Source organism: Klebsiella sp. CN_Kp066, from assembly GCF_040065135.1.
In the GTDB taxonomy this organism is placed as follows: domain Bacteria; phylum Pseudomonadota; class Gammaproteobacteria; order Enterobacterales; family Enterobacteriaceae; genus Klebsiella; species Klebsiella oxytoca.
The window spans coordinates 1-87,981 of the sequence record NZ_JBEAIU010000029.1 but is presented as its reverse complement, the minus strand read 5'-3'; the positions used below and the strand labels follow the sequence as shown (position 1 = coordinate 87,981).

The following is an 87,981-nucleotide window of genomic DNA, read 5'->3' as shown; positions in this document are numbered from 1 at the left end:
CAGTTGGTTAGAGCACCACCTTGACATGGTGGGGGTCGTTGGTTCGAGTCCAATTAAACGCACCATAATGCGTCCGTAGCTCAGTTGGTTAGAGCACCACCTTGACATGGTGGGGGTCGGTGGTTCGAGTCCACTCGGACGCACCATTTCACAGCCTCGTGATCTGGTGCCTTATTTCTCTCCCGCATTGAATTATCCTAAAATGACCTTCAGCATTGGCAAAACGCTATTTTCTGATTTTTCCCGGTTGTGTTCTTAATATCTTTCACGATTCCGACAACTTATTTTTGGCGCTTATGTAAAGAGACGTAAAGCCCCGCGTCGCCCGAGTCCCCCCGTATTAACGCAGCGGTCATAAATATATCCTGCAGCAATATAAATGTTTTCGTTAGTTCCTAGCCTGTTATGCTCGCAGCCACTTTAAACAAGCGGAACGGTAGCCACGGCATAATTCAGATTATTTCAAAAAATATCACCGCAAACCGGTTTGACTGTTCAAAAATACCGACTAAATTTAATTGCTGAACGACAACGGATACGTAATTAAATCGTATCTACCTGACATAAACTCACAGAGGTATGAAAATATGGCAGAACATCGTGGTGGTTCCGGTAATTTCGCTGAAGACCGTGATAAAGCATCTGAAGCTGGACGTAAAGGCGGTCAGCACAGCGGTGGTAATTTTAAAAACGATCCGCAACGTGCATCTGAGGCCGGTAAAAAAGGCGGTCAAAATAGTCATGGTGGCGGACGCAAATCTGACAACTCCTGATTATTAATCGATTCATTCTCTTGTAATTAATAAGAGTATCCTGCGGGTCTGCGGACTCGCAGTTATTCTCTAGCATTAAGGATATTCCCAATGAATATGAAGAGCATAGAAGACGTTTTTATTCATCTGTTATCGGATACTTATAGCGCGGAAAAACAATTAACCCGCGGCCTGGCTAAACTAGCCCGGGCGGCGTCAAGCGAGCAGCTTAGCGCCGCATTCAAAGCGCATCTCGAGGAGACCCAGGGGCAAATTGAACGTATCGATCAAATTGTCGAACAAGAAGCCAATATCAAAATTAAGCGCATGAAATGCGTGGCGATGGAGGGGCTTATAGAAGAAGCTAACGAGGTTATTGAGAGTACTGAGAAAAATGAAGTGCGCGATGCCGCGTTAATTGCCGCTGCGCAAAAAGTTGAACATTATGAAATTGCCAGCTACGGCACTCTCGCCACTTTAGCCCAACAGCTGGGTTATAAAAAAGCGGTTAAGCTTTTAACAGAAACGTTAGAAGAAGAGAAGTCAACCGATCTGAAATTAACTGACCTGGCGGTCGGCAATATTAATAAAGAAGCACAAAATAAATAGCCAGAAAATAACCTGATATTAAGGAGTTCATTATGAATCACGTTGAACACTATCACGACTGGCTACGCGATGCGCATGCAATGGAAAAACAAGCAGAATCCATGCTGGAGTCGATGGCTGGCCGTATCGATAACTACCCCGATTTGCGCAGCAGAATTGAACAGCACGTCACCGAAACCAAGCGCCAAATTACGGTTCTGGAAGAGATTCTGGATCGTAATGATATATCGCGGTCGGTGCTGAAAGATTCAATGAGTAAAATGGCTGCGTTAGGTCAATCTATTGGCGGCATGTTCCCTTCCGATGAAATCGTTAAGGGTTCAATTAGCGGCTATGTTTTCGAACAGTTTGAAATCGCGTGTTATACCTCTCTGCTTGCCGCTGCGAAAAGAGCCGGTGACACCGCGTCTATTCCCGCCATCGAATCCATTCTGGCGGAAGAGCGGGCCATGGCCGACTGGCTGCTGAAACATATCCCGCAAACAACGGAAGAGTTCCTTCTGCGCTCTGACGCAAAAGGCGTTGAAGCTAAAAAATAAGCAATAAGGATAAGAGCCTATGTTCCGACACGTTAAGCAACTTCAGTATACCGTCAGGGTCGCGGAACCTAATCCGGGGCTGGCTAATCTCCTTCTGGAGCAATTCGGCGGCCCTCAGGGCGAACTCGCCGCCGCATGCCGATATTTCACACAGGGCCTGAGCGATGACGATCCGGGTCGCAAGGATATGCTGATGGACATTGCTACCGAAGAGCTGAGCCACCTTGAAATTATCGGCTCGCTGGTAGGTATGCTCAATAAAGGGGCGAAAGGCGCCCTGGCGGAAGGTACGGAAAACGAAGCCGATCTGTACCGCTCGCTTACCGCTAACGGCAACGACAGCCATATTACCTCTTTGTTATATGGCGGAGGCACGCCGCTGACCAATTCCGCCGGCGTGCCCTGGACCGCAGCATACATTGACACCATTGGTGAACCCACCGCGGATTTACGCTCCAACGTGGCCGCCGAGGCGCGCGCTAAAATCATCTATGAGCGCCTGATAAACGTCACCGATGACCCCGGCGTGAAGGATGCGCTGGCCTTTCTGATGACCCGAGAAGCCGCCCATCAGCTCTCTTTTGAGAAGGCGCTTCAATCCATCAGAAACAACTATCCGCCGGGCAAACTACCGCCAATCACTGACTACGCCAGCACCTACTACAATATGTCAGAGGGCGATGACATTCGCGGCAGCTGGAATAGCGATCTGCACTTCGAGTATATTGCGAATCCGCAGCCTGCAGTAGATGGCGGAGATGGCGGTGCCAGCGTTAAGCTAACGGCCGAACAAAAGGCCCTGGTGAAAACCATGGCGAAACGCACCCAATCCGACCCGGAAGGCGATCCTCTCACCGGCGCAGAACTTGGCGCGGGTAAGAAAAAGCCGTAATCAGCAACGATCGGTTGTTAATCACTTCCCCCTGCCTGGTTCGGGGGGTTGTTATGTGATGGGGTTCAGAACATGTTTGAACTCGATGCGTTTAATCTGGCAAGGCTACAGTTCGCATTTACCGTCTCTTTTCATATCCTGTTTCCGGCGATTACCATCGGACTGGCCAGCTATCTGGTGGTGCTGGAGGGGATGTGGCTGCGGACAAAAGATGACGTCTGGCGCTCGTTATATAATTTCTGGCTGAAGATTTTTGCCGTTAATTTCGGCATGGGCGTGGTATCAGGCCTGGTGATGGCCTATCAGTTCGGTACCAACTGGAGCGGTTTCTCTCAGTTTGCCGGGAGTATTACCGGTCCCCTGCTGCTGTATGAAGTCCTCACCGCGTTTTTCCTCGAAGCGGGCTTCCTGGGCGTCATGCTTTTTGGCTGGAACAAAGTCCCCCCAGGACTGCATTTTTTCACCACCTGCATGGTGGCGCTCGGCACGCTAATGTCCACCTTCTGGATCCTCGCCTCCAATAGCTGGATGCAGACGCCGCAGGGCTTTACCATTGAAAACGGTCACGTCATTCCCCAGGACTGGCTGGCGATTATTTTCAACCCATCTTTCCCGTATCGCCTGTTACACATGGCGATCGCCGCTTTTCTCAGCAGTGCGATGTTCGTGGGCGCCTCTGCCGCCTGGCACCTTCTGCGCGGGAACAATACCCCTGCCATACGTAAAATGTTCTCCATGGCGATGTGGATGGCCCTGCTGGTTGCGCCAATTCAGGCCTTCGTTGGCGATATGCACGGCCTCAATACCCTTGAGCATCAGCCGGCAAAAATCGCCGCCATAGAAGGCCACTGGGAGAATAAACCCGGCGAGGCCACCCCGCTGCTGTTGTTTGGCATACCGGATATGGAGGAAGAGCGTACCAAATACGGGCTGGAAATTCCGGCGCTTGGCAGCCTGATCCTGACCCATAGCCTGGATAAGCAGGTCCCGGCGCTGAAAGATTTTCCGAAAGAGAATCGGCCAAACTCCCTCATCGTTTTCTGGTCGTTCCGTATCATGGTGGGTATGGGCGTGCTGATGATTGCCCTCGGCGTCTGGAGCCTGTGGCTTCGCTATCAGCAGCGTCTTTTCCACTCTCGCGCCTTCCAGTGGAGCGCCCTGGCGATGGGGCCGGCAGGACTGCTGGCGCTGTTGGCCGGCTGGATCACGACCGAAGCGGGACGTCAGCCCTGGGTCATTTATGGTTTTTTACGCACCCAGGATGCGGTTTCGCTGCACAGCACGGCGCAAATGGTCGTCAGCCTGCTGGTCTTTATCGTGGTGTACTGTTCGGTCTTTGGCGTCGGTTATTACTACATTGTCCGGCTTATTAAGAAAGGGCCGCAGCCCGTCAGCGAATTGACATCGTCAACGTCCGGCACGCCGGCTCGCCCCCTTTCTGCCGCAGAAGCCGTGCCTGAAGAGGAGACTCGCTAATGGGCATCGATATCCCCGTTATCTGGTTTGTCATCATTGTATTCGCCACATTGATGTATATCGTTATGGACGGCTTCGATCTTGGCATCGGAATTTTATTCGGCTTTGTACCGAATGCTCAAGAACGCGACGTGATGATGAATAGCGTCGCCCCGGTGTGGGATGGCAATGAGACATGGCTGGTGCTGGGAGGCGCGGGGCTATTTGGCGCCTTTCCCCTGGCCTACGCCGTTATCACCGATGCGCTGGCTATCCCGCTCACCGCCATGCTCATTGGCCTGATCTTCCGCGGCGTCGCCTTTGAGTTCCGCTTCAAGGCCACCCCCTCGCATCAAAAGTTCTGGGACTACTCTTTTGTCAGCGGCTCCCTGCTGGCGACCTTTAGCCAGGGGATGGTGGTAGGCGCGGTCATCAACGGTTTTGAGGTCGCCGACCGCAGGTTTGCCGGCTCGGCGCTCGACTGGCTGACGCCCTTTAGCCTGTTCTGCGGCTTAGGGCTGGTCGTCGCGTATATGCTGCTTGGTACGACCTGGCTGATTATGAAAAGCGAAGGCGCCCTACAACAGCGCATGCGTGAGCTGACTCGCCACACGCTTCTGGCGCTGATGGCGGTCATCGCCGTTGTGAGCGTCTGGACGCCGCTGGGCTGGCCCTCCGTGGCTGAGCGCTGGTTTACCCTGCCTAATTTCTACTGGTTTGTACCCGTTCCTGTACTGGTCATTGCCTTAAGCCTGTGGATCTGGCGGTTAAGCGCCCATCCTGGTAGCCATGCCCGCCCTTTCCTGCTTACGCTTGGGCTCATTTTTCTTGGCTTTAGTGGTCTGGGTATCAGTCTCTGGCCCAACATCATCCCTCCGCATATTACGCTGTGGGAAGCCTCCGCGCCGCCCGCCAGCCAGCTCTTTATGCTGGTAGGGACCCTGCTTATCATTCCGGTGATTTTGGTTTACACCGCATGGAGCTACTACGTATTCCGCGGCAAAGTTTCCGGCACTGAAGGCTATCACTGAGGTGCGCTATGGCGGACTGGCATACGCGAGCCATCATTTATCAGATTGATTCAGCCCTGTTTTACGATCTCAACGGCGATGGCTGCGGCGATATCGCCGGAATGACGGCGAAGCTGCGCTATATTCGCCGAATGGGCGCGACGGTGATCTGGATAACGCCCTTCTACCTGACGCCTTTTCTGGATGAGGGTTACGATGTCAGCGATCATCTGCAGGTCGATCCGCGCTTTGGACAACTGGCGGATATCATTGCCTTTATCGAGCAGGCCCGTGAACTGGGGATGCAGGTCATTATTGAATTGCTGATTCAACATACCTCTGACGCGCACCCCTGGTTTCAACAAGCGCGCCGCAGTCGACGCTCGCCGTTTCGCGACTATTACCTGTGGTCAGACAACGATGATGATGATACGCCGCCGATGTTCCCCGGCGTCGAAGAGAGCATCTGGTCCTGGGATGCTGAGGCCGGGCAATATTATCGGCATATGTTTTATCGTCATGAACCGGATCTCAACCTGGCCTCGCCAGCGGTCATCAAAGAGGTCGAAAATATCGTCATTTTTTGGCTAAAGCTGGGGGTGTCCGGCTTTCGCCTCGATGCGGCCTCACATCTGACTAAGCAGGCCGGACGCGGCGAGGAGAAACGCGGGCTGTGGCTTCTCGAACATCTACGCCGCCTGATTGAACGGCACAACCCGCAGGCCATACTGCTCGGCGAAGTCGACGTTGAGGTGGCGGAGTATCGCGACTATTTTGGCGATAATAATCGACTTAATATGGTGCTTAACTTCTGGTTGAACAAAAATTTTTACGTCAGTCTCGCGAGTAAGAACGCCCGTCCGCTGATCGACGCCATCACGAAAACCATCGTGCCGCCCGACGCCTGCTGCTTCGCCAACTGGCTACGTAATCACGATGAACTGGATCTTGAAGGGGTAGGCCGCAAGAAAAAGCAAACCGTGATGGATGCCTTCGCCCCGGATAAGGAGATGAACGTTTACCAGCGCGGTATCCGCCGTCGGCTGGCCCCCATGCTGAACGGCGATCGGCGGCGGCTGGCGCTCTGTCATGCCGTACTCTTTTCGCTCCCCGGCGTACCGATAATGCGCTACGGGGATGAAATTGGGATGGGTGACAATCTGGCCCTGGAAGAGCGCTACGCGGTGCGCACGCCGATGCAATGGGCCGGCTCAGCGGGCGGCGGTTTCTCCGCAGCCGATCCTGCTACTTTTGTCGCTCCATTGATCGATAAGGGGCCGTTTCGCTATCAGAAGGTCAACGTCGCTGATTCGCTGCTGCACCGCCATTCCCTTCTGCATCGCATTATAGATATCGCCAATACGCGGTGCGAGTTTCCGGAAATCGCCGTTGCGCCTTTTCGCATTATCGGCATCGATCGGCAGGCGATTCTGGGGATTTGCTACGATGCCGACCAACGCCGCGTCATCACCTTTCTTAATTTCAGCGACAAGCGCGTGCGCTTCACCGCGAAAGAGATTGCCGAGGGCGTCTGGACGCCCTGCCTGGCCGACAAAACCTATGCTGACGACCTTGTAGCGGGTAAACGCGTTGAGCTGGAGATTGGCGCCTATGGCTACCGATGGTTCTGGACCAACAGTAGCGCGCTGCGTTAGCGTTTTTTACGCGAGATAAACCATTTTGCCAACAACCATCCCGCCGCTGCCGCGCCGCCGAGTAGCGCTTTTCCCGGCACGCCGGAGGTGATGGCGGCGGCGCGATACTTCGCCTCTGAGGAAAAACGCCCGTGGGTTTTATGCAGTCCGCTGACCGGCTGTTGTAGATAATCCTGCCGGTCAGCGACATTCCTGTGCCGGGTCATTTGCCCTTCCCATGCTTTATTAACCATCAGTCGATCGAGGAAGCCGGGGAAGAGAAATTGCCCAACGATAGACTGGATTGTGCTGCTCCCCACCCAGAGTTCACGCACGGGCCTGCGTGCAACGTTGAAGATAGCCTCTGCGGCCACCTCCGGCTGATAGACGGGGGGCACCGGGCGCATCGCCCAGGCAAACTTATTGCGCGCCCACTCAAACTGCGGCGTATTCAGGCCAGGCATCTGTACCATTGAGATACTCACGCCGCTCTTTTCATGCATCAGTTCCGTGCGAACCGCATCGGTAAAGCCCCGAATCGCGGCCTTCGCCCCGCAGTAGGCGGACTGTAGCGGAATGGAGCGATAGGCCAGCGCGGAACCGACCTGGATAATGATGCCGCGATCGCGGGGCGTCATTAGCTCCAGCGCGGCGCGGGTGCCGTTGACGTAACCAAGATAGGTGACTTCGGTGACCCGCGAAAATTCATCGTGGGTCATCGTCCTGAAAGGCGCCAGCACCGCGCACATGGCGTTATTGACCCACACCTCGATAGCCCCTAATTGCTTTTCGATCTCGCAGGCGGCAGTGTTAATCGCATCCGCATCAGCGACATCGGCCTGAACGACATGCACCCGAACGCCAAACTGCCGCAGCGCCTGCTGCGTCGCTTCAAGGCTTTGACGATCGCGGGCGATAATCCCCACGTCATAGCCTGCCCGCGCAAAGCGAACAGCCGTTGCTTTGCCGACGCCCGCAGTACCGCCGGTGATCGTCATGACCGCCATAGAACCTCCGCCATGAAAGTGTTATTCGCCCTGCCAGCCGGGCAGTTTCTCCATCAGCATCGCCAGCGAGTAGCGTACGGATTTCTCAACGACATCCTGGCAGCCGCCGGAAAACAGCACCTTCTGCGCGTCGATTGCGCCGCGAAAATTCCATGCGAACCAGACGGTTCCCGCAGGCGTCCCGTCCTCGCCGCCGTCCGGCCCAGCGTATCCGCTTATCGCGATGCTGATATCCGCTCCGGAACACTCCAGCGCGCCCGCCGACATCTCTTCCACGGCCTGTCGACTGACGGCGCTATACTTTTCCAGCGTCGAAGCCTTAACGCCGAGAAGTTTTTGCTTCGCACGGTCGCTAAAGGTGATTAAACCAATATCGTAAAACGCAGCCGTATCCTCCTCCGCGCACAGCGCTGCCGCCAGGCTTCCCCCGGTACACGACTCAGCGGTGGTTAAGCGTAAACGACGGTCGGTCAATGCGATGGCGACTTGTTTGGTCAGCTCACCGGTGGTTTTCGCCTGGTTATAAGGATTATTCGCCATAAAGATACCTTCTTAACTTTCAGCAGGAATAATAGAAATATGTCCGTTCCTTTCCAGTATGGCATATTTGATTTTACTTAATTCCGTAATACCCTGATTCTGCCGTGCGGCCACAAGAATATCATCGCAGGAGACATCCACTTTTTTGAGTTTATCAATTAACGGAACGCCGTTTTCGACTAAAATTACCGGGCAGCCATCAAGCGCTGACTCGGCGCCAGCCATATATTTTTTCATTAATCCAAAGAGCATATCCACCACCACCAGCGTGATAATCGTCAGCATGGCGCCGGTAACCGAAAAGTCGTTCCCCAGCAGCGCCTGTTGTGTCGCTTCGCTGATGATAAGTAATAAAATCAGATCAAAGCTGGTCATTTGTAATAGCGCCCGGCGTCCGGCGATTTTAAAAACCACCAGCAAAATTAAATAAATGGCCAGCGCCCGCAACACCATCTCCATCACGTTCTCCTAAGGATAAATAAATTGCCAGAAGCGAATTTCAGGTTCGCTATTAAGCTGTAAAGCGTGGTTCAGCTTGCCGGGAGCGGTGGGCGTAACGTAGAGCCATATGGAAAAATTTTCCATACTTTTCAAATTATTATAAACCAAAAAGAGTCGATCGTCCTTACTGTACATGCTATCTGGCTGGGGCCAGATAGTATTGGTTTCGAGCGATGAAGTAAAATCACCGCCAAGGCTAAAAACATATTTATTGGCGACGCGCGAATGGGCAGTAATTTTTAGTCGGAACTCAGTTTGCAAACGGCCAAAACGCTCATAAACCACGGTTAAATTTTGCTGGGCATTTGTTTTTTCAGCACGGCTCAAATAGCCGGTGGAAAAAATCCCGGCCAGCGCTGCGAAGATGATTAATAATAATATCCCGAGCCCGATCTTACGAGCAGCGCATTCAAAATTAAGAAAAAGTTCACTCTCTTTTATCCCGGGCAGCTTCTCTTTTTCACTGACCATTTTTCACCTCACCGTTGCGCTTATCATCGCGGCGCCAGCTTAAGGAATAGCAATCAGGTTTAATATGTCAAGTTCATCGCGGCAAACCAGGAATATTAGCAAAACAAAATACCGTGCATTATTCATTGCGCCGCTTCTCCCCTCCCCACGCTCAGACCCGAACGGTCTTGCCGACCCGGCGGTCCGCGTCGCGAACTCACCTTCAACGGATACGCAAACCGTAGCACGCGGATAGCGCAGGAAAAATTTATTGTGAGTCAGATCATGTTTTATAACAAGGCGGTTGACCCGGCCGGTCAGCAAAAATATTTTATGCCCATGTGATATCGATTTCATAACCATCATGGCAACCATAAAAGACGTAGCAGAAAAAGCAGGTCTGTCGGTGACGACGGTCTCCCGCTTCCTGAACAATCATCCTTATATCGCTGAAGATAAAAAGGAAAAAATTCTCGCGGCAATGAAAGAGCTCGATTACGAGCCAAGCACCGTCGCGCAGCAGATGCGCGGCGTGAAAACCCACCGCATTGGCGTACTCATTTCGAGGATCACTAACCCCTTTTTCGCCAGCCTGGTGGATGCTCTCGAAGTCACCGCGCGTAAACACGGCTACTCAGTGCTGATCGTTCAGAACCACAATAGCGCGGGCGAAGAGGAGAACTGTCTCGATCTGCTGAAGAAAAAGATCATCGACGGCCTTATCTTGTGCGCCGTCGAAAGTGATAAGGACGTGATCGAGCAATATCAGAAATATGGTCCGATCCTGCTGTGCAACACCAGCATCGATAACACGACTCTGCCCGTGGTCAGAATGGACGATGAACTGGCGACCTATCGCGCCGTCAGTTGGCTGCTGCATAAAGGGTATAGAAGAATCGCCTACTCTACCGGCGGCGCATTCCAGCAAAAGGGCCACGGTAGCAGAAGGAACCGCGGCTTTATTGCCGCCATGCAGCAGGGGCAGCAACCGATTGACGAGCGGCTGGTTTTCCGCCACGTCCACACCTGGCGCGACGGGCAGCGTCTGGCTGAGCAGATCCTACAGATGGCTAAAAGCGAACGTCCCGATGCAATTTTCGCCGGCAGCGATGAAGTCGCCTGCGGCTTAATTTCTGCGCTCTCGGCCAACGGCGTCAGCGTTCCCGGCGAACTGGCGGTCATGGGCTTTGATAACCTTCCGGTGGCGGAGATGGTGCATATTCCGCTCACTACCGTTAGCCAACCCATTGAGCAACTGGGCCGCATCTCGGTAGAACGCCTGCTGGCCCTGATCAACAACACGCACTATCGCTATGACGAGGAAGACCTGAAATCGGAACTGGTCATCCGGGCCTCGGCGTAATTTTTTTTAACTCAATATGGTATCGATTTCATACTCAGGAGAAACGATGAATCAGTCACAACAAGGGGCATGGTGGAAGGAAGCGGTCATTTATCAGGTGTACCCAAAAAGCTTCTATGACAGCAATAACGATGGCACTGGCGATATCCAGGGGATAATCGCGAAACTGCCGTATCTGAAAACGCTGGGCATCACCATGATTTGGGTCTCGCCGTTTTACCTCTCGCCGGGTGCGGACAACGGCTACGATATCGCCGACTACTATGCAGTGAACCCCGATTTAGGTCAGCTGCAGGATGTTGACGACCTGATTAAGCAGGCAGGCGAACTGGGGATTGGGATCATGGTGGATCTGGTGGTTAATCATACCAGCGATGAACACCGCTGGTTCCAGGCCGCACTGGCGGACCCTGCCTCAAAATACCGTGATTACTATATCTTTAAGCCCGCCGTTGCTGGTGCCGCGCCTAATAACTGGCGTTCGATTTTTGGCGGCAGCGCGTGGGAAAAAGTGGCTGGCGAAGAGTGCTACTATTTGCACGTTTTTCATAAAAAACAGCCCGACCTGAACTGGGAAAACCCGCAGCTGCGCCAGGAAATCTACGCCATGATTAACTGGTGGCTGGATAAAGGCATCGCCGGTTTTCGCATCGATGCGATTACGTTTATTAAAAAAGATCAGGATTACGCCTCCCTGCCCGCCGACGGCGTCGATGGACTGGCCTCCATTAAAACGAAATCGCGCAACCGTCCGGGAATTGAATGTTTTCTGCACGAGCTGAAAGAACACACCTTCAACCGCCATCGTTGCGTGACGGTGGGCGAAGCGCCCGGCGTGCCTCTGCAGGAGTACGACAGCTATATCGGGCCGGACGGCTATTTCAATATGATCTTCGATTTTCACGCTGCCGATATCGATGTCGAGAACGGCTCGGAGTGGTTTAAGCAGCGCAACTGGCGCGTGAGCGAATTCAAAGAAGCGCTTTTTGCCAGCCAGCGCGCTTTTTGTCAGGCCGGCTGGGGGACGACGTTTATTGAAAACCACGACCAGCCCCGCGCGCTGTCCAAACTCATCCGCGACGCGGATTACCAAAATGACATCGGTGCCAAAGCGCTGGCCGCGATGTACTTCTTTATGGCCGGAACGCCGTTTATTTACCAGGGCCAGGAGCTGGGGATGAAAAATTTCTGCCGGCAGTCAATTGCGGAATTTGACGATATTTCCAGTCTGGATAACTATCACCGCTCCCTGGCGGAAGGTTTCTCTGAACAGCAGGCGTTAGGCTTTATTAATCAGCGCTCCCGGGACAACTCGCGAACGCCCTTCCCGTGGTCGAATAGCGTCAACGGCGGATTTAATCAGGGCGCGCAGCCCTGGCTGGCGTTTTCTTCAACCGACTTTAGCGTCAATGCGCAAAGCCAGATAAACGATGCGCATTCGGTGTTCGCGTTTTACCAGAAGATGATCGCCTTGCGGAATAAGCACTATCCGCAAGCGCTGATTTATGGGTCATTCGCCGCCGTGGAGGACGTTGACGAGCGTATCGTTGCCTACCAGCGCGCAACACACAACGAACGTTTTATCTCTATCACCAACTTAAGCGCGCAGCATCTGCCTTACACGCTCCCGGCAGGAGAGATTGTACTCAATAATTATGCCGACGCCGACGCCACCCTGAAACCTTATCAAACCATTCTCGTTAAGGAATGAGTTAAATATGAACAAATATAAAAATATCGCCGTTGAGATAGTGAATACCATCGGCAAGGAAAACATTGCTTCCGCCACCCACTGCGCCACCCGATTACGTTTGCAGGTAAAAGACCGGCAGAAAATCGATGATGATAAAGTCCGTAATATCAGCGAAGTTAAAGGCGTATTTTTCAATTCCGGTCAGTATCAGATAATCCTCGGTACCGGGATCGTCAATAAGGTTTATCAGGAGTTTGTTAACGAATATCAGGTTGCCGAAGTCAGTAAGGATGAAATGACGAAGCAGAGTTCGGGCCGATTACAGCGGGGAATACGCAACTTATCGGACGTTTTTGTGCCAATTGTCCCGGTTCTCGGGGCGACCGGTCTGTTTCTCGGTCTGAAAGGGGTCATTTTTAATGATACCGTGCAGGCGTGGTTTGGCAGCAGCGTCCATCAGGTTCCGGCGGCCCTGCAAACGCTGACCACGGTACTTTGCGATACCGCTTTCGCCTTCCTGGCGGCGTTTATCTGCTGGTCAGCCTTTAAGAAGTTTGGCGGTACGCCGATTATCGGTTTTTTAATCGGCCTGATGCTGGTTTCCCCGGCGCTGCCGAACGCCTATGACGTGGCGTACGGCAATAGCAGCCCGATTTATGTGTTTGGCGTTATTCCGCTGGTGGGCTATCAGGGGTCAATTTTGACCGCACTCATCACCGGTATTATCGGCGCAAAACTGGAAATCTTTTTCCGCCGGGTGATGCCCAACTCGATGGACCTGATTTTCACGCCGTTTATCGTCATTCTGATTGCTGTGGCCATCGCTTTACTGATTTTAGGTCCGCTGGTACATGGGTTTGAACACTACGCCGTGATGGCTATTCAGCAATTTTTGACGCTGCCTGCGGGTATTGGCGGCCTGTTAATCGGCTTTATCTATCCCATTGCCGTAATGACCGGAATGCATCACATGTTTATTATGATTGAAACCTCGCTGATTGCCGGCACCGGGTTTAATCCACTCATTACGGTTTGCGCGATGTACGGTTTTGCCAACGCCGCCGTATGTCTGGCTATTTCACTGAAGGCGAAAAATATCGCGTTTAAAACCGCCGGAATTTCCGCGACCATTACTCAGCTATTAGGCGTCTCGGAACCGGCTTTATTCGGTATCGTGATGCAATCCGGGCTTCGGGCGATAATGGTGATGCTCACCAGCTCGGCGCTGGGCGGCATGATTCTGTCGCTGCTGTCGATAAAAGCGAACTCATACGGTCTGGCGGTCCTGCTGTCGCCGCTAATGTATCTCTACGATCGCTATCAGTTTGTCACCTATATTACCGTGGGACTCGCGGTGTTTATTTTTGCTTTTATTATTACATTCCTTTTTGTCAAAACTGCTAACACCCGCAAAGAGAGCTGAAAATAATACAACCCGAATATTAATTTAGCCTGCGGATAACTATCCCGTTTATTAGCACAGTCATCTGTGCTCTGCACCCGCACGTCCAGAGCACAGCCACTCTTGTACAGGTATAAATGATGAAAGCCTATATGCTTACGCTCTGCGCGCTGGCTTTGCCAGCATCCGCCGCTGCGGCGGATACCACCCTGAATGAAATTAATGCCCGGCTTGAAAGACTTGAGGCCGAATTAAAGCAGTCGCGCATCCAGTTACAGGATGCGACGCGGAAAATAGATCGCGCGGAAAAAAGAGCGGCCAGCGCCGAACAAAACGCGGCGCGCGCGCAAGAAAGACTGCAGGCCGTTGAGCACAAAACCGACCAGGATCTGGCGTTAATAAAAAACCAGCCGGCGCAGAATGTCGTCGCGCAGGCGAAGCTTCAGGAAATCACCTTCGGCGGTTACGCGCGCAGCGGCATATTAACAAGCAAGGGCACAACCAGTACCGTCGGGCCTTCCCTGACGCCTGCAGGCAGCACCGGGGGGAGCGTCGGTCGCCTTGGCAATGAGTCGGATACCTATGTGACCGCCGATATTAACTACCGGCGAAAATATGATAACAATAGCCAGCTGCGTTATTACATGAAAATCGCCGAGTGGGATAAAACCTATAATACCGACAGTTCCTTTAACGGCCAGATGAACGTCCGTCAGGCTTTTGTCGAAATGAGCGATATGCCCGCATTTAGCGGCGCGTTTAAACAGGCGACGCTGTGGGCCGGTAAGCGGGAAGATCGGGATAACTTCGATATTCACTGGCTTGATTCCGATATGATGAATTTAATCGGTACCGGCGCCGGTATTTATGATGTGAATTTCTGGGGAGATATCAAGACCAACCTCGCGGTATATGGCCGTAATTTCAACGATATCGATACGATGGACAACGTTGAATATAACAACATGACCGGCGCGGATAACACGTATATTCAAAACTATACCTTCTCGCTTAATCACCGTCTGGCGAACTGGCAGTGGATGCTCAACGGCCTCTACTCGCAGGACAACGACAAACGCATAAACGATGGTCTGGCGTCGGATAAAGCGGCCTCGCAAGGGTTTAACACCATGCTGGCGTACCACGGCGACAGCTTCTACGGCCTGCGCCCCGGCAGTACGAAAACCGCGCTGCTTTATGGCCGCGCGCTGGGAGCTGAAGTTCGCGGCCCGGGCTCCGACGGTTATTTGATTCAACCGGCATGGACCGTGAAGTTCGCCTCTTACGGTATCACATCCCTCACCGACAGGCTGAGCTTCGCGCCGCTGATCGTCGCTCAGAGCAGCAATAATCGCTATATCGATTCTGACCATTACGACTGGGTCACCCTGAACGCAAGAATCATTCAGCAAATTAATCAGAATTTCGCCCTGCAATACGAAACCAGCTATCAGTATATGGATATCGACCCGAAAGGTTTTAACGGCAACAGCGCCGCCAGCGGTAGCTACTACAAGCTGACGTTTGCTCCTACCTTCAAGCTGCAAAACGTAACGGACTTCTTTGAGCGTCCGGAAATCCGCTTTTTTGCCACCTGGATGCGCTGGGATAAATCGCTGGATAACTACTCCTCAACGGACACCTTCGGCAGCGCCGGATACCATAGCGCTGGTACGCTGTTCTTCGGCGCCCTGCTCGAAACCTGGTTCTGAAAACCGCGTCTCGTCGGCTCATCACAAGGGAGAGGCGCGCCAGCGATTGGCCCTCTTCCACATTTTGAACCACAATTATTGTGCCAGATTTCCGTTACCCGGAAATGAACTATCGTGGAGCTTTTCAACTGGCGGAAGGCCACCGATAACAAATGTGATAACAACAACGGCGGGTCAGTCATTATGAAGAAAATTGCCATTATCGGCGCAGGTCCTACCGGGATTTATACCCTGTTCTCATTGCTTAAACAGGGCGAGCCGCTGGACGTGTCAATTTACGAGCAGGCCGAGGAAGCGGGCGTGGGTATGCCCTATAACGATGAAGAGAATTCGCGCATGATGCTGGCCAATATCGCCAGTATTGAAATCCCTCCTGTACAAAGCACCTATCTTGACTGGCTAAAAGCCCAGAGCCCGTCGCGCCTGGCGCGCTATGGCGTAGAGTATGAAACATTGCACGATCGCCAGTTTTTGCCGCGCATCCTGCTGGGCGAATACTTTCGCGACCAGTTTCTTGCGCTGGTCGTAAAGGCCCGGGAACTGGGATTTAACGTCCAGGTCAATGAGTCCTGTCGGGTCAGCGACCTGCAGGCGACCGAAGAAGGAGTGAGGCTGTGGGTGGAGGAGCAGCCCGTCGCCGAAGTGTTTGACCTCGCGGTGCTTGCCACCGGTCATGTCTGGCCGGATGAAGAAGAGTCAACCCGCACCTGGTTTCCCAGTCCGTGGTCTGGGCTGATGGAAGCCACCATTCCGCCCTGCCGGGTGGGAATTATGGGCACCTCGCTAAGCGGAATTGATGCCGCAATGGCCGTCGCCGTCCAGCACGGTCAGTTTATCGGTTCCGACGATGAGGCGCTCACCTTCAGGCTTAACGAAACCAGTCAGGCGCTGCACATCGTGCTGATGTCGCGCTCCGGCATTCTTCCGGAAGCGGATTTTTACTGTCCTATTCCCTGGGAGCCGCTGGAAATCGTCACCGACAGCGCAATGGAAAATGCCATCGCCGCAGGAAGCGACGGCCTGCTTGACCGGGTCTTTGCTTTGCTGGCGCAGGAAATTGCCCTGGCCGACCCCCTGTGGAGCGAAAATATCGCCCTTCACAGCCTTAACGCCGATAGCTTCAGCGAAGCGTGGTTTGCTAAACGCCAGCAGCATAACCCTTTCCACTGGGCGATGGATAACCTTGAAGAAGTTGAGCGTAACAAGCGCGCGCGCTACACGGTCCCCTGGCGCTACGTTATCCTGCGGCTGCATGAAGCCGTTCAGGCGATGGTGCCCCACCTTAATGACCGCGACCGGGAGCGATTCAAAAACGGCCTTGCCCGGGTCTTTATTGACTGCTATGCCGCCATTCCTTCGGAGTCTATCCGCCGACTGCTGGCGCTGCGCGAAGCGGGCGCGATCGGCATTCTCGCCTTAGGGCATGATTATGATATGGCGGTGCAGCAGGAGAAGACGGTGATTACCAGCGGGCATAATCGCTATACGTTTGACGTGTTTATTGATGCGAGGGGGCAAAAAGCGCTGAAAAATAAAGATCTCCCCTTCCCGCATTTGAGGGAGCAACTGATGGCGACGGGCGAAGAGATCCCGGAGGTTGGCGACGATTATACGTTAAGAGAGCCGCCCGTAGCGCGCGGGCGTATCGCCTTCGCCGCAATCCCCTGGCTGATGCACGACCAGCCTTTCGTTCAGGGGATTACCGCCTGCGCGGAAATCGGCGCAGCAATAGCCAGGGCGATATCGCAGCCGGCGAGCCGCTCACGCAGACGGTTAGCGCCCTTCGATCTTTAAGAAAGAGAACTAGCCGCCCGTTGACGGCGGCTAGTTTTAGCGTTTTTCAGGTTGGGGATGCCAGGGATCTTCTTTATGATCTTCGCTGTCGTCTCTTTTACGCGGAACTTCACCCTGCTCGCGCGGATCCTCTTTCGACGGATGACGACCGCGTTTATCCGGGTCGGCTGGATGCTGTACGGACATCTATTCCTCCTGTTTGCAAGGTTATTTCTGGATCCGGTCGACCCGCACCACTGGCGGCGTCATTTTCTTATCGAGACTGCCGTTAATGCTGATCATCTGATCGGGCTTCACTTCCCGGCCATCAAAAACTGCCGCGGGAATAATGACCCCTATGGTGTCGGTTTTATCGCGGAAGCTGTAGCGGTCATCACCCTGCTGCTCGATAAGATTGCCGCGTAATGAGATGGTGGCCCCATCATGCATTTCCATGGCCTGGCGCACGGTCATGATTCGCCCGTCCTCGGTCCCACGATAGCCATCATCAATCTTGTGCGGCGGCGGCGGCGCAGCGTCTTTTTTAAACCCGCCATCATCCGCGGCAAAAACGCCCTGAGCCATCAACGAACAAAAAATAACTGGCAGTAACTTTTTCATCAACAACACCTCCGGCGTATTTTCATCTTGTCTTAATAAGTCTGGGTGCTGATGTTCATTTTCACAAGCTAATGGCTAATGAATCGTCTGAGAAATATATTTCCTGGCTCGACAGGCGGAGAAAATATTACCGCCAGGCCGCAGTAAAATGCGCTAAATATACCGTCAGGCTTGCGATAGAATAATCCTAAAATACTAAACGCCTCTCCCGCCTCACATTTCGAAAAGTTTCCCGGCAATCAGTAAATTACCGTTCAGAGATGAACGTAAGCGCAAAAATTATAAAAACGAATCCGTTCGATTATTCGTCAATCATCCACGACAGGCTGACCTGGGAACTACGCTTAATCTTTTAACACGAGGAGGTCAGTATGAGCGAGAACGCTAACAATACCGCGAAGTATCCCCGTCCCCCCTTTGTTGACCAGCCGCAATCGCCGCCGGGTCTTGCCGAAGAGATGAAGCCGCAGCCGGATCACGGCGAACTGAGCTACGTCGGTTCCGGTCGGCTGGCAGGTAAGCGCGCGCTGATCACCGGCGGTGATTCCGGCATTGGACGCGCGGTAGCGATCGCCTTCGCCCGCGAGGGCGCCGACGTGGCGATCAACTATCTGCCGGAAGAGGAGTCCGATGCTGAAACCGTGATTGCCCTGATTGAGGCCGAAGGGCGTAAAGCCGTAGCGATTCCGGGCGATGTGCGCGATGAAGCCTTCTGTGAATCCCTGGTCGAGCAGGCCGCCAGCCAACTCGGCGGACTGGATATTCTGGTCAATAACGCCGGACGCCAGCAATATTGCGAGTCGCTGGAAGAGTTAACCACCGCCGACTTTGACGCCACCTTTAAAACCAACGTTTATGCGGCCTTCTGGATCACAAAAGCCGCCCTGCGTCATCTTAAAGAACACAGCGTAATTATTAACACCTCATCCGTGCAGGCCTTTAAGCCGAGCCCCATCCTGCTGGACTACGCGCAAACCAAAGCCTGCCTGGTGGCATTCACGAAGTCGCTGGCTAAACAGCTGGGGCCGAAAGGTATCCGGGTGAACGCGGTCGCGCCCGGCCCTTACTGGACGGTGCTGCAGTCAAGCGGCGGCCAGCCGGAAGAAAAAGTGCGTCAGTTCGGCGCCGATACGCCGCTGGGCCGTCCAGGGCAACCGGTGGAGATCGCGCCGCTGTACGTTACCCTTGCCTCAGATGCCTGCTCCTTCACCTCCGGCCAGGTGTGGTGCTCCGACGGCGGCGACGGCGTGCTGTAACCCGTTGCGGCGGCGGACCTCTCAGCGGCCCGCCGTCGTGCGCAGACAGTCGAGATACTTCTGCGCTGAATCCAGTACGATCTGACGGGCATTTTTGGTGATGTTCTGCCCTTCGAAGGCGCCATACAGCGCCCCGAAGGGCGCATCGCCCAAACGCTCAACGATATTCTCGACGCTGGGGGCCGCCAAAGGCAGCAGATTAGGATAGCTCCACATAAAAGAAACGGCGCGTGCGCCCGGCGTGACCTGGATAATATCTCCCGCCAGCATAATACCTCCCTCTTTTGCCCAGTGCAGAACGGTTCCCCCGGCGAAATGCCCACCCAGGCGCAGCAACCGTACCGACGGAAGGATCTCCAGCGCATCCCCTTCCCATAATGTGATGGCAGGGCTATCGCGCATGATCCATTCGCGATCGCTGGCATGAAGATAAATGCGCGCATCAAAGGCTGCTGCCCAGTCCTGCATCGTGGTGTAGTAGTGAGGATGAGAAATGGCGATCGCTTTTATCCCGCCAAGCGCGGTGATCAGCGTTTTGCTGGCGGCATCAAGATTAGCGATGCAGTCCCACAGAATATTCCCCTGCGGCGTGAGCAGCAGAAAAGCGCGCTGATCGATAGCAAATTTAGGTACCGTCCTGAAACTCAACAGCCGTTCGTTATGCTGCTGCCATTTATTCATATGCGTCGCGATCAGATCGTCAGGTTTAATCCAGGCCTGTCCGCTGGCCGGGACGTACTGGCGTTCATCCTCACAGATACGACAATGGTTCAGGGTATTGCCGCGATCGTCGTAAGACGTACCGCAGGTTGCGCACAGCGTAATCATCACATCTCCTTCAGAATCATTCAGGAAGTCGTAATGAGTATGGCAGACGGGAAATTTATGGCAGGAAGGCGGGCTTCGCAGGGCTTCCGTGCCCTGAGAGGAATTTATTCGAAATAGACGTCAGGGTTTTCCGACAGCGACACGAAGGTTTTGCTGTTTTTATCCAGCGCGCGAATGTCGCCGCTTTCAATATCGTAGAACCAGCCGTGCAGACGCAACGTGCTGTCGCGCAGGCCGACGGCAACGGAGGGGTGGGTTTTAATATTGTTCAGCTGGGCGATGACGTTTTCCTGCACCATACCGTTGACTTTATCGGTCTCGTTAGCCCAGGTTTTCTTCTCCACGACGGCCTTCGCCGCGTCGGAGTAGCGCAGCCAGTGGGACACGGCAGGCATCGGCTCCAGACACTGGCAGGTGGCGATGGCTTTCATCGCGCCGCAGTTAGAGTGGCCGCAGATGACGATATCGGTCACGCCCAGCGCGACGACGGCGTACTCGATTGTCGCGGAAACCCCGCCCGGTTCAGGGCCAAATGAGGGGACGATATTCCCGGCGTTACGGATCACAAACAGCTGACCCGGCTCCTGCTGAGTCACCAGCTCCGGGACCAGACGGCTATCGGAACAGGAGATAAACAGCGCTTTGGGATTCTGGCTGGATGCCAGGCTGCGGAAGAGCTCTTTACGTTGCGGGAAGATCTCTTTCTGGAAGTTGAGGAAGCCCTCAATGATATGTTGCATAGCAGTGTCTCTTTTCTCTGTTTTAATGACGATATGACAAAGATCACATTTAGCCAGTTTATCACTGACGCGCGAAATGGGAATCGTTATTCGAGGATGAGATAAAACATCGTCCCGCAAAGCCTGGTGACAGCGCGGTAAAGATTGTTTATTTTTTGACAGAGAAAACATTGATGAGCCGGAGCCCCATGCGACTTTAGCGCTCAACATCAACCAGGAGCGCTTATGTTCTTATCCAGCCTGATGGCCATTGCCGCGGTTCTCATTATGGGCGTTATCAGCCCCGGTCCAAGCTTTATTTACGTGGCCCGCAACGCCGTTGCGCGCTCGCGGGTGCACGGTCTGGTCACCGCGCTGGGAACCGGCGCGGGCGCGGCTATCTTTTCGATAATGGCCATGATGGGGCTGCAAAAAGTGCTGACGGCGGTGCCGGAAATGTTCATCGGCCTGAAGGTTGCGGGTGGCCTGTATCTGCTGTGGCTGGGTTATAAAATTTACCGCGGCGCGGCGCAGCCGATGGATTTTGCCGCAGGCGGCATGGCGGCGGAACATTCACTATTGAAAACCTTCCGCGATGGCCTTTATACCCAGCTCAGCAACCCGAAAACGGCGCTGGTATTCGCCTCTATCTTTACCGCCCTGCTGCCGGAACGCATCCCGTTGGCCTTTTACTATATCGTGCCGCTGATGAGCTTCCTGATCGACGTCAGCTGGTATTCGCTGGTGGCGCTGGTGCTCTCTTCCGCCCGCCCGCGCAGCGTCTATCTGCGCATGAAGCGTAAGATTGATATCGTCACCGCCACGGTACTGGGCGCGCTCGGCCTGCGCCTGATTGCCACTTCGCTGTCAAAGTAGGCCAACATACCGTTTAAACGGTATAAATACGGATGTCGTGCTCGCTGAACGCGTCGCGATATTCCCGGCTAATATTTTCCTCCACGACCAGTACGTCAATGGCGCTGCTCTCGACCACCACGAAGCGCGCCACCGCCGGGATCTTATCGGAGGTCAGGCCGACAATAATTTCGCTGCACTGTTTAATGACCGCTTTTTTAAATTCGCAGTCGGGATAGTCAAAGCCTGTCAGGCCCGACTCAGGCGCCATGGCGCAGCCGCCGATAAACCCCTGATCGAAAAGCATACCCTGAATCTGCGCCACGGCGGAGGCCCCCACGCAGCCGCCGGTGGCGCGTTGGATCTGCCCGCCAAGCATCACGACGTCATACAGCGGTTTTTTGAGCAATACGGCAGCGATCTCGGGGGAGTTGGTGACCACCGTTAGCGCCAGCTCCGCCGGTAGCGCCTCCGCCATCGCCAGATTGGTGGTGCCGGTATCAATGAATATGCAGCCGCCGGGCTTCACCAGCTTTGCGCATTTCTGCGCGATTCTGCTTTTTGTCGCCGTATTTTTCTCTTTGCGCGCGCTGTAGTCACCGGCCTCAGGCAGGGTCATCACCGCGCCGCCGTAGACCTTTTTGCAGTATCCCTCGCGGCTAAGCTCATGTAAATCACGTCGAATCGTATGCTCGGAGACGTTCAGACGGCTGGCCAGTTCGGCGCAAACCACTCTGCCGTTCTCCTGGAGGATCTGGCAAATAAGCGCTTGTCGTTGTTTAGGAAAAGCAGCATAATCGAGCAAAAAATAACTCCTGAAAGATTGTTCATCGAGCAATAAAGCGCATAATCGTGCATTCGTGCCCTGACTGTCAACACACCCTATATCGAGGTTTGCCATGAAAATTGCCCATATCGCCCTTTGGACCCGTCAGCTTGAGCAACAGGCCCGCTTCTGGGTAGCCTTCTTCGACGGTGAGATAAATGAGAAGTACTGCAGTCAGACCAACCCGGGGTTTGAATCCTTTTTTGTCAGGATCGGCGATGATATTGCCATTGAGCTGATGACCAAGCCGGGATTGACTGCGCTGACGGCGGATAATAACCACACCGGCTGGGTGCACCTGGCGATAACCGTTGGCGGCGCGGAGAACGTCGACAGGCTGGCAAAACGCGCCGCTGAGCAGGATATTCTGGTTTCTGCGCCGCGGACCACCGGTGATGGCTATTATGAAGCGGTGATTAAAGACCCCGATGGCAACCTGATTGAAATCGTCGCATAGTGTCAGACAGTGATTCAACAGGAGACGCCCGTGGCCAACTATCACGTCATTGACAAACAAACCTGGCCGCGAAAAGATCATTTTGATTTTTATCGCGGTTTTGCCAATCCCAGCTTTAATCTCTGCGTTCCTGTCGAGGCGCAGCGGCTATATGAGTGCGCGAAAGATCGCGGCGTCTCGTTTTTCCAGCTGGCCCTCTTCGCCCTTGTGCGCGCAGCGAACGAGGTGCCGCAGCTTAAACAGCGGCTGTTGGGCGACGATATTATCGAATATGACCAGCTGGCGGTGATGACGCCAGTGATGACCGCCCAGGAAGGTTTCCGCCAGGTCTGGTGCGAGAATGCCGCCGATTTTGCCGCCTTCAGTCAGGCCGCCACGCCAAATATCGAGGCGGCAAAACACACCGCGCCGGCGCCGCTTATCGTCAACGGCGAAAATTTCTTCTGCGCCAGCTGCCTGCCGTGGCTGCATTTCAGCGCCATGACTCACGCTGAGTATTACGTTGGCGCGTCGGTACCCGCCCTCACCTGGGGCAAGCTGAAAAACGGTATTATTCCGGTCGCGGGCAAATTCAATCACGCCTTTGTCGACGGCCTGCACGCCAGCCGTTTTTTTGCCCGCGTCGAAGAAAATTTTGCTCAACCGGAGATCCTCTGGCAGACGCGATAATCCCCCGCCATCCCTCAATGACACTCGAGCCCCGGTAAGCCGGGGCCGAAACGCCTGCGTGACTCCCGGCCTGTTCACTCTGCCCACTGTCGCAAATCCAACATGCTGATTCATTCTGCGTTGCAATTGCAGCAGTACGAGCGCGTACCAAAAAACTAACTTACTGTTTAATAAACATTAAATAAGAAACGCGTTCTGGCATAGCCTTTGCTTTAACAGTTATATAACCCACTGGAATTATTAGGCATTTACTTAGCTATTTTTAGCATATGCCGTTTATTAACCATGAGATGTGACTATGCCCGACGAAAAACAGACCCTTCACTATTGCCGCCAGACGCCAAAGGCATACGTTATCCGCAGCGATGACGAAGCCATCGCCATCGCCCATGAAATCGCGGCGGTACTGCAGCCCAGCGCGGCGCAACGCGATCGCAGCGGCAGCGTGCCGCCGGAGATTATCGATACCTACTCCAATAGCGGCCTGTGGGGTATCACCGTCCCGCGGCAATGGGGCGGAGCCGAGGTATCCGCCGCCACGCTGGCCCAGGTGATAGCGATTATTTCCGCCGCCGACCCGTCGCTGGGGCAAATTCCCCAGAACCATTACTGTCTTCTGGAGGATATCCGTCTGCAGGGCAGCGAAGAGCAGCAGGCATTTTTCTTCGCTCAGGTGCTGCAAGGCTATCGCTTTGCCAACGCGCTTTCTGAAACCGGCGGCAAGACGGTACTCGATATCCGCACTCGCCTGGAGGCCAGCGAACGCGGTCTGAGCATCACCGGCCGAAAAGGCTACTGCACCGGTTCGCTCTACGCCCACTGGATCGGCATTCTGGCGCTCGATGCAGAGAATAACGCGCAGCTGGCGTTTGTGCCGCGCGAATCGGCTGGGCTGACGGTCATCGACGACTGGGCCTGCCTCGGCCAGCGTACCACCGCCAGCGGAACGGTCCTGGCGGAGAATCTTGTCGTCGAGCCTTTCCACCTGTTCCCGACCTGGAAATCCTACGCGACGCCAACCCTTGCCGGGCCGTTTGCCCAGCTCACCACCGCCGCTATCGACCTGGGGATTGCCCGCGCGGCGCTTAACGACACGGTGAACTTTGTCAGCCAGTTTGCTCGCCCGTGGATCGATGCCAGCGTTGAGCGGGCCAGCGAAGACCCGCTGACTATCTACCATATTGGCCAGCTTGACAGCCGGCTGGCCGCCGCCGATGCGCTGCTGGAGCGGGCCGGCAAAGTGCTCGATCGCTATAAATACGCACTGAGCGAGGATAACGTTGCTCAGGCGTCTATCGCCGTGGCGCGCGCCAAGGTCTTTACCACCGAAGCGGCGCTGGAAGCCGCCAGCCGCCTGTTTGAGCTTAGCGGCACCCGCTCAACCAGCATCGCCCTCAATCTTGATCGCCACTGGCGCAACGGCCGCGTCCACACCCTGCACGATCCGGTGCGCTGGAAATATCAGCTGCTGGGCAACTGGGTGCTGAACGGCATTCCTCCACAACGCCATGACTGGAACTGAGATGAACGGCGCGCTGGCTTTTTTTGCTGATATCGACTGGGGCGACGTGGCGCAGGCCAGCCTCGATACCTTGACCATGCTGGGCTGGTCGCTGGGGTTTACCGTGCTGATTGGCCTACCGCTGGGAATTGTGCTCTATCTCAGCGGCCAGCCTCGCCTGCTCCATGCTCCGCGCCTCTATCGCCTGCTGTCGCTGGGGGTCAACGTTCTGCGCTCGCTGCCCTTCATCATTTTATTGATTGTGATGATCCCGGTGACGACGCTGATTACCGGCACCTCGCTGGGCGTTGAAGGCACCATTCCGCCGCTGGTTGTCGGCTGCGCGCCTTTCTTTGCCCGGCTGGTTGAGACCGCGCTGCGCGAGGTGGAGCACGGTCTGGTGGAGGCCAGTTGGTCAATGGGCGGCAACACCTGGCAGCTAATCTGGCACACCCTGCTGCCGGAGTCGCGCGCCGGGCTTATTGCCGCCGTGACCGTGACCGCGATTTTACTGGTCGATTATACCTCCATGGCGGGGGTCATCGGCGGCGGCGGGCTGGGCGACCTGGCCATCCGCTTTGGCTATCAGCGCTTCCAGACGGACGTGATGGTGATAACCGTTCTGCTGCTGATTGCGCTGGTGCAGATAGTACAAATGAGCGGCGATCGTCTGGTGAAGGCGATGAGCCGCAAATAACAATAGCTTCAGGAATAAGACAATGAAAAAAACAATCCTCGCAGCGGGGCTTCTGGCCCTTTTCTCCCTGTCCGCCAGCGCCAACGAGACGCTGACCGTGGGCGCGACGCCGGTCCCCCATGCCGAAATTCTCGAGTTCGTTAAGCCCGAGCTGGCGAAACAGGGGGTCGATTTGAAAATTAAAGTCTTCAACGACTTTATCCAGCCCAACCAGCAGCTGGCGGAGAAAAATCTCGACGCCAACTACTACCAGTACCGCCCTTTCCTCGATAACTACAACCAGACCCGCCACACCCATCTGCTGCCGGTGGTCGGCGTGCATATTGAACCGTTTGGCGCTTATTCGAGCAAATATAAAACAATCAAAGAGGTACCGGATGGTGCCACCGTTGCCATCCCGAACGATCCGGTGAATACCGGTCGCGCGCTGGTGATGCTCAGCAATGCCGGGCTGATTACCCTGAAAAACCCGCAGGATCCGCAGTCGGCGACCAAAGATATCACCGCTAATCCGCATCGTTTTAAAATTCGCGAGCTGGAAGGCGCGATGCTGGCGCGGGCGGTGAATCAGGTCGATCTGGCGTTTATCTTCGCCAACTATGCGCTGGAGGCCGGAATTGATACCGACAAGGCGCTGCTGGTGGAAAAAGGCAGCGACCTGTACGTCGAGTATCTGGTGGCGCGTCCTGACAACATCAACGATCCCGGCATTCAGAAGCTGGCGAAAGCCCTGAACTCAGACCGCGTGCGTAGCTTTATTCTCACCCGCTATAAAGGCAAAATCCTGCCCGGTTTTTAATCGCCGGATGTTCATCGGCAGCCTGCAGGCTGCCGTTTAATTTCGTTAACAGAGCCGCCATCGTGACGCAAAAACCCAACGCCACAACGCATATTCAGTTGAGCCAGATAAGTAAAGCCTACCCCAACGGCGTGCAGGCGCTGCGGGATATTAATCTGCAGATCGCTCAGGGAGAAATCTTCGGCATTATTGGCCGCAGCGGCGCCGGAAAATCAACCCTGCTGCGCCTGTTCAACCGCCTGGAAAACGCCGACAGCGGTGAGATTACCATTCACGGCGAACATACTCGGCACTACTCCCGCAGCCAGCTGCGCGACCTGCGCCGGCGGGTCGCGATGATCTTTCAGCACTTTAATTTAATGGCGACCAAAACGGTGGCGCAGAACGTTGAGCTGCCGCTGAAAATGGCCGGGGTACCGCGGGCGGAAAGGCAGAAACGGGTTGCGGAGATCCTGGCGCTTGTCGGCCTCAGCGATCTGCGCGACAGCTGGCCGGCTCAGCTTTCCGGTGGCCAGAAGCAGCGCACCGGTATCGCCCGCGCGCTGGTCACGCAGCCGGAGATCCTGCTGTGTGACGAAGCCACCTCGGCCCTCGACCCGGAAAATACCCTTGCAGTACTAAAACTCCTTAAAGAGATCAACCAGCGCCTTGGTTTGACCATCGTGCTGATCACCCATGAGATGGACGTCATTCGCACCCTCTGCGACCGGGTCGCGGTGCTTGAGCACGGAGAAATTATCGAACAGGGCGAGGTGTGGCGAGTATTTGGTCATCCCGGACATGCTGTCACGCAAAGCCTGCTCGGCACGCTCCATCATGACCGTGCGGAAGAACGACTCTCGCTGAGCGAAAACCAGCAGCTGGTCACGCTGCATTTTGACGGCAGCAGCGGGCAGGAACCGGATTTACAGCGCATCGCCGCGCTGCTGGGCGCCGATGCCCGCCTGTTATACGGCAGCTGCGAGCAGATTCAGGGACGGGTGATTGGCCAGCTGCGGATACGCCTGGCGAAGCCGCTGGCCAATCCTCATTTACAGCAGCATGCCGGCTGGGTGGCTGACCGCTTAACCCTTTCCGGCGATACGGCAGCTGAGAATGCTGGTGTTTAGCGCAAAAGTGGCAGATTAATACTGAATTATTGCTAATGCTAAATTGCTATAAGCCATAGCCTTTCGGTGTTAGACAGGGCGCTAAGCGCCTCTTATCTTTCGTCATGATTTGTAAATACACTGCGCAATTCTTTGATGAGGGAGCACTTTTGTCCAGACTACTGCACGGGTTAAAAACCAAACAGACGCGGTTCGCGCTTGCTCTGAAAATCGCGTTGCTCGGCGGCGCGGTGGCATTTTCTTCTGTCGCCATCGCCGACGAGATCTTAAAAGAAGGGATCACCCCGGCCAGCGATGCCAGCCAGATCCCCGCAGCGGCAAAGCTGCGTAAAGATACCGTCGTGGCCGGCATTTCCGAGCCACAGGGCATTTTTAACCCTTACTTCTTCGTCAACGGCTGGGATGAAAACGTCACCAACGTGATCTTCTCCCGCCTGATCGACTGGGACAGCCACGGCAAACTGGTGCCGGGTCTCGCCGAAAGCTGGACGGTCAGTCCGGACAACAAGGTCTACACCATCAAGCTGCGCCACAATCTGACCTTTAGCGACGGCTCGCCGCTGACGGCTGACGATGTCGCCTTTACCCTCACCGTGCTGCTGGACCCGAAATACGACGGCGATACCGATATTACGCTCGCCAATATCGCCGGCGGCGCGGAGTACAAAGCGGCGAAAGCCGATAGCGTCAGCGGTCTGAAAGTGCTGGATCCCTTGACGCTCCAGGTGACCACCACCCAGCCGGGCGCGACGACGTTGGCAAAAATTGGCGGTCCGGTACTCTCCAGAGCGTATTACGGCAAAGGCTACCAGCGCGGCAATCTCGATTATCTGCGCACCCTGCACGGCAAACCGCTGGGCAACGGTCCTTACGTTTATGACAAATATATCCCCGGCCAGGAGATTCGTTTCCACGCCAACAGCCACTTTTATCGCGGTACGCCCCCCACCCCGCGCTTTATCTATCGCGTGACCAACCCGGCGACCAACTTTCAGCTCTTCCAGACGGGCGAAACCGACTACGACGCCTTTACCTCGCGTCCTGACGATATCGAACAGCTGAAAATGCTCGGCTTTGCCAACATCAACCTTTACGGCTCCAGCGACTACAGCCAGGTGGAGTTTAACGTCCGCCGCCCGGCGCTGAAGGACGTCAAGGTACGCCAGGCGCTGATTTACGGCCTCGATCGCCAGAAGCTGATTGATGTGGTCTATCAGGGCTACGGTAAAGTAGCGATTGAGCCTATCGCGCCAATCTCCTGGGCCTGGAACGCCGACGGAGTGAACCCGTATCACTATGACCCGGCGCAGGCGAAGAAGCTGCTGGACGATGCCGGCTGGAAACCGGGACCGGACGGTATCCGCGTCAAAGAGGGCAAACGCCTGGAGTTAACCCTGCTGGTGAGTAAGAAAGTGCTTAACGATGCGCTGATCCCCATCGCCAAAGAGAACTGGCAGCAGATTGGCGTCCTGTTAAAACCGCAGGTCGTCGATTTCAACGCCCTGATGGCGCAGCGTAAGTCGGGTAATTACGATCTGGCGTCGTTCAGCACCAGCACCCTTAACGACCCGCATGATGGCGTGTGGGATTTTTACAGCGCGGAAGCGAAAGAGTCCGGCTATAACAATCCGCAGGTCGATAAGCTGATTACCGAAGGTAACTCGGTGCTCGACGTTGAGAAACGCAAGCCCATCTACCACCAGCTGTATCAGGTACTGGCGCAGGACCCGCCGGTTATCCTTCTCGGCTACCGCGAAATTCTCTCGGCGAGCAGCGCCCGGGTCACCGGCTTCAAACCGGATATCTACAACGGCCTGACCGGCAGCCTGCCGGATGTCAAAATCGTTAAGTAAATCCCCAGCCGCCGGGATGTCCGGCGGCTGACGTGAGAATGTCATGAGAAATTTCATCCTGAGACGGCTGCTGCAAACGCTGCCGATGCTGCTGCTGGCTTCATTCATTATCTTTATGCTGTTTGCCAAAACGCCGGGCGATTTTATCGACGGCAATATCACCCTCACCGCCGCCCGCGCCGCCGAACTGAAGGCGATTTACGGTCTGGACCAGCCGTTACTCACCCGCTATATCCATTGGCTTGGCCAGCTGCTGCGCGGCGATCTTGGGTTCTCGCTGCAGTACCAGATTCCGGTCAGCCAGCTGCTTAACCAGTACATCTGGAACTCCTTCCTGCTGGCCAGCGTGGCGCTGGTATTCTACTGGGGGATTGGTCTGACGGTCGGCGCAATCTCGGCGCTGAAGCCCAACTCGCTGTTCGATCATCTGGTGAGCGTCGCGGTCTTCGCCGCCATGTCGTTCCCGACCTTTTTCCTCTGTCTGCTGCTGATCAAGTGGTTCGCCGTCGACCTGCACTGGCTGCCGGTTGGCGGCATGACCCGTACCGGTAGTGACGACAGCGGCTGGGGCTATGTGCTACAGGTTGCCGCCCATCTGGTGCTGCCGGTGCTGGCGCTGGTGATGCTCCAGGCAGGTAGCCTGACCCGCTATTTTCGCGCCAGCATGCTCGAGGTGGTGAAAATGGATTTTATCCGCACCGCCCGCGCTAAAGGGCTACGCGAACGCACGGTTATCCTGAAGCACGCCTTGCGGAACGCCCTGCTGCCGATCATTACCCTGCTCGGCTTCGAGCTGCCGGGGCTGTTCTCCGGGGCGATCATCACCGAAAAAGTGTTTAACTGGCCGGGGGCCGGGCATATTCATATCGATTCGCTGGCCGCCCGCGACTACCCGGTGTTAATGGGCTTTACCCTGTTTCTGGCGGTGCTGACCATTCTTGGCAACCTGATTGCCGATGTGCTTTACGCGTGGGTCGACCCGCGCATTCGCGTGAGGTCCTGATGCTCAGCTCTCTGTTTTCTGTTAACCGACGCCTGCGCAAGGCGGAAATCCCGGCGCTGGCGCAGGTTACGCCGTCCCCCTGGCGTCAGGCCTGGCAGGCGCTGCGTCACAATCGTCTGGCGATGCTGTGCCTGCTGCTGCTGGTCATCATGGCCCTCTGGTGCACGCTGGGGCCGCTGTGGTCGCCTTGGAAGGACGATGCTACCGACGCGCTGATGATCAACAAGCCGCCCGGCGCGCAGCACTGGCTGGGTACCGATTTTCTCGGTCGCGATATTTACACCCGCCTGCTACTGGCCGGACGCATTTCGCTGATCATCGGCCTGCTGACCATGCTGCTGTCGGTCACCCTTGGCTATCTGCTCGGCGCGCTGTCGGGCTACGCCGGCGGCCTGACCGATAAACTCATCATGCGTTTTGCCGATCTGGTGATGACCATCCCCGGCCTGCCGCTGCTGATTGTCGCGGGAGCGATGCTCTCCGAGCTCGATTTCTCGCCGGATTCACGCATCTATATGGTGGTAGTTATGCTGAGCCTGCTGGAGTGGCCGAAGCTTGCCCGGCTGGTACGAGGGCAGTGCCTCTCCCTGCGCGAGCGCGACTTTATGCTGGCGACCCAGGTGCTGGGCTTGTCGGCGCGGCGCCGTCTGTTTGGTCATCTGCTGCCGAATACGGTACCGATTCTGGTGGTGATGGCGACGATGGCGGTGGCTAACGCTATTCTCAGCGAGTCGGCGCTTAGCTACCTCGGGCTTGGCGTTGTGCCGCCGACGCCGTCGTGGGGCAATATGATGGACGCCGCTAACAGCCTGATCGATTTTCAGCGCCGCCCCTGGCTATGGATGCCGCCGGGGATCGCCATTTTTATCACCGTCATTGCCATCAACGTGCTGGGCGATGGCCTGCGCGACGCCATGGACCCCAAAATGAAACAGAGGCTGAAATGAGTCGCGCATTAATTACCTTTAATCAACTTTCGGTCTCTTTTGCCGCCGACAAAGGCCGGGTACGCGCGGTGCAGGAGGTGTCGTTCACTATCCGCGCCGGGCAGACCGTTGGCGTCGTCGGCGAATCCGGCTGCGGTAAAAGCGTTACCGCCATGTCATTAATGGGCCTGCTGCTGCCGCAGGCGGCGCGCATTGACGGTGGGGAGATACTTTTCGAGGATCAGGATCTGCTGCGGCTGAAAAATGCCCATATGGCCGATCTACGCGGCAATCAGCTGGCGATGATTTTTCAGGAACCGATGAGCGCCCTTAATCCGGTACTCACCGTCGGCGAGCAGCTGTGCGAGCCGCTTATTCGCCACCGCGGCGAGTCGCCGAAGATCGCATGGCAGCACGCTATCCAGCTTCTGGCTGATGTTGGACTGGCGCGCGCGGATAGCCTGATGGCCAGCTATCCACACCAGCTTTCCGGCGGCATGCTGCAGCGGGTGATGATCGCCATGGCGCTGAGCTGCCAGCCGAAGCTGCTGATTGCCGATGAGCCGACGACCGCGCTGGACGTCACCGTGCAGGCGCAGATCCTGCGACTGCTGCGCGACCAGGCGCGAGCCAACCGGATGGCGATGATGCTGATTACTCACGATCTCGGAGTTATCGCGCAGATGGCCGAACACGTGGTGGTGATGTACGCCGGGCGTATCGTTGAGCAAGGTGCGACAGCCGCCATTTTGCGTAACCCGCAGCATCCCTATACCCAGGGGCTGATCGCCTCGCGCCCTGTGCCGGGGGAGCGGCGGCGACGCCTCTACTCAATCCCCGGTCAGGTACCGGACCTCGCCGCCCTTCCCGCCGGATGCGCCTTCGCCGAGCGCTGCGCAAAAGCCACCGCGCGCTGCCGACAGAGCATTCCGCCGCTATCGGGGCATAACCGGCAGGCCGCCTGCTTTTACAGTGAACTTTCGGAGTCCGTGGCATGAGTCATGAATACGTGATTGAAGTGGATGGGCTAAAAAAACACTTCCCGCTACGCGATGGGCTATTCGGCCAGCAGACCGGCGTGCTGCGGGCCGTGGATGGCGTGAGCTTTAAGATTCGCCGGGGCACGATTTTTGGCCTGGTAGGCGAATCCGGCAGCGGGAAAACCACCGTTGGCCGCACGCTGCTGGGGCTATACGAGAAGACCGCCGGCAGCGTGAAGTTTCGCGGCCAGGAGCTTGCCGAACTGTCGCCGCAGGCGATGCGCGCGCTGCGGCCTAAAATCCAGCTGGTTTTTCAGGACCCCTACAGTTCATTAAACCCGCGCATACGCATTGGCGTCGCCATCGGCGAGGCGATGCTGGAACACAAGCTCTGTCGCCGGGCGGAGCTGTATGACAAAACCCTTGAGGTGATGCGCATCTGCGGGCTGTCTCCGCAGCATTACAACCGCTTCCCGCACGAATTTTCCGGCGGCCAGCGTCAGCGCATCGGCATTGCCCGTGCGCTGATCTTAAACCCGGATTTTATTATTGCCGATGAACCGATTTCAGCCCTCGATGTGTCGATTCAGGCGCAGATTATCAATCTGTTTTCCGACCTGCGCGACGACCATGGGGTGACGTTTTTGTTTATCTCCCACGATCTGGGGGTAGTAGAGCATCTGTGCGATGACGTAGCGGTAATGTATCTCGGTCAGCTGGTAGAGACCGCCAGCCGCGATGCGCTATTCAGCAGCCCCCTGCATCCCTACACCCGGGCGCTGCTGGCGGCGGTACCGACCCTCGATCCGGACAGCGAGCCGGTCGCGGCGCTACAAGGTGAAATTCCCGACCCGTCCCGGCCCCCTTCCGGCTGTCGTTTTTCCTCGCGCTGCCCGCAGGCCAGCGACCGCTGCCGCCGTGATATTCCGCTTCTAAGGGAAGTTGCCGACGGCCACCTCGTCGCCTGTCACGCGGTTTAGCGCCGGGTAATCTTCAGAGCATAAAAAAACCGCCCACACGCAGGGGCGGTTAGTTGCGTAAGAGCGAACCGGCTGCGGCTACTCTTCCAGCGCGAAGGCAATAATATCATCGCCCACGTCCGGCGAGTGGCTGGCGCCCCCGGCGGAGATCACCACGTACTCTTTACCGCTTTTCGGTGATTTATAGATCAGCGGAGCCGCCACTGCCCCTACCGGCAGACGAGCGCGCCATAGCTCTTTACCGGTAGCGGAATCCAGCGCGCGCAGGTAGTTATCCTGGGTGCCGGCGAAGAAGACCAGTCCGGAAGCCGTGGACGTTGGGCCGCCCAGCGTCGGCATACCCAGCGGGATATGCATGTGCGTTTTCAGCCCCAGCGGACCGGTATCCTCTACCGATCCCATCGGTACCTGCCACATCAGCTGGCGGGTATTGAGGTCGATGGCGCTCATGGTGCCAAACGGCGGCTTATTACAGGGAACGCCCAGCGCCGACTGCAAGATATCAATCCGCACGCCGCCGTATGGCCCGGCAATTTGCGGACGCACGGTCCCCATAAAGCCGGGCACCTCGTCGGTGGAGACTTTGTATTTCGCCATATCCTCTTTGCGCACCAGCGACATTCTCAGCGGCATCCGCATATCGTTGACGAACAGCGTTCCTGTACGCTCATCGATAGTGATACCGCCCCAGTTCATGCCGCCCAGCAGGCTCGGCCATTCGATATACGGCTTCTCTGACGGCGGCGTGTACATACCCAGATAAGTCGACGCTTTGAAGTCGATACGGCACATCAGCTGATCGAACGGCGTCACGCCCCACATCGACTTCTCGGTGAGCGGCTCGACGCCCAATTGCGGCATGCCGGTGGAGAACGGCTGGGTGGCGGAGAGATGCTCGCCTTCCGCGCCGTCGTGGGCCACAGGTCGCTCTTCTACGCGAGTCACTGGCTTGCCGGTACGCCGGTCGAGCACGTAAATCTGCCCGGTTTTGGTAGTCTGGATCAGGACCGGAACCTCTTCACCCCGGTCGTTTTTCATATGGAACAGTACCGGCTGCGACGGCAGGTCATAGTCCCAGATATCATGATGCACGGTCTGGAAGACCCACTTCGTCTCCCCGGTGCTGGCATCCACCGCCACCACGGACGAGCCATATTTCTCTTTGGCCGCGTTGCGATCGCCGCCCCAGTAGTCCGGCGGACCGTTACCGGTCGGCAGATAAATCAGATTCAGCTCTTTGTCAAAGCCCGGCACCGTCCAGACGTTCGGCGTTTCGAGAGTGTAGACGCGCCCTTTTACCGGATCGGTCACGTTTTCCGGCTGGCCGACGTCCCACGCCCACACCACTTTGCCGGTACGGACGTCAAACGCGCGCACCACGCCGGAGGGTTCGCCGTGCACGATATCGCGCACCCAGCCGCCGAGCACCGCAATATGCCCCATAATCACCGGCGTTGAGGTCGGATGGTAGCGTTTGCTGTTTTCGGTATTGTCCATACCCTGTTTCAGATCAACGCTACCGTGGTCGCCGAAGTCATCGCACAGCTCGCCGGTTTTGGCGTTCAGGGCGATCAAGCGGGCGTCGACCGTAGACACCAGGATACGCTGCGGACACTGCTGCAGCGACGGGCTGGCCTTCTCCTCTGCGCTCAGAGAATCATCGCTCTGCGCATCCCAATAGCCAACCCCGCGGCAGGTGACGTGCTCGGCGGTTTGCGCGTGCGGGTCAAAACGCCAGCGCGCTTTACCGGTATCCGCATCCAGCGCGGTGACCACGTTCAGCGGCGTACAGGAGTACAGCGTATCGCCAATTTGCAGCGGGGTATTTTCATCGACGCCAATCCCGGCGCCGGTAAGCCGCCGGCCGGTATGGTACGTCCAGGCGACTTTCAGGTTTTTGACGTTTTGCGGCGTAATGTCCTCGTACGGCGCAAAACGGGTGCCGGAGGCATCGCGACCGAAGAACGCCCAGTTATCGCTTCTGGCAGCCAGGGTCGGCGTTTTGTCGTCGCTCGCTTTCACCACGCCGTTATGAATACCGCCGTGCGGGTAAAAGGCCGAGACCAGCGTCGCCAGCAGCACGAGGAAAATCGCCGAAGCGCTCCAGTTGGCGTAGCGTACCCGCGTACGCGGCATCGGCAGCGTCGCCGACAGCCACAGCGCCAGCATCAGCATCAGCGCAGGCACCACCAGTCGTGGGATCAGTCCCCAATAACTGAGCTGCACTTCATACAGCGCCCAGGCAAGGGTCAACAGAAAAGTCAGAATGGCAAAAGGCAGGACATATCGACTGCGGGCGAGATAGCCGACGGCGATAAGCAGATAAGCAATACCGGCGAGCAGATACCAGGCGCTGCCGCCCAGCGAGAGGAGTTTGCCCCCCCAGATGGTGAAAAAGAGCCCAATGCCAAAGCTCAGTAATACAAAGAGTAATCGGTAGGCGGTGAAGAAAATTCCCCTTCCGCTACCTTGTCGTTCGTCCATATTTCATCCCATACGACGTCAGTCGAAAAAACCAAAACATCTTATATAAACAGCGCCTTATCAGACCGATAAGGGCACAGACCGCATATCATGTTGGTTGGACGCTCTCAGGCAGAGCGAAGAACGTAAGGAATTATATGTATTTGTAAAAATAATGTAAAACTATCACGCATGAAATGTTTAAAATTTTTTAATTTATAAAACTAATTTATCAGATGAAGCGGTTGTAAGGCTGAACGCGCGGAGTTGAGGCGAGGAAAGATGAAGGGCAAAACGATTGTCGACCCGCAGCCCCCTGCGGGTCGACAATCTTCACTTTATGCTTATCCGGCGTTACGGCAGAGGCAGATGTCGCCTAGCGCGGCGGCAAGATCCAACTGCGCCAGCTCCTTCAGACCTTCACGCTTGATAAACTGGCTACGGTGCTTACTTTTAACCTCTTCCAGGCTTTTCTTAATCTCGGTTGGCGGTAATTTATACCAGCCGCGTCGATGCTTCTCGCCGCCAATTTCCAGCCAAAGCTCAGAATAACGAGTTTTTACTCTGTCGCTTTTAACATGAAAATCACTGTCGATAGCATAGATCTCCTTGATATTGAAAAAGGCTAAAAAACCGTACAGCAGAGTGATAATTAAGTTTTTAGGACGGGTGCCGTAAAGCTCTTTCGTCAGCGCCTTCACCTCTTCATTATCGATATCTTTCCCTCCCTGAATACCGCCAATCCAGGCGCGGCCATCGTCAGTGCAGGAAAAACAGATACTGTAGACGCGTTTATCGCCAAGGAACATTAACAACATGAGCTCCCCTTCCTCCTGAAAAGGCGATGCCAGGAGCTTCACATCAATACTGCTACCGTTTTTCAGCGGAATGGCGATAAGCGTACGGCCAAAGTTCGCCATATCATACAGCTGCGGCAAGGCCTCGGGACGAAAGCTTTTTTCTATAAAATTCAAAGAGCCATGAGCGATATCGAGTTTCGCTCTTTTTGACATCTTTTTATTTAAATAGGCTTTAAAGGGTTTATCTTCAAAGTTAACCAACCCCTCGGTGGCTCCCGTTAATTTCGCGCAAGCATAGCTGGCGCATAATGTCTGATATTCTTTGTATTTCCCTCCGGTTAAAGATATTTCTCTGCATTTACGCAGTACCTTTTTATAGCTGAGTTTAACCTGACAAATAAATTTATTATGTTTCCGCCATTCTTTGACGGCGGCTACTGCGGTTGTCGATACCATTGACCATAATCCATAGATACATCCATAAGCACGGCAATATTAGCATAATCTTTACAAGTCAATGGCCAGTGTGGCGCTCGTTGTCGATTTGTTTAACAAATAGCGTGATAAACATTCAACAATTTGATGGCTAAAAATGAAATATTCGCTCAACTATTGTTTGTCGCCGCCCACGCCTTTTCTCGTCTCGCCTTGCGCAATAAAACATCCGCGCTTACCGCTATGTGCTACCGGGGCTCAGGCCGGGTGCATCCGCCTGCCGTTTTGCCTATACTTGCACACGGTCAACACTGAACTTAAATGGGTAACGCATGGAAATTGATCTCGATAACCTGGTTTTTAGCGGACTGGAAGAAGCGCAAGAGCGCAACGCTGAACGACTTGAAGATGCCGATAAAAAAGCGCAGGCCATTGTGGCCGATGATGACTGCGGCGACGCCTGTAAGATCTAACGACCAAACCGGCTACTCTGCCGGTTTTTTTATCCCGCCAGCGCAGCCCTCGCCATAAAGCCGTTTGCAACGCGCTTTTTAAAGAAAAATTTTCTCCCAAAGCGCTATTTTACAAATTGAACGTGCAACTTTTTTCTCTGCTGAGTGCGGTAATATTTTGGTTATCGTTCCTGCGAGCCGCGCCGTTTTCTGGCCCGCAGGCGCAAATCAATGTCGAGGAGAAAGTCATCCCCTCGATGGCCATTTTTCTGCACCGCTCCAGAGGCTCAGTCATGTCACACCGGGAAAATCGTGCTAAATGGAACCTGTTTATTCAGGTATTAAAACAGGAAGTGAAACCCGCTTTAGGCTGTACCGAACCGGTATCTGTCGCCCTCGCCTGCGCCGTGGCGGCGCAGCAGCTCTCTGGCGCGATTGTGCGGATCGAAGCTGCGGTCTCGCCGAATCTGATGAAAAATGGTATGGGCGTCACCATCCCGGGTACGGGGATGGCCGGCTTGCCTATCGCCGCGGCTCTCGGCGCTATCGCCGGCGACCCGCAGGCGAATCTGGAAGTGCTTAACAAGGCCACCCGTCGGGAAATTGATGCCGCCAGGGCGCTACTTGAGGTTGGCGCCGTGCGCGTGGTGCTACAGGAACCCTGCGACGAGATTCTGTACGTTCGCGCCAAAGTCTACGCGGGCGACCAGCATGCGACGGTCACCATCACCGGCGACCACACCAACGTGGTGGCGATTGAGAAAATGGGTGAGCCTCTGTTTGTTAAGGACGCAAGCGCGAACGCTGCTCCCGCCCGCGATCCGCTGGCGCAGGTCGCCCACAGTTCGCTGCGCGAGATCTATGATTTCGTTAGCGAAGCGCCTGCGCAGACGCTGGAATTTATGCTCGAGGCTGGCGCAATGAACAACGCCCTTTCAAAGAAAGGGCTGAGCAAAGAGTGGGGATTGCATATCGGCCCGACGCTAAAGCGCCAGGTCGACAAAGGACTGGTTTCCGATGATATGTTTAACGAGATCCTCTACCGCACCAGCGCCGCGTCGGATGCCCGCATGGGCGGCGCATCGCTGCCGGCGATGACCAACTCCGGCTCCGGCAACCAGGGCATCACCGCCACCATGCCGGTGGTCGTGGCCGCAGAACGTCTTCACGCCAGCCAGCAGCAGCTGGCCCGCGCGCTGGCGCTATCACATCTGGTCGCCATTTATATTCACTGTCAACTTCCGCGGCTATCGGCCCTCTGCGCCACCACCACCGCCGGAATGGGTGCCGCGGCGGGGATTATCTGGCTGATGAACGGCAGCTTTGACACCATCGCCATGGCGGTTAATAACATGATTGGCGACGTCAGCGGCATCATATGCGATGGCGCTTCCGGTAGTTGCGCAATGAAAGTGTCCACCAGCATCTCTTCCGCCTGGAAAGCGGTTCTGCTGGCGCTGGATAATTCGGTTGTTTCCGGCAACGACGGTATCGTCGATCGCGATGTGGAAAACTCCATTCGTAATCTTTGCGCCATCGCCGGTCGGGCCATGCAGCATACCGACCGACAAATTATCGAAATCATGGCGCACAAGCGTTATTAGGTTTGACGCGTCGCTGGAGGAATGGATGCCGGGCGTTGTCCGGCGGTAAAGCGTCCACTGCCCCTCCGCCGCAGCATGTAAAAAACCACGCCGGCATGCACGCGCGGGCGTGGTTCGATTTTTGGTTAACGTCGTTGTTCAGACGCGAGGATAGTAAGCAAAGAGCGCCGGCGCGCCGCCGGTATGGACAAACATCACCGGCCCGCTGCCGGTGAAACGCGTTATTTTCACGCCATCGATCAGGCCCGCCATCGCCTTGCCGGTATAGACCGGATCAAGCATGATCCCCTCCAGACGCGCCAGCAACGCCACCGCCTCCATCCCTGCGGTATTCGGCATGCGTCCCCGCGCTGCCGGAGGACACCACCACGGACTGCACACATCTGCTCGCACTGATCCGCTATCTCCAGCGCGCACTCAACGTAGCCCAGCGACCCCAGCGCGTTTGAGCCGCCGACGGGAACAATATAGGGTTTCGCCCCTTCTGCCGAAAGCCGCTCGCTGAACTGCTGCAGCCGCGCATCCGGATCGTAAAGTTCTGCAACCCTTTCTGACTCGCAGCCCATCAGGCTAAACAGCAGATGGTTGCCGTTGCAGAGATAGTTAGGCTCCGCGGTTTGAATGGGATTCTCCAGCAGCGCTGCGCACTTCAGACCCATCTGCCGCCAGAAACTCTAGCTTTCTGAACTTATTACCGCCCATGCCAGGATGCGAAATATCGTCACGTTTTATAGAGATATCGCGCTGCAAATATTCCGACAGCCGCTGCAGATGCTGAACGGGAGTGACGCCACCAACCAGCGCGACGCGCGCTAAGCTGTTGAGATAATGTTTTACCGACATAGCCCTCTCCTTGATATAAAAACGGCGGCTAATAAGCCGCCGTTGAGCCGTCTTTCGCGTGAGTTATCCCTGCCAGGCGATAGCTTCAATTTCTACTTTAACGTCCTTTGGCAGCCGGGCGACCTCTACGCAAGAGCGCGCCGGGAAAGAAGCGTTACGCTGGGTGAAGAACGCCGCGTAGGCATCATTAATGGCAGCGAACTCGTTCAGATCCTTGACGAAGATAGTCATCTTACAAATATTGGCGACCGTCAGGCCGCCGGCCTCAATGATTGCCTGAATATTCTCGAGGCTTTGTCGGGTCTGGCCTTCGGCGCACTCGGGAATAGTGCCCGTTTGCGGATCGATGGGTAGCTGACCAGATGTAAAAATAAAATTTCCGCTGCGCACGCCCTGGATATAGGGGCCAATTGCCTGCGGCGCATTTTCTGTCGCGATAGCCTTAGTCATAGCAAATCCTTTGAGAATATTGAGTTAAAGAGTGAAGCCGACAATTAAATAAACAATGAGCGCCAGCCCGCCCGTCACCAGCGCATAAGGCAGCTGGGTGCGAATATGTTCAATATGGTCACAGTTGGTCGCCATCGATGCCACGATGGCATCACTGGAGATAGGCGAAGTCATATCACCAAAGATTGAGCCGGAAATCGCCGCGCCGATCATAAAGTGCGGATCGATGCCTAAGGACACGCCGAGCTGGACGCCAATTGGAATCATGATGGCGAATGTTCCCCAGGAGGTACCGGTGGCCAGCGACATCACCGCGGCAATCAGGAAGATAAAGCCGATCGAAAAGCCGGATGGAATAACGCCGGAGGTTATCGAAGCAATATACTGTCCGGTATTCAGTTCCGCCGAAATATGCCCCATCAGGAAGGCCAGAATCATGATTGAGCTGATTTTCACCATACTGGCGTAGCCGATATACAGCTCTTTAAAAAAGTTTTCTACGTTCAGAATACCGCGCAGGCGAAACCAGATAAAAGAGACGACGGTGCCAAACATGACGCCGGAGTAGACCGACATGGAGCCGCTGCCTTTGGAGAATTGTCCCTCGCCGGTGATATATAGCACTACCGGCACCATAAGTACGGTGGAAAGGATTGGAATAAAGAAGTTGAGCAATGAGTTGCAGGCCGGATGGTCAATCACCGGGTCCGCTTCCTCTTCGCCATGCTCTTGTTCTATTTCCGTCTGGACCGTTTCAAACTTAACCTCCGCCTTTTTCATCGGCCCCCAGCTACAGCCGGAGAGGATATAAAAAAGCACTGAGGCTAATGAAAACCAGGCCATCGTATTCCAGACCATCGAGCTTGCCAGCACTTCAAATGGCTCGCCGGTCAGGTAGCCTTGCGCAATCTGGACGCCGATAACCCCCATCATCGCCGCTCCCCAGCCGTTGATCATCACCGACGAGCAAACGGACACGCAGGAAGTCTGGATAATATAGGACATCTTTTCCGGCGAGACTTTATAGCGCCGGGCAAGGTTTTTCGTTGATGCGCCGGCAATCAGCTGGTTTATCGAACTCTCGATAAAGATTAACGATGTCACCACCATCGCCAGTAGCTGGACCGACTTTTTATTGGTGACGAAATCATTTTTCTCCGAAAGAAACTGCACCAGCTTTCGCACGCCGCCGGTGACCACAATCAGCCGCATAATGCCGCCGATCATCACCATAAAAATAATCGTTCGCGCATTACCGGCGGAGGCAAAGGTTTCAATAATTCCGTTCAGCGTGCCGCCAACGCCCTGGATAATGCTGTGGTGAATCACCGCATAGCCGACAAAAATACCGGTAAGCAGAGAGAGGATCACCTGGCGGGTCAGAATCGCCAGAATAATGGTGACCAGCGGAGTAATTATCGTCCAGATGCCATAATCATGCATGATGGTTATCCTGTTTGAGGTCCATAGCGGCGAAGGCAATATCCAGGTCCTGGAGTAAGTCATCGATATGTTCAATGCCGACGGAGAAGCGCAGCGTCGTGTCATAAACGCCGATCGCTTCCCGCTCCTCTTTTGACATCGAACCGTGGGACATTGAGGCCGAATGGTTAATCATGCTCTCTACCCCGCCCAGCGATTCCGCCAGCACAAAATAGTGCAGACCGCCGATAAAGCGTTTCAGGCTCTGCATGTCTCCCTTCAGGGTCGCGGTCACTACCGCGCCGCCCGAACGCATTTGCTTCTTGCATAGCTGATGCTGAGGGTGCGACGGCAGCCCCGGATAATAGACGCTGGCAATCGCCGGATGGTTTTCCAGATATTCCGCCACGCGCAGGGCATTACTGCACTGACGCTCCATGCGCAAATCCAGCGTCTTCATACCGCGCAGGGCAAGGTAGGCATCAAAGGGCGAGGCAATAGAGCCGATCGTTGTTTTAATAAAATCGAGCCTCGAGGCGAGCGCTTCATTATTGGTAATAACCGCGCCGCCTATTAAATCAGAATGTCCGCCAACATATTTACTGGTGGAGAGCATGACCATGTCCGCCCCCATTTCAAGCGGTTTATGGTTCCAGGCGCTGGCAAAGGTATTATCAACGCAGGTGGTAATGGCGTGTTTTTTAGCAATACGACACACTTTCGCGATATCGACCAGTTCAAGTAATGGATTGGTCGGCGTTTCAATCCAGATTAAGGCGGTATTTTCCTGAATATTCGCCATCAGGCTCTGCTCATCGTTCAGATCGATATAGGAAATTGTGGCGCCGGTGGTGTGCGTTTTTAATTTCTCAAACAGCCGCCAGGTTCCGCCGTAGACGCCCTTCATCGCAATAATGTGTGCGTCTTTGGGCAATAGTTCCATTACGATATTGGTGGCCGCCATTCCCGATGCGGTAGCGGTGGCATATATCCCCCCCTCCAGCTCGGCAAGTGCGGATTCATAAGCTTTACGCGTTGGATTGGAAACCCGGGAATAACAAAAATCGCCGCCTTCATAAAGGTTAGGCTGGATAAAAGAGCTGGCTGTGACAATCGGGGTAAATATAGCGTTGGTTACCGGATCGGATTGGCTTCCAGCATGAACGGCCAGGGTAGCAATATCTTTAGTTCTGGTTTTCATAGGATATACTCAAACTATTATTAGTCATAAAATATCGTGAGTTTTTATTTACGTGGTCAGCGAAGTTGGCACATAAGACTGCCGCCAAAACTCCGTTTAATAGCCAAAAAATAAACGGTCATATAATCATCAACATCGTGATTTGCGTTCTTCGACCACCATTAAAATGTATATTAGGCGCGGAAGAAAATCTTACCTATTTTCCCTCTAATCCGCGAATAATGGAGAAAATTGTTCTCTGCGCGAAAAAATCACCCACCATTAACTGATTGATAAATAAAACATTGAATTTAAAGGGTGATGTTAATCACAAAAATATGGGGGAAAACTTACTCTTTAACCGCCTGCGGCCACGAAACGATTTTTCTCATACTGGTGCCAGCGATAGGGTTCCTGAGTTCCCTCATTTACGCGCTATGCAGAATGAGTTAGAGCTATTTGCGGCGCAATGCTGTATGGTCGTAAGCCCTTAACTCAGGAAATATCATATGTCAGAACGCAAAGACGCTAAAACTCGCCGTAATTATCTCGTAAAATGCTCCTGCCCTAACTGCTCTCAGGACTCAGAACACAGCTTCAGCCGAGTACAAAAAGGTGCTCAACTCATCTGCCCCTACTGCCATAAATTTTTCCAGTCCTCTGCAAAAACCGCTGCTTAATTATCCCTTGTCAGAAGCCGATTATTGCGCATGATTGCACAATAATCAGCCAGCGCTGATGGCGTTTTTTTGGCAAAGTAAAAGCCCGCAAGCGCGGGTTTTATTTCGATTTGCATAGACTTCCCACTCACTTACTGTATAGTCGTGCCGGTTTTCATATTTAAAAGGTATTTATTTGTTCCAAAAAATGACAGGTATTGTCAAAACATTTGATAATAAAACAGGCAAAGGCCTGATCATCCCCTCCGATGGTCGCAAAGACGTACAGGTTCATATTTCCGCACTATCGCCCGGCGAGCCAACCACAATCAGCCCCGGCATCCGCGTCGAATTTCGTCGAGTCAACGGACTGCGTGGCCCGACCGCCGCCAATGTTTATCTTTCTTAAAACACAGTATAAAACGTCAATAGCTGCTGAATAAGTCACCTCGCCGGTTAAAACATGGCCAGGAAATGCTTCACCGTGCGCGAACGCTCGTAGCGTCGCCAGGCGATAGCAATATCGGTTTTTAGCGGCGCGCCCGCCAAAGGGTGGTAGCTGACGCCAGGTAGCGTGATGCAGGTCATCGACTGCGGCACCAGCGCAAAGCCGAATCCGGCTTCCACCATGCTGAGCGACGACGATATTTGCGATGACTGATAGGCTCGCTGCACGTCAATACCGGCGCGCAGATAGCTGTTGAACACCAGCTCATACAGGCCAGGGGCCACTTCGCGCGGAAAAAGAATCGGCGCCACGTCGGTAAGCTGCTCGAGCGCGAGTTCATCGCATGACGACAGCGGATGCGAACGCGCCAGCGCGATCACCATCGGCTCCTGATCGATAATCCGCAGATTAAAGGCTTTACTGCTTTCACAAGGCAGGCGTACAAAAGCAATATCCAGCTCCGCTTCGCCAAGCGCACCCATCAGCGTCGCCATATTGCCCTCGATTTGATGCAGCGTTACCGCCGGGTAACGTTGTTGGAACTGCTGCAGCAGGCTAAAGATCTGCGGATGGAAGGCATCAGAACTGGTAATGCCCAGCGCCAGCCGACCGTTCAGTCCGCGGGCGATCCCTTTCGTCTTTTCGAGCGCCGCATCGCTCAGGGCGAGGATCTGGCAGGCATCCTCATAGAACGACTCCCCCGCTTCCGTTAGCTCAACGCCGCGCGTTAAACGGCGGAAAAGCGGCGTGCCAATTTCCCGTTCAAGCCGTTGAATTTGTTGGCTTAAAGGCGGCTGTGAGATACCAAGTTCTTTTGCCGCTTTAGTGAAATGTCGCGCCTCGGCGACGGCGACAAAGTAGCGCAGATAACGAAGTTCCATATCGAAAACGTCTCAAACAAGCATAGATTCTATATTGGAACTGTGAGCTGAATCGCGTCAACATTTATTTAACCTTTCTGATATTCGTTGAACGAGGAAGCGGGTAATGAACCATTCTGCTGAATGCTCTTGTGAAGAGAGCCTGTGTGAAACTCTACGAGGGTTTTCCGCGCAACATCCCGATAGCGTCATCTACCAGACCTCTCTGATGAGCGCGCTGTTGAGCGGCGTTTATGAAGGCAATACCACCATCGCTGATTTACTCACCCACGGCGATTTTGGCCTGGGAACCTTTAATGAACTGGACGGCGAGCTGATCGCGTTTAGCAGCGAGGTATACCAGCTGCGCGCCGACGGCAGCGCCCGTAAAGCCCGAATGGAACAGCGCACGCCGTTTGCGGTGATGACCTGGTTTCAGCCGCAGTATCGTAAAACGTTCGATAAACCGGTGAGCCGCCAGCAGTTGCACGACATTATCGACCAGCAAATACCCTCCGATAATCTCTTCTGCGCCTTGCGCATTAACGGTCATTTTCGTCATGCGCATACCCGCACCGTACCGCGCCAGACCCCGCCCTACCGGGCGATGACCGACGTGCTCGACGACCAGCCGGTATTCCGCTTCAACCAGCGCGAAGGGGTACTGGTCGGCTTCCGTACCCCGCAGCATATGCAGGGCATTAACGTTGCCGGCTACCACGAACATTTCATCACCGATGACCGTCAGGGCGGCGGTCATCTGCTCGATTATCAGCTCGACCACGGCGTGCTGACCTTTGGCGAAATCCACAAATTGATGATTGACCTTCCTGCCGATAGCGCCTTCCTGCAGGCGGATCTGCACCCGGACAATCTAGATGCCGCCATTCGCTCAGTCGAAAACTAAGGAGATTCTCGTGGATAATCAACATCAACCTCGCCAGTGGGCGCATGGCGCCGACCTGATCGTCAGCCAGCTGGAGGCCCAGGGCGTTCGCCAGGTCTTCGGCATTCCGGGGGCAAAAATCGATAAGGTCTTTGATTCGCTACTGGACTCCTCAATTCGCATTATCCCGGTACGCCACGAGGCCAACGCCGCCTTTATGGCCGCTGCGGTTGGCCGCATCACCGGGAAAGCGGGCGTCGCGCTGGTCACTTCCGGCCCCGGCTGCTCCAATCTGATTACCGGTATGGCCACCGCTAACAGCGAAGGCGATCCGGTGGTGGCGCTGGGCGGTGCGGTAAAACGCGCCGACAAGGCCAAACAAGTGCACCAGAGTATGGATACGGTGGCGATGTTCAGCCCGGTAACCAAATACTCGGTGGAAGTCACCGCATCCGATGCGCTGGCGGAGGTCGTGTCTAACGCATTTCGCGCCGCCGAGCAGGGACGGCCGGGAAGCGCCTTCGTCAGTCTGCCGCAGGATGTCGTCGATGAGCCAGTCCACGCCAGGGTGCTGCCCGCCAGCGAAGCCCCGCAGACCGGCGCGGCCCCGGACGACGCCATTGAGCGAGTGGCGAAGATGATTGCCGTGGCAAAAAATCCGGTATTCCTGCTCGGTCTGATGGCCAGCCAGACGGAAAACAGCGCGGCGCTCCGCGAATTGCTGAAAAAAAGCCATATCCCGGTCACCAGTACCTATCAGGCCGCTGGCGCGGTAAATCAGGACCACTTTACGCGCTTTGCCGGACGGGTTGGGCTGTTCAATAACCAGGCCGGGGATCGGCTATTGCATCTCGCCGACCTGGTCATCTGCATTGGCTATAGCCCGGTGGAGTATGAACCGGCGATGTGGAATAACGGTAACGCCGCGCTGGTGCATATCGACGTACTGCCCGCTTATGAAGAGCGCAACTATACCCCGGATATCGAGCTGGTCGGCGATATCGCTGCCACGCTGCACAAACTCTCCGGGCGTATTGACCACCAGCTGGTTCTGTCGCCGCAGGCCGCGGAGATTCTTGTTGACCGCCAGCACCAGCGGGAACTGCTCGATCGCCGCGGCGCGCAGCTAAACCAGTTTGCGCTTCATCCGCTGCGCATCGTTCGCGCCATGCAGGATATCGTCAACAGCGACGTAACGCTGACCGTCGATATGGGGAGCTTTCATATCTGGATCGCCCGCTATCTCTACAGCTTCCGCGCTCGTCAGGTCATGATTTCCAACGGTCAACAGACCATGGGGGTGGCGCTGCCGTGGGCGATTGGCGCCTGGCTGGTGAACCCGCAGCGCAAAGTGGTTTCGGTTTCCGGCGACGGCGGTTTCCTGCAATCCAGTATGGAGCTGGAGACCGCCGTAAGGCTAAAAGCTAACGTCCTGCATATCATCTGGGTCGATAACGGCTACAACATGGTGGCAATTCAGGAAGAGAAAAAATATCAGCGGCTATCCGGCGTTGAGTTCGGCCCGGTGGATTTTAAAGCCTATGCCGAAGCCTTCGGCGCCAGAGGGTTCGCGGTCGAGAGCGCCGCCGCCCTTGAGCCGACGCTGCGGGCGGCGATGGACGTCGATGGCCCCGCCGTGGTCGCCATCCCCGTCGATTACAGCGACAACCCGCTGCTGATGGGCCAGCTTCATCTCAGTCAACTACTTTGAGTCACTACAGAAGGAATCCAGCAATGAAAAAAGTCGCACTCGTGACCGGCGCAGGCCAGGGTATCGGTAAAGCTATCGCCCTTCGCCTGGTTCAAGATGGCTTTGCCGTGGCCATCGCCGATTATAACGATGCCACCGCACAGGCGGTCGCTGACGAAATTAACCAGCACGGCGGCCAGGCGCTGGCGGTGAAGGTCGATGTCTCGAAACGCGATCAGGTTTTTGCCGCCGTTGAGCAGGCGCGTAAAGGCCTTGGCGGTTTTGACGTGATCGTTAACAACGCCGGGGTCGCGCCCTCTACGCCTATCGAAGAGATTCGCGAGGACGTCATCGATAAAGTCTACAATATCAACGTTAAGGGCGTTATCTGGGGCATTCAGGCCGCGGTAGATGCGTTTAAAAAAGAGGGCCACGGCGGCAAGATCATCAACGCCTGCTCCCAGGCGGGCCACGTGGGTAACCCGGAACTGGCGGTCTACAGTTCAAGCAAGTTTGCCGTGCGCGGCCTGACGCAAACCGCCGCCCGCGATCTGGCGCATCTGGGAATTACCGTTAACGGCTACTGCCCGGGGATCGTCAAAACCCCCATGTGGGCGGAAATTGACCGTCAGGTTTCCGAAGCGGCGGGCAAACCGCTGGGCTACGGAACCCAGGAATTTGCGAAACGCATTACCCTCGGTCGTCTTTCCGAACCGGAAGACGTCGCGGCCTGCGTCTCTTATCTGGCCGGTCCGGACTCCAACTACATGACCGGTCAGTCGCTGCTGATCGATGGCGGTATGGTATTCAGTTAATAATAAATAAGCTCTGACATGGTTTGCCCCGGCCTCAGCGCCGGGGCTTTTTTTCAGCCTTTCGGGAAGATCCACAGATCGTTGACGGGCAAGGTAAGATGGCAACGTTCGGCATCGCGCAGTGCGCTACCGTAGGCGCGAATAGCGAAATCATCGCCTTCGGTGCGAAACAGATACTCCCAGCGGTCGCCGAGATACATACTGGTCAGCAGCGCTAATTCCAGCATGTTCTCTTCAGGCGAGGAGGCTATGCGCAGGCGTTCAACACGAATGACCGCCGTTGCTTCCGCCCCCACGCTGACCCCTTCCCCGGCCATTCCCCACAGTGCCCAGCTGGCGCCCTCAATGCGCGCCCGACCGTTATCCAGATCGGTGACGGTGCCGTGCAGCCGATTATTGCTGCCCATAAACTCGGCGGCAAACAGCGTTCTCGGGCTGCCGTACATCTCCTGTGGAGTTCCCTGCTGCTCGATGACGCCGTTATTGAGCAGCAAAATGCGATCGGAAATCGCCATCGCCTCATTCTGATCGTGGGTCACCATCAGCGCCGACAGACCCAGCTTGACGATCAGCTCGCGCAAAAAGACCCGCGCCTCTTCCCGCAGCTTAGCGTCGAGGTTCGACAGGGGTTCATCCAGCAGAATGACCGGCGGGTTATATACCAGCGCCCGGCCGATGGCCACGCGCTGCTGCTGTCCTCCGGAGAGCTGATGCGGGTGGCGATTGCCAAGATGCCCCAGGCCCAGCTGATCGAGCACGCTCTGCACCCGCTGTTTGATCTCCGCGGCGGCGACCTTACGTAGCCTGAGGGGGTAAGCCACGTTCTCAAATACCGTTTTGTGCGGCCACAAGGCGTAGGACTGGAACACCAGACCCAGGTTACGCTCCTCCGCCGGAATTTCACTACGCGGGTTGCCGTCATAAACGCGGGTTTTACCGATAGCGATCGTGCCGCTGGTGGGCTTCTCCAGCCCGGCGACCGCCCGCAGCAGCGTGGTTTTTCCGCTCCCCGATGGGCCGAGCAGCGAGACGACTTCCCCCCGCCTCAGCTCCATAGATACGCCCTTCAGTACCGGGTTATCGCCGTAGGTCAGGTGCAGGTTTTCTACCGATAATTCAATCATGTAATTTCACTCCAAAGCGCAGGGCGATGCCCAGACCCACGACCACCAGCAGGATATTAATAAACGAGAGCGCGGCGACGATATCGATAGCCCCCGCCGCCCACAGCGACACCAGCATCGAACCGATAGTTTCCGTTCCCGGAGAGAGCAGATAAACCCCGGTCGAATATTCGCGCTCGAAGATAAGAAACATCAGTAGCCAGGAGCCAATCAGGCCATAGCGCGACAGCGGCACCGTGACGTGGCGGGTGATCTGCCCGCGCGATGCGCCGGTACTGCGCGCCGCCTCCTCCAGCTCAGGCGCCACCTGCAGCAGCGTCGAGGAGATGAGCCGCAGGCCGTAGGCCATCCAGACCACGGTATAGGCCAGCCAGACGCTAAAAATGGTATTACGCAGCGCGCGCAGCTGAACAATCAGATGGTCGCGCAGCCACTCAGCCACCGGCAGCGCCGAGAGCCAGCCGTTTTTCAGCGACTGATCCAGCCACATCGGCAGAAACAGAAACACCCACAAAAATGCCAGCCCGGCCAGCAGCCCCGGCACCGCACGCGGCACCAGCACGCTGTAGTCGAGAAAGCGCGTGACGTTATCCGGTTTGCGGTGCATCGCGATGCCTACGAACAGATAGCAGACCACCGCCAGCGCGCCGCCGATGACCCCAATCGCCATAGAGTTAACGATGGCGCGCAGCAAATTCGGCTGCTGCCAGATGTTGCGAAACGTCGCTAGCGAGAGTTCATCCCACAGCGGGACGCCAACCCCCCAGTTCGAAATAAAGGCCCGCAGCGCAACGCCGATCAGCGGTACGCCGATGGTAACCGTTAACCAGGCCACCACGACGATACCGGCGACCCAGCGCCATTTCCCCAGCGGCAGCGCCCGGGCCTGCGATGCTTTCCCCTTCATGGTGACAAAGCGGTTGGCAGTACGCATCAGGCGGCGCTGGAGCATCACCAGCGGAATGGTGATGCAGATCAGCACCACCGCCACCGCTGCCATCAGATGATAGGAAGGCGTGCCGAGCTTGTTGGTCAGTTTATAAAGATAGGTGGCCAGCACCATATTGCCTTCCGGGTCCCCCAGCACCAGCATCAGGCCGAAGACTTCCAGGCCGAGAAAAAACAGCAGTACGCAGGCATAGAGTATGGACGGTCGTACCATCGGCAGGCTCACCGAGGTCATGACCTGCAGCGGCGATGCGCCAACCGTTCGCGCCGCTTCTTCCACATCCGAACCGACGCTGCGCAGCGCGGAAGAGATATAGAGATAGGCGTGTGGAACGTGCGTCAGTCCGGCGATCGCCACGATGCTGAACATCGAATAGATATTCCAGGGCACAAAACCGATCAGCTGCTCCGCCCATTGCGAAAAGAAGCCTACCGGTCCCACCGCCACCACGTAACCAAAGGCCAGCACCATCGGCGATACGAAAATCGGCACCAGAATCAGCGGCTCAATAATCCGTCTGCCGGGTAAATCGGTGCGCACCATTAAAAAGGCGAGGATCCCGCCGAGAGGAATGGCGATCGCCACCAGGCCGAAGGCGAGAATAAAGCCGGATTTTAGCGCCAGATAAAAATCCGGATCGGTAAAGATAAATTCGAAGGCCTCAAGGCTAAATGCCTTCGAGCGGGCAAAAAAGGGTGCCGAGAGAAAGCTCTGCACCACGATAAATAGCAGCGGGACATAAATGGCCAGCGCCGTTATCAGGACAACAATTCCGCGCGGCAACCCCTGCCACTTTCGGCGTAAAATATTCATAAGCGATCCCTTTAAACCTGGCGGGTATCATGTGGGCTGCGCATCCTGAAAAGATGCGCAGCGCCGGAGGGTTATTTCGCCGCGGCGGTGCGCCACTGTTTGATAAATTCCAGGCGTTGTTTCGGCTCAAGATACGCCAGCAGCGTTTCATCGACCGGAATGGGCTTCAGCGCGCTGCCGAGCATTTTGGTCATACCGTCGATATCATTTTTACCTTCGATATCATTGCGCAGGGAGGGAATATCGGCCTGGTTCGCCAGGATGCTTTGCCCCTTTTCCGAGAGCACGTAATCAAACCACAGCTTCGCCGCATTCAGATGCTCGGCTTCTGCGGTAATAAACGAGACCCGCGAGAGCACCAGCACATAATCTTTCGGGTACGAGATACCCAGCGAAGGGTCGTTTTTCGCCCGCGCCTCCGCGTATGAACCGAGGATGTTGTAGCCAATCAGGTTTTCCCCGGAGGAGACGCGCTCCATCATCGTCCCGGTGGACGATTGCACGGTCAGCCCGCCTTTCGCCATTCCCGCCAGGTCGTCAAAGTAGTGAGCATCGGCTTTACTGTCCTGAACCGCCAGCATAAAACCCAGGCCCGATTTTTCAATATCGTAGGTAGTGACCTTGCCCTTGAACTTATCAGCCTGACCGGCGATCAGCTTCGCCAGCGCGGTGTGCGAATCAGGAACATCCCCTTGCGGGATCAGGCGCTTATTATAGATAAAGACCACCGGTTCATAGGTGGTGCCGTAGGCTTTTTGCTGCCAGACCGCCCATTTCGGCAGCTTATCTTGTTCCGGGGAGGCATACTGTTCCGCATAATCGGTGGCAAGCTTCAGCGCCGTATCCATTGAAGAGCTCCAGACCACATCGCCGCTTCCGCCGCCCGCTGCCTGCTCGCTGATATAACGGTTGTACAATTCGGTACTGTTCATATCGTTATATTCAACTTTAATGCCGGGATATTGCGCTTCAAAACCTTTAATTAACGGACCTGCGGCCTTAGTATCCGTGGTTGAGTAAATCACCACCTTGCCTTCTTTAATCCCCGCATCCACGACCTTTTGATAATCCGCCGGATAGCCCTGAGGGAGCGCAGCAAAGGCCTGACCGGAGAATAAGGCCGTCAGTGAAATCACTAAGCCACTAATTTTCATATACATAAAATCAACCTTTAAGCATCATTTATTAAATGTAAATTTAACATATAGCGTGACGTAAGAACCTTGCAACGCCTGGGAATGTTTTTTTACGGCTTTTGTGACGCTGACGTAATTTAAATGATGGTGATTGAGATTTGGCAAAAGCCTAAAACGTTGAGGTGATGAAATATTAAGAAAAGATTAAGTTTTTCTGTTTTTAAACCTGCCGAATAAGGCATTCTTAAATAAACGAATAAAACTTGTTGGCGCAGGACGCGGTAAATCGCTGACTTCCATATCATGAATGGCAGCGGCTAATAGCCGACGCTACGGAGTCAGTATGTATAAGCGAAAACTCCCGGGTCGCGGCTGACGCCTTATCCGGGCTACGGGACCGCTGACGGTGTGAATCCGTAGCCTGGCTAAGCGCAGCGCGGGCCGGGTGAACGCTAAGCCGGTGCATTTGGCTTCACACCTGTCCCGGAGGCGGTGCTGACGCACCTGTCCGGGCTACCGGCCCGAGAACCTGTAGCCCAGCTAAGCGCAGCACGAGCTGGGGAATTTACCGTTGCGCCAGCTGGCGCAAAACCGTTCGTAGTTCATCGGGCTTACGCATCCCCTGATGCCAGTCCAGCACCCTACCGTCGCCATCAATTAATATTGATGTTGGCGTACCGATAACCTGATAGCGCTCCTGAGTTATTTTCAGCCGATCGCGCAGCACCGGATAGCTAATCCCATGCTTCGCCAGCAGCGGCGCGATATCCACGGTATCCGGATCGGTATTCACCCCCACCACCACCAGCTTATCCGGCCAGCGCTGGCTGAGCGCCTGCAGGGTATCCATCTCCGCCAGACAGCCGCCGCAGCCTGCGGACCAGAAATTAAGATAGACCGCCTTCCCTCGCCAACGATCGAGGCTGACCGGCGACTCCTGTAAATCGAATGCCGCCAGCGCAGGCGCCGTTTCGCCGCGAGCCAGCTTCTCTTCTTTGCAGCCGCTAAGCAGCGCCAGCGTCAGAAACAGCATCACTTCAGGCATGCGCATGATGATTCACCTCCTCGCCGAGATACTTTCCGTGCTGCAAACGCACGATGCGGTCAGCGAATTGACCCAGCGCCGGATTGTGGGTCACCATCACAATGGTTCGCCCCTGGCGGTGTAAATCGGTCAGCAGATCCAGCACCCGCTGCTCGTTCTCTTCGTCAAGGTTACCGGTCGGCTCATCGGCAAAAATAACCGGCGGCTCGTTAACCAGCGCCCGGGCAATGCAGACGCGCTGCTGTTCCCCGCCCGACAGCTGGCTCGGTAAATGGGTCACGCGATGCTCAAGTCCCACCTGAGCCAGCACCGCTCTGGCGGCGCTCTCATCCACCACGCTGTGGTAATGCTGCGCCAGCATGATGTTTTCCAGCGCCGTCAGAAACGGGATAAGATGGAACTGCTGGAAGACGAGGCCAATTTTCTGCGCGCGAAAGCGACGGCGCCCCTCTTCATCCAACGCCGCGGCGTCGGTGCCATCCAGGATCACCTGTCCTTCACTGGCGGTATCCAGACAGGTAAGAATGTTCATCAGGGTCGTTTTGCCGGAACCGGAGGCGCCCATGATGGCAACAAACTCGCCGCGTGCGATGCGCAAATTAATATCCTCCAGCGCCGTAACTTCCCCGAACCGCTTATATAAATGACGCGTTTCAATCGCCATTTGACGCAAAGACGTGACGGTCATGGCGTTACTCTCCTTTCAGCACTTTCGCCGGTTCGACGCTCACCGCGCGCCGCACCGGAACAATGGCCGCCAGCAGGGCGACCAGTAAAGACAGAACCAGGGTCAGCGGCAGCACCGGCAGACGCAGCGAGATGCTGGCGTTAAACACCGTTAGTCCCAGCAGCTGCGCCAGCAGATAGCCCAGCCCCCAGCCGCAGACCACCGCCGCGAGGGTAATAATGCTGGTCTCCAGCAGCATCTGGCGGGTAATATCGCCGTTGCTGGCGCCCAGCGCTTTTTGCAGCGCAAACTCTTTCGCCCGCTCACCGACAATCGCCATCAGGGTGGTGTTAACGCACAGGGACGACAGCGCGAGGATCACCATCGACACCAGCCCCATCAGCCCCTTAATTTTATCCAGCACCTGCCCCTCGGAAGCCGACACTTTGCGCACCGGACGAATCTCAAGGTTCGGGTACTGATGCTGCAGCTGGCTGGCATAGCGCTCCACCTGGCCCAGGTCATTGCTGACGCTAAGCAGCCCGTGACTGATCGCGCCGGGCTTTTGCAGCCAGGACTGCGCCACATCGAGGCTGACGATCAGCATATTGTCGGTCGCGTCCCCCGCCTCTACGATGCCTTTAATCAGCAGCGTTTTACGCCGGCTATGGTCTACCAGCGTCACGCTATCGCCAACATTCAGTGCCAGGCGCTGCGCCAGTTTGACGCCAATCATCGCGTTGCGATCGTCAAAGCTGACGCCGATCCAGCTGCCGTTGACCTGCCAGTAAGGCACCAGCTTTTGCAGCGACTCAAACCACACCCCGACCATCACCACTTTCTCCAGCTCAGTACGCGCCGTACCGTACAGCCACGGACTGGCGCCGTGAATCAGGCCCGCCGGCGCGCCATCAAGAATGGCCTGAAGCTCCGGCTGCGGCATGCTGGCGCCGTGGCCCGGACCAATATAAAAATTGGCGCCGAAGGTGCGCAGCTCTTCGCTCATTTTGCTATTGATATCGAACCACACGGCGGAGAGTGCGGTCACGATGGTCGCCCCTACCGCCAGCGCGGCAAACACCACGCTGACCCGCTGCATTCTCAGCCGCAGCGCTCGCCACACTAGCAACCACAGCATGTCGCGCTTAGCGGCCATATAGCACCTCCACAGGGTAAAGACGAGCGATCCGGCGGGCCGGGAACCAGGTACCGATTAAAGCAATCAGCACCGCTATCACCAGCACGCAGGGCACCACCACCCAGGCAAAATTCAGCGGCGTAGCAAACAGCATCAGGCCAATAGCCTTTGCCAGCCCCCAACCGGCGATACAGCCCAATGCGCCGCCGACCAGGCCGCCCAGCGCCGCTTCAAGGTAAAACAGCAGCAAAATTTGCCACTGGCGGGCGCCCAGCGCTTTCATGAGACCAATCTCTTTGGCGCGCTCCATAATCGTGCTGGTCATCAACGAGGCGATGCCCATCGCCGCCGCAGCCAGCGCGGCCAGAGTCACCACCCCCATCAGCAGCTGAATTTTGTCGATAACCACACCTTCCGAAGCAGCAACCTGCCAGACCGGACGCACCTCGGCGCCGGAAATGGCCTCTTCCAGCTGGTGGGCGATGGACGATACGTAGGCGGTGCAGTACCAGAGATCGTACTCTTCGGCATTCAGCGCCTCGAGATCCTCACGGGCACGGCGCGACAGCTCGTTCTCCGGTACCGTCAGCGCCGAGACGCGGATCGCCTGCACTTTTCCCGGTAGACCGAGCAGCTGCTGCACGACGCTAAGCGGCATCACCAGTTGGTTATCCTCATCGCCGCCGCTGGACAAAATACCGCTCACCTGGACGTTCAGCACCCTATCCGCAACGTTGAGGGCCAGGCGATCGCCGGGCTGCCAGCCGTAGTTTCGCGCCAGCGCGTGACCGACCAGCGTTTGCGGCGTCTCGCCGACCGGCTCCTGCGGCCATGCGCCGGTCACCTGCCAGAAGGGGCTGACCGTCCGCTGTCCGGTCTCGTACCCCTCTTCATCCGGGATACTGACCGGCTGGCTAAAAAAAGTGCCCAGCACGCGAATATCCTGTCCTGCAACGTTTACCTCGCCGCCGAGCATCGGGGCAAAGCCAACGATGTTATTGCGCCAGAAAATATCTTTGATGTTCGGCAGCTCGGATTCATCAAGAAAGTCGTCGCTGGCCAGCGGGTTGCTTTGCTCGCTGAACAGCGCGGGCAGCGCCGCCTGCCCGGCGGGCTCAATTAAAATATTGGCGCCGTAGGATTTCAGCTCGCGGGACATCTTGTCGCCGATATCGATAGAGACCGCCAGCAGCGCCGAGATCAGGCTGGTCGCCAGAAACACGGTCAATACCGCCAGCGCTTTGCGCCGCAGGTTGCGCCCCCACGACTGGTAGATCATTCGCCACACCATGGTTACTCCTCCTTCACCGCGTCGGGCACAAACTGCTCTGGCGCATTGCGGAAACGGTCATAGTTGGCTTCAGAGGAGAAGAACCAGGTTTTACCGCCATAGCTGTATTTGTAGTCGGCGCGGGTGTTGGTCAGGGTGGAGCCATCCACCGGGTCGGTGACGTTAATCGTCAGGACGGTAGAGAAATAGTTACCTCCGCCGGCCAGCGCCGCGCCGGGTATCGTCAGCTGTTTGTCATCGTTGCGCCAGCCGTCGATCGGCACCGGGTTACAGCCGCCGGGCTTGCCAATCGAGGGGATAAAAATGTGCACACCGCAGGCGACACAAATCACCTGATTGCCTTCCATAACGTAGCCCTGATCGCCGCACAGCAGGCAGGCGTCAAACACCACGCCAAAGCGCAGCTTATCGGGATAGCGGTTAATGATAAAAAAGCGAATCGCTTTGCCGTCGTCCGCCACCCAGACGAAGCGATGCAGTTTGCCATCTCGAACCTGCTCGACCGGAATATGCACCTGGCCGTCGGCGGCCAGCGTAACCGCCTGCGCCTCGGACAAGCGCGGCGGCTGCGAAGCCACCAGATTCCACCATAGCTGGCCGCCGATAATCGCCAGCGCGCAGCAAACGGTGGTCAACCACAAACGGCTGGCTTTACGGCGTTCGGCCAGCGCAAGGCGGCGGGAGATGGGGTCCTCCGCGGCTTTAACCGCCCGATAATAGCCGCGTAGCGCCGGGATCCAGCACAGACACAGCAGCAGCAGTATCGCGGCGGCGGCCCAGTTATACATCGCCGCGTTGTTGGTCACCCTGGCGACAAAGCTCAGCAGCGGTTTCAGCAGCGGTAGCACCTGTAGCTTCATCAACAGCAGCAGCAGGTTACCGCCGAGCGGTAGCCACAGCAGGACCAACAGCAGCAGGGCCAGCGGCCAGTAGAAGCCGCGCATTCTGCGCAGCAGCATGGCGCAGAGCGCGCAGGCAAGGCACAGCAGCGCGAACGCCGCAGCCAGCGCGGTGATATTCAGCAGCAGATCGGTGTTCAGAACGTGCGTGGAGGTCAATCCGCCCAGGTTCGGGTCCAGCGCCCAGTGCCGGGCTGCGCCGAAAGTGAGGAGCCATTGCCACAGATAGCGAACGCGCGGCGAAGACCAGCTGAAGCTCAGTAAAAACAGCAGCGATACGAGGATTTCAGCGCCGACCAGCAGAAGCTCCAGCGTCTGGCTCGGGCGAATATACAGCCCGGCCAGTAGTCCGCAGCCCAGCGCGGTAAGCAGCGTCCAGACCAGCGGACGCAGGACGGGAGGCGCGCCGCGCCCCCAGAGTACGGCGGAAAGCAGCGCAATGCAGAAAAAGGCCTGTAGCGTCGTGACGAAAAAATAGCTCATGACTTTAACTCAGTACGGCGGATGAATAACACGCCGCAGGATGACCGCCCGGCCATCCTGCGTGAAAACACTCGCATCTGAGGATGCTGAGACTGATGACAACCCTGCTTTAACGATGGCGTCGCATTTCTGGCGGCTAACGCCTCACTCTGCTTACAAAAAAGTAATATCAGCAAGTTATGCGTTACCACAGGATCGCGGATGCGAAACGGAGATTTGCAGCAGAGCGCGCTTTGTCAACAATCTGAGCCTCCGGAGACGCTTAGTTCAGACCGACATATTTAAACTCATAGCTCACATCAAACGGCTTCCACCAGCGGCCGACGCCGGTTTCACTATCGGTATGGCGGTGCATCCCGGCTTTCGACGGCGGGTCAATGTGGTAGGTGACTTTATAGTTACCCACGCCCATCATCTTGATGTTCGCGCCGTAGTGCGGGCCGTCGCTCGCCACCATCGGCATAAAGGTGCCTTCCTGTTTTTCGCCGGTATCGCTATTGACCAGGGTGTAGGAGATCGTCAGATAAGGGATCCATTCACCTGCGCCAAAACCATTTTTACCGCCTTCTACCGCGTGAATATCCGCTTCCAGATGGATATCCGACTTCGCTGCCGGCAGCCCCATGCCGCGCGGCTCCATATCAATAGGCTGCAGGTAAACCGCGGCGATCTCCATTTCATTCATGGTGACCGGCTCGCCGGCCGGATACTCTTTAAAGGCCAGCGCCGCGGGCGCGGTGAAGATACTGGCCAGGGTGGCGCTGATCATCAGGGTCTTCTTCATGGTCATCTGACTCATCCTCTCGTCTTAAAATGGTTAGCAATGCGTTTTTATGGTTTCAGCGGGTGCCTGACGACGGCGCATGATCCATAGCGCCGCCAGCGCCGCGAGCAGCAATATGCCCTGCGGCAATAGCGTTTCCACATAGGGGTAAATTCCCAGCCAGCTGATTTCCGGTATTCCGGCGATCAGCGTTGGCTGAAATAGTTTGCCCTCCACCAGTTCCAGTACCCCTTTTCCGGCGAAGACAAACGCCATCAGGTACATAAAACCGCCGGTGAACAGGAAGAAGGGTTTGAGCGGTAGCCGGACCACCGAGTAGCGCATGACGAGCCAGGCGATCAGCAGAACGACACAGCCGATAACAAACCCGGCGCCGATGGCAAGATGGCCCGGCAGCCCCTGGGCATCGCCAATCAGGGCGTAATAGAACAGCACCGTTTCGGCCCCCTCGCGGTAGACCGCAAGGAAGCTGGTTAACCACAGTCCCACCAGCGAACCGCGCGACAGCGAATGGGAGAGTTTGCCCTCAAGCCAGGCCTTCCAGTGGCGGGCTTCAACTTTGGACAGTAGCCAGTAGCTCATAAGGAACAGCATCACTACCGCAATCAGCATAGTGATCCCCTCCAGCAGCTCGCGGCTGGCGCCGGATTGAGTAAACAGCAGCTGGAAGATAAACGCCGTCGCCACGCTGGCGACCAGCGCCACCATCACCGACTGGCGGATCAGCGGCAGTTTGTCGTGATGGTTGTTTTTAACCAGATACGCGACGATAGCCGCCACAATCAGCAGCGCTTCCAGCCCTTCGCGCACGATGATCATCAGGCTATAGAGCAGCAGGCTCCACTGGGTCTCTTCGCCTTCGCCAAGCATGGTGACCGCTTTTTGCAGATCCGCCTCAAGGGCGGCGGCTTCCGCGGCCAGCCTCTCCTGCGGCTGTCCGGCCTTCATCAGGCTGACCATACGGGTAAAATGGGCCTCCAGAGAAGTTTTAAAGGCCGCATCGCGAGAACCGATTTTGTTCTCCATCCCGGTGGCTTCAAAGCGGTCGAAATAGGTGTCCTGTACGTCGAGGATCGCCTCCTGCCCCTCCCCATTTTGATAGCGCGTTAGCGCGGCGTTGATGCTCTGGTTAATTCCCTGGGCGACGCTTGCCCAGTCCGCGCGGGCGGTCGTTTCATCAGCCAGCGCGGTGTTATCGGCGCCAGAGGGAGCGCCCATCGGCCGATCGTCGCGGGTGGTTGGCAGACCCGGCAGAATATCTTCCAGATCCTGTAATAGCGTGGTGACCTGATACGACACCTCGTTCAGGCGGTCAGGCTGGGCGGTCAGAGTCAGCAGCGCGCTAAACTGTTGGTTAATGGCGGCCGCTTCCTTCGCCGAGCGATTTTGCCGCACCGAGGTTTCCATTCCGGAGTTTTTAAATCCCTGATACTGCGCCTGCTGCACCTGCTGGCTGGCCTGCGCGTAGTTGCCGGCCTGATACTCCGTTACCGCCTGCGCCAGCCTGTCGTCAAGGGTGCGGAAGCTCTCCTGCCAGTGCTGCGCAATGTCATCGCGCGTAAGCGCGGTATGCTGCTCTTCCGCCACCAGCCGATGCCCGCCGTCCAGCACCGGCTCAACTTCACGCAGCGCCTGCTTCAGCCCGTCGATACGTGCCTGCACCTCGCCGATCGGTTTGCCCTCACCAATCATGCGACGGATCTCACCGAAAGTGCTCTCCATCTCGTAGCTCTTACGCGCCGAGATATTGATCCGAATTGGCCCTTCAAGGTTTTCAAACACTTCAAAGTAGGCCATTTGCACTTCGCGCCGCGCGTCGGTATTTTTTTGCTGCTGATAAAGTTCTGCGGTTTTATCAAGACGTTGCTCGATATCTTCGATATAAGGCGCATACTGGGTCTGCGCCATCGCGCACGCGCTGCCAAACAACAGGCTCAACAGCATCAGCAGCAGGAAGGAACGAGGGCCGGTCATGACAAATCCCTTGTGAGTTAATGATAATGATTATCGTTGTCATTTTTACTCGCAATGTACATGACTTGGATCATGAAAATGTCAACCTGTGACAATTTATGTAAAATGTTGCAAAGAAATAATTATTAATAACTATCCGTTATTAGCGCGTGAGCGACGCCTGGCTTGCGCGAAATAGCTGTCGTGAGCGCATAAAAAAACCGGCGCGATCTTCGCGCCGGTTATGAGGCATATTTTGGCTTGTTCGATATTAACGGCGTAATATCTCAGGGTTATGCTGTAGCTGCCGGAGAAAATTGCCGTAGCCCTGCTCACCCACCCAATAATTAATACTCTTCTCGACGCCGACGGAGGTTAACGTCGCGCCGCTGATACCATCCACGGTGTAATCATCGTGCTGGCCAGGAGTATTTTGTACGACCTTCAGCGCCGGCTGGCCGTTATTATCGCGTATTTTTTTGCCCGGCCATTGGCGACGCCATTCGGGATCTGTCACGCGCGCGCCCAGCAGCGGCGTCTCATTTTGCTGATAATACAGCAGGTCTTTTACCGTGCGACCATCGGTAGCCAGCGCGATCAGGCCATACATCATCGATTTTGCCCCTTTACCGTAAAAGGGCAGTATAACCTGCTGAATTTCATTATCATTATTGCGAATAAGATAAACCACTGCCCGCGGGCAGCGCTGGCGAATAGGCGTCGGGTTCTGCGCTACTGCCGGTTCACCGCAGCCTTTTTGCCCAGCGGTATCCTCTCCCGGCGCAACAAACTGGCCGCTATCCAGATTAACCTGACGGACGATCACCCGTTTTGCATAGAGCGATTTCAGCGCCTGCGGATCGCGAGGTTCGTTGCCGGTTAAACCCGCCACCTGCAGCACCGCATTTTCTGTCGCCGCATTTTCCGGTACGGCATAATTGTCTTTGGACAGTAAAAACCAGGCGACAACAATTGCAAAAATAAGAATACAAAACACCATCAAAATTAAAACAATAATTTTACCTTTACGCATGCGCTTCATTTTCCCATCGGTTGGCATCCTTAATACAGAGTGCAATCATTTGCCTCTGGCTGTCCAGAGCTGATGATAATTATTATCGTTATCATTAATTCTGCGGAGCGCCAAAGCCGGCGGGATAAATATCCCCGACTGCAGAGAAAAATATCTCCCCCCTATTTTTTATTTCTCCCCTGTTCTCTGGAGATGATCGCCCAGCGTAACGACAGCCGCGCGCAAACCTTGATCTTCGCCGTTGCTCAGCGCAGCATGGAACGGCAAACACACTAAAACAATAATCCGCAACCCACTCACAGGAGAGAATCAGTGCAAACAGGACATCGCTTCCAGGCCACGGATCTGCATCATTTTGTTAAAACCCTTTTCGCCCATATGGGAAGCTCCCCCACCGAAGCGTCGCTTATCGCCGACCATCTGGTTGCCGCCAACCTGGCCGGACATGACTCCCACGGCGTAGGCATGATCCCGAGCTACGTACGATCCCACGCGCAGGGCTATCTGCAGCTCAACCGCCACGCCAGCGTGATGAAGGACGCGGGTGCGGTTGTCACGCTGGACGGCAATGGCGGCTTCGGCCAGGTCGTGGCCCATGAAGCCATGCAGATCGGTATTGAGAAGGCGAAACAGCACGGTATGGCCGCCGTGGCGCTGCGCAATGCGCATCATATTGGCCGCATCGGCTACTGGGCGGAACAGTGCGCCGCCGCCGGAATGATCTCTATCCATTTCGTAAACGTGGTTGGCAACGTGATGGTCGCCCCGTTCCGCGGCAAAGATAGCCGCTTCGGCACGAACCCGCTGTGCGTGGTTTTTCCGCGCGCCGGCCATCCGCCGCTGCTGCTGGATTACGCCACCAGCGCCATCGCTTTTGGTAAAACCCGCGTTGCCTGGCATAAAGGCGTGCCGGTCCCCGCAGGGTCGCTGATCGACGCTCGCGGCGTCCCCACGACCGACCCGGCGGTGATGCAGACATCGCCGCTGGGGGCGCTGCTGACCTTTGCCGAACACAAAGGCTACGCGCTGGCGACGCTGTGCGAAATTATCGGCGGCGCGGTATCCGGCGGTAAAACTTCGCATCAGGAGACGCTGCAGGGCAGCGTGGACGCTATCTTCAACTGCATGACCACCATTATTCTCAGCCCGGAAGCGTTCGATGCGCCGGATATGCAGCGCGAGACCGAAGCGTTTATCGACTGGTGTAAACAGTCGCCGCACGAGCCGGACGCGCCGATTCTGGCCCCGGGCGAGTGGGAAGAGGCTAACCGCCAGCAGCGCCTGGCGGAGGGCATTCCGCTGGACGCCGGAAGCTGGCAGGCGATTTGCGCCGCCGCCGAAGAAGTCGGTTTACCCGCCGACACCCTCGCGCGGCTGCGGCAGAAGCTGGCCTGATTTTCCCGCCATGACGCCCGCCCGGGCGTCATGTCATCGTCATTAGTGTCGACATCACTGCCGCCATCTCTTTTCCGAACAAATATTATCTTTATATTCAATGAATTAATTTTTGGCACGCGCTGTGCATAACGCTTGCGTCATTTGCCGGTACGCTGGCTTATGGCGCCCTGACACCGGCGGGCCGGGCCCGGTCTGTCCGTTGTTGTTTATTCACTGTTAACAGGTCTGTTACTGATGAAAAAAATCACGAGCGTTTGCCCTTATTGCGGGGCCGGTTGCAAACTTAAGCTGGTCGTCGAAAACAATAAAATTATCCGAGCCGAAGCCGCTGATGGCGTCACCAACCAAAATCAGCTGTGCCTTAAAGGCTATTACGGCTGGGATTTTCTCAACGATACCCAGCTGCTGACGCCGCGTCTGCAGCAGCCGATGATTCGCTATCAAAAAGGCGGCAAATTCACCCCGGTAAGCTGGGATGAAGCTATCCGCTATACGGCGAAAAAACTGCGTGAAATAAAGGAGAAGCATGGCCCGCGCGCCATTATGACGACCGGTTCATCCCGCGGTACCGGCAATGAAACCAACTATGTGATGCAGAAGTTCGCCCGCGGCGTGCTCCACACCAATAACGTCGACTGCTGCGCCCGCGTCTGCCACGGCCCGTCGGTAGCCGGACTTCAGCTGGCGCTGGGTAACGGCGCGATGAGCAACTCGATCAGCGATATCGAAAACTCAAAATGCCTGCTGGTCTTCGGCTATAACTGCGCCGACTCTCACCCTATCGTCGCCCGCCGGGTGATTAAAGCCCGGGAAAACGGCGCGAAAATCATCGTCTGCGACCCGCGCCGTATCGAAACCGCGCGCATCGCCGATCGCCATCTGCAGCTCAACAACGGCAGCAATATGGCGCTGGTCAACGCCTTCGCCCACGTCCTGCTGGAAGAGGATCTCTATAACCACGATTACGTCGACCGTTTTACCGAGGGGCTGGACGCCTATCGCGAAACGGTAAAAGACTATTCACCTGAAGCCGTTGAGGAGATAGTCGGCGTGCCGGCCGCTGAAATTCGCCAGGCGATGCGCATGTTTGCCGCCGCCCCCTCCGCGACCATCATGTGGGGCATGGGCGTCACCCAGTTCGGCCAGGCGGTGGACGTCGTCAGAGGGCTGGCCAGCCTCGCGCTGTTAACCGGTAACCTCGGACGCGCCAACGTCGGCGTAGGCCCGGTGCGCGGGCAAAACAACGTTCAGGGCGCCTGCGATATGGGCGTATTGCCAAATATGTTCCCCGGATACCAGGACGTCACCGACGCCAGCGTTCGCGATAAGTTTGCTAAAGCATGGGGCGTTAACCCGGCGGTCATGGACGACCAGGTCGGCACCCGAATCACCGAAGTGCCGCACAAAGCGCTGGCCGGCGAAATCAAAGCCTACTACATCATGGGGGAAGATCCGCTGCAAACGGAAGCCGATTTGGGCCTGGTGCGCAAAGGGATTGAGGCGCTCGATTTCGTGGTGGTGCAGGATATCTTTATGACCAAAACCGCAGAGATCGCCGATGTGCTGCTGCCCGCCACCTCCTGGGGCGAACACGGCGGCGTCTTCACCTGCGCCGATCGCGGTTTCCAGCGCTTCGAGCAGGCGGTTATTGCCACCGGCAACGTTAAGCGCGACTGGGAAATCATTTGCCTGCTGGCCAGCGAAATGGGCTACCCGATGCATTACGACAATAACCAGCAAATCTGGGACGAAATGCGCGAGCTTTGCCCCCTGTTCTACGGCGTCACTTATGAAAAAATGGGCGATATGAACCACGTACAGTGGCCGTGTCCGACGCTGGATCACCCCGGAACGCCGTGGCTGTATAAAGATAATCTCTTCGACACGCCGACCGGCAAAGGCCAGCTGTTTGCCGCCCCGTGGCGAGCGCCGGCCGAAACCCCGGATGAAGCCTACCCGCTGGTGCTCTGTACCGTGCGCGAAGTGGGCCACTACTCGTGCCGTTCGATGACCGGTAACTGCGCGGCCCTGCAGTCGCTTGCCGATGAGCCGGGCCGGGTGCAAATCAATCGCGCCGACGCGCAGCGCCTCGGCATCGCCGATCAGCAGCTGGTGTGGGTGAGCTCGCGACGCGGTAAGGTGATTACCCGCGCCGACATTAGCGATCGCATTAACCAGGGCGCGGTGTATATGACCTACCAGTGGTGGGTGGGTGCCTGTAACGAGCTGACGCAGGATAATCTCGATCCGATCTCGAAAACGCCGGAAACCAAATATTGTGCGGTGAAGGTAGAGGCTATTGCGGATCAGCGCTGGGCCGAGCAGTATGCATGGAACAGCTACAGCGAGATGAAAGCCCGCCTGAAAGCGGCCGTGAACGTGTAAAACACCGGAGGGAGAGACGTGCTTCTCCCTCCATATCAAGTTTTGCTCCCGGGGGCGGCGCGCAACGCGCCTTGCCCGGGCTACGGGTTCAGTGCCGTCTGCGGGCCGGTAGCCCGAACAGATGCGCAGTATCGTCTCCGGTAAATTCTGCCACTCTGCGCGCGGCTCCCGGGGGCGGCGCTTAACGCGCCTTGCCCGGGCTACGGGTTCAGTGCCGTCTGCGGGCCGGTAGCCCGCACAGATGCGCAGCATCGCCTCCGGGAAATCCAGCTACTCTGCGCGCGGCTCCCGGGGGCGGCGCGCAACGCGCCTTGCCCGGGCTACGGGTTCAGTGCCGTCTGCGGGCCGGTAGCCCGGACAGATGCGCAGCATCGCCTCCGGGATCGGTCTCTTACGCCAGCAGCGTCTCCACCAGCGTCGTCCACAGCGCCACGCCGTGCGGAATCAGTTCATCGTTAAAATCATAGCCGGCATTATGCAGCGGCTTTGACGCCGTCTCGCCATCGGTGCCGATCCAGAAATAAGCGCCCGGGCAGGCCTCCAGCATGCAGGCAAAATCTTCCGACGCCATGGACGGATTACCGTTCCAGATCACCGCCGACTCGCCCAGAAGCGCACTCGCCACCTCACGAACCTTCTGCGCTTCGGCAGGATGGTTGGTGGTCACCGGATAGCCGGGATACCAGGCGATTTTGCCTTCCACGTCTGATACCTGCGGCTGGGCGGCGACATAGCTCTCGATCAGCCCCCTGACCCGCTCGCGCACCTGGTTGTTCAGGCAGCGAAAGGTGCCGCGCAGCACGACTTTATCCGGCAGCACGTTAATCGCCTCCCCGCCGGAAATCTGGGTAATGCTTACCACCGTGGATTCCTGCGGCGACAGGCGGCGCGACGGAATGGTTTGCAGCGCCATAATCAGCTGCGCCGCGGCGACAATCGGGTCCGCCCCGCGCTCCGGCATCGCCGCATGGCAGCTCTTGCCGGTCAGGGTGATTTCAAACGCATCGAGAGAGGCCATCATCGCTCCGCTGCCGATCGCCACCTGGCCCAGCGGCATACCCGGCCAGTTGTGCAGCGCGTAAATGGCATCCATCGGGAAGCGCGCAAACAGCCCCTCTTCCACCATTTTACGCGCGCCGCCCAGGTTCTCTTCAGCAGGCTGAAAAACAAAGTGCACAGTGCCGCGAAAGCATCGGGTCTGCGCCAGATGGGCCGCCGTCGCCAGCAGCATCGCGCTATGGCCGTCGTGGCCGCAGGCGTGCATCACGCCCGGGTTTCGCGATTTATAGCCGACGCCGCTCAGCTCGGTTATCGGCAGCGCATCCATATCGGCCCGCAGGCCAATTACCGGACCCGGGCCGTTCTCCAGCGTCGCGACCACGCCCGTACCCGCCAGCCCGCGATGCACCTGAAGGCCAAATGAAGCGAGCAGTTCAGCCACCCGGCGCGACGTTTCCTGTTCCTGATACCCCAGCTCAGGGCAAGCATGAAAATCACGTCGCCAGCGAATGGCCTCGGCGATCAGTGAAGGGGACACAGCCATGACATACTCCTTTCCTGCACAGCTTCAGCGCTGAACGAGTGTTTTATGCGATTTTTTAGGGCTACGGGTAACCCGCTAGCCTATTGGTTATATCCTTTCGCCCGCTCGCTGACAACTTCCGCCAAACCCAGCGCCAACGCGCCCCTGCGCGGCATCCGGCCTGCACTGCGTTTTTTTGTAGTCATATCAACGGTGACATAAGGCGTGCGATTAATTATTATGCAGCTATACTGGCGTTTTGCCGAATAATTCACTCTACAGACCTCCTTAACCGAAAATAAAATGTTCAACCCAGAGCAGAATCGTCTTGCCCCCACGCTGGCGATGATCATGGCGGCTTCATTAGTGGGATTTATCACCGGATACACGGTGCCCTTAATCAGTCTGGAGCTGGCGCAGCAGCAGATTGATACCGTTTACGTCGGCCTGCTGGCCGCGCTTCCGCCAGCGGGGATGATGATCTCCTCCTTCCTCTCACCCGCGCTGTGCCGGCGTTTCGAGATGGGGCTTCTGCTCTCCGTCAGCCTGGTGGCGCTGGCGGCAGCTACGATCGCCTCCTGCCTGTCGTTTGATATGCTTCATCTCCTGCTGCCGCGTCTGGTGACCGGCCTGGCGTCAGGGGTAATTATCGTCATTGGCGAAAGCTGGATCACCGGCGGCGCGGCGGGGAAAAATCGGGCCACCCTGACCGGCATTTATGCCTCCGCCTTTACCGGCTGTCAGCTGGCGGGGCCGCTGCTGATCTCCGCCGGAGAGGCCTGGCAATCCTGGACGCTGCTGCTGGTCGGCGTGGTGACCCTCGCCTGCCTGCTGATGCTGCGCCACCTGCCAACAGGCAGCCGCGAACGGCTGGCGGAACGGGCCAGTTGGCGCAGCCTCGGCGCTTTTTTACCGGTGCTGGCTTCCGGCGTTTTCTGCTTTGCCTTTTTTGATGCTAGCATACTGGCGCTGCTGCCGCTTTACGGTATGGATAAAGGGCTGAATGAAGTGACGGCGGTATTGCTGGTTACGGTAGTACTTACCGGCGATGCCGTATTTCAGGCGCCGCTGGGCTGGATTGCCGACCGCTTCGGCATCCGCCGCGTACATCTGACCTGCGCAATGGTCTTCTGCCTCGCCCTGCTGGCCCTGCCGTTCCTGCTGGCATCGTACATCCAGCTGATTGTCGGCTGCCTGATTCTCGGCGCCGCGGCGGGGGCACTCTATACCCTATCGCTGGTCCGCGCCGGGAAAACCTTCTCCGGGCAGAAGCTGATTATGATCAACGCCCTGCTGGGCTTCTTTTGGTCTGCGGGCAGCGTGGCCGGCCCGGTGGTCAGCGGCTTGTTGATTAGCGTCTCGGGCTATGACGGCCTGCTTATCACGCTGTTTGTCAGCGGCGCGCTGTTCCTGCTGATTCAGTGCCTGGGCAAAAACGAAAAAGCGCTACTGGCGGACGAACATGAGCGCGAAGAAGAGAGGGATGATATTCGCGAGGCGGCGCAGTAACGCTTAAGGGCAGTCACGGTTTGACAGAACGAAAGCGCCCTCATCGCCCGCGCAAGGTCTTCTCCCCGGCAGCGCCGTCGCGCGCCGGGGCCGGGAGTCGTTACAGCACTTTACTTAAAAACGCGGCGGTGCGCGGGTTAGTCGGCGCGCCAAAGATCTGCGCCGGTTTACCCTCTTCCTGAATGATGCCCTGGTCGATAAAGATAACCCGGTCGGCTACTTCACGGGCAAAGCCCATCTCGTGGGTTACGATCACCATGGTCATCCCTTCGCTGGCGAGATTTTTCATCACCTCCAGCACGTCGCCCACCAGCTCAGGATCGAGCGCCGAAGTGGGCTCATCAAACAGCATAATCGATGGCTTCATCGCCAGCGCGCGCGCGATGGCCACGCGCTGCTGCTGGCCGCCGGAAAGGCTGGAGGGCCAGGCGTCGCGCTTATCGCTCAGTCCGACTTTCGCCAACAGCTCTTCCGCCAGATGCGTTGCCTCCGCACGCGCCATGCCGCGCAGGCTCATCGGGGCCATAATCAGGTTTTCCAGCACCGTTTTGTGCGGGAACAGATTGAAGCGCTGAAAAACCATACCAACGCTTTCCCGCATCTTATTCAGGTCGGTCGCGCGATCGTGAGCGGCATAGCCGTTCACCTCGACTTCGCCTTCGCTAACGGTTTCCAGCGCGTTCATGCAGCGCAGGAAGGTGCTTTTCCCGGAACCGGACGGCCCAATGATACAGACCACTTCCTGTGGCTTAATATCGCAGCTGATGCCGCGCAGAACGTGGCTGTCGCCGAAGCGCTTGTGCAGATTGTTAATGTGAATCACTTTTGCCAAACCTCTTTTCCAGACGGTTAACCAGCTGCGCCAGCAGGAAAGTAATAACCCAGTACATCAGAGAGATGGTCAGGTAGGGTTCCCAGTAGGTGGCGTAAGCGCCGGAAACGGTGCGCGCGGCGTAGGCCAGGTCCGCCAGACCAATAGCCGACGCCAGCGAGGAGTCCTTGACGATGGCGATGGCGTTGTTGCCCAGCGGCGGCAGTATGCGGCGAAACGCCTGCGGCAGAATCACCTGACGCATGGTTTCCCACCACGGCATTCCCAGCGCGCGGGAAGCTTCCATTTGCCCCTTATCGATCGACTGGATCCCGGCGCGGAAGATCTCCGACACGTAAGCCCCGGCGTTCAGCGTAATCGCCACGATACAGGAGAGAAACGCGCCATAGTTTGAGCGCAGCTCGCGGGCAAAATCGGCGCTCATCATGCCGCTGGTCACCAGCAAACCGTCGCGGGGATTGATAAACAGCGGCACCAGCGCAAAGTGCACCACCATAATTTGCACGAACAGCGGCGTGCCGCGAAACGCGCTGACGTAAAAGCGCACCGGAAACTGCACCAGGTAACGCAGAACGTACTTCCATACCCCATGTTCGGCTTTCGCCATGCGCCCCAGCCCGAGGGTCAGCCCCCACAGGGTGCCGAGGATCACGCAGATAATGGTACATTTAATGGTCATCAGGGCACCGTCCATAAACAGCGGACCGTACTCCTCAATGATCTCCCAACGGAATCCCGTCATAGCCCTTCCCTAAAAAATACGGCTATCGCCAGTGCCGATAGCCGTGATGAAAATAAAAATCGAATTATTGCGCTGGCAGTGTCGGAACGTTCTCGTCGAACCAGGTTTTATAGATTTTGGCGTAAGTGCCGTCAGCGACGATCTTCTGTAAACCGGCGTTTATTTTCGCCTGCAGCTCGCTGTTGCCTTTGGCCACCGCGATGCCGAAATACTGGCGCTCAAATTTGGCATCCGGCACCAGCTTGAACTGCTTCTCGGGGTGCTGCTTAATGTAATATTTCACCACGCCGACGTCGCCGACCGCGGCGCTTACGCCGTCTTCAAACAGCTCCTGCAGCATCAGCGGGGTATTATCAAAACGCTTGATTGACGTGCTGTTCTTACCCAGCACCTCGGAAACCACAATATCGCCGGTGCTGGAGTTCACCACGCCGACTTTCTCATTTTTCAGCGCCTCAAGGGAGGTGACTTTCGAATCCGCCGGCACGACGATGGACTGCTCGGCCGGGAAATAAGGGGCGGAGAAATCCACCATTTGCTTACGCTTATCGGTGATGGTGATCCCGGAAATAATAATGTCGCGATCGCCGGTACTGAGAGTGGCGAAGATCCCTTCCCACGGCGTATTGACCAGTTTGATATCAAAGCCTTCCGCTTTGGCGATCGCTTTAATGATATCGATATCAAAACCTTCCAGCTGTTTTTGGCTGTTCTCAAATTCAAACGGGCGATAGGTGCCGCCGGAGCCCACCACATACGTTTGCTGAGCCGCCTGAGCGGTGCCTATCATTGCTGCCATCAGGCAACATGCTTTCATCCAGTTCTTAACCATGACAACTCCGTTTTATGCATTAATTTTGCATAAAAATACACACAGTCAGCATGGCATGCAACCGGAAACCTTCCCGACGGTAAATTATCTGTCGTTTAGCTTCGTTTACCGCCGGATTTACCAATAGCCCGATGCAATTCATTGATCCGCTTCATCGATTTCACCGTTTTTTGCGGCGCGGTGGAGGCGACCGACAGCACAATCATCTCCAGGCATACCAGCACCGTACCGTGCAGCGGCACCCGACCGTTATCGCCGCCGCGCGGCACCTCAATCACCACCTGCGCCTCCTGGCTAAAGCGGGAATCCACCGCCTGGGTCAGCAAAATCGTCGGTATTCCCAGTCGCCGGGCCTCGCGCAGGGTCGTCATCCCCTCCCGGTGCGGCGACTTTTGCCCCATCATAATCAGCACGTCGCCGCGCTGCAGGCCGATCAGCTGCTCGGCGAGGCTAAACCCGGTGCGGTTCATCACGTACGAAGGCAGACCGATGCGGCTCAGCAGCCGGGCGGTATATTCCGCCAGAATGCCCGAGGCGCCGATCCCGAAAATCCCCACCTGGCGGGCGTCGGTGAGCAGCGCCACCGCCTGCGCCACCGCCGCACGGTTGGCGGGGCGCGACAGCACTTCGCAGGCCCGCTGATGCCCGTCCAGCACGAAATCGATGCTCGAATTGACGTCGCTGGACAAGGCGCTCACCGTGGAGATCATTTTTTCCGACGAGGTCGCCGACGGGCCGAACCAGCGCTCCATGGTCTGCTTCAGCTCCCGCAGGCCAGCGAAGCCGAGCGCCTGGATGGCGCGCACCACCGTGGCGTCCGAGGTATTCGTCGCGGCGGCGATTTCCATAGCCGTGCGCTCCAGCACCGCTTCCCGGTTTTCGTTGATATAGCTCACCACCGCCAGCAAACGTGGCGACAGTTGATGCGCGCGAGCGCGAAAACGTTCACCGAACAGGTCCACCCGTCCCTTCTCTCTTTTAACCACCGTTTTCATTGCAATCCCTCGGGCAAAGGACGACCGGCAATGTGCGACTGCACCTGGGCGACCATCAGCGACAGCGCGGCGTAGGAGTTAGAGATAACCTCCTCGCGCGGCAGCAGAATATAGCGCCCGGTGCGGCAGGCGCGCATAAAGTCGCACCAGCCGGGCATCACGCTCTCCATCGCCTGCAGCTCATCCTGCGGCCTGCCGCCGGTATCGGAACGCCAGGTGGCAAATACGAAATCGGCGTCCAGCGCCGGTAGCTGCTCGGCGCTGACGTCAATACGCTGGCCATCGGGGATGTTGTCGATCAGCGGCGGAAAGCGAAATCCGGCATCGCGCAGCACGCGGCCCAGCGTATGATAAGAGTGATGCACGGTAACCTTGCCGTTGTTGGCCTGAATCACCGAAACCACGATTTTTTGCGTGTCCACAATCGACTTCAGCTGGGCAATCTGCGCCTGATAGCGGCGTTCGAGAATCAATAACCGCGGCTGGGTGCCGGTGAGCTGCGCCAGCTTGCTATAGATGCGCGGCGCGCTGCCCTGCAGGTGGTCGATGCTGACCGTCGGCGCAATCTTCTCCAGCTGCTCCACCGAAACGTGGCGGCTGGGCTCGGTAATAATCAGGTCCGGTTTCGCGGCGGCTACCGCCTCGAGATCGATATCCGCCGTGCCGATAAACCGAATCGCGCTGTTATCAAAATCAACGCCGGTCAGCTGAGCGCTGGCGCGTAAAAAGTGGCTGCCGTCCGGACGCGTCCGGCCATGGCTGGCCACCGGCGGGACGCCAAGCTCAATCAGCGGGATGGTGATATCCAGATCGTGCATCGACACAATGCGCTGCGGATGTCGTGGAACGGTGACCGTGCGACCTAAGTCGTCGGTAAAGGTTTGCGTATCGGCGGCCGAGGCGACGCCCGCCAGCAGCACCAGCAGAGAAACGAACCAACGCATAGCGATCCTTTTTGATTTACAGGGCGTCACGACGACGCCAGAGCAGAACGATAAAAAACGGGCAACCGACCAGAGCGATGACGATCCCAGCGGGGATCTGCAGCGGCGCGAACGCCAGTCGGCCAATGGTATCGGTGACTAACACCAGCAGCGCGCCAATTAACGCGCTGCCGCAGAGCAGCGCCACCTGGCCGCCGCGCAGCAGAAAACGCGCCATATGCGGCGCCATCAGGCCAACAAAGCCAAGGCTACCGACGCAGGAGACGCTGGCGGAGGTGAGCAGCACCGGCGCGAAAAAGCGCAACAGGGTGAGCTGCTGCAGACGTATGCCGAGGCCGATGGCCGTGCGGTCGCCGAGCAGCGCCACATCGGCGGCTCTGGCGGTCAAAAAAAGGATCATCGCCCCGGGCAGCGCCCAGCAGAAGGCAACGACCAACAGCGGCCAGGTCGCCGCGTGCAAACTCCCCGCCAGCCAGATCATCGCCGTTTGTACATCGCGCACGTCGGCGGTAGTCATAAAAATACCGACCGCCGCCGCCAGCGTCCACGACACGCCGATGCCAATGAGAATAAAGCGCGGGCGCGAACAATCGCGGGCCAGCGCCAGAACCAGCAGCGCCACCAGCACGCCGCCGAGCATTCCCGCCAGCGGCCGCCAGACCAGGCCCACCGCCGGGAAGAACAGCACCAGCGCCAGGACGACAATGCTGGCCCCCTCCTTCACCCCGATAAGCCCGGGATCCGCCAGACCGTTGCGGGTAATGCTCTGCATCGCCGCGCCGGCCAGACCGAGCATCGCCCCGCACAGCAGCGCCATAAACAGCCTCGGCAGGCGGATATCAAACAGAATAAATCGCTGCTGTTCGCCCACGATTCCCCCACCCAGCAGCGCATGGAACAGGGTACCGGAGGGCATCGGGAAACTGCCGCGGGTCAGGCCAAACAGCGCCAGCAGCAGGATGACGAGCAGCGCAACAGCGGCGATGCTTAATGCCGCGGGCCTCAGCAGAATGTGCCAGCGGCCGCAGGTCAGCGGCCGAAAGCCGGCGCGACGGACGGCATTTTTCATTTACAAAACCTCGCGGCGATAACAATAAACACCGGCGCCCCCACCAGCGCGGTCATTGCGCCGGTCGCCAGCTCCTGGGGGGCCGCCAGCGTGCGGGCGGCGATATCCGCCAGCAGCAGCACCAGGGCGCCAACCGGAGCGGCCAGCGGCAGCGCCAGGCGAATATCTTCGCTAATCAGCCGGCGCACCGCGTGGGGGACCACCAGCCCGACAAAGCCGATCGGCCCGGCCACCGCCACCGTGGAGCCGCACAATAGCGCAATGGCGGCCAGCCCCAGCAGGCGGGTCTGAACGATTTTCACCCCCAGCCCCAGCGCGACCTTATCGCCCAGCGCCAGCAGGTTCAGACGCGGGGCAATGATCAGCGCGATCGTCAGCCCCGCCAGCGCCGGAAGTAGCGCAGCGCGCAGCGTTTGCCAGTTCAGCCCGGCAAGATCGCCCGCCAGCCAGGTACGCATCGCCAGTAGCGTTTGTTCATCGAGGATCAGAATCGCCGCCGTCACCGCCGAGGCAAAGGCCGACAGCGCCACCCCGCACAGGGTAATGCGCAGCGGCGTGACGCCACCGCGACCGGACGACGACAGCAGCATCACGCCGCCAAACAGCAGCGCCGCGCCGCAGGCGGCGGTCAGCGGCCTGGCTAACGCGACGCCGCCGAGGCTGATCCCCAGCGCCGATGTCGCCACCACCGCCAGCGAAGCGCCGGCGTTAAGACCGAGAATATGCGGCTCACCCAGCGGGTTGCGGATCACGGTTTGCAGCAGCAGGCCCGCCACGCCGAGCGCCGCGCCGGTAAGCAGCGCCGCCGCGAGACGTACCAGACGTAAATCAACGATAATTCGGTGGTCAAAATTGCGCGGATCGTAATGGAACAGCGCCTGCAACACCGTTTGCGGGGCAATCCAGCGCGCGCCGAGCCCGAGATGCACCAGCGAGCCGCCCAGCAGCAGCAGGCTCAGCAATACCAGCGCCAGCCGGGGCCGGGATTGTCGGCGCTGAAGCAGCAGCGCGGAGGCGCTCATAAAGCTTTCTCCTCACGAGCGCGGAACGGCATAAAAAAGGGCTTGCCGGTCTGCGGGTTGAGCGACATCTGAACGTCCACGTCAAAGACGTTTTTGATCAGCTCCGGCGTGCAGATTTCCTGTTCATTAATCACCCCGGCGATCTGCCCTTTTTTGAGAAATACCAGCAGGTCGGCGTAGTTCACCGCAAAGTTCAGGTCGTGCAGGACGGTCACCACGGTGCGGCCGTGTTCGCGGGTTAAAGTTTGCAGCAGTTCGAGGATATCGACCTGATAGCGCAGATCGAGCCAGGTAGTGGGTTCATCCAGCAGAATCGTCGCCGTTTGCTGAGCGAGGGCCATTGCGATCCAGCAGCGCTGGCGCTGGCCGCCGGAGAGGCTATCCACCGGTAAATGAGCGAATTCTGCGGTGCCGGTGAGCCGTAGCGCCTCTTCCACCGCCCGTTCATCGGCTTGCGACCATTGCCGCATCAGCCCCTGCCACGGATAGCGCCCGCGCGAAACCAGTTCAAAAACCGTCAGCCCCTCCGGGGTCAGCGGCGATTGCGGCAGAATGCCCAGCCGACGGGAAACTTCCCGGGTCGGCATCTGGTGAATCACCTCGCCGTCCAGACGTACGCAGCCCCCCAGCGGCTTGAGCATCCGGGCGATAGTCGACAGCAGCGTCGATTTACCCGAACCGTTGGCACCGGCCAGAACGGTCATTTTCCCGTGAGGAATGGTGAGATGAATATTGTCGATAATTAACGTCTGGCCATATCCGGCCGACAGGGAATCAAGGACGATTCCCTGCTCTGCAGGCAACACCCGCTGTGGCATAACTCGCTCCCGCGCCGCAACGGCGTGGCGTCGGGCCCGCGCGTTCCGCACTCAAACATAAATAAATCTCATTCTCTTTTGATCATGCGGTGGATGAATGTAGTAGTCAAGACCCCATTACCGCGTCTGACTTCACGCTTTATCACCTCCGCGTCAATGACCAGGTAAAAAATTTATTATCAATAAAAACAAGAAAATAAACGCTTACCATCTCGTCAGATCGCCGCTAAATGATTGATTATTCATTTCGCCGATTTTTTATCTTACATAACGTTTACTACTACATTTCTTCATGTTTGAATGATTCTCAATTACATATCTGGCGCGCGTTACGGCGTAAAAAACAGCCAGGTTTATTTTCCAGGGCAATGATTTTATTGGCTTTACCTCACCGCAAAGGCGAGGTTCGTTCACGAGAAACAACAATGACTCCATTAAATGTCCCTTCTTCGGCATTAAAAGGGCGTGCGCTTTTTTCACTAATTTTTTTCACCTCACCGGGATTATTGGCAGCGGTTAATAGCGCCGATACAACAAAAAAAACCGCCGACGAGACCATGACGGTCGTGGCCGACGGCAGCAGGCAAAGCGCCACTAACGGTTATCAGCCGGTCAATACGTCAACCGCTACCCTGACCTCCATGCCGATGCTGGATATTCCTCAGGTCGTCAATACTGTCAGCGAACAGGTGCTGCAGGATCAGCACGCGACGAACCTCGATGAAGCGCTGTATAACGTCGCCAACGTGGTGCAAACCAATACCCTCGGCGGAACCCAGGATGCCTTTACCCGCCGCGGCTTCGGCGCTAACCGCGATGGTTCAATCATGACCAACGGCTTGCGCACCGTACTGCCGCGCAGTTTTACCGCCGCCACCGAACGCGTCGAAGTGCTTAAAGGCCCGGCCTCAACGCTGTACGGTATTCTCGACCCCGGCGGATTAATCAACGTGGTGACCAAACGCCCGGAGCGCACTTTTGGCGGCTCTGTTTCCGCCACCTCCACCAGCTTTGGCGGCGGTACCGGCCGATTTGACGTCACCGGCCCCATTGACGGGACGCCGCTGGCGTATCGGGTGATTGGCGAATATCAGCATGAAGATTACTGGCGTAATTTCGGCAAAGAGAAGAGCAGCTTTATTAACCCCTCTCTGACCTGGTTCGGCGAGCGGGGGACGGTGAACGTGTCATATTCGCACCGTAACTACAGTACTCCCTTCGATCGCGGCACCATCTTCGATCTGAACACCGGTCATGCGGTGAACGTCGATCGTAAAACCCGTTTTGATGAACCGTTTAATATTACCGACGGTTATTCCGATCTCGCGCAGCTGAATGCCGAATACCGTCTCAGCGACGCCTGGACCGCCCGCTTCGACTACAGCTACAGCCAGGATCATTACAACGACGATCAGGCCCGGGTAATGGCCTACGACTCGGCGACCGGCAACCTGACCCGCCGCGTCGATGCCACACACGGTTCAACCCAGAAAATGCACTCTTCGCGAGCGGATTTACAGGGTAACGTGGTTATTGGCGGCTTTTACAACGAGATCCTCACTGGTCTGGCCTATGAGAATTACGATCTGCTGCGCACCGATATGATCCGCTGTAAGAACGTCAAGGGTTTCAATATCTATAATCCGGTCTACGGTACTGTTGGCAAATGCTCCAGCGCTTCGGCATCCGACAGCGACCAGCGCATTCAGCAGGAGAGCTACGCGGGCTACGTTCAGGACGCGCTCTATCTTACCGATAAATGGATTGCCGTTGCCGGAGTGCGCTATCAGTATTACACCCAGTACGCCGGTAAGGGCCGCCCGTTTAACGTCAATACCGACAGCAGCGACCAAAAATGGACGCCGAAAGCGGGCCTGGTTTATAAGCTGACGCCGTCCGTTTCGTTGTTCGGTAACGTAGCGCAGTCGTTTATGCCGCAGTCCTCTATCGCCAGCTATATCGGCAACCTGCCGCCGGAAGAGTCCACGGCGTACGAGCTGGGCGCAAAGTTTGAGCTGTTCAACGGCGTCACCGCCAATATTGCGCTGTTTGATATTGATAAGCGCAACGTTCTCTACACGGAATCCGTGGGTGATGAAACCGTGGCGAAAACCGCCGGTAAGGTGCGCTCTCGCGGCGTCGAAGTCGACGTGGCCGGATCCTTGACCGATAACCTGAGCGTCATCGCCAGCTACGGCTATACCGATGCGAAGGTCACCGACGATCCGGATTACAAAGGCAAACCGCTGCCGAACGTGCCGAAACACACCGGTTCGCTGTTCCTGAGCTATGACATTCATAACGTCTACGACAGCAATACGCTGACGGTGGGCGGCGGCGGTCGCGCGGTGAGCAAACGTTCCGGGACCAACGGCGCGGATTATTATCTGCAGGGCTATGCGGTGGCGGATGTGTTTGCCGCCTATAAGATGAAGCTACAATATCCGGTCACCCTGCAGGTTAACGTGAAGAACCTGTTCGATAAGACCTATTACACCTCCTCCATCGGCACCAATAACCTCGGTAACCAGATCGGCGATCCGCGGGAAGTGCAGTTTACGGTGAAGATGGATTTTTAAGCCTCATCCCTGTCCCGGATCGCGGCGCGCGGCGCCTTATCCGGGCTACCACACCATAGCCCGGGCAAGGCGCGGCCCTACCGCGCCGCTCCCGGGACTACCCGCCGAACGGTCAGAATGAGCACGCCCCCGGTTAGCACGTTGCCTTACCAATCCTCTCCCTGGCCAAGAATACGCAGAATATCCTGACGATGCTGCAGCAGCAGCGGATTGTCGCGATGGCGAGGATACGCCAGCGGCAGCGCAAACTCGGCGATAATCCGCCCCGGCCGCGGCGACATGATTAACACCCGATCGCACAGTAGCAGCGCCTCTTCGATATCGTGAGTGACCAGCAGGCTGGTATAGCCCTGCTGCTGCCACAGGGCGATCAGCTCCCGCTGCATGCTGATGCGGGTAAGCGAATCCAGTTTGCCCAACGGTTCGTCGAGCAGCAGCAGACGCGGTTCATTCAGCAGCGCGCGCGCCAGCGCCGCACGCTGCGCCATCCCGCCGGAAAGCTGGCGCGGCAACGCCTCACTAAACGCCTGCAGACCCATTCGCGCAATCAGCGCGTCGGCCTTTGGCTCAAGCCCCTTTTTCCCCTGCGCCTGCGGCCCCAGCAGCACGTTTTGCCGCACCGTCAGCCACGGATAAAGGGTCGGGTCCTGAAACACCAGTATTCGCTCGGGCCCCGGCCCGCCCATCGCCGCCTCATCAATCTGAATTTGCCCGGCCTGCTGCGGCTCCAGTCCCGCCAGCAGCCGCAGCAGAGTGGATTTACCGCAGCCTGAAGGGCCGAGCAGCGCGACGCTTTCTCCGGGCCGCAACTGCAGGCTGATATTCTCCAGCACCGGCACCGTCCGTTTGCCGAGGGTAAAAGCATGATGCAGATGGCTTATCGACACCGCCGCGCCGGTCGATGCCGCCTGAGAAGTGGCGTTCGCGGTTACCATTGCATCCCTCCCCGCTGCCAGCTCAGCAGCCGGTCGCGCACCATAAACAGCCCGCTAATCAGGCCGGAGCAAAGCAGCGCCATCACCAGCAGCGCCGCGTACATATTGGGATAGGCCGCCCAGCCCTGCGCCCACTGCAGATAAAAGCCGATCCCGGATTTCACGCCGACCATTTCGGCGACAATCAGCACCGAAAACGACGCGCCCAGCCCCATAAACAGGCCGACAAAAACGTTCGGCAAGGCGGCGGGGATCGCCACGCGCAGGATCAGGAAACGCTGGCTGGCGCCCAGGGTACGCGCCACGTCATACCACGCCTTATCGATGCCGATAACCCCGGACCAGGTCAGCACGGTCACCGGGAACCAGGTGCTGAGCGCGATCAGAAACACGCTGGCGCCAAAGCTGGAAGGGAAGATAAACAGGCACAGCGGCAGCAGCGCGGTGGACGGCACCGGCCCCAGCAGACGTAACACCGGATGCACCCAGTAGCCGATCCGCTGGGACCAGCCGATCGCCAGCCCGCTGATAAAACCGCAACTGGTGCCCAGCAGCACCCCGAGCCCGAGCAGCCCCAGCGAATGCAGAAGGCTATCGAGCAGGCGCGGCCAGTCATCGTGCAGCACCTCAATCAGCGCCTGCGGCGGCGCGAAAAACGGCACCGGCAAAAATGCCGTCTTTGCCGTCAGCCCTTCCCACAGCGCAAAGAGCAGCGGCAGCAGCGCCAGCCACTTTCCGGCATGCTGCAGACGCGTCCCCCGCTGCCGCCAGTAGCGGTAGCTCAGCGCCAGCACCAGCAGCCCGCCGCCGAGGGTGAACTGCGCCAGCGCCCACCCTTCGCTAAACGGCCAGCGCCGCCCGGCATCGGGCCAGGCCAGCGTATACAAGCCGCCCAGCATCCACAGCGCGGCGGCCAGCCAGCCTTCCGTCCACCGCGGCCTGCCGCTTGCCGGGCGCGCCAGCGCCCGTTCAGGCGAAAACGTTGACATAAATGCTCTCCGCAAACTGATGGGGATCGGTTCCCGGTTTAATGACCTGCACCCGCTGAAGATCCACCGCGTACTGGGTCAGCTCTTTAACAAACGCTTCGCCCACCGCGTGATGACCGTGCCCCTGGCCGTGGAGAATGCCGCTGACCTCCGCCTCATTGGTATTCAGCGCATGGGCGAGGAAGGATTGCGCCACGCTCTCCGGGTGCGCGGCGGCATAGCTGTGCGCCTCAAGAATCGCCTGGGTGAGCGCGGCAGCGGCCGGTTTATGATCGCGCGCCAGGCTACCGCTGACCCCCAGTACGCAGCAGCTCAGCCTGGCATAATCGCCGGTCATATTGCTGGCGATAAGCTGATATTTACCGGTGTCCAGCAGACGATAGCTAAAGGGTTCGCTACCGCTGATGGCGGCGATTTCGCGTTTATCCAGCGCCACGCTGAGCAAATCCGCCGGATAGACTTTCCACTGCACATCGCTTATCGGATCGATACCGTGGCGCTTAAGCAAGATGGCGAAAAAGTTTTTATCCGGCCCGGCCATATCGGTGACGCCGATGGTTTGCCCCTTCAGGCTCTCCAGGCCGCCGAACGGCGAGTTTTTCGCCGTCAGCAGGTTCAGGCAGCCGCCGTGGGTTCCGGCGGTGAGCTTCACGTCGAAGCCCTGCTCCAGCGCCTTCAGCCAGCGCAGCGCCATCCCGACGCCAGCGTCGGCCTTGCCGGTGGCAATCGCCTCCAGCAGCACGTCCGTCGAGTTGCCGAAGTTAACGAACTCCACGTCGAGATTGTATTTACTGAAGATCTTCTGCTGCTCGGCGACGGCGACTGGCGCCAGGCACACCGCGCTTTTGTTAATCGCCAGCTTGATTTTGTACGGCTGCGCCAGGCGCAGGGCCGGGTGTTCCTCACCGCTCGCCATGGCCGCCATATCGTGAGCCCAAAGCGGCAGGGATGCGCCGGCCAGCGCAAGGCTGCCGGTCAAGCGTAAGAAACGACGGCGGGAAAAAGCAGAGGTTATCATGGCGTCGCCTCCGCATGGGCCTGCGCGGCAGGCACGCTAAAGCCGTTATCAAACGTCGGCGTCACCTCCAGCTTCGCGCGGATCAGCCCGTTGGCGAGATAAAAATCCGCCGTCGACTGCTGCTGGGCGACCGTCTTCGCGTTCAGAGGCTGCCACTGCGACTGGCGATTGGCAAACTGCGCGCGGGCGATATCCGCCGGGAAGCGAATAATCTCCCCCAGGGTTTTACCGTAGCTATCGAGATTGGCATACGCCCAGCGCTCGGCGCCGGCCAGGCGATTGAGGTAATCCTGCAGCGCCGCGCGCTTCTGCGGGTCCTTCAGGGCATCATCGGTTGCCGCCAGGAAGGTGTTGCCCGGCAGCAACCCTTTGCCGCTGACCAGGATCTGCCCCTCGGCGGTCTTCACCAGCTGCGTGGTGTACGGCTCCCAGGTCGCCCAGGCATCAACCGAACCGTTGAGCAGCGCCACTTTGGCGTCCACCGGACCGAGAAACACCCACTGCACATCCTTTGGCGAAATTCCCACCTGCTCCAGCGCTTTCAGCGCCACAAAGTGGCCAATCGATCCTTTACCGGTAGCGATGCGTTTGCCTTTTAAATCCGCGGCGCTTTTCAACGCGCTGCCGGGCGAGACCAGCACCGCGGTGCCGGCCGGGTTGCTTTTATCGACGGCGATGGCTTTAACCGGCGCGCCGTTAGCCAGCGCGAACAGCAGCGGCGCATCGCCGATTATCCCCGCATCCACCGCCCCGGCGTTAAGCGCTTCCGCCAGCGGCGCGGCGGCCGGAAACTCGGCCCATTTAATCTCATATGGGAGATTCTGCAGGGCGTTGGCGGCCTCCAGCTGCGAACGCATGCCGCCTTTTTGATCGGCAATTCGCAGGGTGATTCGCTCCTCAGCCGCCGCATAGCCGCTGAGGACCAGCAGTATGATCGCGCCGCCTAAAGCGGTAACATTAAATCTGCGCATAAGAATTATCCTTATTTTTGAAAAGCGTGTTTGCCGGCCGCCAGCCACGCGCTGTCGCTCTGCGGGGTGTGTACCCGTCCGCACAGCACGTTACGATAGTGGCGTTCCAGAGGATTTTGCCGACTCAGGCCATGGTTGCCGGTGAGCTCCAGCGCCAGGTTTACCGCCTGAATGGCATTGTCGGTAATCGTGACTTTCGCGAGATTCGCCTCAATGGCGGAAAAGCCCAGCTGCGCGGCCTTTTCCAGCAGACTGCGATTGACCAGTAGCCAGCCGTCAATCTGGCCGACTTTTTCCTGCACCCGCGGCAGGCTGGAAAGCGGTTGCCCAAGGCTCCCCGGGATACGCGTACCCAGCCAGGACACCAGCCAGTCGCGGGCCGCCCGCGCGATGCTGTCGTAAATTGCCGCCAGTAGCGCCGTGTGGCGGTTGGCAAACAGGCGAAACTGTTCAGCATCCGGCGCGGGAGGCGCATCGGCAGCCCATACATCCACCGCGTGATCGGCGGCCACCTGCACGTTGTTGAGCAGCACTTCATGGCTGCCGGTTGCCCGCATTCCGCCGTGGTCCCAGCTTTTGACGACGCTAATACCGTCACTTTCGCGCGGCACCAGCCAGGTGCCGACCAGCGGCGGAGCGTCGTCGCTACGGCCCCAGATGGCCAGCCAGCTCAGCCCCTCAATACCGGTGGTATAAATTTTATGGCCATTAATCTGCCACCCTTCCGCGCGGCGGGTCGCCACGGTTTGCGGCAGGCCGCCGCGCGCCGGGGAGCCCAGTTCCGGCTCCACGCGCAGACTGTTGATCAATCCTCCCCGCTCAACGGCATCGTGAAAAACCCGTTGGCGCAGCGGCTCGGACCAGTTCTCGTTTTCCGCCAGCCGCAGATGATGCAGGTACTGCATGCAGACGATCAGCGCCGTCGCCGGTTCGCCCCAGGCAATAGCGGCAATCGCCTGCTGGAGCCTGGGAAGATCGGCACCTGCCCCGCCGTACTGCAGCGGTACGGCGAGGCTTAAAAAGCCGCGCTGGCGCAGACGGTCGATATTGTCGCGGGGAAAGTCGCCGCTGGCGTCGAGGCTGGCCGCCTGCTCCGCCATCAGGTGGCGAATCTCCGCGAGCCGTCGCGCCCACTCATCGGTAGCCGGATGTTTCACGATGCGCGCTCCGCCGCGGCGCGCAGGGCCGCTTTTTCGCGGGCGATCGGCAGCAGCGCTTTACCGTACTCCTGGGCATCGTTGAGCGGATCGAATCCGCGGATCAGGAAGTTGCGCACGCCGAGGTCGTAATAATCGAGCAGCGCGTCAGCAACCTGTTCCGGAGTGCCTACCAGCGCGGTAGAGTTGTGGCCGCCGCCCACCAGCTGCGCAATTCCGGTCCACAGACGTTTATCTACCACCTTGCCCTGCGCTGCGGTGGCCCGTAGACGCTGCGCCCCGACGCTGTCGGGCTTGGCTTTGAAGCCGTCCCCGCTCTGCGCCGCCCGTTCGGTGGCGACGTGCAGAATATGCTCGGCTTTTTCCCAGGCCTCAGCTTCGGTCGCGGCGATAATCGGCCGGAACGAGACGCTGAAGTCGATTTCTCGCTGATGTTTCGCCGCCTCGGCCCGCACGCGCTGGATGGTTTCCTCGGTTTGCGCCAGCGACTCGCCCCACAGAGCGAAAACATTGGCGTGTTTGCCGGCCACGGCGATAGCGGCTTCCGACGAGCCGCCGAAGTAGAGAGGGATATGCGGTTTTTGCAGCGGGCGTATCGCCGACCACGCCTGTTCCGCCTGATAAAAGTCATTGGCGATATCCACCGGCTGTTCGGCGGTCCACACCGTGCGAAGGGTCTCAAGGAAGGCATCGGTGCGCGCATAGCGCTGGTCGTGATCGAGATAATCGCCGTCGCGGCGCTGCTCGGCGTCATTGCCGCCGCTGATGATATGCACAGCCAGCCGTCCGCCCAGCAGATGTTCAAGGGTAGCGAACTTACGCGCAGCGAGGGTCGGCGAGACAAAACCGGGACGATGAGCCAACAGGAAGCCGATCTTTTGCGTCGACAGGCCCGCCAGCGCGGTCACCAGAAATCCGTCGGGTTGATCGGACCAGTGGCCTACCAGCAGGCGGTCAAACCCGGCGGCCTCGTGGGTTTGCGCGAAACGCACGATGTAATCGCGGTCAAAAATGGGGCCGACCGGGGCGATGGTTTCCGACGACAGGCGGTGGCCGATCATGCCGAGAAATTGAATGCTCATGCAGAACTCCTTGTAGCAGGATAATGAGTGGGCCGCCGCGGCGGCGCGTTTTCATTACCCTATACACGGGCTCTTAATGAACAAAATGCATTTTTATCATATCTTAATATGCAAGATAAGCATTTATAAAAATTATATATACGTTTCAGCCAGATACGTTTAGCTGCTGAACGACTTTGCCGGCGAAAAAAGTCAGCGGCTGGCTCAGATTAGCCAGATTCTGCGCGTGAACCAGCCACAGATGCACCTCGGGCTGGAAATCCGCCAGCGTCAATATTGTCACCTCATCGCGCCACGGGCTGGCGGCCAGCGCGGCGCGCGGGACCAGGCCAAGCCCCAGCCCCTGCGCCACGAGGCTGATTTGCAGCTGGGCACCCGCGGTCTCAACATTCAGCGCCAGACGCAGCCCCTGGGACTGCAGCTCGCGAATCAGCCCGGCCCGCAGGCCGCAGCCGTCGGGATTAAGCACCCAGCCTTTTTCCGCGCAGTCGCGCAGCGCCCCGGCGTGAAGACGCCAGCTTTTGGCCGCAATCACCGCAATATCCAGCGGGCACAGCAAGCGCCCGCCGCAGCCCTCAGCAAAGCGTTGCTGTTCCGGCCCCATCGCCAGCACGCCGTCCAGCTCGACGCTTTCAAGGCGCTTTTGCAGCAGCCCGCTCCAGCCGCAGGTCACCTGCGGTCTCAGGGCGGGAAACTGCTGGCGCAGCGCGGTCAGCGCCGGCTGCAGCGCAATTTCCGCCACGCTCTGCGGAACCCCGAGACGCAGGATGCCGTGCGGCTCGGCCTCGGGGTCGAGCAGGCCGTACAGCTTTTTGGTCTCCCGCTTGATGCTCAGGCACTGCTCGTAAACCCGGTGCCCGGCGGCGGTCAGGGTGAGCGGCCGGGTCTGACGCTCAAGCAGCGTCACGTTGAGGGTTTGCTCCAGTCGCTGAAGTCGGCGGGTTATCGCCGATTGGGTAATACCGAGATATTCCGCGGCCTGATTAAGCGAGGAGAACTGCACGGTGGCCAGCAGTGCGTCAATGTCGTCGATGCGCATAGCGTCCTTAATGTGATTTTTGCATATTAATATATGAGGAAATTGCATTTTAATTATATTAACGCCTTTGCTAGCGTAAAGACCAGTCCCGACAACAGGAAGCGACCATGACCGCACCGCGAGTGGAAAAATTACGCCAGTTTATTCAGGACCTTGATGCCCTGCATCGCGAATTTGCCGATGAGCCAGCCCTGCTTGACGCCGTGGCTCAGCGCCTGGCCACGCTGGTAAAAAAAGATGACTGGCTGCCGGAAGAGTACACCCTGCCGCACCCCCACCACTATCAGCAGTATCTACTGCATGCCGATTCCGGACAGCGATTTTCCATCGTCAGCTTCGTCTGGGGGCCTGGGCAATCGACGCCGATTCACGATCATCGGGTGTGGGGCGCCATCGGCATGCTGCGCGGCGCGGAGGAGAATCAGCGCTACCGCCTGGACGAGCGCGGCCAGCCGGTGGTCAGCGGCGTTGCCGAACGCCTCTCCCCTGGTGAAGTAGAAAAAGTCTCTTCCCGCGATGGCGATATTCACCGGGTGAGCAACGCCCTCGCGGATAGCGTCTCGATCAGTATTCACGTTTACGGCGGCAATATCGGCGGCGTCAGGCGCGCGGTCTATACCCCGGAAGGCCTCGTCAAACCTTTTGTCTCCGGTTACTCCAATCGCCACTTGCCCAATATCTGGGATCTCTCAAAGGATAATTAATATGCCCATCTGTTCTTATCGCCCGACCGCTCAGCTGCGCCAGGCGCTGCTTGACGGCGCGGAGCTGGCGCTGATCGATGTTCGCGAAGAGGCCGACTTTGCCCGCAGCCATCCGCTGTTTGCCGCTAATCTGCCGCTCAGCAAAATGGAGCTGGATGTTTTTCGACGCGTGCCGCGCCTGACGACGCCGATTACCGTCTATGACGGCGGCGAAGGTCTGGCGGAGCGGGCCGTCGAGCGCCTGCAGAGCTGGGGTTATCAGGATGTCGCGCTGCTGGAAGGCGGCCTCTCGGGGTGGCAACGCAGCGGCGGGGAGCTGTTTCAGGACGTGAATTCGCCGAGTAAAGCGTTCGGCGAGCTGGTAGAGAGCGAGCGGCATACCCCCTCGCTGAGCGCCGGGGAAGTGAAGGCGCTGCTCGAGGGTCAACAGGAGGTGGTGGTCGTCGACGCGCGCCGTTTCGATGAGTATCACACCATGAATATTCCCGGCAGCATCAGCGTGCCCGGCGGGGAGCTGGCGCTGCGCATCGAGGGCCTGATTCCGTCACCGCAGGCGACGGTGATCGTCAACTGCGCGGGGCGCACGCGCAGTATTATCGGCACGCAGTCGCTGCGCAACGCCGGTTTGCCCAATCCGGTCTACGCGCTGCGCAACGGCACCATCGGCTGGACCTTAGCCGGGCTTGACCTTGAGCGCGGCCAGCAGCGCCGCTACGATGCCGATTTTCGCGCCTCAGTCGAACGCGCGACGGCGGTGAGACAGCTGGCGGAGCGCGCCGGCGTCGCCTTTATAGACACCGCAACCCTTCAGCGCTGGCTGCGGCAGCCCGCGCGTACGACTTACCTGTTTGACGTTCGCAGCCCGGAGGAGTACGCCGCAGGCCATCTGCCGCTGAGCGTTAGCGCGCCCGGCGGGCAGCTGGTGCAGGAAACCGACCATTTCGCCAGCGTGCGCGGAGCGCGGATTGTGCTGATTGCCGATGACGCGATACGCGCGCCGATAACGGCGTCCTGGCTGGCGCAGATGGGGTGGGAAGTGGCGGTGTTAAATGATGCGCGCCCTGAAGACTTTAGCGAGCGCGGTACCCCCGCGGCCAAAGTACCGCCGGGGCCGCAGGCGGAGGAGATTTCGCCACAGCAGTTAGCGGAACAGCTGCGGGTACCCGGCACCGTGGTGCTGGACTTCACCACCAGCGCCAACTATGTCGCCCGGCATATCCCGGGCGCTTACTGGCTGGTTCGTTCGCAGCTGCGCCAGGCGCTGGAGGTGATACCGCAAGGAGAACGTTACGTTGTCACCTGCGGCAGCAGCCTGCTGGCCCGCTACGCAGTGCCGGAGGTAGCGGCTTTAACCGGTAAACCGGTGCAGCTGCTGAGCGGCGGCACCCTGGCGTGGATTGATGCCGGACTGGCGTTGGAGCATGGCGAGACGCATCTGGCGACGCCGCGCAGCGATCGCTATCAGCGCCCATATGAAGGTACCGATAACTCCCCGGCGGCAATGCAGGCCTACCTCGACTGGGAGTTCGGCCTGGTTGAACAGCTGGCGCGCGATGGTACGCACGGGTTTAAGGTATTGTGATTTCCCCCGCTCGCGCTGCGCTTAGCGGGGCTACGGGCCCCTGTACTCTGCTCCCGGGGGCGGCGCTAAGCGCCTGCCCGGGCTACAGGTTCACCGCCATCTGCCATCCCGTAGCCCGGACAGA

At 57.3% G+C, this 87,981-nt stretch carries 79 protein-coding genes, 1 tRNA gene and 2 pseudogenes; 39 read left to right on the top strand and 43 right to left on the bottom strand.

Annotation, left to right across the window (positions count from 1 at the left end; genetic code table 11):
* Positions 1–69 precede the first annotated feature (69 nt).
* The 8 genes from ABLV75_RS10245 to ABLV75_RS10210 all read left to right on the top strand — a co-directional run bounded on the left by ABLV75_RS10245 (position 70) and on the right by ABLV75_RS10210 (position 6,912).
* A tRNA-Val gene (locus ABLV75_RS10245) sits at positions 70–146 on the top strand.
* A gap of 441 nt (positions 147–587) precedes the next feature.
* Positions 588–773 carry a general stress protein gene (locus ABLV75_RS10240; protein WP_004136767.1) on the top strand — a complete coding sequence of 62 codons (186 nt, stop codon included), beginning with the start codon at positions 588–590 and terminating at the stop codon, positions 771–773.
* A gap of 90 nt (positions 774–863) precedes the next feature.
* Complete coding sequence (locus tag ABLV75_RS10235) at positions 864–1,361, top strand: ferritin-like domain-containing protein (protein ID WP_004102712.1); 498 nt, start codon at positions 864–866, stop codon at positions 1,359–1,361.
* Between the two features lie 32 nt (positions 1,362–1,393).
* A complete protein-coding gene (locus ABLV75_RS10230; protein WP_004102713.1) occupies positions 1,394–1,900 on the top strand; it encodes a ferritin-like domain-containing protein in 507 nt (168 codons plus the stop codon).
* Positions 1,901–1,919: 19 nt separating this feature from the next.
* Complete coding sequence (locus ABLV75_RS10225; protein WP_004102714.1) at positions 1,920–2,792, top strand: manganese catalase family protein; 873 nt, start codon at positions 1,920–1,922, stop codon at positions 2,790–2,792.
* Positions 2,793–2,864: 72 nt separating this feature from the next.
* On the top strand, positions 2,865–4,268 hold the full coding sequence (locus tag ABLV75_RS10220) for a cytochrome ubiquinol oxidase subunit I (protein WP_004102715.1): 1,404 nt from the start codon (positions 2,865–2,867) through the stop codon (positions 4,266–4,268).
* Positions 4,268–5,278: a cytochrome d ubiquinol oxidase subunit II gene (gene cydB / locus ABLV75_RS10215; protein ID WP_004102716.1), complete on the top strand. Its 1,011-nt coding sequence runs from the start codon at positions 4,268–4,270 to the stop codon at positions 5,276–5,278. The genes ABLV75_RS10220 and cydB overlap by 1 nt, the downstream gene beginning before the upstream one ends.
* Positions 5,279–5,286: 8 nt before the next feature.
* Positions 5,287–6,912: an alpha-amylase family protein gene (locus ABLV75_RS10210; protein WP_004102717.1), complete on the top strand. Its 1,626-nt coding sequence runs from the start codon at positions 5,287–5,289 to the stop codon at positions 6,910–6,912.
* Here the strand turns inward: ABLV75_RS10210 and ABLV75_RS10205 are convergent.
* Genes ABLV75_RS10205 through ABLV75_RS10190 form a run of 4 tightly spaced genes read right to left on the bottom strand, consistent with a single transcriptional unit; the run spans position 6,909 to position 9,410 of the window.
* Positions 6,909–7,898: an SDR family oxidoreductase gene (locus tag ABLV75_RS10205; protein ID WP_004102718.1), complete on the bottom strand. Its 990-nt coding sequence runs from the start codon at positions 7,896–7,898 to the stop codon at positions 6,909–6,911. The genes ABLV75_RS10210 and ABLV75_RS10205 overlap by 4 nt on opposite strands.
* A 21-nt stretch (positions 7,899–7,919) precedes the next feature.
* On the bottom strand, positions 7,920–8,438 hold the full coding sequence (locus tag ABLV75_RS10200; protein ID WP_004102720.1) for a 2-oxo-tetronate isomerase: 519 nt from the start codon (positions 8,436–8,438) through the stop codon (positions 7,920–7,922).
* Positions 8,439–8,450: 12 nt separating this feature from the next.
* Positions 8,451–8,897: a YetF domain-containing protein gene (locus tag ABLV75_RS10195; protein WP_004102722.1), complete on the bottom strand. Its 447-nt coding sequence runs from the start codon at positions 8,895–8,897 to the stop codon at positions 8,451–8,453.
* Positions 8,898–8,906: 9 nt separating this feature from the next.
* Positions 8,907–9,410 (bottom strand): hypothetical protein, encoded by a 504-nt coding sequence (locus ABLV75_RS10190; RefSeq protein WP_004102724.1) that lies wholly within the window; start codon positions 9,408–9,410, stop codon positions 8,907–8,909.
* 343 nt (positions 9,411–9,753) lie between these two features.
* Here ABLV75_RS10190 and ABLV75_RS10185 point away from each other — a divergent pair, with 343 nt between their 5' ends.
* The 5 genes from ABLV75_RS10185 (at position 9,754) to ABLV75_RS10165 (ending at position 17,353) form a co-directional block, all read left to right on the top strand.
* A complete protein-coding gene (locus ABLV75_RS10185) occupies positions 9,754–10,752 on the top strand; it encodes a LacI family DNA-binding transcriptional regulator (protein ID WP_004102726.1) in 999 nt (332 codons plus the stop codon).
* A 46-nt stretch (positions 10,753–10,798) separates the two neighbouring features.
* Positions 10,799–12,463, top strand: a complete 1,665-nt coding sequence (locus ABLV75_RS10180) for an alpha-glucosidase (RefSeq protein WP_004102728.1) — start codon at positions 10,799–10,801, stop codon at positions 12,461–12,463.
* A gap of 7 nt (positions 12,464–12,470) precedes the next feature.
* Complete coding sequence (locus ABLV75_RS10175) at positions 12,471–13,868, top strand: PTS transporter subunit EIIC (RefSeq protein WP_004102730.1); 1,398 nt, start codon at positions 12,471–12,473, stop codon at positions 13,866–13,868.
* Positions 13,869–13,984: 116 nt separating this feature from the next.
* The gene (locus ABLV75_RS10170; protein WP_004102731.1) at positions 13,985–15,559 is read left to right on the top strand and encodes a carbohydrate porin; all 1,575 of its coding nucleotides are present in this window, start codon (positions 13,985–13,987) and stop codon (positions 15,557–15,559) included.
* A 183-nt stretch (positions 15,560–15,742) separates the two neighbouring features.
* Complete coding sequence (locus ABLV75_RS10165) at positions 15,743–17,353, top strand: FAD-NAD(P)-binding protein (RefSeq protein WP_032704860.1); 1,611 nt, start codon at positions 15,743–15,745, stop codon at positions 17,351–17,353.
* A gap of 36 nt (positions 17,354–17,389) precedes the next feature.
* Here the strand turns inward: ABLV75_RS10165 and ABLV75_RS10160 are convergent, their stop codons facing one another.
* Together ABLV75_RS10160 and ABLV75_RS10155 are read right to left on the bottom strand one after the other, a co-directional pair.
* A complete protein-coding gene (locus ABLV75_RS10160) occupies positions 17,390–17,539 on the bottom strand; it encodes a hypothetical protein (protein ID WP_004102735.1) in 150 nt (49 codons plus the stop codon).
* A gap of 21 nt (positions 17,540–17,560) precedes the next feature.
* On the bottom strand, positions 17,561–17,953 hold the full coding sequence (locus ABLV75_RS10155; RefSeq protein WP_004102737.1) for a YdeI family stress tolerance OB fold protein: 393 nt from the start codon (positions 17,951–17,953) through the stop codon (positions 17,561–17,563).
* 371 nt (positions 17,954–18,324) lie between these two features.
* Between ABLV75_RS10155 and ABLV75_RS10150 the strand changes: the two genes are divergently transcribed.
* Complete coding sequence (locus ABLV75_RS10150; protein WP_004102753.1) at positions 18,325–19,209, top strand: SDR family oxidoreductase; 885 nt, start codon at positions 18,325–18,327, stop codon at positions 19,207–19,209.
* A gap of 21 nt (positions 19,210–19,230) precedes the next feature.
* Here the strand turns inward: ABLV75_RS10150 and ABLV75_RS10145 are convergent, their stop codons facing one another.
* Both ABLV75_RS10145 and ABLV75_RS10140 read right to left on the bottom strand, forming a co-directional pair.
* Positions 19,231–20,037: an MBL fold metallo-hydrolase gene (locus ABLV75_RS10145; RefSeq protein WP_004102755.1), complete on the bottom strand. Its 807-nt coding sequence runs from the start codon at positions 20,035–20,037 to the stop codon at positions 19,231–19,233.
* A 104-nt stretch (positions 20,038–20,141) separates the two neighbouring features.
* Positions 20,142–20,777 carry a carbonic anhydrase gene (locus ABLV75_RS10140; RefSeq protein WP_004102756.1) on the bottom strand — a complete coding sequence of 212 codons (636 nt, stop codon included), beginning with the start codon at positions 20,775–20,777 and terminating at the stop codon, positions 20,142–20,144.
* A 225-nt stretch (positions 20,778–21,002) separates the two neighbouring features.
* Between ABLV75_RS10140 and ABLV75_RS10135 the strand changes: the two genes are divergently transcribed.
* On the top strand, positions 21,003–21,632 hold the full coding sequence (locus tag ABLV75_RS10135) for a LysE family transporter (protein ID WP_004102757.1): 630 nt from the start codon (positions 21,003–21,005) through the stop codon (positions 21,630–21,632).
* Between the two features lie 13 nt (positions 21,633–21,645).
* On the opposite strand, the gene ABLV75_RS10130 is transcribed toward ABLV75_RS10135, so the two are convergent.
* On the bottom strand, positions 21,646–22,416 hold the full coding sequence (locus ABLV75_RS10130; protein WP_004102758.1) for a DeoR/GlpR family DNA-binding transcription regulator: 771 nt from the start codon (positions 22,414–22,416) through the stop codon (positions 21,646–21,648).
* Positions 22,417–22,510: 94 nt separating this feature from the next.
* Here ABLV75_RS10130 and ABLV75_RS10125 point away from each other — a divergent pair, with 94 nt between their 5' ends.
* The 11 genes from ABLV75_RS10125 to ABLV75_RS10075 all read left to right on the top strand — a co-directional run bounded on the left by ABLV75_RS10125 (position 22,511) and on the right by ABLV75_RS10075 (position 33,411).
* Positions 22,511–22,894 (top strand): VOC family protein, encoded by a 384-nt coding sequence (locus ABLV75_RS10125; protein ID WP_004102759.1) that lies wholly within the window; start codon positions 22,511–22,513, stop codon positions 22,892–22,894.
* 30 nt (positions 22,895–22,924) lie between these two features.
* A complete protein-coding gene (locus ABLV75_RS10120; protein ID WP_004102761.1) occupies positions 22,925–23,563 on the top strand; it encodes a CatA-like O-acetyltransferase, family 1 in 639 nt (212 codons plus the stop codon).
* Between the two features lie 298 nt (positions 23,564–23,861).
* On the top strand, positions 23,862–25,085 hold the full coding sequence (locus ABLV75_RS10115; protein ID WP_004102763.1) for an SfnB family sulfur acquisition oxidoreductase: 1,224 nt from the start codon (positions 23,862–23,864) through the stop codon (positions 25,083–25,085).
* A 1-nt stretch (position 25,086) separates the two neighbouring features.
* Positions 25,087–25,761, top strand: a complete 675-nt coding sequence (locus ABLV75_RS10110) for a methionine ABC transporter permease (RefSeq protein ID WP_004102765.1) — start codon at positions 25,087–25,089, stop codon at positions 25,759–25,761.
* A 22-nt stretch (positions 25,762–25,783) separates the two neighbouring features.
* Positions 25,784–26,560 carry a MetQ/NlpA family ABC transporter substrate-binding protein gene (locus ABLV75_RS10105; protein ID WP_004102767.1) on the top strand — a complete coding sequence of 259 codons (777 nt, stop codon included), beginning with the start codon at positions 25,784–25,786 and terminating at the stop codon, positions 26,558–26,560.
* Between the two features lie 62 nt (positions 26,561–26,622).
* On the top strand, positions 26,623–27,669 hold the full coding sequence (locus tag ABLV75_RS10100; protein ID WP_047719774.1) for a methionine ABC transporter ATP-binding protein: 1,047 nt from the start codon (positions 26,623–26,625) through the stop codon (positions 27,667–27,669).
* A 149-nt stretch (positions 27,670–27,818) separates the two neighbouring features.
* A complete protein-coding gene (locus ABLV75_RS10095; protein WP_047719773.1) occupies positions 27,819–29,522 on the top strand; it encodes an ABC transporter substrate-binding protein in 1,704 nt (567 codons plus the stop codon).
* A 43-nt stretch (positions 29,523–29,565) separates the two neighbouring features.
* Positions 29,566–30,525 (top strand): ABC transporter permease, encoded by a 960-nt coding sequence (locus ABLV75_RS10090; RefSeq protein ID WP_047719772.1) that lies wholly within the window; start codon positions 29,566–29,568, stop codon positions 30,523–30,525.
* The gene (gene opp4C / locus ABLV75_RS10085) at positions 30,522–31,472 is read left to right on the top strand and encodes an oligopeptide ABC transporter permease (protein WP_139153336.1); all 951 of its coding nucleotides are present in this window, start codon (positions 30,522–30,524) and stop codon (positions 31,470–31,472) included. Before ABLV75_RS10090 ends, opp4C begins: the two co-directional genes overlap by 4 nt.
* On the top strand, positions 31,469–32,449 hold the full coding sequence (locus ABLV75_RS10080; RefSeq protein ID WP_047719770.1) for an ABC transporter ATP-binding protein: 981 nt from the start codon (positions 31,469–31,471) through the stop codon (positions 32,447–32,449). The genes opp4C and ABLV75_RS10080 overlap by 4 nt, the downstream gene beginning before the upstream one ends.
* Positions 32,446–33,411 (top strand): oligopeptide/dipeptide ABC transporter ATP-binding protein, encoded by a 966-nt coding sequence (locus tag ABLV75_RS10075; protein WP_024274290.1) that lies wholly within the window; start codon positions 32,446–32,448, stop codon positions 33,409–33,411. The genes ABLV75_RS10080 and ABLV75_RS10075 overlap by 4 nt, the downstream gene beginning before the upstream one ends.
* 78 nt (positions 33,412–33,489) lie before the next feature.
* On the opposite strand, the gene ABLV75_RS10070 is transcribed toward ABLV75_RS10075, so the two are convergent.
* Positions 33,490–35,895, bottom strand: a complete 2,406-nt coding sequence (locus tag ABLV75_RS10070) for a membrane-bound PQQ-dependent dehydrogenase, glucose/quinate/shikimate family (RefSeq protein WP_047719769.1) — start codon at positions 35,893–35,895, stop codon at positions 33,490–33,492.
* 323 nt (positions 35,896–36,218) lie between these two features.
* Positions 36,219–37,130 carry a DUF535 family protein gene (locus tag ABLV75_RS10065; protein ID WP_032728369.1) on the bottom strand — a complete coding sequence of 304 codons (912 nt, stop codon included), beginning with the start codon at positions 37,128–37,130 and terminating at the stop codon, positions 36,219–36,221.
* Between the two features lie 311 nt (positions 37,131–37,441).
* Here ABLV75_RS10065 and ABLV75_RS10060 point away from each other — a divergent pair, with 311 nt between their 5' ends.
* Together ABLV75_RS10060 and ABLV75_RS10055 are read left to right on the top strand one after the other, a co-directional pair.
* Positions 37,442–37,582: a hypothetical protein gene (locus ABLV75_RS10060; protein WP_004102786.1), complete on the top strand. Its 141-nt coding sequence runs from the start codon at positions 37,442–37,444 to the stop codon at positions 37,580–37,582.
* 272 nt (positions 37,583–37,854) lie between these two features.
* Positions 37,855–39,165: an L-serine ammonia-lyase, iron-sulfur-dependent, subunit alpha gene (locus ABLV75_RS10055; RefSeq protein WP_348854933.1), complete on the top strand. Its 1,311-nt coding sequence runs from the start codon at positions 37,855–37,857 to the stop codon at positions 39,163–39,165.
* 138 nt (positions 39,166–39,303) lie between these two features.
* On the opposite strand, the pseudogene ABLV75_RS10050 reads toward ABLV75_RS10055, so the two are convergent.
* The 4 genes and pseudogenes from ABLV75_RS10050 to ABLV75_RS10035 form a co-directional block, all read right to left on the bottom strand.
* Positions 39,304–40,008, bottom strand: a pseudogene (locus ABLV75_RS10050) (D-cysteine desulfhydrase).
* A gap of 63 nt (positions 40,009–40,071) precedes the next feature.
* Positions 40,072–40,458 carry a RidA family protein gene (locus ABLV75_RS10045; RefSeq protein WP_004102792.1) on the bottom strand — a complete coding sequence of 129 codons (387 nt, stop codon included), beginning with the start codon at positions 40,456–40,458 and terminating at the stop codon, positions 40,072–40,074.
* A 24-nt stretch (positions 40,459–40,482) separates the two neighbouring features.
* Entirely contained in the window at positions 40,483–41,901 is a 1,419-nt protein-coding gene (locus ABLV75_RS10040; protein ID WP_004102794.1) for a Na+/H+ antiporter NhaC family protein, read from the bottom strand.
* Entirely contained in the window at positions 41,894–43,081 is a 1,188-nt protein-coding gene (locus tag ABLV75_RS10035) for a PLP-dependent aspartate aminotransferase family protein (RefSeq protein ID WP_004102796.1), read from the bottom strand. Before ABLV75_RS10035 ends, ABLV75_RS10040 begins: the two co-directional genes overlap by 8 nt.
* A 488-nt stretch (positions 43,082–43,569) precedes the next feature.
* Between ABLV75_RS10035 and ABLV75_RS10030 the strand changes: the two genes are divergently transcribed.
* Complete coding sequence (locus tag ABLV75_RS10030; protein ID WP_213799282.1) at positions 43,570–43,740, top strand: YnfU family zinc-binding protein; 171 nt, start codon at positions 43,570–43,572, stop codon at positions 43,738–43,740.
* Between the two features lie 175 nt (positions 43,741–43,915).
* Complete coding sequence (cspF, locus tag ABLV75_RS10025; RefSeq protein WP_017145721.1) at positions 43,916–44,128, top strand: cold shock-like protein CspF; 213 nt, start codon at positions 43,916–43,918, stop codon at positions 44,126–44,128.
* A 47-nt stretch (positions 44,129–44,175) separates the two neighbouring features.
* On the opposite strand, the gene ABLV75_RS10020 is transcribed toward cspF, so the two are convergent.
* Positions 44,176–45,048, bottom strand: coding sequence for a LysR family transcriptional regulator (locus ABLV75_RS10020; RefSeq protein ID WP_004102798.1), 873 nt, complete (start codon positions 45,046–45,048; stop codon positions 44,176–44,178).
* Between the two features lie 106 nt (positions 45,049–45,154).
* On the opposite strand from ABLV75_RS10020, the gene budA reads away from it, so the two are divergent.
* The 3 genes from budA to ABLV75_RS10005 are packed head-to-tail and all read left to right on the top strand — an operon-like array spanning position 45,155 to position 48,418.
* Positions 45,155–45,934 (top strand): acetolactate decarboxylase, encoded by a 780-nt coding sequence (budA, locus tag ABLV75_RS10015; RefSeq protein WP_004102800.1) that lies wholly within the window; start codon positions 45,155–45,157, stop codon positions 45,932–45,934.
* Between the two features lie 10 nt (positions 45,935–45,944).
* Positions 45,945–47,624 carry an acetolactate synthase AlsS gene (gene alsS / locus ABLV75_RS10010; protein WP_004102803.1) on the top strand — a complete coding sequence of 560 codons (1,680 nt, stop codon included), beginning with the start codon at positions 45,945–45,947 and terminating at the stop codon, positions 47,622–47,624.
* 23 nt (positions 47,625–47,647) lie between these two features.
* The gene (locus ABLV75_RS10005; protein ID WP_004102805.1) at positions 47,648–48,418 is read left to right on the top strand and encodes a (S)-acetoin forming diacetyl reductase; all 771 of its coding nucleotides are present in this window, start codon (positions 47,648–47,650) and stop codon (positions 48,416–48,418) included.
* Between the two features lie 53 nt (positions 48,419–48,471).
* Here ABLV75_RS10005 and ABLV75_RS10000 read toward each other — a convergent pair whose 3' ends face one another.
* The 11 genes from ABLV75_RS10000 to nqrC all read right to left on the bottom strand — a co-directional run bounded on the left by ABLV75_RS10000 (position 48,472) and on the right by nqrC (position 61,742).
* On the bottom strand, positions 48,472–49,542 hold the full coding sequence (locus ABLV75_RS10000) for an ABC transporter ATP-binding protein (protein ID WP_004102806.1): 1,071 nt from the start codon (positions 49,540–49,542) through the stop codon (positions 48,472–48,474).
* Positions 49,535–51,304 (bottom strand): iron ABC transporter permease, encoded by a 1,770-nt coding sequence (locus ABLV75_RS09995; protein WP_004102807.1) that lies wholly within the window; start codon positions 51,302–51,304, stop codon positions 49,535–49,537. Before ABLV75_RS09995 ends, ABLV75_RS10000 begins: the two co-directional genes overlap by 8 nt.
* A gap of 71 nt (positions 51,305–51,375) precedes the next feature.
* On the bottom strand, positions 51,376–52,464 hold the full coding sequence (locus ABLV75_RS09990; RefSeq protein ID WP_004102808.1) for an ABC transporter substrate-binding protein: 1,089 nt from the start codon (positions 52,462–52,464) through the stop codon (positions 51,376–51,378).
* A 541-nt stretch (positions 52,465–53,005) separates the two neighbouring features.
* Positions 53,006–53,491 (bottom strand): TlpA disulfide reductase family protein, encoded by a 486-nt coding sequence (locus tag ABLV75_RS09985; RefSeq protein ID WP_004102810.1) that lies wholly within the window; start codon positions 53,489–53,491, stop codon positions 53,006–53,008.
* Complete coding sequence (locus ABLV75_RS09980) at positions 53,478–54,173, bottom strand: ABC transporter ATP-binding protein (RefSeq protein WP_004102812.1); 696 nt, start codon at positions 54,171–54,173, stop codon at positions 53,478–53,480. The genes ABLV75_RS09985 and ABLV75_RS09980 overlap by 14 nt, the downstream gene beginning before the upstream one ends.
* Before the next feature lie 4 nt (positions 54,174–54,177).
* Positions 54,178–55,308 (bottom strand): FtsX-like permease family protein, encoded by a 1,131-nt coding sequence (locus ABLV75_RS09975; protein ID WP_004102814.1) that lies wholly within the window; start codon positions 55,306–55,308, stop codon positions 54,178–54,180.
* The gene (locus ABLV75_RS09970) at positions 55,298–56,581 is read right to left on the bottom strand and encodes an ABC transporter permease (RefSeq protein WP_032734652.1); all 1,284 of its coding nucleotides are present in this window, start codon (positions 56,579–56,581) and stop codon (positions 55,298–55,300) included. The genes ABLV75_RS09975 and ABLV75_RS09970 overlap by 11 nt, the downstream gene beginning before the upstream one ends.
* 2 nt (positions 56,582–56,583) lie before the next feature.
* Positions 56,584–57,963: a Fe-S-containing protein gene (locus ABLV75_RS09965; protein WP_032734651.1), complete on the bottom strand. Its 1,380-nt coding sequence runs from the start codon at positions 57,961–57,963 to the stop codon at positions 56,584–56,586.
* Positions 57,964–58,225: 262 nt separating this feature from the next.
* On the bottom strand, positions 58,226–58,753 hold the full coding sequence (locus ABLV75_RS09960; protein WP_004102822.1) for an iron transporter: 528 nt from the start codon (positions 58,751–58,753) through the stop codon (positions 58,226–58,228).
* A 27-nt stretch (positions 58,754–58,780) separates the two neighbouring features.
* Entirely contained in the window at positions 58,781–60,721 is a 1,941-nt protein-coding gene (locus tag ABLV75_RS09955; protein ID WP_195605845.1) for an FTR1 family protein, read from the bottom strand.
* A 250-nt stretch (positions 60,722–60,971) separates the two neighbouring features.
* Positions 60,972–61,742 carry an NADH:ubiquinone reductase (Na(+)-transporting) subunit C gene (gene nqrC, locus ABLV75_RS09950; RefSeq protein WP_017145718.1) on the bottom strand — a complete coding sequence of 257 codons (771 nt, stop codon included), beginning with the start codon at positions 61,740–61,742 and terminating at the stop codon, positions 60,972–60,974.
* A 303-nt stretch (positions 61,743–62,045) separates the two neighbouring features.
* Here nqrC and ABLV75_RS09945 point away from each other — a divergent pair, with 303 nt between their 5' ends.
* Both ABLV75_RS09945 and fdhF read left to right on the top strand, forming a co-directional pair.
* Positions 62,046–63,128, top strand: a complete 1,083-nt coding sequence (locus ABLV75_RS09945) for a malate/lactate/ureidoglycolate dehydrogenase (RefSeq protein WP_004102825.1) — start codon at positions 62,046–62,048, stop codon at positions 63,126–63,128.
* Positions 63,129–63,365: 237 nt separating this feature from the next.
* Positions 63,366–65,516, top strand: coding sequence for a formate dehydrogenase subunit alpha (gene fdhF, locus ABLV75_RS09940; protein WP_016809484.1), 2,151 nt, complete (start codon positions 63,366–63,368; stop codon positions 65,514–65,516).
* Between the two features lie 391 nt (positions 65,517–65,907).
* Here the strand turns inward: fdhF and ABLV75_RS09935 are convergent, their stop codons facing one another.
* A complete protein-coding gene (locus ABLV75_RS09935; RefSeq protein ID WP_004102827.1) occupies positions 65,908–67,059 on the bottom strand; it encodes a M20 aminoacylase family protein in 1,152 nt (383 codons plus the stop codon).
* Positions 67,060–67,341: 282 nt separating this feature from the next.
* Between ABLV75_RS09935 and ABLV75_RS09930 the strand changes: the two genes are divergently transcribed.
* Positions 67,342–68,547, top strand: a complete 1,206-nt coding sequence (locus ABLV75_RS09930) for an MFS transporter (RefSeq protein ID WP_202860360.1) — start codon at positions 67,342–67,344, stop codon at positions 68,545–68,547.
* Positions 68,548–68,647: 100 nt separating this feature from the next.
* Here the strand turns inward: ABLV75_RS09930 and ABLV75_RS09925 are convergent, their stop codons facing one another.
* From ABLV75_RS09925 to ABLV75_RS09890, 8 genes and pseudogenes are all read right to left on the bottom strand, one after another.
* A complete protein-coding gene (locus ABLV75_RS09925) occupies positions 68,648–69,370 on the bottom strand; it encodes an amino acid ABC transporter ATP-binding protein (protein WP_004113533.1) in 723 nt (240 codons plus the stop codon).
* Positions 69,357–70,121 (bottom strand): amino acid ABC transporter permease, encoded by a 765-nt coding sequence (locus tag ABLV75_RS09920; protein ID WP_348854932.1) that lies wholly within the window; start codon positions 70,119–70,121, stop codon positions 69,357–69,359. The genes ABLV75_RS09925 and ABLV75_RS09920 overlap by 14 nt, the downstream gene beginning before the upstream one ends.
* A 64-nt stretch (positions 70,122–70,185) precedes the next feature.
* Positions 70,186–70,953 carry a basic amino acid ABC transporter substrate-binding protein gene (locus ABLV75_RS09915; RefSeq protein ID WP_004113537.1) on the bottom strand — a complete coding sequence of 256 codons (768 nt, stop codon included), beginning with the start codon at positions 70,951–70,953 and terminating at the stop codon, positions 70,186–70,188.
* Positions 70,954–71,048: 95 nt separating this feature from the next.
* A complete protein-coding gene (locus tag ABLV75_RS09910; RefSeq protein ID WP_004102837.1) occupies positions 71,049–71,948 on the bottom strand; it encodes a MurR/RpiR family transcriptional regulator in 900 nt (299 codons plus the stop codon).
* Positions 71,945–72,915: pseudogene (locus ABLV75_RS09905) on the bottom strand (ABC transporter substrate-binding protein); the annotation flags it as partial. The gene ABLV75_RS09910 and the pseudogene ABLV75_RS09905, both read right to left, overlap by 4 nt.
* On the bottom strand, positions 72,909–73,961 hold the full coding sequence (locus ABLV75_RS09900) for an iron ABC transporter permease (RefSeq protein ID WP_326933042.1): 1,053 nt from the start codon (positions 73,959–73,961) through the stop codon (positions 72,909–72,911). The gene ABLV75_RS09900 and the pseudogene ABLV75_RS09905, both read right to left, overlap by 7 nt.
* Entirely contained in the window at positions 73,958–74,983 is a 1,026-nt protein-coding gene (locus ABLV75_RS09895; protein WP_348854931.1) for an iron ABC transporter permease, read from the bottom strand. The genes ABLV75_RS09900 and ABLV75_RS09895 overlap by 4 nt, the downstream gene beginning before the upstream one ends.
* Entirely contained in the window at positions 74,980–75,801 is an 822-nt protein-coding gene (locus tag ABLV75_RS09890) for an ABC transporter ATP-binding protein (RefSeq protein WP_004102842.1), read from the bottom strand. Before ABLV75_RS09890 ends, ABLV75_RS09895 begins: the two co-directional genes overlap by 4 nt.
* A gap of 557 nt (positions 75,802–76,358) precedes the next feature.
* Here ABLV75_RS09890 and ABLV75_RS09885 point away from each other — a divergent pair.
* Positions 76,359–78,380: a TonB-dependent siderophore receptor gene (locus tag ABLV75_RS09885; RefSeq protein ID WP_085955742.1), complete on the top strand. Its 2,022-nt coding sequence runs from the start codon at positions 76,359–76,361 to the stop codon at positions 78,378–78,380.
* 146 nt (positions 78,381–78,526) lie between these two features.
* Here the strand turns inward: ABLV75_RS09885 and ABLV75_RS09880 are convergent, their stop codons facing one another.
* From ABLV75_RS09880 to ABLV75_RS09850, 7 genes are all read right to left on the bottom strand, one after another.
* The gene (locus ABLV75_RS09880) at positions 78,527–79,315 is read right to left on the bottom strand and encodes an ATP-binding cassette domain-containing protein (protein ID WP_004102846.1); all 789 of its coding nucleotides are present in this window, start codon (positions 79,313–79,315) and stop codon (positions 78,527–78,529) included.
* Entirely contained in the window at positions 79,309–80,304 is a 996-nt protein-coding gene (locus ABLV75_RS09875; RefSeq protein WP_023321154.1) for an ABC transporter permease subunit, read from the bottom strand. Before ABLV75_RS09875 ends, ABLV75_RS09880 begins: the two co-directional genes overlap by 7 nt.
* Positions 80,285–81,322, bottom strand: a complete 1,038-nt coding sequence (locus ABLV75_RS09870; RefSeq protein ID WP_004113549.1) for an ABC transporter substrate-binding protein — start codon at positions 81,320–81,322, stop codon at positions 80,285–80,287. Before ABLV75_RS09870 ends, ABLV75_RS09875 begins: the two co-directional genes overlap by 20 nt.
* On the bottom strand, positions 81,319–82,293 hold the full coding sequence (locus tag ABLV75_RS09865; protein ID WP_049591869.1) for an ABC transporter substrate-binding protein: 975 nt from the start codon (positions 82,291–82,293) through the stop codon (positions 81,319–81,321). Before ABLV75_RS09865 ends, ABLV75_RS09870 begins: the two co-directional genes overlap by 4 nt.
* Positions 82,294–82,304: 11 nt before the next feature.
* Entirely contained in the window at positions 82,305–83,450 is a 1,146-nt protein-coding gene (locus tag ABLV75_RS09860) for an acyl-CoA dehydrogenase family protein (protein WP_348854930.1), read from the bottom strand.
* A complete protein-coding gene (locus tag ABLV75_RS09855; protein ID WP_023321155.1) occupies positions 83,447–84,532 on the bottom strand; it encodes an LLM class flavin-dependent oxidoreductase in 1,086 nt (361 codons plus the stop codon). Before ABLV75_RS09855 ends, ABLV75_RS09860 begins: the two co-directional genes overlap by 4 nt.
* Positions 84,533–84,677: 145 nt before the next feature.
* Complete coding sequence (locus ABLV75_RS09850) at positions 84,678–85,571, bottom strand: LysR family transcriptional regulator (RefSeq protein ID WP_023321156.1); 894 nt, start codon at positions 85,569–85,571, stop codon at positions 84,678–84,680.
* A gap of 107 nt (positions 85,572–85,678) precedes the next feature.
* Here ABLV75_RS09850 and ABLV75_RS09845 point away from each other — a divergent pair, with 107 nt between their 5' ends.
* Both ABLV75_RS09845 and ABLV75_RS09840 read left to right on the top strand, forming a co-directional pair.
* On the top strand, positions 85,679–86,275 hold the full coding sequence (locus ABLV75_RS09845; RefSeq protein ID WP_004102858.1) for a cysteine dioxygenase: 597 nt from the start codon (positions 85,679–85,681) through the stop codon (positions 86,273–86,275).
* Position 86,276: 1 nt separating this feature from the next.
* Positions 86,277–87,857, top strand: a complete 1,581-nt coding sequence (locus ABLV75_RS09840) for a rhodanese homology domain-containing protein (RefSeq protein ID WP_024274307.1) — start codon at positions 86,277–86,279, stop codon at positions 87,855–87,857.
* Positions 87,858–87,981 lie beyond the last annotated feature (124 nt).

Bases quoted from the DNA above. Each gene is read 5' to 3' on its own strand.
- ABLV75_RS10175 (WP_004102730.1), top strand. From the start codon at position 12,471: ATGAACAAATATAAAAATATCGCCGTTGAGATAGTGAATACCATCGGC.
- ABLV75_RS10210 (WP_004102717.1), top strand. From the start codon at position 5,287: ATGGCGGACTGGCATACGCGAGCCATCATTTATCAGATTGATTCAGCC.
- ABLV75_RS10145 (WP_004102755.1), bottom strand. From the start codon at position 20,037: ATGATTACGCTGTGCGCAACCTGCGGTACGTCTTACGACGATCGCGGC.
- ABLV75_RS09875 (WP_023321154.1), bottom strand. From the start codon at position 80,304: ATGTCAACGTTTTCGCCTGAACGGGCGCTGGCGCGCCCGGCAAGCGGC.
- ABLV75_RS10065 (WP_032728369.1), bottom strand. From the start codon at position 37,130: ATGGTATCGACAACCGCAGTAGCCGCCGTCAAAGAATGGCGGAAACAT.
- budA (WP_004102800.1), top strand. From the start codon at position 45,155: ATGAACCATTCTGCTGAATGCTCTTGTGAAGAGAGCCTGTGTGAAACT.
- ABLV75_RS10035 (WP_004102796.1), bottom strand. From the start codon at position 43,081: ATGAAAACCAGAACTAAAGATATTGCTACCCTGGCCGTTCATGCTGGA.
- ABLV75_RS09970 (WP_032734652.1), bottom strand. From the start codon at position 56,581: ATGGTGTGGCGAATGATCTACCAGTCGTGGGGGCGCAACCTGCGGCGC.
- nqrC (WP_017145718.1), bottom strand. From the start codon at position 61,742: ATGAAGCGCATGCGTAAAGGTAAAATTATTGTTTTAATTTTGATGGTG.
- ABLV75_RS10115 (WP_004102763.1), top strand. From the start codon at position 23,862: ATGCCCGACGAAAAACAGACCCTTCACTATTGCCGCCAGACGCCAAAG.
- ABLV75_RS10150 (WP_004102753.1), top strand. From the start codon at position 18,325: ATGAGCGAGAACGCTAACAATACCGCGAAGTATCCCCGTCCCCCCTTT.
- ABLV75_RS09855 (WP_023321155.1), bottom strand. From the start codon at position 84,532: ATGAGCATTCAATTTCTCGGCATGATCGGCCACCGCCTGTCGTCGGAA.
- ABLV75_RS10165 (WP_032704860.1), top strand. From the start codon at position 15,743: ATGAAGAAAATTGCCATTATCGGCGCAGGTCCTACCGGGATTTATACC.
- ABLV75_RS09920 (WP_348854932.1), bottom strand. From the start codon at position 70,121: ATGACGGGATTCCGTTGGGAGATCATTGAGGAGTACGGTCCGCTGTTT.
- ABLV75_RS10155 (WP_004102737.1), bottom strand. From the start codon at position 17,953: ATGAAAAAGTTACTGCCAGTTATTTTTTGTTCGTTGATGGCTCAGGGC.
- ABLV75_RS10090 (WP_047719772.1), top strand. From the start codon at position 29,566: ATGAGAAATTTCATCCTGAGACGGCTGCTGCAAACGCTGCCGATGCTG.
- ABLV75_RS09895 (WP_348854931.1), bottom strand. From the start codon at position 74,983: ATGAGCGCCTCCGCGCTGCTGCTTCAGCGCCGACAATCCCGGCCCCGG.
- ABLV75_RS10200 (WP_004102720.1), bottom strand. From the start codon at position 8,438: ATGGCGAATAATCCTTATAACCAGGCGAAAACCACCGGTGAGCTGACC.
- ABLV75_RS09935 (WP_004102827.1), bottom strand. From the start codon at position 67,059: ATGGCTGTGTCCCCTTCACTGATCGCCGAGGCCATTCGCTGGCGACGT.
- ABLV75_RS09890 (WP_004102842.1), bottom strand. From the start codon at position 75,801: ATGCCACAGCGGGTGTTGCCTGCAGAGCAGGGAATCGTCCTTGATTCC.
- ABLV75_RS09850 (WP_023321156.1), bottom strand. From the start codon at position 85,571: ATGCGCATCGACGACATTGACGCACTGCTGGCCACCGTGCAGTTCTCC.
- ABLV75_RS10110 (WP_004102765.1), top strand. From the start codon at position 25,087: ATGAACGGCGCGCTGGCTTTTTTTGCTGATATCGACTGGGGCGACGTG.
- ABLV75_RS10055 (WP_348854933.1), top strand. From the start codon at position 37,855: ATGTCACACCGGGAAAATCGTGCTAAATGGAACCTGTTTATTCAGGTA.
- ABLV75_RS10220 (WP_004102715.1), top strand. From the start codon at position 2,865: ATGTTTGAACTCGATGCGTTTAATCTGGCAAGGCTACAGTTCGCATTT.
- ABLV75_RS09865 (WP_049591869.1), bottom strand. From the start codon at position 82,293: ATGCGCAGATTTAATGTTACCGCTTTAGGCGGCGCGATCATACTGCTG.
- cydB (WP_004102716.1), top strand. From the start codon at position 4,268: ATGGGCATCGATATCCCCGTTATCTGGTTTGTCATCATTGTATTCGCC.
- ABLV75_RS09960 (WP_004102822.1), bottom strand. From the start codon at position 58,753: ATGACCATGAAGAAGACCCTGATGATCAGCGCCACCCTGGCCAGTATC.
- ABLV75_RS10040 (WP_004102794.1), bottom strand. From the start codon at position 41,901: ATGCATGATTATGGCATCTGGACGATAATTACTCCGCTGGTCACCATT.
- ABLV75_RS10030 (WP_213799282.1), top strand. From the start codon at position 43,570: ATGTCAGAACGCAAAGACGCTAAAACTCGCCGTAATTATCTCGTAAAA.
- ABLV75_RS10045 (WP_004102792.1), bottom strand. From the start codon at position 40,458: ATGACTAAGGCTATCGCGACAGAAAATGCGCCGCAGGCAATTGGCCCC.
- ABLV75_RS09880 (WP_004102846.1), bottom strand. From the start codon at position 79,315: ATGGTAACCGCGAACGCCACTTCTCAGGCGGCATCGACCGGCGCGGCG.
- ABLV75_RS09840 (WP_024274307.1), top strand. From the start codon at position 86,277: ATGCCCATCTGTTCTTATCGCCCGACCGCTCAGCTGCGCCAGGCGCTG.
- ABLV75_RS09910 (WP_004102837.1), bottom strand. From the start codon at position 71,948: ATGAAAACGGTGGTTAAAAGAGAGAAGGGACGGGTGGACCTGTTCGGT.
- ABLV75_RS10125 (WP_004102759.1), top strand. From the start codon at position 22,511: ATGAAAATTGCCCATATCGCCCTTTGGACCCGTCAGCTTGAGCAACAG.
- ABLV75_RS10235 (WP_004102712.1), top strand. From the start codon at position 864: ATGAATATGAAGAGCATAGAAGACGTTTTTATTCATCTGTTATCGGAT.
- ABLV75_RS10000 (WP_004102806.1), bottom strand. From the start codon at position 49,542: ATGATTGAATTATCGGTAGAAAACCTGCACCTGACCTACGGCGATAAC.
- ABLV75_RS10080 (WP_047719770.1), top strand. From the start codon at position 31,469: ATGAGTCGCGCATTAATTACCTTTAATCAACTTTCGGTCTCTTTTGCC.
- ABLV75_RS10005 (WP_004102805.1), top strand. From the start codon at position 47,648: ATGAAAAAAGTCGCACTCGTGACCGGCGCAGGCCAGGGTATCGGTAAA.
- ABLV75_RS10230 (WP_004102713.1), top strand. From the start codon at position 1,394: ATGAATCACGTTGAACACTATCACGACTGGCTACGCGATGCGCATGCA.
- ABLV75_RS09990 (WP_004102808.1), bottom strand. From the start codon at position 52,464: ATGTATATGAAAATTAGTGGCTTAGTGATTTCACTGACGGCCTTATTC.
- ABLV75_RS10190 (WP_004102724.1), bottom strand. From the start codon at position 9,410: ATGGTCAGTGAAAAAGAGAAGCTGCCCGGGATAAAAGAGAGTGAACTT.
- ABLV75_RS10195 (WP_004102722.1), bottom strand. From the start codon at position 8,897: ATGGAGATGGTGTTGCGGGCGCTGGCCATTTATTTAATTTTGCTGGTG.
- ABLV75_RS09955 (WP_195605845.1), bottom strand. From the start codon at position 60,721: ATGACCGGCCCTCGTTCCTTCCTGCTGCTGATGCTGTTGAGCCTGTTG.
- ABLV75_RS10160 (WP_004102735.1), bottom strand. From the start codon at position 17,539: ATGTCCGTACAGCATCCAGCCGACCCGGATAAACGCGGTCGTCATCCG.
- ABLV75_RS09995 (WP_004102807.1), bottom strand. From the start codon at position 51,304: ATGAATATTTTACGCCGAAAGTGGCAGGGGTTGCCGCGCGGAATTGTT.
- ABLV75_RS10180 (WP_004102728.1), top strand. From the start codon at position 10,799: ATGAATCAGTCACAACAAGGGGCATGGTGGAAGGAAGCGGTCATTTAT.
- ABLV75_RS09845 (WP_004102858.1), top strand. From the start codon at position 85,679: ATGACCGCACCGCGAGTGGAAAAATTACGCCAGTTTATTCAGGACCTT.
- ABLV75_RS09985 (WP_004102810.1), bottom strand. From the start codon at position 53,491: ATGCGCATGCCTGAAGTGATGCTGTTTCTGACGCTGGCGCTGCTTAGC.
- ABLV75_RS10070 (WP_047719769.1), bottom strand. From the start codon at position 35,895: ATGGACGAACGACAAGGTAGCGGAAGGGGAATTTTCTTCACCGCCTAC.
- ABLV75_RS10225 (WP_004102714.1), top strand. From the start codon at position 1,920: ATGTTCCGACACGTTAAGCAACTTCAGTATACCGTCAGGGTCGCGGAA.
- ABLV75_RS09965 (WP_032734651.1), bottom strand. From the start codon at position 57,963: ATGAGCTATTTTTTCGTCACGACGCTACAGGCCTTTTTCTGCATTGCG.
- ABLV75_RS09980 (WP_004102812.1), bottom strand. From the start codon at position 54,173: ATGACCGTCACGTCTTTGCGTCAAATGGCGATTGAAACGCGTCATTTA.
- ABLV75_RS09885 (WP_085955742.1), top strand. From the start codon at position 76,359: ATGACGGTCGTGGCCGACGGCAGCAGGCAAAGCGCCACTAACGGTTAT.
- ABLV75_RS09870 (WP_004113549.1), bottom strand. From the start codon at position 81,322: ATGATAACCTCTGCTTTTTCCCGCCGTCGTTTCTTACGCTTGACCGGC.
- ABLV75_RS10075 (WP_024274290.1), top strand. From the start codon at position 32,446: ATGAGTCATGAATACGTGATTGAAGTGGATGGGCTAAAAAAACACTTC.
- ABLV75_RS09930 (WP_202860360.1), top strand. From the start codon at position 67,342: ATGTTCAACCCAGAGCAGAATCGTCTTGCCCCCACGCTGGCGATGATC.
- ABLV75_RS10020 (WP_004102798.1), bottom strand. From the start codon at position 45,048: ATGGAACTTCGTTATCTGCGCTACTTTGTCGCCGTCGCCGAGGCGCGA.
- ABLV75_RS10205 (WP_004102718.1), bottom strand. From the start codon at position 7,898: ATGGCGGTCATGACGATCACCGGCGGTACTGCGGGCGTCGGCAAAGCA.
- fdhF (WP_016809484.1), top strand. From the start codon at position 63,366: ATGAAAAAAATCACGAGCGTTTGCCCTTATTGCGGGGCCGGTTGCAAA.
- ABLV75_RS09915 (WP_004113537.1), bottom strand. From the start codon at position 70,953: ATGGTTAAGAACTGGATGAAAGCATGTTGCCTGATGGCAGCAATGATA.
- ABLV75_RS10135 (WP_004102757.1), top strand. From the start codon at position 21,003: ATGTTCTTATCCAGCCTGATGGCCATTGCCGCGGTTCTCATTATGGGC.
- ABLV75_RS10105 (WP_004102767.1), top strand. From the start codon at position 25,784: ATGAAAAAAACAATCCTCGCAGCGGGGCTTCTGGCCCTTTTCTCCCTG.
- ABLV75_RS10140 (WP_004102756.1), bottom strand. From the start codon at position 20,777: ATGCAACATATCATTGAGGGCTTCCTCAACTTCCAGAAAGAGATCTTC.
- ABLV75_RS10240 (WP_004136767.1), top strand. From the start codon at position 588: ATGGCAGAACATCGTGGTGGTTCCGGTAATTTCGCTGAAGACCGTGAT.
- ABLV75_RS10185 (WP_004102726.1), top strand. From the start codon at position 9,754: ATGGCAACCATAAAAGACGTAGCAGAAAAAGCAGGTCTGTCGGTGACG.
- ABLV75_RS10170 (WP_004102731.1), top strand. From the start codon at position 13,985: ATGATGAAAGCCTATATGCTTACGCTCTGCGCGCTGGCTTTGCCAGCA.
- ABLV75_RS09975 (WP_004102814.1), bottom strand. From the start codon at position 55,308: ATGGCCGCTAAGCGCGACATGCTGTGGTTGCTAGTGTGGCGAGCGCTG.
- ABLV75_RS10060 (WP_004102786.1), top strand. From the start codon at position 37,442: ATGGAAATTGATCTCGATAACCTGGTTTTTAGCGGACTGGAAGAAGCG.
- ABLV75_RS09900 (WP_326933042.1), bottom strand. From the start codon at position 73,961: ATGAAAAATGCCGTCCGTCGCGCCGGCTTTCGGCCGCTGACCTGCGGC.